The sequence below is a fragment of the Acinetobacter towneri genome (genome assembly GCF_001758345.1).
In the GTDB taxonomy this organism is placed as follows: Bacteria; Pseudomonadota; Gammaproteobacteria; order Pseudomonadales; family Moraxellaceae; genus Acinetobacter; species Acinetobacter towneri_A.
In genome coordinates, this window is sequence record NZ_MKQS01000007.1 from 57,089 (window position 1) to 172,431 (window position 115,343).

Genomic DNA, 115,343 nt, shown 5'->3' on the forward strand with positions numbered 1-115,343 from the left:
TTGAGAATAAAGCAGTTTTTTACTCAGGTCTGTTATGATTTTATAAACAGAATTTTGATCAATGCAAAAAGTTTAAGATGAGGTCTTGAATAAGTCATCATCACCGACAGTGTTTAAAGTAACAACTGTGAAGCAATAAATAAGTACACCACCACGCCCGTTGCATCACAAATCGAGGTTACCAAAGGCGCAGAGGCACTGGCAGGGTCTAGTTTCAGGCGATGCAAAATAAAAGGCAAACTCATGCCAATTAAACAGCCCATCAGCACAATGCCCAGCATACTCAGTGCCAATACCACAGACACCATCATATCGCCACGGTAATAGCCTAAAATTGAAACCGCAAAAGCCATCGTTCCACCCAAACATAGCGCCACCAAACTTTCACGTCCGAGTAAATGCAGCCAATCTTTAAATTGCACATCACCTGTAGCCAGTGCCCGTACCATTAAGGTCGCAGACTGAGAACCCGCATTACCACCACTACCGACCAAAAGCGGCAAGAAAAAAACCAGTACAATATGTGCTGCAATAATGTCTTCATAATGCGCAATGCCAATTCCAGACAATAAACTGCCAAATACCAAAATCACCAACCAAAACACACGTTTGCGATATAAAAATAAAATTGGCGCAGTTTTTATACTCATGCCAGGTGAAGACGCTACCGCACTGGATTTTAAAAAGTCTTCTGTAGTTTCTGCCTGTACCACGTCCATCGCATCATCATAGGTGACAATCCCCAGTAAATGCTGTGCATCATCTACAATCGGTAAGGCCAAAAAATCATAATGGCTGAGTTTTTGCGCGATACTTTCCTGATCTTCAGTCACCAAACCTGTGACCAAATCGGTGCACATCACATTTTTAATTTTTTGTTCAGGCGGGTTTTGAATAATTTCCCTTAAAGAAATAACCCCCAATAGTTTCATCAGTTCATCGACAATATAAATCAGGTATAAAGTTTCTCGATCTGCGGTCATTCTGCGCAATTCATCTATGGCTTGCTGCATGTTCAGTTCTGGTGAGAGCACCACGAAATCCGAACTCATAATCGCACCCGCAGATTCTTCAGGATACAGCGCCAAAGATTGAATCTGTACGCGTTTTTCTTCCGTAATATGTAAGCTGACAAAGTGCTGTAAATGCGGCGAAAGTAACTTGAATAAATCTGTGCKGTCATCTGAATGCATGGCTGAAATCAGTTTGACCAATTGCTGCGGTGCCATGGCCTCTGCAATTTGATGTTGCGAATGCAGTGGTAAAAACTCCATCACCAAGGCAGCACTGTCAATTTGTTCAATTAAATTCAGCTGTGCTTTCAGACTCAAGTGCTGCATTAAGTCGGCTAAATCGGCAGGGTTGATACCATCTATCAAGCTGCGCACTGTACTTGGCTGATGTAATTGCAAGGCTTGTTCTAACTGTTCAGCGTGCAGATTGGTCATTGCTCTCACCCACTCCATCATTCCAAAACGTAAAATGAAGAATGGGCAAAGTTTCTCAGCCCAAACCAGTGCTTAAAAATCCGAAAACTGGTTGATTAATGCAAGATTTTTAGCGTTTTATATCATAGCCTATTATTCTGCTAAGTGTTTAATAAAAAACCTTTAATTCATAGATGAAGAGCGATTGACTTGAAATACAGAACGAATCAGCACGTACATAAATGGAATAAAAACAAGCACTAAAATTGTGCCAAAAACGACACCGCCCAAAACACTCACCCCAATTTCCTGACGACTTGCTGCACCTGCACCATACGCAAATACCAACGGTAAAATACCAGCACCAAATGCCAATGAGGTCATTAAAATTGGTCTGAGCCGCAAACTTGCACCTGCTAAAGCAGCTTGAATCACCTGTTTGCCTTGTTGCTGCGCAGCCGAAGCAAATTCCACAATTAAGATGGCATTTTTACATGACAAACCAATGGTGGTAAGCAAGGCAATTTGGAAATAAATATCGTTCGGGAAACCTGCCAAATAGCTGAAAATAATATTTCCACCAATCCCTAAAGGAATGGCACTCATCACGGCTGTTGGAATACTCCAACTTTCATACAAGGCAGCAAGGCATAAGAAAATAAACCCGATGGAAACCAAATACAGTAACAAAGCCTGATTGCTGGACTGATTTTCTTCAAAAGACAACCCACTCCATGCCAAGTCAATGCCCTGCTGCTGTGCCACCATCTGTTMTAAATCACGCATCGCCTGCCCTGAGCTATATCCTTCGGCAGTATCGGCTTCCATTTGCACGGCGCTATACCCCATAAAACGATTGACGACTTCTGGCCCACCGCTCCAACTGAGTTGAGCAAACTGGCTAAAAGGTACCATTTGATTTTGCTGACTGCGTACCGACCATTGATTCAAATCTTCAGGTTTACCACGAAATTCGGCATCACCCTGCATAATCACACGTTTAATTCGACCACGGTCAATAAAGTCGTTGATATAACTACCGCCCCAAGCTGCCGCTAAGGTACTGTTAATCGCCGTTTGATTTAAACCTGCTGCCATCGCCTGTTTCTGATCAATCGTGACGTTTAACTCCGCTTTTTCAGGATTGGCACGTTGATCTAAATTTTTAAAGCTTTGATATTGAGCGGCTTGCTGCTGTAAATTTTGAAATTGCTGAATTAAAAAATCGCGTCCTGTACCATTCACATCGCGCATCCAGAACTCTAAGCCATCGGTTTGCCCCAAACCACGAACTGCTGCGGGCATGCCAATGGTAATTTGTGCATTGGGATGCTGTCGAAAATGCTGCATGGCACGTTCACGAATAGCTTGTGCGGTATGCTGTTGCCCTTGACGCTCATCCCAATGTTTTAGCGCAATAAAACCCTGCCCTAAATTCTGCCCTGTTCCCGAAAAATTACGTCCATAACGAATCATCACCAAATCAACATTGTGGGCTTMATGCTGCATAAAGTATTCACGTATGCTTTCGCCCACTTCACGACTTTTAGACAACGGCGCACCTTCCTGTAATTTAAATTGCACCGACAACATGCCCTGATCTTCATTCGGGATAAAACTGGTAGGTAAGGCACGGTAAAACAAGGCAAACACCGTCAGTAAACCTGCAAAAATAACCAGACACATCGCTTTATGCTGAATCGTCCAGCCTGATAATTTGAGATAGTGTTGTTTTAAGCGTTCCAGTTTTTGATTAAACCAGATGGCCCATTGGGCTGGTTGTGGATTGGGTTTTAAAATCAAGGCACACAAGGCAGGCGTTAAAATTAAGGCCACGCCTAAAGACAGTGCCATCGCAGTGACTAAGGTGATAGAAAACTGGCGATAAATTACTCCAGTCGAACCACCAAAAAATGCCATAGGAATAAATACTGCGGTCAAAACTAAGGTAATGCCGACCAAAGCACCGCTAATTTCCTGCATTGATGCGATGGATGCCTGTTTAGCCGAGAGCTGCTGTTCGTGCATTAAACGCTCGACGTTTTCCACCACGACAATCGCATCATCCACCAATAAACCAATGGCTAAGACCAAAGCGAATAATGTCAGCGTGTTAATACTCATGTCAAACAGTTGTAACACGGCCATGGTGCCTAAAATCACTACAGGCACGGTTACGGTAGGAATGAGCGTCGCGCGCCAGTTTTGTAAAAACAAGAACATCACGATGACAACTAAAATCACCGCTTCAATTAAAGTTTTCACCACTTCATTAATTGATTCCTGCACGAAAGGCGTGTTATCTCGTGGATAGACAATTTGGTAACCTTCGGGCAATTGTTGTTTTAAATGCTCAATTTGTTTTTGAATTAAGGCTGAAGTTTGTAACGCATTGGCACCAGACGATAAAGAAATCCCCATCCCTGCCGATGGAAAACCATTAATGGTATTAAAGCTTTGATAATTTTCTGCACCGAGTTCTATACGTGCCACATCTTTTAAATAAACAAAGCCACCTGCCTGATCTGCTTTTAAAATAATATTTTCAAATTCTTCTACCGTTTTTAAGCGTGAACCTGAGGTGACTTTGGCATTGAGATATTGTTCTTGTGCTGTGGGTAATTCACCAATTGCCCCTGCCGCGACTTGGGTATTTTGTGCCAATACTGCGGCACGTACATCACTTGGCATGAGTGCATATTGTTTTAACTTTAATGGATTCAGCCAAATCCGCATCGCATATTGTGCACCAAAAACATCGACCTCACCCACACCTTCAATGCGTGCCAGCTCTTGCTCTAAATGACCCATCATATAGTCAGACAAGGCAATATTGCTGCTTTTGCCTGTGGCATCGTACAGCCMAATGACCATGTGGGTATCACCCAATGATTTAAAGACATTTACCCCCTGACGTTGCACGTCTTCAGGTAAGCGGTTAATTGCGCCATTAATCGCATTTTGTACCTGGACTTGTGCGGTATCGGGGTTGGTACCATTTTCAAAGCTAATGCTGATGCGACTTCGTCCTGAAGAATCACTGCTAGAACTGAAATACAGCAGATGATCCAAGCCTTTGATTTGTTGTTCTAAAATTTGAGTCACACTTTCTTCTACGGTTTCAGCCGAAGCACCTGTATAGGTTGCGCTGACAGTGATACGAGGTGGTGCAATGTCTGGATAGCGTTCTACTGGTAAATTTAATACTGAAAAAATCCCGAGTGCCATCACCATAATAGCGAGCACACCTGCAAAAATTGGACGTTCAATAAAAAATTTAGACAGCATAAAACTGGATCACTTATAGATAACAATAATGAGATTTATATGAAATGAATCAATTGGATGAAGATCATCAAAAAAACTTGAAACCGTGTTTCAAATTAACACAGCTAAATAGAACTTCGATGACTGCACATCAAAAAATCTAGTTTTGTCACAAAAATGTTGATTGGTCTTCATTTTTTCTCACAGATTTTTGTGTACACCCTCCCAATTTTGGGATAGCACCTAAACTCATCTAATTTCTATACTGCAGACATGATAATTTGAATAACAAGGAATTCGTGATGAAAAAAACTTTATTATGCTTAACTTTAGCAGGCTTACTGAGTGCATGTGGCGGTTCAGACAATGATTCTGATAGCAATCCGAATCCACCGCCGAGTTCAACAACACAAATTGGTGTACTAACCGATGGACCTGTGAGTGGCGCAACGTATACAATTAATGGCGTTTCTAAACGTACAAATGCTCAAGGGGAGTTTGAATATCAAGAAGGTGATGAAATCACTTTCCATATCGGAAATATTGAAATTGGCACAGTAACTGGTGCTGATCGTATTACCCCTGTGGAGTTAGCCGATGATGTAACAACAAGAACAAATTTACTTATTTTTTTACAATCTTTAGATTCTGAGGGTGATCATGACGATGGTATTCAAATCCCTGACTCAGTGAGTGAACTCGATGCAGACTCAATTGACTTCTCTAAACCAACAACAGAATTTATTACAAGCTTTCAACCTGTTCTACAAAAAATAGAAATTTTTAAAGATAAAGTCGTAGTTAGCGCAACAGAAGCACAAGCTAACTTTAACAAAACACTCCTCAAAGATATCGTTGGGGTTTGGTACGCAAAAAATGCTGAATCAGAAATCGTACTTCAAGTAACCTCAGACGGGAAATACCTGATTGGCGAACCTATTGTTAGCTCACCATCTGATAGTGCGAATGGTATGGAGTACGGTGAGTTATCGGTGAATGCTGTTGCTGGAGATTTATGGGCGCAATCTTCAATTGATACAAATGAAGATTGGGGCTTAACTGATTCTGGAAAAACACGTGATATGAAAATATCATTTGATGGTACACAGTTAAAAATTTCTGAAGCTCAAAACCCTAATGAAAGTGCAACATTTACTAAAGTCCCTCAAAACAATTCGAGCATTGCAGGTGCTTGGAACTCAAGTTCAGGCAAGCAACTATTTGTTTTCAATCCGGATAATAATACCTATATCATGGTTGATGCTGTTGGGGACGATCAAGTGGAAGTTGGAGAAACGCCTTGTGGTGGACCAGGTATCGAATATGGTAAATATCGTGTTCAAGATGGAAAGTTATTCGTAGATAATATCCTGATCGATACAAATGGCTGTGCAGGCTTATCTGACAATAGTGCAAGCTCAAGCTCAGGTCTACCAGTCACGGTTAATACGACATCACTTACACTCCACGAACCAAATGAAGGTACATTTATACTCACAAGACCCAATATAGAAGGTACTACCACAAGTAGCGCAAGCCAATTCTATAAAGATATTGCTGGAACTTGGGAAATTGGACGCACCAATACAACTGCTGTTGTATTACATATTTTACCAGACGGACGTTACGCGCTAGGTGAAGCAGATGAAGCTGATGTAACGGGGCAACCTGGTATTGAAATAGGACGACTAAATTGGAATGCTTTAACTTCAGCGCTGAGTCCAGAGATCTCACTCGATACAAATGGTGACTACGGGCTTTCACATCCTGACAATGATGGTCATCACCGCTTAAGTTATAACGGTACAGAGCTAGTGCTGACTGATGTAGGAAGTAATAGCATCTATATTTTAACTAAAGTAAAACAATCATCAAGTCTAGTCGGCACTTGGCAATTTAATCAAACTCACTTGTTTGCTTTCTTTGACACAGGATTCTATTTCTTGTTAGACACCGAAGGTGATTGCGATAACCCAGGAATTGAATATGGTAAATATTCAATAACATCCAATGCACTTGCCGTAACAGAAGTGTTATATGACACCAACGGTTGCGGTGGATTACATGACACTTCGGATAGCGCTAAAGTTAATGCAACTTATAGCATCTCCGGAACAAGTCTAACCTTGCATCCACAAGGCGAAGACACTATTACCCTACAACGTAGTAACTAAACATATTTTAAAGCTGCCTAAGCAAAATTTAGGCAGCTTTAACCAATATGCTCAAAATGAATGGTACAGCCCATTAATAAATGCATGAGTTCAATTTGCGAGTTGCATTGGGTTTTTTCATAAATATTTTTAAAATAAGTGCGCACCGAACTGAGCGTAACTCCACAATGTTCCGCAATTTCTTCTAACTTACGACCATTCAACAACAACTCACACAGCTCAAACTCACGTTTAGACAATTGATAAGCTTGCTGCAAATAGGCTTTTGACAAGGCATAGTGCTGATGCTTATCGGTCAGAAATACCGCAATTTGATGTTGTCCTGCATTTTGATGCTGCATATTTTTTAATTTAGAACAAGGTACGATAGTCAGCATTAATTGTTGTCCTTTCGCATCTGACAAAGACAATACTCCACCTACATCTGCGCTTAATGCCGACTGTCCCAACAAGGCTGAATGTAATAATTGATCTAAACGACTTTGATCATAAGCATGGGTTTTTAAACGATTATACAAGTCCAAATCTAAACATGAATCGTGTTCCAGCATGCTTTGAGCTAAAGGGTTTGAATAAGTCAAACTCAGCTTATGATCAAGCAAAATCACACCTGTTTTTAAATGATCGAGCACGCTATACAAACTTAAATTTTCTTGTTTAACCAAACTAAACTGACGATGGATTTGTAAAGCACGGCGCAAATGCACACCCAAATGCTTTAAAAAATCCAACTCTTTTTGTTGATACGGCGCTACATCTGGCGCACGGTGTAGTCCCAAAACCGCCCAACGATGTGAACCCTGATCGAGCAAAACAGCCGAGATATAACTAATTCCCGTCGGATTCAAACACCGTTCATAAAAGATATATTCATCACTTTCAGGGTTTTCCCCATAATGCGATAAATCCGAGCTCGCTACTTGCCCCACACCTAAATTTTCCCACAATACTCGGTGTAACTGCATGTCAATCACGCGAATTCGCTCATCACGATAGGCATGCAAAGCTTCATCTGGAATATTGTGACTAAATAAAAATTCATAACTTGGACTAAATTGATCTAAGGCAGTAAAAATGGCGGTTTTACTGTCTGTATATTGAACAATTTTTTCAATCACTTGCGGCCATAAATTCACATCTACAGCGGCATCATAAATACTGCCTATAATTTCGTGTTCTCGGTTATCCATTTTTATCCCCTTTATGCCTACTCCAGCCTGCATTACATTTATTTAATCATTTGTTTTTATTATTGTTATAAACAAGAATAATGAGTTTTATTCACAAAAAAAAGTAGTTTAGATACATATCACACATTTAATGTGTAAATAAAAAATAGCTAGGTGATTTTGTCTTTTCATGTGTGCAATCTCTACATTACAAAAACTGCGCCATAAAAAAACCCCGTATCTTACGATACGAGGTTTTTGAAGTTTGGGTACGCTGAGGTTTACATCATACCGCCCATGCCACCCATGCCGCCCATATCAGGCATAGCTGGTTTTTCTTCTGGAATTTCAGTAATCATACATTCTGTTGTTAACATCAAGCCAGCAACAGACGCTGCATGCTCAAGTGCAGAACGAGTTACTTTTGCAGGGTCAAGAATACCCATTTCCAGCATGTCGCCATATTCACCAGTCGCAGCATTATAACCATAGTTACCTTCACCGTTCTTCACAGCATTGATTACTACAGATGGCTCATCACCAGCATTGGCTACGATTTGACGAAGCGGAGCTTCGATTGCACGACGAAGAATGTTGATACCTACGTTTTGGTCATCGTTAGCACCAGTCAGACCATCAAGTGCAGATGCAGCACGTACCAGTGCAACACCACCACCCGCAACAACACCTTCTTCAACCGCAGCACGAGTTGCGTGAAGCGCATCATCCACACGGTCTTTCTTCTCTTTCATTTCAACTTCAGTTGCAGCACCAATTTTGATGACTGCTACACCGCCTGCTAATTTAGCAACACGCTCTTGAAGTTTTTCTTTGTCATATTCAGAAGTAGATTCTTCGATTTGCGCACGGATTTGCTGAACACGCTCAGAAATCTGATTTGCATCACCAGCACCATCCACAATCACGGTGTTTTCTTTAGAGACTGTAACTTTGTGCGCGCTACCCAAATGCTCTAGTGATGTTTGCTCCAAAGACATACCAATTTCTTCAGAAATAACCGTACCGCCTGTCAAGATTGCAATATCTTGAAGCATTGCTTTACGACGATCACCAAAACCAGGCGCTTTCACCGCACATACTTTAATAATGCCGCGCATGTTATTCACAACAAGCGTTGCCAACGCTTCGCCTTCAACATCTTCAGCGATGATCAGAAGAGGCTTACCTGTTTTTGCAACCGCTTCTAGTACAGTAATCAGTTCACGAATGTTGCTGATTTTTTTATCAACAAGAAGAATGAACGGATTTTCAAGTTCTGCAGTCAAAGTATCTTGTTTGTTCGCGAAGTATGGCGAGATATAACCGCGGTCAAACTGCATACCTTCTACAACGTCAAGCGCGTCTTCAAAGCCTGAACCTTCTTCAACAGTGATTACGCCTTCTTTACCAACGCGTTCCATTGCTTGTGCGATGAGTTTACCTACTGTTTCATCAGAGTTTGCAGAGATCGAACCCACTTGCTCAATCGCTTTAGTATCAGATGCTGGTTTAGCCGTTGCTTTAATGTCTGCAACGACCGCCTTAACAGCAAGGTCAATCCCGCGTTTCAAATCCATTGGGTTCATGCCCGCAGTTACAGATTTGATGCCTTCATTTAAAATCGCTTGTGCAAGTACTGTTGCAGTGGTGGTACCGTCACCTGCGATATCATTGGTTTTGCTAGACACTTCACGTACAAGCTGAGCACCCATGTTCTCGAACTTGTCTTTTAACGTGATTTCTTTCGCAACAGATACACCATCTTTAGTGATGTGCGGCGCACCGAAAGAACGGTCAATCACTACGTTACGACCTTTAGGGCCTAAAGTTACTTTAACTGCGTCTGCAAGTACGTTTACACCTGCGATCATTTTTGTACGAGCTGAATCACCAAATTTTACATCTTTAGCTGACATGTTTAACTCCAAATATTTTTAAATAATGTTCAAATTTGCTTTGAATATGAGTTCTGAACTTAGCCTTCAAGTACCGCTAAAATATCAGACTCTTTCATAATTAGAAGTTCTTCACCGTCTACTTTAACGGTGGTGCCTGCATAAGTACCAAACAAGACTTTGTCGCCCACTTTTACGTCTAAAGCGCGTACGCCATTGTCTGTAATTTGACCATTCCCTACTGCAATCACTTCACCTTGGGCTGGTTTTTCTGCAGCAGAACCTGGAAGCAAGATACCGCCAGCTGTTTTTGTTTCTTCTTCAACACGACGAATAACTACGCGGTCATGTAATGGACGAATGTTGCTCATAAATAACTCCATTAGACTAGGTCAATGTATAGATTCCTGATGACGACTTAATTATTCCTTTGGTCATCATCAAAATAAATTTTAGATGACACTGTTGTGGGGATGGAAATAAACGCTTCAAGGGGGAAAGATAAAAATATTTCAGTTTTTGTTGTTTTTTTAAACAAGCTAGCTAGATCGGTGTTTTATTCTGCACTTTCTTGCCACAATACAAATTGCTTTTGTGCGGCATCAAAAATGTAATGCTGCACATCACCATTGTGACACAATACATTCAAGCTATTCGGCACACCCTGATGCAAACGATACGAAATTGCAGTACCCGCATGAATATCCAGCACAGGATGCGTTGCCCCTAATGCATAAATTTGATTTAAATCATACACAGCTGGTTGATGCAAATGCCCATGCAGCAAGGCATATAAACCATTTTTGCTCCACTGCTCTAAGGCAATTCGCCCTAACACGGGACAATCTTTAATGCCGTGGCGATCATTTGGTGGTGTATAAAATGGTTGATGCGCCACCAAAATTTTAAACTTATTACTTGGCGCGGTTTGTAGCAAAGCATCTACCGCCTGAATTTGATTCAAAGAAATATGTCCACGGGTGTGAAAACGTCGCCTAATACTGTTTATTCCAATCACATAAAAGTGGTCGGTTTCCATAATTGTTTCCATACACCCAAAAAATAGTTGATACCGTGTAAATGGGCTAAAAAAACGATTCCAAAGATGATAGAGCGGTATATCGTGATTACCTGGCACAACCAAATACGGTAAATTCAAACTGTCTAAAAAATGCTTACAGGCATAAAACTGTGTATAGCGTGCACGTTGGGTTAAATCGCCACTCACTACTACGGCTTCAGGACGCATACTTTCACACAGCTGTTGAACTGCCTGCATACAAGCTACATTTTCAGTGCCAAAGTGCAAATCAGACAGATGCAGCAGCATGCGGCACCTTAATGTTTAATGCATTTTTCAATACAGAAATTCGTAGTGGCGGGCGCATTTCAACAATTTCTCCATCTAGCGCCACGGTCAGTTGTGGAGATTCACTATGAATGACCACCTGCTCTGCTGCAAAACTGTATATATCATCGGCTTGCTCAGCCTTCCCCTGAATGAATTGCCACAGAATTTTAAATAAAGTCAATTTATCAGACTTTGCCACTGCGACACCTGCAACTTTGCCCGCTGCAGCCGCTTTGGCAATCCGTAAATTCATTTCAGACAGTTGTAATTGATTATTCCCAAAGAAAATGAGCGGGGTTTTCAGTGGATATCGCTTCGTATCGATCTCTAGTTCTAGTTTTAGTTCTTTACGGTCGCGCAGTAGTACATCTAAAGTCGAGGTGTAGGCATGTAAAGGCAAACGCCCTAAATATTGGTTATAACGCTCACGCTTTTTAATAAATAAAGGATACAAACCCAAACTTGCATTGTTTAAATAAATATGTTGATTGATTTGTGCCACATGAACAGCGCGCGTCGTGCCTGTGGCAATAACCTTTGCAGCTTCAATTAAATCTAGCGGGATATTCAATACACGCGCCACGAAATTAAACGTCCCTAAAGGTAAAATTCCCATCGGAATGTGAGTGCCAATCAGTTTAGTCGCCACCGCGTTTAAAGTACCATCACCACCTGCCGCAACCACAACACCGCTTAAGTGCGCTGCTTGATGCCGTGCTAATACCTGTTGCATGAGCTGATCAAAGTTGCCGATTTCACCCATTTCAAACAATTGAATTTCGAAACCATGCTGTGACAAAACATGCAACAATTCTTCATAGACACCTTCGTGGTGTGTGGAATGAAATCCAGATTGTTGATTATAAATAAGAGATAATGGCTGCAAAGTTGTCGACATTTTCTTCAACCATTTTAAGGCATTTGCTCTAAATTCCACTAATTTATGCAGGATGAAAAGCAGCTTTATGTAAAAAGCGAATGATGACCATTCATTAAATCAATAATCACTCCATACTGAAATACACACATAAACCACTGTTTTAATTTAAAATAACTTAGCTAAATAACGCCCATAATTTTTTTAAATAATAATATGTAATGCATAAAAAAATGTAAGCCTATGTTTCATATATGTTATTCATAATTTATACGGATGATTTCACATTGAGCTAATTCAAGCCTATGTCTTATTTTTTTTAAGTTTTTGTGCTTTAATACAGCCACTTTTTTTCATATTTCATCTGAACCATGTACCCCCATTGTTCAGATTGTACTTTGTACACAACTTGTACACATTTAAGATAGGCCTCACCATGACCCAAGTGAACGCACCAGAATTCGTTCGTCACCCAAAGCTTATTGCATGGGTTGAAGAAATTGCAAAGTTAACAAAACCAGCAAAAATTGAATGGTGTGACGGTAGCGCAGAAGAATATCAACGTCTAATCGACTTGATGATCGCTAACGGCACCATGCAAGCATTAAACCAAGAAAAACACCCTGGTTCGTACCTTGCAAATTCTGATCCTTCTGACGTTGCTCGTGTTGAAGACCGCACTTACATCTGCTCTGAAAAGAAAGAAGATGCTGGTGCGACAAACAACTGGGAAGCGCCAGCTGAAATGCGCGCTAAATTAAACGGTTTATTCGACGGCTCAATGGCTGGCCGTACCATGTATGTGGTTCCCTTCTCCATGGGCCCATTAGGTAGCCATATTGCGCACATCGGTATTGAATTAACTGACTCTCCTTATGTTGCTGTCAGCATGTCTAAAATGGCTCGTATGGGTAAAGCTGTTTATGACGTATTGGGCACAGATGGCGAATTTATTCCTTGCGTACACACTGTGGGCGCACCATTGGCTGAAGGCGAGAAAGACGTAGCCTGGCCATGTAACAAAGAAAAATACATCGTACACTATCCAGAAACTCGTGAAATTTGGTCGTATGGTTCTGGTTACGGCGGTAACGCATTATTGGGTAAAAAATGCTTAGCGCTTCGTATTGCTTCTGCAATGGGCCGTGAACAAGGCTGGTTAGCAGAACACATGCTTATTTTAGGCGTGACCAACCCACAAGGCGAAAAACACTACATCGCAGCAGCATTCCCGTCTGCATGTGGTAAAACCAACTTTGCAATGTTAATTCCACCTGCAGGTTATGAAGGCTGGAAAATTGAAACTGTAGGTGACGATATTGCTTGGATCAAACCAGGTGAAGACGGTCGCTTATATGCAATCAACCCTGAAGCTGGTTTCTTCGGTGTAGCACCTGGTACCAACACCAAGACCAACCCGAACTGTATGGCAACCATGCACAAAGACGTGATTTATACAAACGTTGCTGTGACTGACAACGGCGAAGTATGGTGGGAAGGTCTATCTAAAGAAGCGCCTGCAAACTTAACCAACTGGAAAGGCCAACCACACACTGGCGCAGAAAAAGCAGCTCATCCAAATGCGCGCTTCACTGTTGCAGCAGGTCAATGCCCTTCTATCGATGCTGACTGGGAAAATCCAGCAGGTGTTCCAATTTCAGCGTTCATCTTCGGTGGTCGTCGTGCAGATACTGTGCCTCTAATTTCAGAAGCATTTGACTGGGTCGATGGCGTATATAAAGCAGCAACTATGGGTTCTGAAACCACTGCTGCTGCGGTTGGTCAACAAGGTGTCGTTCGTCGTGACCCATTTGCAATGCTGCCATTTGCGGGCTACAACATGGCAGACTACTTCTCTCACTGGTTAGAAATGGGTGAGAAAGTTGGTGAAAAAGCAAAAGCTGCAGGTAACAAATTACCAGGCATCTACAACGTAAACTGGTTCCGTCGTGACGCAGAAGGCAACTTCGTATGGCCTGGTTTTGGTCAGAACATGCGCGTACTTGAGTGGATCATCGATCGTTGCGAAGGTCGTGCAGAAGCTGTTGAAACTCCAATTGGTTTCGTTCCAACGTATGAGCAATTGAACTGGTCTGGTTTAGATTTCTCTAAAGAGCAATTTGAAACTGTAACAGCGCAAGATAAAGAACAATGGATCAAAGAGTTAGAAAGCCACACTGAGTTATTTAACAAGCTTGGTGAGCGCTTACCTGCTGCATTGAAAGCACGTCAAGCTGCCTTACTTGAAGCGGTTAAATCTGCATAATTCAACGCAGATTGCTAAGAAAAGGTCACTTCGGTGACCTTTTTATTGCCCTGATATTTTAGTGACTAAAAACTCGAAATCCGAGCTTTAATCACACTCTCACACGAAGCGTCAATACTGAATAATGTGAAGATTCATGGTAAAAAAACGACCTCACGAGCACACGCTCATCAGCCCCAAATATAGACAGCCTGCCACACCACCAACAAAGCCCTGCTTTGTCCTCTGAGCTATGGCATACTTAAAACAACAATCAAATGACATCAAAACCAGGGACATGATCATGAATAAATCCATGAAGAATACAATGATTATTTTGGCTATGACGGGACTTGGGTTAGGTTTATCCGCTTGTCAAACTTTGCCAGAGCAAAATGAGAATAGTTTTGTCGGCTATAAAGTTGAAAGTAAAACCGATCACACCGCAGTATTGGCTTATACGCTTGCAGGACGTCAAAACCAACAGCGCGACGAAAGTAAATTACAGCGTGCTTGCCAAAAAGAACTTGGTACGCATAAAACTTATCAATTGCGTATTTTAAATATTAATGAAGTGGTGAATCCTGCAGCGAACCAGCAAGACCCTTATGGTCGCCAACTTGGACAAAGCCGCACCTCTATTGGCTTATCGAACACACCTGAACTACATAGCAGTGAAAACTATGCTACACGTCAGGCCCTAGATGCACGCCCGAGCACATTGCGTATTGTGCGTTATAGCTGTTCTTAATTTTATATAACGACAATATCTAAAATATAAGACGTGATGATTTATCGCGTCTTATAAAAACTCACATTACGAAACTCTTTGGCTTCATCTAAATCAGGCCATGTGGTCGCACTGCGTTCATCTATTTTTATATATTGTGGATGGCTAAAATTTTTCACACGACTGTCTGCCACCCACACTTCGGGTGCAAACTTTAAAAATTCATCTAAAAAGAAACGATTGCATTGGTCATACAACACATCTGCTGCAAACAATACATCCACTTGCTCGGATTGATACAGGTCATCTAAATACTCAAGCGCGACATCATTTAATTCTGCGTTGGCACGACAAGCCGCCAGACTCACTGGGTCAATATCACAGCAAATCACTCGTTTTGCACCTGCCATTTTAGCCGCAATAGCCACCACACCAGAACCTGAGCCAAAGTCCAAAACCACCTTATCTTTGACATGCTGCGGCTCTGCCAGCAACCATTGCGCCATAGCGAGTCCAGAAGCCCAACAGAAAATCCAGTACGGCGTATCATTCCAAATACGACGAATGACTTCATCATCTAGCTTGTCGGTCGGAAATATAGGCGGAATAAGCCACAGGGAAATAGGCGTTTCAGGCAATTGCTGTGCCAGTAATTCACAATTTGGAATCACATCATGCAAAGCATCTAGGAGATGTTCAGGGGCTTGAGGAAATTGAAAGGTACAGCTCATTGGATTTTTATTCGTTTTAATTTAAAAAAGTACCCTCTGCTTTTTTAAAGAAGAGAGATAGTGGGAGGATTTTACTCCCTCATACCAAGCTTCTCTTAAAGCGAGAAGGAGCATCCATTAATTTCGCAATGAATTCTCCCTCTTTTGCGCTTCATTTTAAAAGCAGTGCTTTAAATTTTGCTCAGGAGAGGGAGAATAAGCTTAACCTAACGCTTTCTCAGCCGCTTCAACCGTTTGACGAATCAACGTTGTAATCGTCATGGGACCAACCCCACCTGGTACAGGCGTATATGCAGAAGCAATCTCTTCAATGCCTTGCAATTGAATATCACCAACACCACCGCCATCACGTGGATGGAAGCCTGCGTCAATAACTACAGCACCTTGTTTAATCCAATCTTTTTGAATTAATTCTGCTTTACCTACCGCTCCTACAATAATGTCTGCTTGTTTCACAAAACTTGCAAGATCTTGGGTACGTGAATGGCAAATGGTTACTGTTGCATTTGCTTCAAGAAGCATCGCAGCCATTGGTTTACCTAAAATTGCAGAACGCCCCACAACAACAGCATGTTTGCCTGCAATTTCAATGTTGTTTTCTTTTAAAATGGTCATAATGCCTGCTGGCGTTGCAGAACCATAAGCAGCCTCACCCATCGCCATGCGCCCATAACCAAGGCAAGTCACACCGTCTACATCTTTTTCAAGCGAAATTGCATCAAAGCAAGCACGCTCATCAATTTGCGCAGGAACTGGATGTTGCAACAAAATACCGTGCACATCCGGATTCGCATTCAATTTTTCAATTTCTGCCAAAAGTTGTTCTGTGGTGGTTTCTGTAGGTAATTCCACCTTTAAAGAATCCATGCCCACACGGCGGCAAGCATTGCCTTTCATGCGCACATAAGTTGCAGATGCACCGTCATCACCGACCAAAATAGTCGCTAGAATTGGGGTACGACCTGATTTTGCTTTTAACGCTTCTACACGTGTTAACAGATCAGCTTCAATTTGTTTTGCCAATGCACGACCGTCTAAAATTAATGCCACGGCACATCTCCAAATGTTGATATGAATCAATTTTGCAAATAATACATGATTATTTAGACTATTTTATTCTATATGCCGAATTAATGTGCATCTGCTCATTTAATAGTATTGTTTTTTTTTCAGAGCTTGCTAATATACGCATCAACAAGACGTGGCGGGGTGGCAGAGTGGTCATGCAGCGGACTGCAACTCCGTGGACGCCGGTTCGATTCCGACCTCCGCCTCCAATCTTGTAAAACTATGCCCGAGTGGTGAAATCGGTAGACACAGGGGATTTAAAATCCCCCGCCCACAAAGCGTGCCAGTTCGAGTCTGGCCTCGGGCACCATTTTAAACACATTAAAATGGTGCAAGTAAAGAACCCAGCATTTAGCTGGTTTTTTTATGCCTGCGATTTAGCCCTCTCCTATCCATATTCATTTCTCTGTATGACCTGCCTATGAAGCCCCAACAAGCACTGCTTTATGTGCAGCAATTACAGCAACAATACCCTGCTGCCTTTAAACGAAATATTTTGTTTTACGGTTTTATTCAGAGCAAAGGCATGCTGGATGAATGGAAAGAGTTTATTCCATGGCTCTTGGCCTGTATGATTTTTATTCCTATTTCTATCAGTTTAGCTTTGGGGATTCAAAACACCACAGCACAGTATGATGCTTTTCAAGCCAATGCCTTGTCTATTTTAGCGATTATGCTCGGCTTTATGCTGCTATTACCTTATGTGTTGTATCAGATCAAACACAGCTCTGCATCGTGGTATCAGTTTCAGCAACACGCCCCACTCAAAATTGCAGTCCTGATTATTTTACAAGCGCTAAATTTTGCCTATTTTCAAAGTACGATTCTGCAAGGAGTCCTTTTCTTTTTTTGCATAAGTTTTAGCTTTGTTCGCTTGTATAAAGAAAATATGTTTCGTGACCACGCCAGTCTGGAACAAAAATATTGTTTAACCCAGATTCGTCGTGCTGCTTACTGGTCGTATCGTCAGGCTGCTAAAATTCAATTCCGCTTATATTTCACTAATAAAAATAGCCCCCGCTTTACACAACTCACTCAGCAATATCAGCACGCACTTGAGTTACATCAACAGATTATGCAGGCTGAGCAAGCCTTATGTAAAAGCATTAAACACATAGATTTAGACAGTTATATTCAAGAGAAACTCGAATAAAAATTTCACGCCTTACATTAAAAAAAACCGAGCAACTTAAGCTCGGTTTTCTGTAAGCATCACACCAATTTTTAGGCGGTTTTAGCAACTTCAATGATTGGTTTTAAGTGTACATCGTAGGTCATTTGATGACTACGTGTTGAATCTATTTTGTATTCACGTGCCTTCACCGTATCCACAAACTTCCAATCGGCAACCACTTGATCATGATTAAAAGTCACTGTTAAATAACCGCGCTGATTGAGGTTGCAATAATCCAGCTCATCAATCAGTTCTTGAAAGGCATATTCCAACGCTGCCATTTCGTCTGCAGGCACATTTAAGTAATACTCAATTCCTGGCGATGATACCGAACTGGTCGCGAACTCCACCCCAACCTCATGATTGGTTTCATGGGTATGCAAGCTTGCAGCCCAAGCATTATGAGTATCACCTGCTAACACCACTGCTTTTTTCCCAAGCTGTTGCAATGTCCCATACACAACTTCACGATCGTAAGCATAACCATCCCAAGCATCGAGATTATAAGGTGCAACCGCCCTCAAACGCGCTTTATCCATTGCTGTCAAAGTTGGATCATTCGCTTTTAAGCGCATTTTTAGCGTGAGCAACTCAGTAATTTTTTGCTTCATTTGTGCAAGGGTTTCAGGTCGCTGATCACCATTGGTAATTTGCCCTAAAAGCAATAACAATTCTTGTGGAATCAGCATTTTTGCCATCAAGACTTGTTGACCCAAAACATTCCAAGGGGCTGTAGACTGGATCAACTGCCCTTGCAACCACTGACGTTGCGCCACACCCATCAATGTACGTTGTGGATTTAATAAATCTGTCTGGAATTTAACCGCATCAATACCTGTTGCAGTCATATAGTCGTTATAATTTAATTGCTTATGACGCGCTAAAATACGGGTATCTAGCATCATCAAATTGACTAGACCACCAAAGTCAAATTGGCGATAAATATTCAAATGATCATTTTCAGCGACTGGACGAATTGGCATCCATTCAAAATAAGCCTGTAATGCCGCAAGCTTACGTTCTATAAAACTGCCTTCATCTTCTTGATGATTATCTGCGCCCGCTTCCCAAGTATCATTACTGAGCTCATGGTCATCCCAAATCACAATAAATGGATGGCGTTGATGTGCGGCTTGCAAATCGGCATCGGTGCGATATAAAGCATAGCGTTTACGATAGTCATCTAACTTGATAATTTCTTTATCATTGTCTGCTGCAAAGGTACGTCCTAACTGTTGTGCATCATCAGTTGCGTATCCTCCTTGTCCATATTCATAAATGTAATCCCCCAAGTGAATAATCACATCCAGATTGCTTTCCTGTGCCATTTCTTTATAGACATGGAAATATCCTGCAGGGTAGTTCGAGCAAGAGCAAACTGCAAATTTCACCTGATCGCTGCGTTGTGGCAAGGTTTTGGTCTGTCCTACAACTGAAACTGTATTGCCAAAGCGGAAACGGTAATAATATTTAGTCCCTACCTGCAAACGATCTGCGTCCACTTTCACTGTAAAATCTTGCGCTGCATTGGTTTGTACTTTGCCAGTATTCACCAATTGCTTAAACGCCTCATCACTCGCAATTTCCCACACCACCTCAAGACGCGCTGCATTGTCATTAGGTGTTAAGCGTGTCCATAAAATCACACGATCATGCAGCGGATCACCACTGGCGACACCATGCAAAAACTGCACTTTTAATGCATTTCCTGCTGTAGATTCATTATCATCTCCACATGCAGTTAATGCGACTGGCAATGACAATACCCCAAAACCAGCCAAACTTTTTTGAATCAACTCGCGGCGAGTTAAGCGAATGTTCATGAATATTCCTTTTATTTTTCTTGAGCGCTCAACATAGAAATTTATGATTTCGCTTTGATCTCAAATTCATGAAATATTGATGACAAACAACAGAAATATGCTTCAAACCGAACTTTTTTCAAGCTAATAATTTGAATTGATTGAAAAGAACGCAATTGTAAATAAATTTACTTGCCAAGTTTTATTTCGTCCTCTATTATTGCGCACATGCCCGAGTGGTGAAATCGGTAGACACAGGGGATTTAAAATCCCCCGCCCTCAAAGCGTGCCAGTTCGAGTCTGGCCTCGGGCACCATTTTAAATGGATTTAAATCATTGAAATGGTGCAAATAAAGAACTCCAGCATTACGCTGGTTTTTTTATGCCTAAAAAATATAATATTGAAAACAATAACATTTATGTATTGATGATTTGAAATGTTTCTACAACGCTTTATCTTCTCTTTCAAGTGGATGACCTGTTTATGCTGCTTGCTCAGTTTTGCAAGCCATGTACAAAGTTCCAGCCTTGAGTCCGCAACCGAGTCCGTAAGCCCAATTGAAACTGATGCAGAATTTTATGATATTTTTGCGGGAACAGTGCAATATAAAAACCAAGAGTTACAACTACGTCGTTGCAGCTTAGGCAACGATTTATATTTATTAGATTTCCAAAATCCTGAAGAAGCAAACCAACTCAAAACTTTGCTGCAACAAAATACAAAGTTTTGGGTGAATTTAATTGCACAGCCAAGTGAACATAATGGTCAATACACGCTAAATGTTCGGGAAATTGCAGAACTACATACACAACAAAGTTGCCATTTGAATGATGTTTTGAATGATTTGTTAAATCATCTATAAGTGAAAGCTGAAAGAGAGTGTCTATCACCACTCTCGTGTTGCAATCAACTCTTCCATTTCAATCTCAAAATAGCCTTGCTCTTGCAGCACCATCATCATCGCCTCAGCAATATAATCTGCTGCGGTATCATCCAAATCTGAATCTAGATCTTCAAATTGTGGTTTCATTTTATTGATGGCTTGCACGGTCTGGTCAGCAAAATGATAAATATCGGTTTCAGATAAATTGGATTTAGACACGTGTTTTGCAAACTGTTGAATCAGTTGTTTTAACTCGGCAACTAAAATATCAGGATAAAACTCATCATCAAACATCGGGAGAAGTAAATCTGCAAACATACAGGCACTCAAAAATACAGAGATTCAAGCGTGCCTATATAGCATAAGCAGGGCTTTAATTCTAGCTTCGCCTCAAATCTACAAACAGCGCTTAATTTGCTAATTGCATTGCTTGCCAGACTTTAATAGCATCAGACATGGCTTTAACATCATGCACACGCACCATACAGGCACCTTGCTGAATACTGAGTAAATGTGCCGCTACAGAACCGACTGCACGCTGTGTTGGCTCTACCCCACCCAAAGCTTCACCAATAAAGCTTTTACGGGACAATGCTGACAAAATTGGATACCCAATACCATTGAATTGATGCAATTCATTTAACAATTTAAAATTCTGCTGTGCATTTTTAGGAAGACCAAAACCTGGATCAATCATGATATTTTCAGGCTTCACCCCTACCGCCAAAGCATCGGTGACACGTTGCTGCAATTCTGCAATCACATCTGCAGTGACATCATCATATTGATTTAAATTGTTCATGGTGGTTGGTTCACCGCGCATGTGCATAATAATCACGGGGATATTTAAATCTGCGGCTGTTTGCAACGCATTTGGACGGGTCAACGCACGTACATCATTCCAGATATGCGCCCCTGCAGCTACGGCAGCACGAATTACTTCAGGCTGAGATGTATCAATAGAAAGCACTACATCATAAGCAGATAAGGCTTCTACCACAGGCACGACACGACGAATTTCTTCTTCCACACTCACAGGACTGGCTCCCGGACGTGTAGACTCACCGCCAATATCAATCACGGTTGCACCTTCGGCCATCATTTCCAAAGCGCGTGCTACAGCCGCATCTTTTTCGTTATGTCGCCCACCATCACTAAATGAGTCTGGCGTCACATTTAGAATTCCCATCACATGCGGTTGAGATAAATCTAAACTTAAACGTCCACATTGCAATACGCGCTTGGGTAATGGTATTAGCTGCATGCTGGTCTTCCTTTCAATTTGAAAAGCGTATTTTAACAAGGCTAATTTTGAAGATGTTGAATTCTTTTCAGGGAGCTACAATATTGCCAGTAGTCTTGATGCCACTGCGCATAAACCACACCAATAAAAAAAGAGCCTTTAAATAAAGACTCTTTTTTAACATCATGTGAGTTGATTAGCTCGCTGGTAATGGCGGCGGTGTGCTAGGACCATCAGTTGGTGTTACATCAATCACAGGATTGTCTGCAATATATACCTTCGGTGGCTTTGGCTCACGACCTTCCATAATGTCACGGATTTGGTCACGATCAATGGTTTCCCATTCCAACAATGCTTTTACCATTGCGTGGGCAATGTCTTGGTTATTTTCCAAAATATCGCGGGCAACTTTATATTGCTCATCAATAATACGACGAACTTCAGCATCCACCTGTTGTTGGGTTGCTTCAGAAATCGTACGGCTGCCTAAACTGCCCATGAATGATTGCTGTGTATCATCTTCGTAAACCATCACGCCTAACTTGTCAGACATACCATATTTGGTCACCATTGCACGCGCCAATTTAGTCGCACGCTCAAAGTCATTCGATGCACCTGTCGACATTTGATTAATGAAGACTTCTTCCGCAATACGACCACCAAATAAAATGGACAAGTCATTCAGCATTTTGTCTTTATAATGGCTAGTTTGGTCATGTTCAGGCAATTGCCATGTCACTCCCAATGCCCAACCACGTGGCATAATCGTCACTTTATGCACAGGGTCTGTACCTGGCAGCATTTCAGCAACAATCGCATGGCCTGCTTCATGATAAGCCGTTGCACGACGTTCTTCTTCACGCAGTACCATCGACTTACGTTCAGGACCCATATACAACTTGTCTTTGGCATCTTCAAAGTCGTGCATATCCACCGTGTTTTTATTACGACGGGCAGCAAACAATGCAGCTTCATTCACAAGGTTCGCCAATTGCGCACCTGAAAAACCAGGTGTACCACGTGCCARGACTTTGACATCTACCCCTGTAACAGAAGGCAATTTTTTCAAATGAACATTTAGAATTTGCTCACGCCCTTTAATGTCAGGCAAGCCAACCATGACTTGACGGTCAAAACGACCTGGACGAAGTAAAGCTTTATCCAGTACATCGGCACGGTTTGTCGCAGCGATAACAATAATACCTTCATTGCCTTCAAAACCGTCCATTTCAACAAGCATTTGGTTGAGTGTTTGCTCACGCTCATCGTGACCACCACCTGTACCTGAACCACGGTGACGACCAACTGCATCAATCTCATCAATAAAGATGATACATGGTGCATGACGTTTAGCTTGCTCGAACATATCACGAACACGAGACGCACCCACACCTACAAACATTTCAACAAAGTCAGAACCTGAAATGCTAAAGAACGGAACTTTAGCTTCGCCTGCAATGGCTTTAGCAAGTAAGGTTTTACCTGTACCTGGTGGGCCAACCATCAACACGCCTTTAGGAATTGTTGCACCTAGACGTTTGAATTTTGCAGGGTCTTTTAAGAAATCTACAATTTCAACTACTTCTTGTTTTGCTTCATCACAACCCGCAACATCTGCAAATGTGACTTTAATTTGGTCTTCAGACAACATTTTAGCTTTAGATTTACCAAAGCTCATCGGGCCGTTTTTACCACCTGCACCGCCACCCATGTTGCGCATAAAGAACATGAATAACAAAATGATTAAAAGTACAGGGAAACTTGCGATCAATAGTTGCATTAACAAACCTTGACGTTGAGGTGCAGTACCTTCAACAACAACGTTGTTTTTAATCAGATTCGGCATCAGTTCAGGATCTTGAACTGCTGGACGAATACTTTCAAAGGACGAGCCATTGACTTTTTCGCCACTAATTCTTTCGCCATCAATTGTGACTTGCTTAATTTGACCAGCATTCACCGCTGCAACAAACTCTGAATAGTTCATTGCAGTTGGCTTTTCACTGTTATTGATGTTGCTGAAAATTAGAATCAGCACACCAAGTATAATCAGCCACAATACGGCATTCTTGAAGAGATCGCTCAAAGCTTTATTCCCATATCAATCTAATTTGATCATGCCCGTTACTGGGTGACCTTTCATTCAAAAAAGCTGAAGATCAGCTAGACAATTTATTAAAAACGTACAAAATGCACAATTTTTAACGGCTTGGCAAGTAAACTTTATTTAGACGCTTTTTTACGTCCTTGTCCAATAAGGAATACTTCTTTGGAACGTGCGCGTGAAGCAGCGGGTTTTGCTGTCTTTAACACATCAAAACTGTCCACGACCTGTTTACGAAATTCGTCAAACCCCGAACCTTGGAACACTTTGACCACAAACTGACCACTCGGTCCCAATACGCGATTGGCAAAATCAAGAGCCAACTCACATAAGTAAATTTGACGCGGTTGATCTACAGCTTTATTACCTGATGTATTGGGGGCCATATCAGAAATTACAACGTCTACCGTGCGTCCGTTTAAAATATTTAACAATTTTTCGAACACTTCTTCTTCGCGGAAGTCACCTTGTAAAAAGGTCACATCTGGTAGTGCGTCCATTTCTAAAATATCGGAAGCGATCACCAAACCTTTATCGCCTACAAGTTTCCCTGCAATTTGCGACCAACTGCCTGGTGCTGCACCTAAGTCCACCACAGTCATACCCGGTTTGATCAGTTTATATTTTTCTTGAATTTCAAGTAGTTTGTATGCAGCACGTGCACGATACCCTTCTTTTTGCGCTCTTTTCACAAAGGGATCATCTAGGTGCTCTCTCATCCACGCACGACTACTTTTGGATAACTTTTGGTTGGTAATGCGTGTTGCCATAACTCTCTTAGTAACGAATAGCCATCTAAATTGCGATTGTACGTGAAAATTAGCAAGCTTGCAGTAGACATCTGTATCTAAATGCCAATAACTAACAAGTTTTTTCTATTAAATCCATCGCTTATTTCTGTACTGTGGCATAAAAAACCTCTCTCATCACTAATGGATAAACCTAAGCAAATGTTCAATTTTGATATTTTTGTACTGCTGCAAGATCGCGGATTATTTGCATAGAATTTACAGCGTTTCAAATTGGCTTTTGTTATACTAAGCCGTTTTTAAAATTAGGTTATCTTTATGGCGGCTCTCTCTATTCAGGAACGCAAGCGTTTACGTCAAATTGGTCATGCACTTAACCCTGTAGTGATGGTTGGCGGTCAAGGTTTGACTGAAAATGTAATTGAAGAAACCAACCGTGCTTTAAATGATCACGAATTAATTAAAGTCAAAATTGGCGGTGAAGACCGTGAGGTACGTGCAGCTGTGATTACTGAAATTGCAGCAGCAACAGGTTCTGAAGTGGTACAAAGCATTGGTAAAATTGTCTTACTCTACAAAAAAGCAGCCAAACAAAATGCTAAATTATCTAATTTAGTTCGCCACGCTCACTTGTCTAACTAATCTCCCTCAATGGCAAGTTACGAACTCAGTGCTTTTAATCGTCAATTTCAGGCCATTTCTTTGGTCGGTGCAATTGAACAACAAAGCCCATTTACGTTAAATGTAGGCTTTTGGCTGCGCGATCCAAATCAGTGGGTCGAATGGCCTGCTTTGGTAGCGTCACATCCACGTCAGGATTTTTTGTGGGAACACACCTGCTTTGAAATTTTCATTGGGGTTCAGGGCGAAGATTTTTATCGTGAAATCAATTTATCCCCTTCTCAAGCTTGGCAAGCCTATGCCTTTGAAGAATATCGTTATCCTGAGCAAATGCCACCTGTAGCCGCTTATGATATTGAGTTGAATCAGCTAAAACGTACGCATTACGGTTTAAATGTCAGTCTGGATTTAACCGAATTTATGCTGAAACATAAACTGAAATGGACAGATTTGTTTATTGGGCTGACGGCTGTGCTCAAAACCAGTCAGGGCGAGCAATTTTATGCCATGCAACACAGCAGTCCTGCCGCCGATTTTCACAATAAGCGGGATTGGCTACATCAGTTCTAACTCTGATTAATGATAGTTTAGATTGAAACAACTAGTTTTTGGTCTGAGCGAAAAGTTTAAATAAAAAAAAGTGAGGCGTATGACCTCACTTTTTTTATGGCTGAATCTGCAACAGTTTAAACGGGATTATGCTTGATCAGCTTCATCATTCGTTTCAGTTTTTGATGGATTTACTTTTTTCCACGCTTCCAATGTGTGCTCTTTAGAACGCTTAAAAGTTTCAGCCAATTGGTCTTTGTGTTTCACTGAAATGCTGCTGACATCTTCTTTCAACTCTTTACCAAGTTTAGAAAGATCTTCAATGATTGCGCTAAATTCAGTTTTTAAAAAATCTTTTAATTCACCCAAATCTTTAGGTGAACTGCCAAATTGTGCTTTTAAAGCTTCAATTTTTTGCAACACATCTTGCTTTAACTGACCCAATTGCTCTTGCACGCTGGCATTGAGTTGTTTGGCTTCGGCTTGAACTTTTTCTTGCGTTTCCGCAACTACATCAAGCACCTGCTCTTTGGCATCATGCGTTACTTTCTCAAGCTTTTCAGCACTCTCATGCACCGTATCTTTAATGGCTTTGTTATCAGCTACTGATTTTTGTTGTTCAGTCATTTTGCTTCACCTAAGGTCGTTGTTGTTTATAAATTAAGCATAAGGCAATTTAGACTAAAATGGGTTTTGAATTGTCTAACAATCGTATATTGCTTACATTTAGACTACAAGCCACAACATAAACCTAGCAAAAAAAGCAAGTCTTTTATCTTACATATTCGTCAGATTCACAATGGACTTTTGGCGAGTTCATGCGTATAATGCAATGTTAAGTTCAAGCGAGCAGACATAGGAGGGTAGGTTTAAATATTGACCTTCCTTTTTTTTCGTCTACTCGCTTTTTTACAGCCCTATTTTTGTGGTTTTAGTTCAGGAGCTTTGGTTTGAGCMCCCCCGCCATTTTAGCCCTCGCCGACGGTACAATCTTTAAAGGTACGTCTATCGGTGCGACGGGAAGTACGACTGGTGAAGTCGTTTTTAACACTGCCATGACTGGCTATCAAGAAATTTTGACCGACCCGAGTTATGCACAACAACTTGTGACTTTAACTTACCCACATATTGGGAACACTGGTTGCAATGATGAAGATGTTGAGTCAGGTCGAATTCATAAAGTATGGGCAAACGGTTTAATTATCCGTGATTTGCCTTTATTACACAGTAACTTCCGTTCTGCTCAATCTTTAGGCGAATACTTACAACAACACAATGTTGTTGCAATTGCCGATATTGACACCCGAAAATTGACCCGTATTTTACGCTCCAAAGGTGCGCAAAATGGTTGTATTCTTGCTGGTGAAAATATCACTGAAGAAGAAGCAATTGCGAAAGCACGTGCATTTGGCGGGTTAAACGGCTTAGATCTTGCAAAAGTATGCTGCGACCCTGAAGGTTTTGAATGGACTGAAGGTTCATGGGAACTTGGCAAAGGCTTTACTCAACCTGAACTTAAATATCATGTGGTTGCATACGATTACGGTGTCAAAACCAACATCCTGCGTATGCTGGCAGACCGCGGTTGTCAATTAACCGTTGTTCCTGCACATACCCCTGCTGAACAAGTCCTTKCGTTAAACCCAGATGGCATTTTCTTATCAAATGGCCCTGGCGACCCTGCTGCATGTGACTACGCAATTGAAGCTGTAAAAACAATTGTAGAAACCACGAATACTCCTGTATTTGGTATCTGTTTAGGTCACCAAATTCTTGCACTTGCATCAGGTGCAAAAACAATGAAAATGCCGAACGGACACCACGGCGCAAACCATCCTGTACAGAACTTAGAAACTGGTACAGTGATGATTACTTCTCAGAACCACGGCTTCGCGGTAGATGAAAGTACCTTACCAAACAATGTACGTTCAACGCATCGTTCATTGTTCGATGGCACAAACCAAGGTATTCATCGTACAGACAAGCCTGCATTTAGCTTCCAAGGTCACCCAGAAGCAAGTCCAGGTCCACATGACTGCGCACCATTGTTCGATCATTTCATCGAACTTATTGAAGCCGCTAAGAAGTAATTAAGGAGCGAAATAATGCCTAAACGTACGGATATTAAAAGCATCTTAATTATTGGTGCTGGTCCTATTGTTATTGGTCAGGCCTGTGAGTTTGACTATTCTGGTGCTCAAGCATGTAAAGCGCTGCGCGAAGAAGGTTACCGCGTTATTTTGGTAAACTCGAACCCTGCGACCATCATGACTGACCCTGCAATGGCAGATGCAACTTATATCGAGCCAATCACTTGGCAGACTGTTGCAGCAATCATTGAAAAAGAACGTCCAGATGCAGTACTTCCGACCATGGGCGGTCAAACTGCGTTGAACTGTGCGCTTGCATTAGATGCCAACGGTATTTTAGCCAAATACAATGTTGAATTAATTGGCGCAACCAAAGACGCGATTGAAAAAGCCGAAGACCGTAAATTATTTGATGAAGCAATGCGCAAAATTGGTCTTGAGTGTCCAAAAGCTGCGATTGCTGAGTCTATGGAAGAAGCCCTTGAGATTCAATCTCGCTTTGGCTTCCCTGTGATTATTCGTCCATCATTCACTATGGGTGGTTCTGGTGGCGGTATCGCATACAACAAAGAAGAATTCCTTGAAATCTGTGAACGCGGTTTCGATCTTTCTCCAACTAAACAGTTATTGATTGATGAATCACTCATTGGTTGGAAAGAATACGAGATGGAAGTTGTACGTGACAAAAACGACAACTGTATCATCGTATGTTCAATTGAAAACTTTGACCCAATGGGCGTGCACACAGGTGACTCAATTACCGTTGCTCCTGCGCAAACCTTGACTGACAAAGAATACCAATTGATGCGTAATGCATCTTTAGCAGTTCTGCGTGAAATTGGTGTAGAAACAGGTGGTTCTAACGTTCAGTTCGGTATTTGCCCGAATACTGGCCGTATGGTTGTGATTGAGATGAACCCGCGTGTATCACGTTCATCTGCACTTGCATCTAAAGCTACTGGTTTCCCAATTGCAAAAGTTGCAGCAAAACTGGCTGTAGGCTACACCCTTGATGAATTGAAAAATGACATCACAGGCGGCACAACACCTGCATCATTTGAACCATCAATTGACTACGTTGTCACTAAAGTTCCACGTTTCAACTTTGAAAAGTTCCCGCAAGCAGACGCGACTTTAACCACACAGATGAAATCTGTAGGTGAAGTCATGGCGATTGGTCGTAACTTCCAAGAGTCTGTAAACAAAGCCCTTCGTGGTTTAGAAACTGGTGCGTGTGGTTTTGACGAAAAAATTGAAGTGGGTGCTGAAGGCGCACGCGACAAAATTTTAGTTGAATTAAAAGTTCCAGGCCCTGAGCGTATTTGGTATGTGGCAGATGCATTCCGTCACGGCTTTAGCTTGGACGAAGTTTTTGAAGCGACCAAAATTGATCGTTGGTTCTTGATTCAAATTCAAGACATCGTTAACACTGAAAATGAAATCAAAACTTTAGGTTTTGGTGATCTAAACGCTGACAACATCCGTTCGTTCAAACGTAAAGGTTTATCTGATTTGCGTATTGCGAATTTGATGGGAATTTCGCAAAAGCAATTCCGTAAACACCGTTGGAACTTGGGCGTAACCCCAGTTTACAAACGTGTGGATACCTGTGCTGCAGAGTTTGAATCTGACACAGCATATATGTATTCAACTTACGATGAAGAGTGTGAATCAAATCCTTCAGCGAAAGACAAGATCATGGTGATTGGCGGTGGTCCAAACCGTATTGGTCAAGGTATCGAATTCGATTACTGCTGTGTACACGCTGCGCTTGCAATGCGTGAAGATGGTTTTGAGACCATTATGGTGAACTGTAACCCTGAAACCGTATCTACCGATTACGACACTTCAGACCGTTTGTACTTTGAACCAATTACTTTGGAAGATGTACTTGAAATCGTACGTACAGAAAAGCCAAAAGGCATTATTGTGCAGTACGGTGGTCAAACTCCACTGAAATTGGCGCGCGCTTTAGAAGAAGCAGGTGCACCAATTATTGGTACATCACCAGATGCAATTGACCGTGCAGAAGACCGTGAACGTTTCCAACAAATGATTCAACGTCTGCAATTGCGTCAGCCGAACAACAGCATTGTAAAATCTGCTGAAGAAGGTATCGCAGAAGCAGCTAAAGTAGGTTATCCGTTAGTTGTTCGTCCATCTTATGTATTGGGTGGCCGTGCAATGGAAATCGTGTATAACGAAGAAGAACTTAAACGCTACTTGCGTGATGCAGTTCAAGCCTCTAACGATGCGCCTGTATTGTTAGACCGCTTCTTGGATGATGCGATTGAAGTTGACGTAGACTGTGTATCTGACGGTAAAGATGTGGTGATTGGCGGTATTATGCAGCACATCGAACAAGCAGGTATTCACTCTGGTGACTCTGCATGTTCAATTCCACCTTATTCATTGTCAGATGAAGTACAGGACGAAATGCGTCGTCAAACTGTTTCAATGGCAAAAGAATTGGGCGTTATTGGCTTGATGAACGTACAGTTTGCCGTTAAAGGCAATGACGTTTATATCTTAGAAGTGAACCCACGTGCATCACGTACTGTTCCGTTCGTTTCTAAATGTATTGGCGAATCATTGGCTAAAGTTGCAGCACGTTGCATGGCGGGTCAATCTTTAGAAGCTCAAGGCTTTACTAAAGAAATTATTCCGCAACACTTCTCTGTGAAAGAAGCTGTGTTCCCATTCAACAAGTTCCCTGGTGTAGACCCAGTGCTCGGGCCTGAGATGAAATCTACAGGTGAAGTCATGGGCGTGGGCAAAACTTTTGGTGAAGCATTCTATAAAGCTGTGTTAGGCTCGAATGATCGCTTACCAGGAATCCCAACTGAAGGCGAAGTGAAACATGCATTCTTGTCTGTACGTGAGTCAGATAAACCGCATGTAGCGCGTATTGCAAAACAATTGGCTGATTTTGGCTTCAAACTTGTTGCAACGGGTGGTACACATAAAGTCATCACCGATGCAGGTATTGAGTGTGAACGTGTGAATAAAGTGACTGAAGGTCGCCCACACATTGTAGACCGCTTGAAAAATGGTGAGATTCACCTCATCATCAATACTTCTGAAGGCAAACAAGCGCAGCAGGATTCATTCTCAATCCGTCGTTCTGCATTGCAAGGTAAGGTGTATTACACCACGACCTTGAATGGTGCAGGTGCTGTATGCCAAGCCTTAGCGATTAAATTACCAATGGATGTATATCGCCTGCAAGATCTTACTGTAGGTTAATATATTTCAATAGAGTCCCGTCACCTTTCGGGTGGCGGGCTTTTTTTCATTTATAGACTTCAATTTTTTTAAAGAGGGACAACATGCAACGTTATCCTATGACGCCTGAAGGTAAACAGGCTTTAGAGCAGGAATTACAACAACTTAAATCGGTTGAACGTCCACGTATTATTGCAGCGATTGCTGAAGCGCGTGAACATGGCGACTTAAAAGAAAATGCCGAATATCATGCTGCGCGTGAGCAGCAAGGTTTCTGTGAAGGCCGCATTCAGGACATCGAAGGTAAACTGGGTGCTTGCCAGGTGATTGATGTTAAAGAACTGGAGCAAAACGGTCGTGTAGTTTTTGGCGTCACTGTGACTATTGAAAATCTGGACACTGAAGAACGCAAAACTTACAAAATCGTGGGTGATGACGAAGCTGATTTTAAAATCAATAAAATTTCAGTGAACTCACCAATTGCACGCGGTTTGTTGGGTAAAAATGAAGGGGATGAAGCCAAGATTGTTACTCCACAAGGCGAAGTAGAATACGAAATTGTGAGTGTAGAATATCTTTAAGAATCAAAGATAACTGCACGCAATGCCCCTCTTTGAGGGGTTTTTTATTGCCTATTAATCATACAGCCGAGCTTATAGATTATACTGCGATAAAAATAGAGGAAAAATAAGATGGAAAATCGCATCATTCATGCATTTGTTTATGCGCTTTCTGGGGCTGTGTTAGGACTCATATTAATTCCAGTCTGGGGACTCTTCATCAATACACAAACCGGTCCCGTCAGTATCGTATTGGCATCATCACTCTTTTTTGGCATTTGGGGATTCTTACTTCCAAACAGTGTTAAAAATGTTTTTATGTATTTGTGGAATTGGTTTAGATAATCAGAACATCCCTACACCGCAAAACTTGCGCACTTTTTAGCAGTGCTGAGCAATATTCGTTATAATTCCCTCACCTTCCCACACGAAAAAACCATGTCAGAAGCGCTGATTAATTCCCCTGTAAAACACTGGTGCGAATTTGAGTTTATCTCCAAAACTGTAAAAAATCCGAATATCCATATTAAAGGCAATTATTCGTATTATTCAGCTTATTGGGATCAGGGCTTCGAGCGTTGTGTCGTGCGCTATTTGCACGACAAACCCGCCACAGCAGAAAAACCTATTGATCAGCTCTTTATTGGCAATTTTGTCTGCTTTGGTGCGGAATGCGTGATTATGATGGGGGGCAATCAATTGCATCGCAGTGATTGGATTTCTGCTTTTCCATTTGACACCMGTAGTTTTGTAGCTGGAGGTGATACCAAAATTGGGGATGGATGCTGGATTGCTAGTCGTGCCATGATTATGCAAGGCGTTGAACTAGGTGAAGGTGCAATTGTGGCGACAGGTGCAGTGGTCACACAAGATGTACCGCCTTATGCCATCGTGGCAGGTGTGCCCGCCAAAGTAATCAAATACCGTTTTAGTGAAACAGAGATTGCTCAACTTTTGGCACTAAAACTGTATGATTTAGATGAAAAATATCTACTACAAATACGAGAACAATTGCAGAGTGATGATGTTCATCAACTGATCAATTTTTTGAAAAATACGCAAACAAAAAATCACTAAAACTTTAGTTGAATTGAAAGCACAGATTCACAATTCCATGCTAAATTAAGGTGAAATAATGATTTATAGCACTCAATTATCTTTATGAAATTACTGGGTTTTATTCTATATAAATTCAGCGTAAGATAAGACAGCACTCAGAGCGAATATTTTATTAAAGTATTGAAATTACAATAAGGAGAAACACTCATGGCTTACCAAAACATCCTCGTACCAGTGGACGGTTCTGAAACTTCTTTTGCTGCTGTTGCAAAGGCTGCTGAACTTGCAAAAGCATTTGGTAGTAAAATCACTGTGGTACAAGTACTTACACTTGACCCGTATATTGCTGCAGAATACATCACTGCAAACCAAACCAATGACTTGATTGAACGCGCGCGTGCTTCTATCGTGAAAACTTTAGAAGAAGCAAAGCAAAAATTCACTGAACAAGGTGTTGAAGCTGAAACTAAACTACTTGAAGGTCAAGTGATTGCACGCGAAATTACCAACGCTGCGAAAGAGTTAAATGCTGACCTTATTGTGATTGGTTCACATGGTCGTACTGGCTTGAAAAAATTATTCTTAGGTAGTGTTGCGCAAAGCATCCTAAGCGAAGGCACTACACCTGTACTTGTGGTACGTCAATAAGATTGCGTGTTCCTCATTTCTACGGAAGCGAGGAACTTCCCCCTCTCATTTATTAGTTTTTTTGTTTATTCCGAAACTTTTATTGCTTCTTTTCACTCAGCAAACTTGCTTCAGTATCATCACATCTCAATATTAAACACTCAATTTAACAGTAAAGTTTAATTCTGCCATTGGTATTGTTTTAAATTCACCTTCCCTGCAATGACCAGAACCCCTTCCTTTTGCAATTTTACCGTTTGTATATTTTCTCCTTGGGCGTTGAACTTGCTTAGGCTAATTTTTCCTTGCGCATTAATCACCCGATGCCACGGCACTGTATGTTCTGCCGATAAATGCTTAAGGACATAACCGACTAAACGTGCATGTTTGGGCAGGCCCGCTAGACGTGCCACTTGCCCATAGGTCGCAACCTGACCTGCTGGAATCAAACACACCACGTTCAAAATCATGTGAGCTAATTCATCACTCGGTTTATGGCTTAAAGTTTTTTGCATCCATCCACTCGCGTTGATTTAGCCGATAAAAAGGAGCGACTGACTACACTCCTTTTGTTTGTAAAACTTGAATTTGAGTCTTTAAATTGCGGCATTGAATGTATCACAATCATTAATCAAGCCTGATTTTAAGCCAGTCTGGAACCATTGTACGCGCTGAGCACTGGTGCCATGGGTAAAGCTATCAGGTACGACTTGCCCACGTGCACGTTTTTGCAAATAATCATCGCCAATTTTATGTGCTGCATCCATCGCTTCTTCAATATCGCCTTGTTCAAGGAATTGAGTACGCTGGTGGTTATGATGCGCCCACACCCCCGATAAACAGTCCGCTTGCAGTTCCTGACGCACCGAAAGCTGATTGCCCTGCACTTCACTAACTTGCTGACGTGCTTTATGCACTTGCTCTGAAATTCCTAAAATGGTCTGAATATGATGCCCAACTTCATGTGCCACCACGTAGGCTTGGGCAAAATCACCTGCCTGATCATCTCGGCTTAATTCAGTCTGATTTTGCTCACCACCAATACCCATTTGCTGACGCATGGCTTGGAAGAATGAAGTATCAATATATACTTTTTGATCGGCTGGACAATAAAACGGCCCCATTGCCGATTGTGCCGTACCACAGCCAGAATTAACCACACCTGTAAATAACACCAGTTTAGGCGGCACATATTGGCTATCTAGCTGCTGCTGAAACACTTGTGACCATGTATCTTCCGTATCGGCCAAAACAGTACCAACAAACTCAATTGCCTCTTGTTGTTCAGGAGTTGGATTATCTAAACCTTTGGTTTCAGCACTTTGTGCATGAGAGGTGACTTGTTTGGTCGCTTGATAAGCCGATTGAGGATCGACCCCAAAGAACTTCCATGCAACAAAGGCCACTACTAAGCCCAAAATACTGATACCGCCCGCTTTTGCTCCACCGCCACCACGGCGGTCTTCTACATTTGTGCTAACTCGACGACCTTTCCAACGCATTATTCTTATCCTTTCTCAATTTTTTGAATGATAGTTCATTCTAAATATAGTCTAAGTCTTGAAGCAGGTCTTATTGACTCGGTTTAGACTTTGGCCATACTTTTTGAATCAGTGTAACCATAATCACAACCAACACACCCGCTAAAATACCCACTGCAAAATTCATTAAGGTTGGCGTTACAGCCCCTACAATACTGCCCATCGTTGGGATGTGTTGTACATACTCTACCGTATCTTCTGTGAAATGGTGCACAAAAGGAATAGCATGATTGATAATTCCTCCACCAACCAAGAACATCGCTGCAGTACCCACCACAGATAAAGTCTTCATTAATATTGGAGCAAATGCCAGTAAACCACTCCCAATACGTTGTTTAAAATTAGATGCTTGTTCAGTCAGATGTAAACCAATGTCATCAATTTTGACAATTAACGCAACGAACCCATAGACACCCACCGTCATGGCAATCGCAATTAAACTTAATACTGTCACTTTGGTTAGAAAGCCTGCCGCAGCCACAGTCCCCAAAGAAATCACCACAATTTCCGCCGATAAAATAAAGTCAGTACGCACTGCACCTTTAATTTTTTCGTTTTCATACATCGCAAGGTCTTGTTCAGTTTGAATTAATTCTAATTGTGCTTCTTTAGCCGATTGAGCTTTTTTGTGCTGTAAGGTGTGCATGATTTTTTCCACACCTTCATAACTTAAAAATAGACCACCAATCACCAATAAAGGATTGATTAACCACGGTGCAATTACACTAATGAATAATGCCAACGGTACTAAAATCAATTTATTAACAAAAGAGCCCTTAGCTACCCGCCATACCACAGGCAACTCACGATCGGCACGCACACCACTCACCTGCTGCGCATTCAATGCCAGATCATCACCCAATACCCCTGCTGTTTTTTTAGCAGCCATTTTGCTCATGACCGCCACATCATCTAAAACAGTTGCAATGTCATCTAATAAAAGTAATAAGCTGCTCGCCATTGCGTTGTTATCCTTATATGATTTTCAAGTTATTTTAAAACTGAATTTATATAGGGTCTGTATTTACTTCATTAATTTTTACAGCAAAATTTTTTACAGCAAATTCTATTCAACTCACTTAAGGAAGTGACATTGAAAAATGTTATGCCTTACAATGTAGCAATTCATCGGTACATAGATGTCGTAGATACGACTTGGAATAAAAAATGAGTAATCAAGATAATCGTCCTGTGATTTTGACAGGCGATCGTCCAACTGGACAATTACATTTAGGTCACTTTGTGGGTTCTTTACGTTCACGTGTAGGTTTACAAGACTCACATCATCAACATCTGTTACTTGCCGATGCTCAAGCCTTAACTGACAATGCCGACAACTTTGAAAAAGTACGTCGCAATATTATTGAGGTAGCAACCGATTATTTAGCGGTGGGGATTGATCCAACAAAAACCACCATTTGCGTGCAATCTTGCCTGCCAGCGCTAAACGAACTTACCATGTTGTATTTAAACTTCGTGACTGTGGCACGTTTGGAGCGAAATCCAACCATTAAATCTGAAATTCAGATGCGTGGTTTTGAGCGTGATATTCCAGCAGGTTTCTTATGCTACCCTGTGGCGCAAGCAGCTGACATTACTGCATTTAAAGCAACGGTTGTCCCTGTGGGCGAAGACCAAATTCCAATGATAGAGCAGACCAATGAAATTGTGCGTCGTGTGAATCGTCAAATTGGTCATGATTTGTTGCCTGAATGTCAGGCGCTGTTGTCAAATGTTGGGCGTTTACCTGGTTTTGATGGTAAAGCCAAAATGTCAAAATCACTGGGCAATACCATTGTATTAGATGCCACAGACAAAGACATTAAAAAAGCCGTCAATGCGATGTACACCGATCCGAATCACCTGCGCATTGAAGATCCAGGTCAAGTTGAAGGCAACGTGGTATTTACTTATTTAGATGCTTTTGATAGCAACAAAGAAGAACTTGAAGAACTGAAAGCGCATTATCGTCGTGGTGGTTTGGGCGATGGTACGGTGAAAAAGCGTTTGGAAGGCATTCTAAAAGAATTGATTGGGCCTATCCGTGAACGTCGTATCGAGTTGGCAAAAGACCCAGATTACATTATGGACATTTTGAAATCGGGTACAGATAAATGTCGTGATATTACTCAGCAAACTTTAGACGAAGTGAAAGCTGGATTAGGCGTTTTCCGTTTCTAAACCATTTTTTCTAAACACCTGTTTTATCACGTATTGCTTAAAACCAAAGCCTCTAATTTACTAAAATTAGAGGCTTTTTTATTTCTGCAAAACCTTCAAAATCTCGTGATTTTACTCACACAAAACACTTATTAGTTACGTTACTTAACATCACGTAACTCGAATACTGAGGAAGAGTATTCAGGTTTTGCTTATGATAATCACATGCTTTAGGAGCAATCCTAATTTCATAACATTTCTCCTTTACCGAAACTGTGTATGCAGATTCGTAGTTCCTACGCAATGATCACCCCAATCATTGCGTATTTTTTTGTCTGAATTATCGCCTTGATACCTGCATATACCTAAACTTTTAGCAAATTGTATACATCACAACTGACTCTTTATTAGAGGTAATACAGGACTCAACAGCATCATTGCAAAATTCTACTTGAAGCCAACGGTATTCCAATTAAAGTAACTCTATTCTGTTGTACAGCTTTAAATGTGATGCCCTTATTTATGTCTGGACTCATCCGAACTATTCAGCGTATCAGTCAAATTGGACTCTTGATGACGATTTCCACTTACGCACAAATACACGCCTTGGTGGTGATACCAGACCACCCTATTCAGCATGTTTTGCATGAGCCACTAAAACTGCCTAACGCAAATTCACCCAAACCTAATCTACACAAGCATCACATTGCAAAAATGCGCATCATGCACATTGATTTAGATTATATGTTTGACACCGACAAAGCCCAACAAAAGCGAAATATACAAGCCTTAATTCAACGTATTAATGCCATTCAGCCCAATACCATTTTTTTGCAGGCTTTTGCCGACCCAGATGCCAATGGTTCAGCCGATCAGGTTTATTTTGAGAACCGCCATGTACCAGTGCGGGACAATTTGTTTCAACAGGTGCATCAACTCATTCGTGATAAAACTCAGGTTCAACAAGTCTATGCTTGGCTACCAGTGCTGGCTTGGGAATTACCCAAAGCTCAAGATTTAAACTATGTAGAACATCGTCAAGGCGGTCAAAAAGGCTATATTCGCCTTTCTCCTTTTGAAGAGAAAAACTTGGCAATTATTGTCGATATTTTCCGTGATTTTATTCAGCACAACCCTGTAGATGGTGTGCTGTACCATGATGATATTACCTTGTCAGATTATGAAGACTCTTCGGCTTCGGCACGTAAGTACTATCAAGAATGGGGCTTTTCAAAACGAATTTTCAACAATATTCGACACCCTTTGCAGGGACGTTTAGCCAAACACAAAACTGCGTACTTGGATCAATTGGCTGCGGGCATCACCCAAGTTTTAAAGCAATACCAACCGAATTTATTGGTTGCTCGGAACATGTATGCACCTGTGGTGCTTCAACCACAAAGCGAATAGTGGTTTTCACAATCCATGCCAAGTACCTACCGTTATTATGATTACAACGCAATTATGGCCATGCCCTATATGGAACAAGCTAAAGATCACAAAAAATTCTATTTAGATTTAATTCGACATGCAAAAAAATACGACCCAAATTTGGATCGTACTATTTTTGAGGCTCTAGACTAGCAGAATAGATATGTTAGTCTAGAGCCTTATAAAATATTACTTATTACATAATTTTTACTTAATTAATTGATTAAAAAAACTTTATATTTCAATTATTGCACGCTTTCACACATAAAAAATCCCCTTTTACGGGGATTAAATCGATCATTATGTTCTGCTTAATAGGCAATCTAATGATTGAATGATCTGTTAATTAGATTGCCGAAATTTAGCTTAAGCCAAACCTTTTTCCTTAAGTACTTGCAGCATGGTAGAACCTAATTCTGCAGGACTACGTGTATATGCCATTCCCGCTCGCTCAAAGGCAGCAAACTTTTCTTCTGCTGTGCCTTTACCGCCTGAAATAATTGCACCCGCATGCCCCATACGCTTGCCTTTTGGTGCAGTCACACCTGCAATATAACCCACTACAGGTTTGCTGACATTGGACTGAATATATTCAGCAGCCTCTTCTTCTGCCGTTCCGCCAATCTCACCAATCATAATAATGGCATCAGTATCTGGGTCATCTTGGAATAATTTTAAAGCATCAATCTGATTCATTCCTGGAATTGGATCCCCTCCAATACCAATACAAGTCGATTGTCCAAGTCCAAGTTTTGTAGTTTGAGCTACCGCTTCATACGTCAGCGTACCTGAACGTGAAATAATTCCAATACGGCCTGGTTGATGAATATGTCCTGGCATAATGCCAATTTTACATTCGCCTGGTGTAATCACGCCTGGACAATTCGGCCCAACTAAACGTGTTCCATTGCTATTGGTTTCCAAATAGCGCTTAGCCTTGAGCATGTCGATGGTTGGCACGCCTTCTGTAATCACGACAATTAAACCTACGCCTGAATCTACAGCTTCCACAATCGAATCTAGAACAAATGGTGCTGGTACATAAATCACGGATGCATCTGCAGCTGTTTCACGTACCGCTTCTTTCATAGTGTTAAACACGGGTAATTCTAAATGTGTTTGACCACCTTTACCTGGCGTTACCCCACCCACCACTTTCGTGCCATAGTCGAGTGCTTGTGCTGAGTGAAAAGTCCCGTTCTTACCCGTAAAACCCTGAACCAATACTTTGGTGTTTTTATCAATTAATACGCTCATGCCTGATTCTCCTTAAGCTTTCACTGCAGCAACAATTTTTTCTGCAGCATCGGACAAGCCATTTGCAGAAATAAGTTTTAATCCTGATTCATCTAGTAATTTAGCACCTAGCTCTGAGTTGTTTCCTTCTAAACGAACCACCACAGGTACCGTCACATTTACTTCCTGAACCGCTGCAATAATTGCTTCCGCAATCATGTCACAACGTACAATTCCACCAAAAATATTAATCAGTACACCTTTAACCGAGTGATCTGCCAAAATAATTTTAAAAGCTTCAATCACACGTTCTTTGGTTGCACCACCACCTACATCTAAGAAGTTCGCAGGCTGACCACCATAGAGTTTAATAATATCCATGGTCGCCATTGCCAAACCTGCACCATTGACCATACAACCGATATTACCTTCTAGAGCAACATAGTTCAGGTCAAATTCTGATGCACGCAATTCACGCTCATTTTCTTGTGTTTTGTCGCGCAGTGCCAAGACTTCAGGCAAACGATACAGCGCATTAGAATCAATACCTACTTTAGCATCGACACATAAAATGTCGCCATTTTCACGTACAGACAATGGGTTAATTTCAAACAAGGCAAAATCATTGTCGATAAATGCCTGATAAGCCGCTGTCATAATCTTCACAAACTGCGTGATTTGACTGTCTTTGAGTTTTAATGCAAAGGCCACTTCACGTGCTTGAAATGGCAATAATCCCACCAAAGGATCAACTTCTACTTTAATAATTTTTTCTGGGGTTTCTTCTGCCACTTTCTCAATTTCAACACCACCTTCGGTAGAGGCCATAAAAGTGACGCGACGGCTAGAACGATCTACCACTGCACCTAAGTACAGTTCACGCTCTACAGGATAAACATCTTCAGCCACTAAAATACTGTTTACAGGCTGACCATAGGCATCGGTTTGATAGGTGACCAAACGTGTTCCTAGAATTTGGTTGGCATAGTCTGCTGCTTCTTGTGCAGATTTTACGACCTTCACGCCGCCCGCTTTACCGCGACCACCTGCATGCACCTGAGCTTTCATCACCGCAAATTTACCGCCCAGTTGCTCGAAAGCTTGCACGGCTTCTACGGCTGTAGTTGCCAAAATGCCTTCTTGTACTGGCATACCATATTTTTTTAAAAGCGCTTTTGCTTGATACTCATGTAGATTCATTGACTAACCTTTTACTACTTCTTTTATTCAGTTATCACCACCAATATCAAACCAGAGTTTTAATATTGCTTTCCTAGTGTGGTTTTTTCCTATGCTCTTTACTTTTAGATGATTATTCCCATAAATACAACCATCAAATGCAAAAAGAGCGGCCTAAGCCGCTCTTTTTAGTATTATTTACGTTTACGCTGAATCGCGTGAATCGCACGCCCATCTACCGCTAAAGCGGCTTCATGCACCACTTCAGAGAAGGTTGGGTGACCAAATGTCATTAATTGTAAATCTTCAACTGAAGATACAAATTCAAGTGCAATCATACCTTGGTGAACGATGTCAGACGCAGCAGGTCCAATCACGTGCATACCAAGTAGACGGTCAGTTTTTGCATCTGCAACAAACTTCACGAAACCAGCACCTTCGCCTGCAGCTAAAGCGCGACCATTGACCGCGAAACCGAATTGACCAGTTTTCACTTCGTGGCCTTTTTCTTTCGCTTGCTCTTCAGTTAAACCAACCCACGCCGCTTCAGGGTGTGTGTAGATGACTGAAATGATTGTGTCGTAGTTAACTTGTGCAGCATGACCGTGAATACGTTCAACTGCCATTACGCCTTCTTCCATTGCTTTGTGTGCAAGCATTGGACCACGTACCAAGTCACCAATTGCATATACACCTTCAACAGAAGTTGCACACCAATCGTTTACTTCAACCAAGCCACGTTCAGTCAGTTTAATACCGCAGTCATCTGACAATAAACCTTCAGCATAAGCACGACGACCTACACAAACGATCAATTTATCGAAAGTTTGTTCTTTGTCTTCGCCGCCTTGGGTATATTTAACAGTCACTTCACGACCATTAACTTCAGTACCTGAAACTTTCGCACCGATACGGATATCCATACCTTGCTTGGTCAATAGTTTTTGGTAGTCTTTTGCCAAAGCTTTGTCAGCCATTGGTAAGAATGCATCCATTGCTTCAAATACAACAACTTCTGCACCTAGACGACGCCATACTGAACCAAGTTCAAGACCAATTACGCCTGCACCAATCACACCTAAACGCTTAGGCACTTCTGGGAATTCTAATGCACCAGTAGAATCAACAATAATGTCTTGATCTACAGGAGCAACAGGAATATTTACAGGAACCGAACCAGTCGCAAGGATCACATACTTAGGTTCTAAAACTTGAGTTTCGCCTTCATGAGAAACGAACTCAACTTTTTTACCAGCAAGTAGTTTACCCGTACCTTTTAACCACTCAACACCGTTACCTTTTAATAACTGATCAATACCGCCAGTTAATTGGTCAACGATTTTGTCTTTACGTGCCAAAAGCTTTGCAAGGTCAAATTGTACTTCACCTGTGGTGATACCATGATCAGCCAAGTGAAGAACCGTATCTTCATAACGATGTGAAGAATCTAGTAATGCTTTAGATGGGATACAACCCACGTTTAAGCATGTACCACCTAAAGATGGTTTACCTTTGTGAATACGTTTTTCGATACACGCAACTTTAAAGCCAAGTTGAGCCGCACGAATTGCCGCTTCATAACCACCTGGGCCACCGCCAATAACAACAAGATCAAATTGTTGAGACATTTTTATCTCCAAAAATGGGCTTAGAGGATCGCTTCAAGCCCACTGATTTATTCTTTAGAATTAAAGGTCAAGGATGAGTTTAGCTGGCTCTTCTAACAATTCTTTAATTGTTACAAGGAAACCTACAGCTTCTTTACCATCAATTAAACGGTGGTCATAAGAAAGCGCTAAGTACATCATTGGCAAGATTTCAACTTGACCATTTACCGCCATAGGACGCTCTTGGATTTTGTGCATTCCCAAAATAGCAGTTTGTGGCGTGTTTAGAATTGGTGTAGATAACAATGAACCGAAAGTACCACCGTTAGTAATAGTGAATGTACCGCCAGTCATGTCTTCAATACCAAGCTTACCGTCACGTGCTTTATAAGCATAGTCACGAATACCGTTTTCTACTTCAGCGTAGTTCATGCGGTCTGTATCACGTAATACAGGAACCACTAAACCACGGTCAGAAGAAACCGCAACACCGATGTCGTAGTAACCGTGATATACGATGTCATCGCCATCAATAGAAGCATTTACTGCTGGGTAGCGTTTTAATGCTTCAGTTGCTGCTTTTACGAAGAAAGACATAAAGCCTAAACGTGCACCATGGCGTTTTTCAAATGCGTCTTTGTATTGTGCACGCATTTCCATGATTGGCTTCATGTTCACTTCGTTGAATGTGGTTAACATTGCAGTTTCTTGAGTCGCTGCAAGTAAACGCTCTGCCACGCGTTTACGTAAACGTGTCATAGGAACACGTTTCTCGATACGCTCACCTACCGCAACGCTTAATGGCGCAGCTGCAGCAGCAGGTTTAGCTTGATGATTTGCAACATCTTCTTTAGTGATACGACCACCGCGACCTGTACCAGACACGTCTGCAGCATTGATACCTGTTTCAGTCAATGCTTTACGTACTGCTGGTGCTTGGTCAGCAACAGGTTGTGCACGCTCAACAACTGGCGCAGCGCCCGCTTCAGTTTTCGCTGCAGCTTGCTCTACTTGATCTTCAGACTGAACAGCTTGAGTTTGAGCCGCGCCAGATCCAGCACCCGCTTCAAATTGAGCAATTACTTCGTCTGAAAGAACAGTGTCGCCTTCATTTTTGATGATTGCAACGATTGTGCCATCCGCAGGAGCGACTACTTCCAAAACAACTTTATCGGTTTCAATATCACAGATCACTTCATCACGTGAAACTGCTTCACCAGGTTGTTTGTGCCAAGTTGCAATCGTACCGTCTGCAACTGACTCTGGAAATACCGGTGCTTTAATTTCGGTTGCCATTATTTCGAATCTCCTGTTATTCAGCTACGATCGCAAGCGCGTCATTGATGAGCTGAGCTTGTTGTTTTGCATGCAAATATGGTGAACCACACGCTGGTGCTGCAGATGCTTCACGGCCCGCATAACTAATGCGAATCTGTTTACCAGTTTTCATTACGTCATCATATAATCGTGGCGCGATGAATAACCAAGCACCTTGGTTCTTCGGTTCTTCTTGAGTCCAAACCAGTTCTTTTACGTTTGGATAAGAAGCAAGAACTTCAGCAAGACGTTGTTCTGGATATGGGTACAACTGTTCAATACGAACAATTGCAGTATTGTTCAATTCTAATTCACGACGTTTTTCAAGCAAGTCGTAATACACTTTACCGCCACACAATACTAGACGAGTCACATCTGCTTTGTTGATGTTGTCAATTTCATCAATCACAGTCTGGAATGTACCAGTTGCAAGCTCATCAAGGTTAGACACGGCTAACTTGTGACGAAGTAAAGACTTCGGCGACATGATGATCATTGGCTTACGGATTGGACGAATTGCTTGACGACGTAAAGCGTGGAAAATCTGTGCAGGTGTGGTTGGTGTCATCACTTGCATGTTCTCTTCCGCACAAAGCTGCAAGAAACGCTCTAAACGTGCAGATGAGTGCTCAGGACCTTGACCTTCAAAGCCGTGTGGAAGAAGCATTGTTAAACCACACACACGCTCCCACTTGGTTTCGCCAGATGAAATGAACTGGTCGATTACCACTTGAGCACAGTTTGCGAAGTCACCGAATTGCGCTTCCCAAATAATCAGGCTCTTTGGAAGAGTCGTCGCATAACCATATTCAAATGCCAATACTGCCATTTCAGACAATAATGAGTCATAGATTGCAACACGCGGTTGGTTCTCTTTGATGTGGCAAAGTGGAATATAAGTTTTACCATCGACTTGGTTATGCAGTTTTGCATGACGATGTGAGAAAGTACCACGACCAACGTCTTCACCAGTCAAACGAACAAGGTAACCATCATCCAACAAAGTTGCGTAAGCTAAAGTTTCAGCTGCACCCCAGTTCAGTGGCATTTCACCTGTTTGCATTTTCAAGCGATCATCAATCACTTTAGCAACTTGGCGCTGCATCACGAAACCTTCTGGAAGTTTACGCATGGTTTGACCAAGTTCTTTCAAACGCTCGATTGGGAAAGTTGTATCCCAATCGTCTGTATAGTCGTGACCTAAGTATGGCGACCAATCTACAAACATTTTGGTATTTGGCTCAAGTACCAATGCGTTCGCAACGTGATTACCCGCTTCTAAATCTGCACGGTAATCTTCAATCATTTGATCTGCTGCTGCGCGATCCAACACACCTTCTTGTACCAATTGGTCAGCATACAAAGTACGTGTAGTGGCCTTTTTGTTAATCACTTGATACATCATTGGCTGAGTTGCTGCAGGCTCATCCGCTTCGTTGTGACCACGACGACGGTAGCAGAACAAATCAATCACAACGTCTTTACGGAATGTATGACGGAAATCGTGTGCCAATTGAGATACAAAAATCACTGCTTCAGGATCATCGCCATTCACGTGGAAAATTGGCGCCTGAATCATTTTTGCAATGTCAGTACAGTATTCAGTAGAACGTGCGTCACGTGGGTCAGATGTTGTGAAACCAACTTGGTTGTTAATCACAATGTGAACTGTACCACCTACGGTATAACCGCGAGTTTGTGACATTTGGAAGGTTTCTTGGTTAACACCTTGACCTGCAAATGCTGCATCACCGTGAACGATTAATGGCAATACATCATCACCACCAATGTCTTTACGACGTACTTGACGCGCACGTACAGAACCTTCAACCACAGGTCCAACAATTTCTAAGTGCGATGGGTTAAATGCAAGCGCCAAGTGCACTTCACCACCTGGAGTCATCACGTTCGATGAGAAACCTTGGTGATATTTTACGTCACCTGAACCTTTTTTGTGCAAGCTCTTACCTTCGAACTCACCAAACAAGTCTGCTGGGTTTTTACCCATAATGTTCACAAGCAGGTTTAAACGACCACGGTGTGGCATACCAATCACGACTTCTTTACATCCAACAGTACCTGCACGTTGAATGATTTCATTGACCATCGGGATAAATGATTCACCACCCTCTACACCAAAGCGTTTCGCACCAACGTATTTATTACCTAGAAATTTTTCTAGGCCTTCAGCGGCAGTTAAACGTTCAAGAACGTGTTTCTTTTGATCTGCAGTAAATGTGAACTTACCACGCGCACGTTCTAAGCGTTGTTGAATCCAGCGTTTTTCTTTGGTATCAACAATGTGCATGTATTCTGCACCGATTGAACCGCAGTAGATGGCGTCCATGGCTTCAACCATTTCGCCCAATGTGGCTTGAGATTTGCCAATTTCTAAATTACCTGTATGGAAAACAGTATCTAAATCGGACTTAGTTAAGCCATGCGCAGCAAGATCAAGATCAGGCACGTCTTCACGTTTTGCCAAACCTAGTGGATCTAATTTTGCTTTTTGGTGACCACGGTTACGATAAGCAGCAATCAGTTGCAACACGCCAATTTGACGTTGTTCATGTTCAGAACTCACTGAACCCTGAACAATCGCTTGAACGCGATTAGAATTACGACCTAATAAAAGGAATTGCTCACGTACATTACTGTGTGGTTGATCACCCTTCGGGAATTTATCGAAATATTCGCGCCAATCAGCACCGACTGATTCCGGTGACGTTAAATAATGCTCGTAAAGTTCTTCAATATACGCTGCACTATCAGCGGAAAGTTCAGTGTCAAGACGCAGTGCGTCAGCAACTTCTTGCATTTGTGGACCCATTTCCTATTGCAAAAACATTTTCCAGGATGCTTTTTAAGCAAACCCATGATTGATAATGTCAAATTGGTAACATGACATTAGCCCCCAATCGACATAAGTCATGAGGCGTTATCACTACATTAGGAAAACCCAATGTCATTTATGAATCATAACGCCCTCACTGGCATCATCACTCACTTATATACTCGACCTAAGCCGAGCAATTTTTTGCAAAATCGTTTTAGAAAAAATAAGTGCTCAGTCTTAGCTTTTCTAATACGACTTTTCTGCAATAGTCCTGATTTAATAACACATCATTTGCACTTAAAATGTTGATAAAATGTATAAAAATTCAACATTTTTCAAATGTAGTTATTTATTAATCGTAACATGATCTCGGAAATACAATTGATTTTTTTGACACATACCTCCTATAAATTGGCGAAATACATTGATTCTATTTTCATCTAACATATGGTGCTTTATTTAAAAAACAGATGCAATTTAGACCAAAGTCCAACACCGCTATTTCAGATAAAATAAAAGAGAGCACATCTCTCAATCTGCCCTCTCACTTACACGTTATATGATAACATCTATAAATAAATATTGCAGCTAAACTTAGCATTTACCCATGCATTACAAAAAAATAGCAGCACTGGATTACAATTCTGTGCAACTTTAGTCGGCTAAAAGCCATTTTTGTCTATTAACCCACCAATTATTCTTAAAAATATCGAATTTTCATTTCGAATCACACTTTTTACTCTTTTTTATTTACGCACTCATCAAAAACAAGCAACTTATCACACGACTTTTACAGTAATTTTGCAAAAAAAAGCACACCCTTAGGTGTGCTTTTCTCAACTGATCACGCAGTCTATTATCCAGCCATATCTAGAAGCATGTTACGGATGTGACCGATTGCTTTAGTTGGATTCAAGCCTTTAGGACATACAGATACACAGTTCATGATGCCTTTACAACGGAACAAAGAGAATGGGTCGTCAAGACGAGCCAAACGCTCTTGAGTTGCGGTATCACGCGAATCGATAATAAAACGATATGCATTTAACAAAGCTGAAGGACCCAAGAACTTGTCAGGATTCCACCAGAATGATGGGCATGAAGTTGAACAACATGCACAAAGAATACATTCATACAAACCATCAAGATGTTCACGATCTTCTTGAGATTGTAAACGCTCTTTTGGAGGCGCAGGTTGGTTGTTGATCAAGAACGGATGAATCTTGTTGTACTGATCGTAGAACTGATTCATGTCTACAACCAAGTCTTTAATTACAGGAAGACCTGGAAGCGGACGAATTGTGATCACTTCTGGTAAATCGTTTAGGTTCCAAAGACATGCTAAACCGTTTTTACCATTGATGTTTACACCATCAGAACCACAAATACCTTCACGACATGAACGACGGAATGTCAAAGATTCGTCTTGTACTTTCAATTCAAGAAGTGCATCAAGCAACATACGGTGCTTATCAGTCAATTCAAGCTTAAAAGTTTGCATGTACGGTGCTTTATCCTTATCAGGATCGTAGCGGTAGATATTAAATGTACGAGTACCTCTACTCATCTTACTTCTCCCAATTAGAATGTACGCGGTTTAGGTGGAATAGCAGCTACAGTAAGCGGCTTGTAACGTACTGGTTTGTACTCAAGACGGTTATCTGTAGAGAACCATAAAGTATGCTTCATCCACTCATCATCACGACGACCATAAGAATAAGTTGGGTGATCTGGTGGTAACTCAAAGTCTACAACCGTATGCGCACCACGACATTCTTTACGTGCAGCAGCTGAGATCAGTGTCGCTTTAGCAACTTCATACAAGTTTTCAACTTCTAATGCTTCTACACGTGCAGTGTTGAATACTTTAGATTTGTCTTTCAAATGAATGTTGCGAACACGTGGCTCAAGCGCAAGAATTTGTTTCACACCTTCATCAAGCAATGCTGAAGTACGGAATACACCTGCGTGGTCTTGAACGATGTTACGAATTGCATCAGCAACTTCTTGAGCGTTTTCACCTGAAGTCGATTCGTCAAGTTTACGAATACGGTTCACAGTATTTTCAAGTACAGTTGTTGGAAGTGGTTCGTACTCACCATCATGTTGCTTAGTCACATACTCAATGATGTGTTGACCAGCAGCCTTACCAAATACAACCAAGTCAAGCAATGAGTTTGTACCTAAACGGTTTGCACCGTGTACAGATACACATGAACACTCACCAATTGCATAGAAACCTTTTACTGGTTTAGCAAAGTCACGGTCACCCGCGTTGGTTGTATATGTATCAGTTTCTGCATTGTAGTTCGCAACCAGCTCTTGAGTTTCACGGCTTTCTGGAACAACCACTTGACCATGAATATTGGTTGGAATACCACCCATTTGGTAATGGATTGTAGGCACAACAGGAATTGGCTCTTTAGTACAGTCAACGTTCGCGAATTTCTTACCTATCTCAAATACAGATGGAAGACGCTTCATGATTGTGTCTGCACCTAAGTGCGTCATATCAAGCAAGATGTAGTCTTTGTTTGGACCACAACCACGACCTTCTTTAATTTCTTGGTCCATAGAACGTGATACGAAGTCACGTGGCGCCAAGTCTTTCAAAGTTGGTGCATAACGCTCCATGAACGGCTCGCCAGAATCGTTACGAAGGATACCACCCTCACCACGACAGCCTTCCGTTAACAATACGCCCGCGCCCGCAACACCTGTTGGGTGGAACTGCCAGAATTCCATATCTTGTAATGGAATACCTGCACGCGCAGCCATACCAAGACCGTCACCAGTGTTGATATATGCGTTTGTAGATGCACGGTACACACGACCTGCACCACCTGTAGCAAACAATGTCGCTTTCGCTTGGAATACTGCGATTTTACCTGTTTCTTGGTCAATTGCAGTCACACCTAGTACATCGCCAGCTTCGTTACGGATCAAATCAAGAGCGATCCATTCTACGAAGAATTGAGTGCCCATTTTCACGTTGCTTTGATAAAGCGTGTGAAGAAGTGCGTGACCTGTACGGTCAGCTGCAGCACATGCACGTGGAACTGCTTTTTCACCGTAGTTTGCAGAGTGACCACCGAATGGACGTTGGTAAATTGTACCGTCTGCGTTACGGTCAAATGGCATACCCAAGTGTTCTAATTCATAAACCACTTGCGGCGCTTCACGCGTCATGAATTCAATCGCGTCTTGGTCGCCCAACCAGTCAGAACCTTTTACCGTGTCGTAAAAGTGGTAGTGCCAGTTATCTTCTTGCATGTTACCAAGAGATGCACCAATACCACCCTGCGCTGCAACAGTGTGTGAACGTGTAGGGAATACTTTGGTCAATACCGCAACTTTCAAACCTGCTTGAGCAAGTTGGTAAGATGCACGCATACCTGAACCACCACCACCAACGATGACTGCGTCAAAGAATTGGTGTGGAATATTTGTATAATCTTCTTTAGGGTTAATCGCGCCCATGATATTTTCCTATCAATTCGCCCAGAAAATCTGGATTGCCCAGATTGCGTATGCAAAAACAGCAATAATCACTGCTGAAGTCAGCACTAGGCGTAAACCTGAAGCTGAAGGACCCATTTGGCGAGTAGTCACATAGTCAGTGAATACTTGCCACATACCGATCCAAGCATGTGCAACAAGAGATAAGACTGCCAATAAAGACATAATCTTCATTGGTAATGTCATCATAAAGCCGTACCACTGTTCAAAGTTGAATCCACCGTTAAGAAGAATCCAACCAAATACCACAACGGTATAAACAGCAAGAACAACAGCACTAATACGTTGGATAAACCAATCGCGAGAACCTGACCCCGTTAAACCTGTAGCACTTTTCATTAGATTACAATCCATACAAATGCTGCAACGATACCGATAGCAGACAAGATCAATGAAATAGTAGCTGCAATGCGACCACTTTGCAGTTCTTCTGCAAAACCAAGGTCAGCAAGTAAATGCTTAACACCAGCAATGAAGTGATAGATTAAGCCGGCTACAAATACCCATACGATAAAGCGCACAAAGAAACCGTTAAAAATTTCTTGAACTTGAGCAAAACCTTCAGGTGAAGACAAAGACTTGTCTAACAACCATAAAAGTACCGGTACGAGTAAAAATACGATGACACCAGAAAGACGGTGTAGAATTGATGCAATAGCCACGGGTGATTTTAAGTTTACTTCTAAAACTTGACCCATGGACAAATTGACAGGTCTGTTGCTTTTCACAGCGGGCATCCTGTAAGTAAAAACTCCATCCGGAGTTTGTTGGAATAAATTCGAAGGAAAGCTGGCATAGTCAGGCAAATACATGCCCAACCTTAAAACGACACTGAATTATAAAACGTCAACTGTCAAAATACAAACAACTCAACTCGGCTTTTTGGCTAAAAAAATCTTTAAATAAGAATCATTAACAATTATATAGGAGAGCTACCTGCAACTTATAACAATATAAAAACATAAACCCATGTTTTTTAAGTCAATTATTAAAGTACAAATTATATGTAGAGCATTAAGCACTTTTAAAATATTTAGACTAAAGTTAAATTTACTCTTTGTTTTTATAATATGCTTTGAGGTTTTACTATCCTATAAATACTTAGATAATATTAAGTAGCAGTATATATGTATACAGTCCTATTCTTGCTGCCATTTACAACGACAACAAATACGTTCATCTAGCCCCAGACATCCATCTATTATTCATTTTATCTTTACTCAAAACACCTTAGCTAAATAAATTTTTAAATAATAATCACCATGTGAATGAATAACTTATCCAGTATTTTTTATATCTTTTTAGACAAAAAACGCGCTTTACTCACAAAGATTTCATCATTTCCTACTCAAAATATAATGTGTTATGACTATTTTATGGAGTTCAATCAGTCATTTTTTGATCAATCAATATCGAATTTAAATACCAGACTCACTGCCTATTCCAACCAATCTGACAATCCTACCGTGTATATAACAACATGTAAGTTATGAGAATTAGATAATTTTAAGTAATGAACTGAATCCTGCCAAAGAAATAGCATATCAAAACCCGCATTTAAAATTGCTTACAATAAATCCTTATTGTTGATTTTTTTATGCACATCTGACAAATTTTGACTTATGATACGGCGGCTGTGCTGTGATTTTATTGATTTTTTACTGGAATTTTTTCGACTGTCTCTAAAACAGTCGTCTGCTTAATCCATAAGTATAATTGACAAAATTTCAGTACTCTCTAATCTTAGAGCTAATTTTTAATCCGTCTGACTTGCGCATTAAAAGATTGATACTTCGAGTCAGATCAACATTCACCAGGACAGGAGATCTATTGAATGTCTGAAGCAACTGGCAAAAAAGCCGTATTACAGCTTGATGGAAAAGAAATTGAATTACCAATTTACAGCGGCACATTAGGCCCAGATGTAATTGACGTTAAGGATGTGTTGGCGGCAGGTCACTTTACTTTTGATCCTGGTTTTATGGCAACAGCGTCTTGCGAGTCTAAAATTACGTTCATTGATGGTAACAAAGGTATTCTTTTACACCGTGGTTACCCAATTGACCAATTAGCGACTAAAGCTGACTACTTAGAAACTTGCTACTTATTATTAAATGGCGAGCTTCCAACCGCAGAACAAAAAGCTGATTTTGACGCTAAAGTTCGCAACCACACTATGGTTCATGACCAAGTAAAACGTTTCTATAACGGTTTCCGTCGTGATGCTCACCCTATGGCAATCATGGTAGGTGTCGTTGGTGCGTTATCTGCGTTCTATCACAACAACTTAGATATCGAAGATGTTAACCATCGTGAAATCACAGCGATTCGTTTAATCGCGAAGATTCCTACTTTAGCGGCTTGGAGCTACAAATACACTGTTGGTCAACCTTTCGTTTACCCACGTAACGATTTGACTTACGCTGAAAACTTCCTGTACATGATGTTTGCAACTCCAGCAGACCGTGACTACAAAGTAGATCCAATCCTTGCGAAAGCAATGGACCGTATCTTTACACTTCACGCTGACCACGAACAAAATGCTTCTACGTCTACAGTACGTTTAGCTGGCTCTACTGGCGCTAACCCATATGCATGTATCGCTGCTGGTATCTCTGCACTTTGGGGTCCTGCTCACGGCGGTGCGAACGAAGCTGTTCTTAAGATGCTGGATGAAATCGGCACTGTAGAAAACGTTGCTGGCTTCATGGAAAAAGTGAAAACTAAAGAAGTTAAACTCATGGGCTTCGGTCACCGTGTATATAAAAACTTCGATCCACGTGCGAAAGTAATGAAAGAAACTTGCGACGAAGTTCTTGGTGCKCTTGGCATCAACGATCCACAGCTTGCTCTTGCTATGGAACTTGAACGTATCGCGCTTTCTGATGAATACTTCATCAAACGTAACCTTTACCCTAACGTAGACTTCTACTCAGGTATCATCCTTAAAGCGATTGGTATCCCAACAGAAATGTTTACTGTGATCTTCGCGCTTGCACGTACAGTTGGTTGGATCAGCCACTGGTTAGAAATGCACAGCGGTCCTTACAAGATCGGTCGTCCTCGTCAGCTTTACACTGGCGAAGTTCAACGCGACATCAACCGTTAATTCGGTCTGCGTTGTAGCGTGTAAAACGACACGACAAAAAACCACCTTCGGGTGGTTTTTTATTACTTTTGTTTAGCTGATAAACTCGTTACTGCTTAACTTATTCCAAACAACCAGCAAGCCACAAAATAAAATTTAGATCATTGCAAAATTACGCTATATTTTATGATGTCAGCCACTTACAACTCATTTCTATGCTACAACTTCATTTATTCATTCTCAGCTTATTTATGCGACTGCTGAAACTCGATCAGTTTAGATGTCGTAGCTTAACTGCAATGGAAAGACAGTTGTGCCAATCTGTATTTGGCAATCTGATTGACTACAGCCAAGTCAAAGTCATGAACCATCCTTATTTGCCTTGGCAGCCACAGCATATTTTTATGGCGCCATGTGGCTACATTCATGTGCGGAATCGGCATTATCTAGCCGACTACAGCCAAGCACAGCGTGGCTATCAGGCGATCTTTATTCATGAGATGACGCATATTTTACAGCATCAACAAAATATTAACGTCTTACTGCGTGGCGCAGTATTACAAACGGCGTATTTTTTGAGTTTTAAGCGCTACAATCCCTATCAATATCGTTTAATTGCAGCAAAACCCTTTTCTGCGTACAACATTGAGCAACAAGGTGAAATTGCCAAAGATATTTTTCTTAAAAAAATAGACAATATCATTTTAAACAGCCCGCACCACTTAATTTAGCCTGCTCATCTTGATACACACTTTTTTCACGACAAATACCAGCAACAAGCAGCATAAAAATATAATGCTTTTCAAACAAATAGCATAAAAATGCTGACACATTTCCATGATATTCTCATAGACAAGACAATAAAGTGTATTCGATGCTAGCATCTATTCTAAATTAAGATAAAATAGCAAAAGTCTCCATTTTTGCACTGCAAAATAAGATCTTTATCTGTTAGATAATAAATGGTTTTTATTTGTGCCTTTCGGCAGTCGTTTAATCCACAATACACTGCGCTGAAATTTTTATAACAATAATCATCAGCCACTTACGTGTATTTTACACCTATAGGAATAGGACTTAATTTAAATGAAATCTTTTAAAATTGCCCTTGCACAGTTCTCTCCACACATTGGCAATCTCGAAGCAAACGCGCAAAAAATGCTTGAACAAGCAAATGAAGCGAAAAAACAACATGCAGATTTGATTATTTTTCCTGAACTTTCAACTTTGGGCTACCCTGCAGAAGATTTATTACTTCGCCCAAGCTTGAATCAACGCACGCAACAAGCATTTGAACAATTACGCGAAATTAAAGATATTGTTTTAGTTTTCGGCTTTGTTAATGAAACTGAAGATGGTCAGCGCTTTAACTCAGCAGCCGTCATGAAAGATGGCAACATCTTAGGCATTTACAATAAACAAAATTTACCAAATTACGCAGTTTTCGATGAAAAACGCTATTTTGACGAAGGTCATCAACATTTGGTATTTGAATATCTTGGTCATAAGTTTGGCGTTTTGATTTGTGAAGATTTATGGTCTTTGCCAACGGTACAACAATTAGCACAGTTGAATGTTGAAACTGCACTGGTCTTAAACGCTTCGCCGTATGAAGTGGGTAAACCGCAGCATCGTGTACAGACCATGACCGAGTTAGCGAAGCAATTACATCTCAATGTGGTTTATGTCAACCAAGTTGGCGGTCAAGATGATTTAATCTTCGATGGTACGAGCTTTGTGATTAACCAAGCAGGCAATGTTGCGCTACAAGCCCCAACCTACCAAGAAGGTTTGTTCTACGCTGAATATGACGCTGCGCTGAAGCACTTTAGAAGCGCCGAAATTAGCCCCGCTTTAGACACCCTTGCTGAAATCTATCAAGGTTTGGTACTCGCAACCCGAGACTATGTGCAACGCTCTGGCTTTCCAGGTGTGATTCTAGGCTTGTCAGGCGGAATTGATTCAGCGCTCACCCTTGCTATAGCGGTTGATGCAATTGGTGCAGACAAAGTACAAGCAGTGATGATGCCGTACACCTATACCGCGCAAATTAGCGTTGAAGATGCTGCAGAGCAAGCCAAAACCTTAGGCGTGACTTTTGGTATTGCCGAAATTCACCCTATCGTCAATAGCTTTATGCAAACGCTTTATCCTTTCTTTGGCAACAGCCCAAGCGACACTACAGAAGAAAATCTACAAGCCCGTGCCCGTGGTACGATTTTAATGGGACTATCGAATAAGTTTGGCAACCTCGTGCTTTCTACAGGTAACAAATCTGAGCTAGCAGTTGGTTACTGCACGCTTTATGGCGATATGGTCGGTGGTTTTGCTGTATTGAAAGATGTGTACAAAACCATAGTGTTTGAATTGGCAAAATACCGTAACAGCATTGCCGATATCCCTGTAATTCCTGAACGTGTCATTACTCGTCCACCTTCAGCCGAATTGCGTCCTGACCAAAAAGACCAGGATTCTTTACCACCATACGAAGTGCTCGATGCAATTTTGTATGCGTATATTGAAGAAGATCAAAGCCAAGAAGACATCATTAGCAAAGGCTTTGAACGTGAAATGGTTGAGAAAGTCATTCAATTGGTTGATCGGAATGAATACAAACGTCGTCAAGGTGCATTAGGTCCACGTATAAGCTCGCGTGCTTTTGGTCGTGAACGTCGCTATCCGCTAGTCAATGGTTGGAAAGCAGGAATTTAAAGCTTAAAGCATAGCTTAACTAGATTCATAAAAAACCAAGCTGTGGCTTGGTTTTTTATAACTGCTATAAAACCAATGCTGCACCAAAAGCAACTTAAAAATTTGGCAAAAAAAAGACCAAGCTGTGAGCTTGGTCTATTAAAATGGTGGCTATGACGGGACTTGAACCTGTGACCCCCGCATTATGAGTGCGGTGCTCTAACCAACTGAGCTACATAGCCGTAAACTGTGTGCGCATTATCTAAACTTAGCTCTGCATCGTCAAGCATTTTAATTTACAAACGCTCACAGTTTAAGCAAAAACAGGTAGATTTGTTTAATTTTAATCAAATTAGTATTTTCTTACGGAAATCGTTAAATATTTTCAGCAAAATTTATATTAAGTCACCAAAAAAAAGACCACGTTAGTGAACGTGGTCTGAAAATGGTGGCTATGACGGGACTTGAACCTGTGACCCCCGCATTATGAGTGCGGTGCTCTAACCAACTGAGCTACATAGCCAAAAACTGTGCGCGCATTATCTGCTGTAATCTAAGCAACGTCAAGCCTTATCACATTTCAATTGCTTAAAATTTGGCGAAGTGAACCGATAAGCCGGGTTCTGTCGAGAACGATCATTCCTCTAGGCGTACAATCACTTATACGCTCAAGCGACCTACCCGAATCCAGTACGGGCCGTACCTCAGGATTCCTATTTGGTCTTGCTTCTGGTGGGGTTTACCATGCCATGAACTGTTACCAGCCATGCGGTGCGCTCTTACCGCACCCTTTCACCCTTACCTTCAATTTCTTCCGAAAAAGAAACGACACGAAGGCGGTCTACTCTCTGCTGCACTTTCCGTCGGCTCACGCCGCCCAGGCGTTACCTGGCACCCTGCCCTTTGAAGCCCGGACTTTCCTCCCCTGCTTCAGTCACGGAGACATCCACAGCAGCGATCGTCTGGTTCACTTCGAGGGCGCATTTTAACAAATAAATGCACTAATTGCTCGTGCTTTTTTGATCAATCAGTTTTTGATATTTTGCTAGCAATTGCTCCTGTGTTTCGACATGGTTAGGATCATGCGGAATACAGTCCACCGGGCAGAATAACTGGCACTGCGGTTTATCATGATGCCCGACACATTCGGTACACAGCGCCGGATTGATTTCATAAATCAGCTCACCCATGAAAATGGCCTCATTCGGGCACACAGGTTCACAGACATCGCAGTTAATGCATTCATCGGTAATATATAAAGACACGCTACCAACCTTGTTGATGTTTGCGTTCAAAGGCTTCGACGACGATTTGCGGTACAAACTTGGTCACATCTCCTTTTAAACGCGCAATTTCACGCACCAGCGTGGATGAAATAAACGAATATTGCTCTGACGGGGTTAAAAATACAGCTTCAAAATTGCTATCTAGCTGACGGTTCATATTTGCCAACTGAAATTCATACTCAAAATCTGAAACAGCGCGCAAACCACGCAAAACTGCAGTCGCATTTTGCTCACGAAAAAAATTAACCAACAAACCATCAAAGCCGACAAATTCAACATTAGGCAAATGCTTTAAAGATGCCTGTGCCAATTCTACACGCTCTTCCAGAGTAAAAATTGGATTTTTATGATGTCCTATAGCAATTGCGACCACAACCTCTTCAAACATTTTTGCGGCACGTGTCACCAAGTCAATATGACCATTAGTAATTGGGTCAAAGGTGCCCGGATAAATTACGCGAGATTTAGACATCCATTATGCTCTAGTTGGTTTTGTCAAAGTTAGTTTAACAAATTCAAAAAAATTTAGTGAGCAAAGTCTACCAAATTATGAAATATCAGAGCAGTTTCGCCAGCAGTTGTGATGATTTTGATTTGTCAGCAAGCCTTGGTTTGAGGCACAATAGTCATAAGTTTGGAAGTAATTGATTATGGCGAAGCTAACTGTAGTTAAAAAAAATACGGGCGGAACAATTGCACAGAATAAACGTGCACGCCACGATTATTTTATTGAAGAAAAATTTGAAGCAGGACTTTCTTTGCAAGGTTGGGAAGTCAAATCTTTGCGCGCTGGACGTATGACTATTACTGAAAGTTATATCCTGTTTCGTGATAATGAAGCTTTTTTATTTGGCGCACAAATTCAACCTCTTTTGTCGGCTTCAACACATGTAGTGCCTGAAGCAACCCGCACCCGCAAACTATTACTGTCACGACGTGAAATTGAAAAGTTGATGGGTGCAGTCAATCAAAAAGGTTATTCTTGTGTACCTTTAGCTTGTTATTGGAAAGGTCCTTTAGCGAAGCTTGAAATTGCTTTGGTGAAAGGTAAACAATTGCACGATAAACGCGCTTCTGAAAAAGACCGTGATTGGCAGCGTGATAAAGCACGTTTGATGCACAAATAATTCTGCACATTCCGCCCATAAAAAATGCTCGATGTTGATTTCGAGCATTTTTTTATTTTTATGGAAGTTAAAAGTAGAACAATTCTTAGGCTTTAAGTTTTAATTCCACCAAGTATTTACCAAATTTGACTGCAGTTTCCAAATCACCTTCGGGTGGCGTAACTTCAACACTGGCATTGTCAGACTGCGTCATTAAACCTAAAAAGCTCGACATGCGGTTAATATCATGTGGACTACGCCCTGTAGGCATAAACGGTAAACCTGACCACAACATGCCATGCTGCATCGCAAATAAGTTAATTTGTTGCAGCACTGCCAGTTTATCGCCGCTTAAACCACCGCCATTGGTAAAACCTGCCGCCAGTTTGCCCTGCCAAGTTCTAGCCAACCAACGCTTAGACGATTGCTCCATAAACTGTTTTAAAGCCGAAGTAATGCTACCCATATAAGTTGGACAGCCCATAATGATAATATCGGCTTGGTCTAGACTGTCCCATTCAATTTCACCCACATCCATCAAAGTCACCTGAGCATCCATTTGCGCAGCACCTTGTGCAATATGCTGTGCCACCTTTGCAGTATGACCATAAGGACTGTGATAAACCACCGCCACACGAATAGCAGCGCAAGAAGATGTTGAATGAGTCACTGACATGAGAATGTTTAAAACCAAATAATTAAGTCAAGTTTAACACTAAGCCTGCATAAACACGAATGTTGCCATACGTCCTGTACGTGCTTGACGGCGGTAAGAATAGTAATCATCGGCTTGTTGATAGGAGCACTGATCACCACCCAAAACCGTTGTAACGCCATGCTGCTGCAAAATAAAACGCGCAATTGCATACAAGTCGGCAAGATATTTAGCATGCTGCTGCCCAGCAATAAAGGCCGAGTCTAATTCAGGATATTTATCGCAAAACGCCTGTTTCACCTCTACGCCAACTTCAAAGCACGGCTGACTAATCGCTGCACCCAACCACGCCCATGCTGGGACGCTTTGCATTTCGGCAATGGTGTTTTCGATAATACCGTTGGCAAGGCCACGCCAGCCCGCATGCAGATTCGCAACTTCAGTGCCTTCAGCATTACCCAAAACCACTGGTAAACAGTCTGCAGTCATCATCATTAAAGCATGCGCTTTACGCTGAGTGACCAAACCATCACCTTCTAAGGCTTCACAAGTGATTTGCTCATTAATGGTCTGACACAACACACTATGTGTTTGCGTCATCCACGTCATCTTATCGACCCCATATTCCGCAAACTCTGCCAGCAAACTCATACGATGCTGCTGCACACGCCACGCATCGTCCTGCACATGCAGTGCCAGATTAAAACCAGATACATCGGCACAGTCTGTTGCTAAAGCCTGTGCATGTTGTATACGGGTTTGCCCGACATACACACCTTTAGGTAATCCTTGAACGAATTGCATACATCTATCCTTAATCGTTTTCTGGCGTTGCTGTATCTGAGTTAATCTTGTTGATGCTATCCTTACAACAATTAATAGGCAGCATTTTCACTGCGTAACACGTCTACCAATTGTTTAAAGTCTTCCGGCCACGGCGCTTCAAACATCATTTCTTCTTGAGTTCGTGGATGCACCAAACCAAGTTTGACGGCATGTAAGGCCTGACGTTTAAATTTACGCAACGTATCGTTTAATAATGCAGATGCACCTGCGGGCACACGTACACGTGGCGTATAAACAGAATCACCGACCAAACCATAACCAATATAACTTAGATGCACACGAATTTGATGTGTTCGCCCAGTTTCCAAACGCGCCTGAACACGAGTGAAGTGCTGAAAGCGTTCTTTAACATTGTAATGTGTGACGGCATCTTTGCCGCCTGGCAAGACCGCCATTTTCACCCGATCTACAGGATGGCGTTTAATCGGCTCATCAACTGTACCGCCCGCAATCATGTTGCCGTACACCACCAAGTCATATAAACGATAGACTGACTTTTTTGACAGTTGCTTGGTCAAGGCAAACTGTGCTTCCAGATTTTTGGCAACCACCAATAAACCCGACGTATCTTTATCAATACGATGCACCAAACCTGCACGAGTCAACTCAGCCGATTTTGGATAATGATGTAGCAAGGCATTCACTAAAGTCCCTGAGCTATTGCCTGCCCCCGGATGCACCACCATACCCACAGGTTTATTAATCACAATGATGTCATCATCTTCATAAATAATATCCAATGGAATATCTTCAGGCAGGCTACGGGTTTGCGCTTCAAGCTCGACTTCTAGGGTGAGAAGCTCATCACCTTCACACTTATATTTGGGTTTGACCGTGTTACCATTTACCAACAAATGACCGTCTTTGAGCCACTGTTTTAGCTTTTCACGTGAAAATTCACTCCAAATGATGGCTGCAACTTGGTCGATGCGTAGTCCTAAATGGCTGTCATCCAATTGAAATTGCAACGATAAACGTGTTGCAGTTGAGCCTGAAGTATGGTTATCTGCATCCTCAGCATCTTCAAGTAAATTGAACTCAGTTTCAGGTAAATTGGAATGGGTAGATTGTGCTTGACTCATTTGCTCATTCAGACAAAAGTGGTTTAATAGCGCAATTGTAGCTCATTGCCCGTATTAACAGAGGAATTTTTATGTCGCTACCACGTTATAAAATAACAATGCTTGCTTTTTCACTCGGCGTTGCGTCTGCAATTGTGGGCTGTAGCAGCAATCCAAAAAAAGAAGTGGTCGATACTGGTCCGCAATCTAGCGAACAGGTTTATATTGAAAAAGCAGAAAAAGCACTGGATCGTGGTCAATACACCGATGCCGTTAAGCATCTCGAAGCTTTAGAAACCTATTACCCAACGGGTGATTATGCGCAGCAGGCGCAGCTTGAATTGTTGTATGCAAAATTCCAGCAAAAGGATTATGAAGGTGCAATTGCTGTTGCAGATCGTTTTATCCGCATGAACCCGCAGCACCCTAAAGCCGATTATGCCTACTATGTACGTGGCGTGGCGAATATGGAACAAAACTATGATGGCTTGTTGCGTTATACCTCGCTCAAGCAATCGCACCGTGATGTTAGCTATTTAAAATTGGCCTATCAAAACTTTGTCGATTTTATCCGTCGCTATCCATCAAGCACTTATGCGGTAGATGCGGCACAGCGTATGCAGTTTATTGGTCAGGAACTGGCTGAAGCCGAAATGAATGCAGCACGTTATAACATTAAACGTAAAGCATGGGTGGCTGCAGTTGAGCGCTCATTGTGGGTGATTGAACACTATCCGCAAACACCGCAAATTCCTGAAGCATTGGCAACGGTGGCTTACGGTTATGGTAAATTGGGCGATCAAGCCACGGCTCAGCAATATATTGATGTGTTGAAGCTGAATTATCCAAACTTGGTCAAAGCGGATGGTAGCGTGAATTTACGTGCTGCGCGCCATGATGCCAGCTGGCTTAATCGTGCAACTTTGGGTATTTTCGGACGTGAAGCGCAAAGCAGCACCGAAGCACAGCAGTCAGATGCTAAAGCGCAAGCAGAGCCGTCACGCAGCCTCACCAACCGTTTGAGTTTTGGTTTGCTCGATCGTCCAAAATCTGAAAACGACAGTGCTGAATAAAACCTTTACGACTGTTTTTCAGTTTTGAAAAATGCAAAGGGCAAGTTATGATACTTGCCCTTTGGTCTTTTATGGGCTTGTTTCCTGCCCTAGAAAAAGATAAAAAGAGAATACTCAATGAGTCAATCAGCACAGTCTGATGTATTCGACCTGTTCGGCGAACCTTTCACTACCAAGAGATAACAGAAAAAACCGTATGGCCATTCCACAGCACACGATTGATCAAATTTTAGATCGCACCGATATTGTCGATCTGATTGGTCAGCGCGTGAAATTAAAAAAAACTGGTCGTACCTATTCGGGCTGCTGCCCGTTCCATCAGGAAAAAAGCCCGTCTTTTCACGTCTATCGTGACAAGCAGTATTATCATTGCTTTGGTTGTCAAGCAAATGGTAACGCCATCCGTTTTTTAATGGATATTGATAACCGTAATTTTATAGATGTCATGAAAGACTTGGCCAGTCAAACAGGCATCGAACTCCCGAAAGATCAGCACGACAATAAAAAACTTTCTTATAAACGCGAAGCCAAAAAGCCAACACCGATAGCTCAACCCAAGCCAACAGCAAAAGAACAAAACGAAATTTCTGCGACTCAAGCTGCAACAAACGAGCAGGCTTTGGTTGCTACAGGCATCGACTTTGATCCTTTTGCCGAATTTCAAAGTGCTGAATACGCAAATTCGGAATTTCAGAACTCGGAATTTCAAAACAGTGCCGACCCGTTTGCAAGCTTTGAGCAATGGGACAGCACGCAGGAAACTCCTGCACAGGAAGGCAACTTATACGACTTGCTAGAAAATGTAGCGCAATATTATGAGCAGCAATTGCCGCACAGCCCTGCCGCGCAGCAGTATTTTCAAAAACGTGGTTTAACCGCACAAACCTTGCAGTTTTGGCGTTTGGGTTATGCACCTGAAGATTGGCAGCATTTAGAAAAAGCCTTTCCGCAAGATATTGCAGGTTTAAAACTTCTAGGCTTGATTCGTACCAGTGACAAAGGACGTGACTTCGATTTACTGCGTGATCGGGTGATTTTCCCAATCCGTGACAGCAAAGGTCGTGTGGTCGGCTTTGGTGGCCGTGCACTGAATGATGAAATCAAACCCAAATACATCAACTCGCCCGACTCGGAAGTGTTTCATAAAAACCAATTGCTCTATGGTTTATATGAAGGACGCAAACTGAAAGCCCAAGACTATTTAATGGTTGAAGGCTATATGGATGTGATTGCCTTACAGCAATACGGCGTTTATGGTGCTGTAGCAACACTTGGTACAGCAAGCAATACCGATCATTTAAATATTCTGTTMCGTCAAAATAACCGCATTACCATCGCTTTTGATGGAGATGCCGCAGGTCAAAAAGCCGCACGTCGCACATTGGAAATTGCGCTGCCTTTGTTAAATGATGGGCGTGAACTGAAATTCTTTGTTTTACCGAATGAGCACGACCCAGACTCACTTATTCGTCGTGAGGGCATCGAAAATTTCCGACGTTTATTAGATCAGGCGCCTTTACTGTCAGATTTTGTTTTTGCACATCTCACCCAAGGCCATAATATCAGTACCCCTGAAGGCAAAAGTCAGGTCATGGGCGAACTCCGGCAATTGACCGAACTTTTGCCCAAAACGGGTTCTTATCGTTATTTGCTGCAACAGTTTTTTCGTGAAAAGTTAGGCTTTAACCGTAAATGGCAGGCACAGACCAATAACGATGCATCTTTGAGTTTTAGCACCAAAGTTGATGCTGAAGAATATGTGATTGCGATTCTAATCAATCATCCGTATTTGTATATTCACTTTGAACCGTTACGTGCACTGATTCCAAGTGATCACCTGCTGCATCAAATCTTAAATATTTTAAATACTATTTTTGATGATCTACCCGATGATCCTGAACAAGCCAAATATTATATTTTGGGTGCATGTTCGGCGTATCACTATGAATTACAGCGTATTTTACAACAAGCCAATGTCAGTGATTACACAACCTCTCCCGAGCATGTTGATAAATTGGCTCAAGATTTTTCAACTAAATTGCAATACGACTGTTTACAGCAAAAAATTCGCTCTAAAAAATTCAGCAGCATTGAAGAAATGAAGCGTTTGAAACATCAAATTTATGAAATTGATAAAAAAAGATCGCTAACTTTGCTAGAGGAATAAACAATCTGGTCTTATAGAGTGAGTTTTATATCGACCAAACTCAATCATTTTTTGTGAATCACGATGATCCAGCTTATTTACGACGACTTTTGATTGTCGCTGCCAAATTTTCCTGCATAAACTCAAAACATTCAGGCTCATCGCCTTTGGCTGCTTCACGTAATAAAATAGAAGTTGGATGGAGTAATTTTTGAGTTAAACGATAAGAAAATTCTTGCATAACCCGTGCAGCATCTTCACCTTTGGCAATACGCGCCATCGCCAAGTTTAATTCTTCCTGACGTAAGCTTTCGCCATGTTCACGGTAAGCATGAATGGTTGCACCCGCTTGCTGAACTTTTTGATGGGTTACCAACTCAGTCACAAGCTGATTAACCATGACTTCTGCTTCCACAGCAGCTTGACGACGCTGTGCCAAGTTTTCATCGATCACGCTTTGCAAGTCATCGACCCCGTACAAATACACGCCATCCAAGTTTTCTATTTTAGGATCTATATCACGTGGTACGGCCAAATCGACTAACAACATTTGCTGATATCGGCGCTTTTTTAAAGCTGCTTTCACCTCATGATAAGCAATCACCTGATGCAAGCTTCCCGAACAGCTTGAAATCACATCGGCACGATGTAAATTAGCCGCAAGCTGATCAAACTCAATAATTTCAACTTCTACCTGATGCGCAATTTCCTGCGCCAATGTTTCGGCACGGGCACGGGTACGGTTACAAATTAATATTTTAGCGACGCCCATTTCTGCTAAATGCTTTGCCACAAGGCTATTCATTTCGCCTGCAGCCACCACCATCACCGTCAGTTTTGCAGGGTGACTAAAAACTTGTAACGCCAGTTGCGCAACCGCATAACCCATCGACACAGCATGGCTACCTACGGCAGTTTCTGAACGTACCCGTTTGGCAGCATAAAAAGCATATTCAAAAATTCGGTTGAGTTGTTGCGAAACCGTATGCGCGTCTTTAGCTAAAGACAGGGCAGTTTTGACCTGACCTAAAATTTGCGGCTCACCCAACATGAGAGAATCTAGCCCACTGGCTACACGCATTAAATGCGACACCGCCTGTGCATTCTCATAACGATAAACATGACGACTCAATTGCTGTGCATCGATACCATTCACTTGTGCAAGCCAATCCAACACCTGTTCTGGATGTTCAGACATGGCGTAGACTTCGGTACGGTTGCAGGTAGACACCACCACCAAATCATTCAGTTCGGGATGTTGGCTTTGCTCAGCAAGTAAGGCACTTAATTTTTCTGGGTTAAATGCAATTTGCTCACGCAACTCTACAGAGGCGGTTTGATGGTTGACACCCAATGCAAAGAAAGACATATCAGATCATCATTTCGCTAAATTTATGCTATTGTGCAATAACGGTGTCATAAAAAGCATTACTTGGATAAAGAAAAAATTGCGTCAAACAAATAGCCGACCATACGGCGCTACAATTAAGCAATATTCTACCACATTCTTACTGGTCGGTAGCATGGCTTCAGTTGCTCATCTTAGAGCATCTGAAGAAATTTATCATGCAAATTCAAATTATAATGCGGTAAAACAAACCATGGTCGCAGAGTTTGCCTTGGCTTATGGTGATATTCCAACGGCATTACACAACTATACTGTCTTGGCAATTAAGAATAACTCGACCTCTATTAAGCAACGCGCCCTAAATGTTGCGATTGAACAAAACGACCTAAGCGCCGCACTAGACATTGCAACACATTGGGTAGTACAAGAACCATCCGATGTGCCTGCGCTGTTTTATTTGGCGCACATTGCGCTAAAAGCACATGAGTACGACTTAGCCGCAGAAACCTTAGACAAAATTCTAAATATTGATGCAACGGCTGACTTAGAACAAATTTTGGCAGGCATTTCTCCTGAATCTGTGGAAGACCGTGAGTTTTTGATTCAAGCTCTGCGCACCAGCAAAGCCAAATTCAATCCATCGATTTTGGTATTAATTGCAGGTTTAAAAGCGCAAAATGGACAATATCAAGCTGCCCTCGATACCATTAACCAAGCGTTGCGTAAACGCCCGAAAGTCACTGGCTATATTTTAATGAAAGCCAATTTATTGAGCGCGCTCGGCAATGAAGAAGAAACAGCAGCTTGGTATGCCAAATCTAGCCGTAAACACAAAAATAATTTTGAAGTCCGTTTAGCCGAAGCCAAATATCTGGTCAAAAAAAATGAAGCAACTTTGGCGCTAACAAAGCTGGAAGCCATTTTAAAAAAATGGCCTACGGAAGATGAAGCCTTATTTATTGCAGGTTTGACCAGTATTGACTTACAACAATACGAAAAAGCTGAAAAGTATTTGGTAGAGCTGCGCTATTCGGCACAATATCAAAACGAAGCCTATTTCTATTTGGCGGTCAATGCCGAACGTAAACAGCATTTTGAAACAGCCAAAGCCTATTATCGTTTGGTCGATGGTAGCCTCTATACCGTTTCACGTCGCAACATGATCAGTATTTTTGCCCAGCAAGATAAACTAAACGATGCACTGCGCTTTTTAACGCAGGAACGGGTCAATTATCCACAGCATGCCAGTTTTTTATATCAGGCACAGGCCGATATTTTAAAACGTATGGACAATAAAAAAGCGGCTCTGCGTTTGCTGGATGAAGCCATCAAAAACCTACCCGATGATCCTGATCTGATCTATTCAGAAGTCTTACTACTCGATGCACATCAGGAAAAAGACAAACTGGATCAACTGCTCACCAAGTTACTGGAAATTGAGCCGAACAGCCCAACCTATTTAAATGCGTACGCCTATACCCTTGCGCTTCAAAATCGCCGTTTAGACGAAGCGCGTCGCTATGTTGAGCAAGCACTTGAGTTTGCTCCTGAACAGGCCTCTATTTTAGATACCTTAGGTTATGTCAGCTATTTACAAAATGACTATACCGCTTCGGCTCAAGCGTTGGAAAAAGCCTACGCACTGAGTCATAGTGCCGCGATTGGCTCACGTTATGCAAAATCGTTGTATATGCAAGGTAATATTCAAAAATTCAGCCAAGTGTTACAACAATTACAACAAAATCATCCGAATGATCCGCAATTGCAACAATTAAATTCGCTATTGTTACCGCAGCCAGTTAAAAAGAGTTAAATGATTCATGCGTTTATTTTCAAAATTAGGATTAACCCTTTTTGCCACCAGTAGCCTTGTGCTGACAGGTTGTCAGCCTTTCGTACAAAAACCAGCCAATGTTTCACAGCAAGTTGAAGCTGAAAATCAATTTAACTTGCAAGGCAAAATTGGCGTGCGCACTCCACAGCAATCTGGCAGTGCCTTTTTTACTTGGGTACAGCAGCAACAGCAGTTTGACATTGAACTGAGCGGCATTTTAGGCGTTGGGAAAACACAAATTAACGGAAAACCTGGACAAGTCACCCTCAATAGTGCCAAAACAGGGTTAATTTATGCAGAAAGTCCTGAAGAACTGTTAGAACAAGCCACGGGCTGGCAAGCGCCTATCACCCACTTGGTCGATTGGGTACAAGCCCGACCTGCAACGGTCAATGCCCAAATTCAAAAAGATCCCCAACAGCGCCCAACTCAATTTATTGAAGATGGTTGGACAGTCGATTTGAGCTATAACGACAGTGCCAGTTTGCCAAACCGCCTGATTTTGAAACAGGGACTTGAATCAGGGCAAGAAAACCGTATTACAATGCTCATCCAAAATCGTTAATCACTTGCCAAGTTTAGTCATGATTCGTGTACCCTCACCTGCCAAATTAAATCTGTTTTTGCACATTACTGGGCGTCGTGACAACGGCTACCATGAATTGCAGACTATTTTTCAACTGATTGATTTATATGACTGGCTAGAATTTGAAATCAATGATACTCAAAGCATTCACATTCAGGGTTTAAACAGCGTCGATTTAGAACAAAATCTGATTTACAAAGCCACGCAAATTTTAATGCCTTACGCGAAACAAACCACAGGTTTAAATATAGCAATTGAGAAGCACATCCCTATGGGTGCAGGGCTTGGCGGCGGTTCATCCAATGCCGCAACCACTTTAATTGTGGTCAATCAACTTTGGCAATGTGGCCTCGATACTCAAAAACTGGCAGAACTGGGTTTACAGCTCGGAGCAGATGTACCGATCTTTGTGTATGGTCGCAATGCATGGGCAGAAGGCATTGGTGAACAGTTAACATTCATAGACTTAGCCCCAAAACAATATATTGTGTTAAAACCTGACTGTTTTATCAGCACTCAACTACTTTTTTCACAAAAAACATTGACAAGAAACACGAAGCCCACTAAATTCTGCGGCTATCAGATAAAGCCATCTGACTTTGGAAATAATTTTGAGCCTGTGGCGCGAAATTTATACTCCGAAGTAGATGAAGCAATGCGTTATTTAGACCAGTTTGGTCAAGCAAAGCTTACAGGTACAGGTGCTTGTGTCTTTACTGAAGTGACTACAGAAATGAATGTAGACCACATTTTGGCGAACTCACCATGTACTGCGTACTTAGTGTATAGCTTAAATGAATCTCCATTACGACATTTCACAGTACAATAGGGGTATCGCCAAGTGGTAAGGCACCGGTTTTTGATATCGGCATCCGTTGGTTCGAATCCAGCTACCCCTGCCATCTCATTCACCTGTAGATTACTGTATTAGGGGTATCGCCAAGTGGTAAGGCACCGGTTTTTGATATCGGCATCCGTTGGTTCGAATCCAGCTACCCCTGCCATCTTACAGTGATCAAATCTAGGGGTATCGCCAAGTGGTAAGGCACCGGTTTTTGATATCGGCATCCGTTGGTTCGAATCCAGCTACCCCTGCCATTTTCTCGCATTAGACAGAACACCCTTTATTCGCGTTATCCTGTTAACTCACCTTGACAGAGTGCCGTAAAAATATTAAAGTTCTGCCGCATTAGGGGTATCGCCAAGTGGTAAGGCACCGGTTTTTGATATCGGCATCCGTTGGTTCGAATCCAGCTACCCCTGCCATCTATTCCTACATACACCAACCGCCAAGGGTGCTTCATGCCCAATCTTGTCGTTTTTAGTGGAACCGCGCATCCACAATTCGCTCAAAAAGTCGTAAGCCACTTGCACATTCCTTTAGGTGCTGCATCAGTTTCTACCTTCTCTGATGGTGAGATTGCTGTAGAGATTACCGAGAATGTCCGTGGTAAAGACGTATTTATCGTACAACCTACTTGTGCGCCAACCAATGACAACCTCATGGAAATCTTGGTGATGGCTGACGCGTTGCGTCGTGCAAGTGCAGGTCGTATTACCGCCGTGATTCCTTACTTCGGTTATGCCCGCCAAGACCGTCGTCCTCGTTCTACGCGTGTTCCAATTACCGCTAAAGTGGTTGCAGATATGCTCACCACTGTAGGTATTGACCGTGTGGTGATGATTGACTTGCACGCAGACCAAATTCAAGGTTTCTTCGACATCCCTGTAGACAACATTTATGGTACGCCTGCGCTATTGGCTGACCTGCGTCAACAGTCACACGACAACCTCATGGTAGTTTCACCAGACGTTGGTGGTGTGGTTCGTGCACGCGCTGTTGCAAAACAAATGGGTGATATCGATCTTGCAATTATCGATAAACGTCGTCAAAAAGCGAATGAATCACAAGTGATGCATTTGATTGGTGATGTAAAAGATCGTGACTGTGTCATTGTAGATGACATGGTAGATACTGCAGGTACATTATGCAAAGCTGCCGATGCGCTCAAAACTTTTGGTGCTCGCCGCGTAGTTGCTTATGCGACCCACCCTGTACTTTCAGGCAAAGCGATTGAAAACCTGAAAAATTCTGTGATTGATGAACTGGTTGTTACCGACACCATTCCTCTTTCAGAAGAAGCACAAGCACTTGGTAAAATTCGCCAAGTATCTGTAGCAAGCATGGTTGCAGAAACAATTCGTCGCATTAACAACGAAGAATCTATTAGCGCAATGTTCGATTCTTATCTATAATAATGCGCTGAATTTTCAAAGCCCTGCCACTTTGGCAGGGTTTTCTATCACTAGATTGGTCGCAGATCTAGTTTATTTAAACTCAAAATAAGGATGTCTATCATGGCAAACTTCGTATTAAACGCTCAAGCGCGAGAAGCAGCTAACCAAGGGAAAGGTGCGAGCCGCCGCCTTCGTCACGCTGCATTAGTTCCAGCTATCATTTATGGTGGCGACGCTGAACCAGTATCAATCACTTTAGAACTTCGTGAGCTTGTAAAAGTTTTAGAAAGCAATGCTTTCTTTGAAGAAGTTGTAGAAATCAAAGTCGGTGACAAAGTTGAAAACGTGAAAATTCAAGCGTTACAACGTCACCCTGCTAAAAACACACCTATGCACGCTGACTTCAAACGCGCATAAGTGTTTATGGTGTAATTAGTGGCTAATATTTCACTGATTGTTGGTTTGGGCAACCCTGGTAAAGAGTATGCCCAAACCCGCCATAATGCAGGCTTCTGGTTTGTAGAACGCCTTGCAGATCAATATGGCATCGCATTAAAAGTCGATCCTAAATTTCATGGGATCAGCGGACGTGGTAATATCGAAGGTCAAGACGTTCGTCTGTTATTACCCACAACCTTTATGAACCGTTCTGGTCAAAGTGTTGCTCCCTTCGCCAAATTCTATCAAATTGCACCTGAAGCAATGCTGATTGCTCATGATGAACTAGATATGAACCCAGGGATCATTCGCCTAAAAACGGGTGGTGGTCATGGTGGACATAATGGTTTACGTGACATCGTGCCGCACACAGGTCCAAACTTCCATCGTTTGCGGATTGGTATTGGGCATCCGGGTTCAAAAGAACGCGTGTCTGGTCATGTACTGAGCAAAGCACCAAGTAGCGAGCAAACTTTAATGGATGATGCACTTGCACATGCATTAGGTCGTATCAAGTTACTGGTCAATGGCGAAGTACAACAAGCCATGAATCAAATCAATGCCTATAAACCGAACTGATGAATCCACAATTGTTGAACAATCACACTTGCCATGTCGCAATTTTCAGAGCAAAATGCGCTTTCTGCTCGGAACTGACATCCATCAAGCAGTGTTTGAATTCAACCATAAGATAAAATCTTAGGTCCACTAAGGAGACGCTCACCATGCTATCTCGTTTATTAAAATGCAAAATCCACCGTGCTTTTGTAACGCATGCAGAACTTCACTACGAAGGTTCATGTGCAATTGACGGAACACTCATGGATTTAGCTGGCATTCGTGAATATGAAGAAATCCACGTATGGAACGTGACCAATGGTAAGCGCTTCACAACTTATGCAATTCGTGGTGAAGACAACTCAGGTATCATTTCAGTCAATGGTGGTGCTGCACACCAAGCCGATGTAGGCGATATTGTTATTATCGCAACCTTTGGTGACTTCACTGAAGCAGAAGCCAATGCACACGAACCACGTTTGGTCTATGCAAACCCAGACAATACCGTGAGCCACACTGCAAACTGTATTCCTGTACAAGTGGCTTAAGCCATTCATGTACAAAATAAAAGACTCGCAAATTTTGCGAGTTTTTTTATGACTCAATAAAAGTCTGTCTACTCTTTGCAGACCTCATAGCAAGACTTACAAATTAGTCATCCTGCAAGCTATGCAATAAGCTATGACTGATGCCATCGGCACGTAAGAATGCAAAATCATAACTTGCGGTTGCAAGCGCCAACACACGACGTTCAAACTCCTGCCACAAAGGTCGCACTTCTTTGTAGTGAATCCCCAAGCCGCTTTCATCGGTAAAATGTCGATTTTTTTCACAAATTTTCAATGCATGGTACAGCTTACGCCCTTTTGAAGCATCATCACGTAAACGCACACGCTTAGAGCGGATAAACTCTTCGACATGACACAGGTCGGCAAAAGGCAACATAGGCACTAAAATCTGATCAAGCTGTGCATCTAAGCGACGCCAAACGGCAGTATGTTGTTCAGGCGTATAACTGTTMCATTGAATCACTTCATGGTTAAAGCGACGGCAACCTCGACAGACAGCATCACCAAACACCGTAGAACAACGACCTGCACACGGGGTTAAAGTGGCAATTTGACGATCCTTACTCAACTCAACACTCCAATATTTAACAACACCTGTTGGCGCACCAATATGAACACAACATTCTTCTTTGAAACGAGTGGCATCATACTCCGATCTGCTCCATTTTTAAAATGTTGTGTCGTGCTTTACAAACCATGTACCGCGCTCGGTTTTCTCGCATATTCACACAAAGCAGGTTAGAATATGCGCCTTAAATTTTTGTCTTTCATCTATTGGAGTACTCCATGAACGCTACTGTAGAACAGCTTGCACCTGTAGAACAGCCAGCGACCACGACTTGGGTTGTTGCCGCACTTTATCAATTCAAAGAAGTTTCAGATCCTGCCGATCTTCAACAACGCTTATTAGATTTGGTAAATTCAATCAACCTTTGCGGTACTCTTATTGTGGCAGGTGAAGGCATTAATGGAACTGTGGCGGGKGATCGTGCCGCCATTGATCAAGTTCATCAATTTCTGTGGGATGAAGGTTTTACATCAATGGAATACAAAGAGTCACATAGCTCTGAAAAGCCATTCCGTAAAATGAAAATCAAGCTCAAAAAAGAAATTGTGACTTTGGGTGTAGAAGTAAAACCACGTGATTTAGTCGGTCACTACCTAGACCCGAAAGAATGGAATGAACTGATTGCCCGTGACGATGTTATTCTGATTGATACCCGTAATGACTATGAATACAAAGCAGGAACGTTTAAGGGCGCAATTGACCCAAAAACTGAAACGTTCCGTGAATTTCCAGAATATGTGAAAAAAAACCTAGAACAGCATAAAGACAAAAAAATTGCGATGTTCTGCACAGGCGGGATTCGTTGTGAAAAATCGACCTCTTTATTGTTACAAGAAGGTTTTACCGAGGTCTATCACTTAAAAGGTGGCGTACTCAAATACTTAGAAGAAACACCAGCCGATGAAAGCTTATGGGAAGGCGAATGTTTCGTATTTGATGGTCGTACAGCGGTAACACATGGCATGCAAGAAGGTCAAAACACCAAATGTCATGCTTGCGGTTGGCCATTACTGCCTAAAGAAGTTGAATTACCAAGCTATGAACACGGCGTATCTTGCGTGTACTGTATTGATAAAACCAGCGAGAAACAAAAAGAAGGTTTCCGTATGCGCCAATCACAAATTGCCGCAGCTAAACGTAAACGTCTGTAATCAATACAGGCTCATACACATCAATAAGGCTAATTAAAGCCATGTTAATGTTGTATCGACCATCGATCATGAAAAGTCCTCATCCTGTATGGGGATTTTTTTATGTCCATCTATACGCTTCACGCAAGATTACATAGAACATAAAATTACAACGCATGTTTACCAAGCATTGCGCAATATCCCCTGATTAGGTGATAGCATTCAATCAAAATAAGCCACAAAATTTGTGGCTCTATTCGTGCGGATGTTCAGCACAAACTCAACATATTCCGTGACCCAAAATTCAAGGATCGTTATGTATTCCTAAATTTATATGCCGCAATCAGGAGTGACGCTATGCCTAAAACAACAATTTCAAATTCAATGCACACACTACGTTTTACGCCTGTAAAAGCGGTGACTGCTGCGCATAGTGCAACAATGCAAGATTGTTTGGAACATAAATCACATACTTTTATTGTAGCTTTAGGTGCAATTTTAGGCGGTATTATTGCGGCATTTGTAGGCTACCATCTGCAAGCGCATTTCTTGAATTACGCCCTGCTCTGTGCCATCCCTATCCTCGTGGCGTATAGCTTAAGACGTGTATATATCTATACCCTGACCCATGCAGAGCTTGATTAAGTCCAGATTGCGCAAGACTTTACTGTTTGACCAATACTGCTTAGGATAGAAGCACTTTTCTAAAGCACGACTTGCATGAACTTAACTGAATGGATTATTTCCATTATGGAACAACTGGGCTACCTAGGTATTGCCCTGTTGATGTTTCTGGATAATGTCTTTCCACCTGTTCCCTCTGAAATTATTATGCCCTCTGCAGGCTACTCTGCATCGCAAGGGCAATTATTGCTATTGGGTGTCATTATTGCGGGCTGTATCGGCTCATTGGTCGCGGCGGCAGTGTTGTATTGGGTGGGTTATCGCTGTAAACACGAAAGTATTTACCACTGGGTGAATCGCTACGGTAAATATCTATGGATTAAAGAACAAGATGTCCGAAACTCCCTACATTGGTTTGAACAATATGGACATCGGATTGTATTTTTTGGGCGCATGATTCCCGCCATTCGTTCTCTGATTAGTATTCCTGCAGGCATGAGTCACATGCCATTTTGGAAATTTATGTTTTATAGTGGTTTAGGCACAATCATCTGGACCACTTTTTTAGCCTGCCTGGGTTATTATTTTGGTGAAAACCAACAATTGATGCAGCAAATTTTCAGTCAGGTCAGTCATGTCATTATCGGCTTGGTGCTCTTAGTCATCGCCATGCTTTTATACCGTAGGCATAAACGTAAAATGCGTGACTAATGCGCTCGTTGCTGCGTAATTGAATCAATTTTTTGGGGAAAATCAGACATGAAACCATATTTATTATTTTTTGCTGCGGTTTACAGTATTGCGCTGGTCTTACTCATTAGCGTATTGATTTTTGGTCTGAACTTAGGTGGCTTAACCTTACTCCCTGCATTAATTGCCGCAGCATTCATTAGCGCAGGACATTTTGTCAAAAAAGAACAACGCTTACCGAGCAGTGATGAAAAAATTCAACTGGTCTGGGGCTCAAGTGCAGTCGCGATTATTATTGGCAGCTTCTTTGTGTTTTTCTTAGTGCTCATGAACCCGAATGCTGAGGCCATTTTACAAGCTGCAGATAAAGCAGGACTGGCTTTGTCTGCGGTGGTGATGCTGTGTTTGATTGCAATTCATGGCGCAATTTTTCATGTTGCTTATGGTTGGTATGCGAATCGTTATTATCACAAAACGTTTTTATAAGCTTACCTAAAGCGCGTATTTTACATTGAACCATAACAGTAAACACCTAAAATTAACATCAGGCTGATATATGACACATAAATTTACGTCGGACATGCGCTGTAACTGAAACACATTCTGAATAGAGTACAAATCTACATTGTAGCAGCGTAAATTAAACCTATTCATAGCGGTTTATGAATATAAAAACGCAATAACGCATACAAAGAGAAAAAGGTGATTCGGATGTCAGATTTTGAACGCAATGATAAGATTGACCGTGATGTGGTTAAAAACTTACCCAAAGAAGAGCGTGATCGTTTAAATGCCGACCCAATTACAGGAGAACCTGGTGCACACCCTGTTGGTACAGGTCTTGGCGCAGTTGGGGGTGCGGCAACAGGTGCAACCGTTGGCGCATTAGGTGGTCCAGTAGGTGCTGTGGTGGGTGGTGCTGTAGGTGCCGTTGTTGGTGGCTTGGCTGGTAAAGGCGCTGCAGAAGCAGTAAACCCTACAGAAGAAGAAACGTACTGGCGTGCCAATAGTCTCAATACAGACTATTATGCTCAAACACGTAGTCATTACCCCGATTTAGAATATGAACGTGACTATCAAAATGCCTACCGTGTTGGTTATGAAAACCGCCCACACTATGATGCACATACCCGCTTTGAAGATGTGGAACACGATTTAAAAGGGAAATGGGAACATATTAAAGGGAGTTCTCGCTTAACGTGGGAACAAGCCAAATTTGCGGTAAAAGATGCTTGGGATCGCGCTACACGCTAGTGGGCAAAGTTCCGCTACATATATAGCACAAATCTATTCATCTTAGAGCCACAAAAAAGCACTGCATTTAGCAGTGCTTTTTGCGGATAAACCCTTCATATATGCAAAAAACTGAATCTCTCAAATAAATTTTGCAGCTTAATCAGGCGTGTGATACATTAAATACAACTCATTCAGATTCTCAGGAATTTCTTCTGCTATTTCGTCCATTAACTGACCGTTTCGACGGAAAGCTTCCATCTGTGGATCTTCTTCATCAATGCCACTGAACACCATCATTGGCAAAGTTAAATCAACCAATTGTTCTTCAAATTCAGGTCTAAACCACGCTTCTTCGTTTAAGAACATCGCATCGACAAAGCCAACGCTCCAATCACCTAAACTTGAATCAACTTCTGCTTCTTCAATTTCAAATGGAAACTCAATGCCTTCTTCATTGGCTAAACTTTGGCGAATGCTTTCTAACCAAGCCTCAATTTGCGCAATAATTTCGGCAGGGACTTTCTTTTGATTGCCTTCAAACAATTCATTTAACCATGGGTCAAATTGAGGTCCAACTGCAATGGCGCACAAGAAACCATGCGTTGCAGCGAAGTCTAGACCATGCTCGTTTTGGTCGCCATCTAGATATTCACTTAACAGGTCTAAATCTAAAGCAGTCATTTCAAATCCATCGGTGTCAATTTAGGGGTGTAGCATAACATTTTCAATGCCCGATACAGTACCTGATTTTAGTCATCTTCGTCGTCATCATCGTCAAAATCGTAATCAAAATCTTTGAGCTCACGCTCCAAACGACGTTGTGCGAGTAAATCATCAATCAAACGGCGCTTTTCTAAAGATTCTTTCGCGCTTATTTTGTTTGATGCCTCATCGAAATTAACATCATCATCACCGTAGTTATCATCTAGTTCAAAATCTGTAGAAGACACTAAAACTACCTCAGAATGAAAAAATGTGAAGGGTCAAGCCGCTATTTATCTGCCTTTTTCACCATTGTCAAGTTTTATTTATTTTTTTCAAATAACTGCAACATAAACCGCTTGCAGCCTTGGGGGAAATTTGTGTATTTATGGACAAGTTAGTATCATTATTTGAGATTCGCCCCAATCATAAAAATATTTTGTGGGCAAAAAGGAAATTGACTTGAAAAACAGTATTAAAGCCCCATATTCCTATCAAATTCTTCATTCAAACATCATTTTAAAATCATGCTTGATTGATCAATTCCCCCCTTATTTAAAGCGAATTGTGCTATCATGCACGGTTTTTCACTGCCACAGATTCAACGAAGAGTAAGCAAAGATGAGCGATATGAATTCCCCTACTTCGCAAGTAGCGGCTCTGATTAGCCGAGGCAAAGAGCAAGGTTACCTAACTTACGCTGAGGTTAACGATCATCTCCCGGACTCAATCACAGAAAGCGAGCAGATTGAAGACATTATTCAAATGCTTCAAGACGTCGGTATTCCTGTGCATGAACGTGCGCCTGAATCTGATGATGCAATGTTTGAGGGTAATGCGGAAGCTGCCGACGAAGTTGCTGAAGAAGAAGCTGCCGCCGTACTTGCCTCTGTAGAAAATGAGCCTGGTCGCACCACAGACCCTGTGCGCATGTATATGCGTGAAATGGGTACGGTTGAGCTGTTAACGCGTGAAGGTGAAATTAGCATCGCGAAACGTATTGAAGAAGGGATTCGCGATGTACTTCACTCGATTGCCTACTGGCCAAACGCTGTGCAAGTGGTACTGCAAGAATATAAAGATTATGAAGCAGGTGAACGTCGCCTTGCTGATATTTTATCAGGTTATTTAGACCCTGAAACCGATGAAGAAATTCCAGAAGTTTTAGAGGACGAAGCCGATTTAGACAAAGAAGAAGATACCAGCAACAAACCGACCAAAGACGTTAAACTTGATGATGACGATGAGGAAGAAGAGGCTGAAGCCGAAGAAGAATCAGAAGCAGATTCAGGTCCAGACCCAGAAATTGCAAGAATGCGTTTGGGTGAATTGGAACAGGCTTATCTTGCAAAAATTGCAGCTATTGAAAAACATGGTCGTGAAAGTGCCGAAGCACAAGAAGCTTTAGAAGCTTTAGCGACGGTATTCATGATGTTTAAATTTACGCCACGTTTATTCGATATTATTTCGGAAATGATTCGTGGTACACATGAACAAATTCGTACTGCTGAACGTGAAGTGATGCGTTATGCGGTACGTCGTGGTCGTATGGATCGTACTGTATTCCGTACCTCATTCCCAGGTCAGGAATCTAACTTTGCTTGGTTAGATGAGCACATTGCCAAAGCACCTGCCGACCAAAAAGGTTATTTGGAAAAAGTACGTCCAGATATTTTGGCATTCCAACAAAAAATTGCCGACATTGAAAAAGAGTTAGGCTTAGATGTGAAAGGCATCAAAGACATTTCTAAACGTATGGCAGTAGGTGAAGCTAAAGCCCGTCGTGCGAAGAAAGAAATGGTTGAAGCCAACTTACGCTTGGTGATTTCGATTGCGAAAAAATACACCAACCGTGGTTTACAATTCCTAGACTTGATTCAAGAAGGTAACATCGGCTTGATGAAAGCGGTAGACAAGTTTGAATACCGTCGTGGTTATAAGTTCTCGACTTATGCAACATGGTGGATTCGTCAGGCGATTACCCGTTCTATTGCCGACCAAGCGCGTACCATTCGTATTCCAGTACACATGATCGAAACTATTAACAAGATCAACCGTGTATCGCGTCAATTGCTTCAAGAAATGGGTCGTGAACCGACTCCAGAAGAATTAGGCGAACGTTTGGAAATGGACGAAGTTAAAGTTCGTAAAGTGCTGAAAATTGCCAAAGAGCCGATTTCTATGGAAACGCCAATTGGTGATGATGAAGATTCTCATTTGGGTGACTTCATTGAGGACAGCAACATCACCTCACCTGTTGATGCGGCAACCTCTGAAGGCTTAAAAGAAGCGACCCGTGAAGTGCTTGAAAATTTGACTGAACGTGAAGCCAAAGTTCTGAAAATGCGTTTTGGTATTGATATGCCAACCGATCATACTTTGGAAGAAGTGGGTAAGCAGTTTGATGTGACCCGTGAACGTATCCGTCAGATTGAAGCCAAAGCCTTACGTAAACTTCGTCATCCTTCTCGTTCTGAACACTTACGTTCATTCTTAGAAAATGACTAAAATTGCTGCATAAATGAGCTATTGAAATTTTAAAATTCAGCCTCATTTATTCAACAAGACCAAAAAACGCCTGCCCTAAGCAGGCGTTTGATATAGAGATAGAGACACACGCTTATGACGTTATTCAACCGTACCCCATCTCGTGAACTGCAAGAGCATCTTTGGGTGTTTCCAATGGATTACCCAATTAAACTCATTGGTGACGCGGGTGATGAACTGCGTATTGCTGTGGTTGAAATTTTAGTGAAACACTTCCCTGAGTTTGATGCACAAAGCATCAGCATTACCCCATCACGCACAGGCAAGTATCATTCAATTACAGCACAATTGCGTTTTGAAGAATTGGAACAAGTGCATGCCATTTATGCAGATTTGGCAGCCTGCCCTTTGATTAAAACTGCATTGTAATTTTGTAGATTGATTTTCAAATAACACGCTTTCGGGCGTGTTTTTTTGTTTCTGTGCTGCTAAAATCTTATTCCATCCACAAATCCCCTACAGCCACGACATTTTCGTATAATAAAATCAATTTCTTGCTTTTATGGATAGGACTGCATCTCTGTGGATACTGCACAACGGCCAAACCTGATTATTCGTCAATATCATGACCTGACTGACTATGAAGCACGTTTTCAGGAAATGAAATACTGGACTGAACAACGTGATGCTGACAGCCCTGACCAACTCTGGATTTTGCAACATCCTAATGTACTCACCCAAGGGCAAGCAGGTAAAGCCGAACATATCTTAATGGCAACGGATATTCCTGTAGTACAGACGGATCGCGGTGGTCAAGTTACATGGCATGGCCCAGGTCAATTGGTTGCCTATTTCATGTTTGACCTGAACCGTTTAGGCTGGAATGTCCGTACGTTGGTGTCTTATGCCGAAAATTTGATGATTGAACTGCTAAAAAAATACGGCGTTGATGCCTATGCCAAAGCCGATGCACCAGGAGTATATGTCAATGAACGAAAAATTGGCTCGCTCGGTTTTAAAATTCGCAAAGGTCGTAGTTATCACGGTTTAGCTCTTAATATTGATTGTGATTTAACAGGTTTTCAAAGTATAAACCCTTGCGGCTATGCAGGTTTGGAAATGGTACGTGTGATGGATTTAGTCAATGACTATCCACATTTTGAAAACTTCTGCGCAGATATCATTGCAACTTTACAAAACAGCGGTTACTTTAATGACGTACAAGTCATTCACGTATAAATGGCTTTCTTTTCAATAAGAAATAAAATAGAGTATTTACTCTAAATAATGATTTATAACACAGGGATTCAGCGCGTGATTTCAACTAAATCTGTGAAACCCGCTTTGCAACTGGCCTATGTCAAACTCATGATGGATGTGATTGGCAGAGGTTTAGTCATGGCAAGTCAGGTCGATGAAGAAATTAAACAAGAAGTTGCCAAATTTCCCAGCAACTTTGTGTTGTCTATGAAAGTTTTTCCGAATGGTCCAGCCTTTGTTGCCAAAGTCACTGCGGATCATCAATTAGAACTGTTACAGAATACGGCACAAAAACCCGATTTAACCATTACCTTCAAACACTTAAATCATGCATTTTTAGTGTTTTCATTTCAGGAAAGTACCGCACAGGCTTTTGCGCATGACCGCATGATTGCCGATGGTGATGTATCTTATGCAATTCGCTTGGTACGTTGCCTGAATAAAATGGAAGCGCTCATCTTGCCTAAATTACTGGCAGAACTGGCGGTAAAACAATATCCGACTGAACTCAGCTTAAAAGAAAAACTATCAGGTGCAGCCAATATCTATTTAAAAGTTGCCCAATCTTATTTCAAACGGAGTGCATAACATGGCGAAGCCTTATTACGAATTTTTTTGCCCAGTCAAAGTCATTGCAGGTCATGCTGCGTTAGAACATATTCCGTTTGAATTGGCGACACTCGGTTCACAACGCCCAATGATCATTACTGACAAAGGCGTGCGTTCCAACAATTTGCTTGCCCCGATTGAAGCAGCTTTTGAATCTACCGATGCCGTGATTGGCTATGTTTTTGATGATGTCCCGCAAGATTCAAGTGTGGCAACAGTTCGTCGTGCTGCGCAGTTGTACCGTGAAAACAACTGTGATGCCATTATTGCGGTGGGTGGCGGTTCAGTCATTGACACCTCTAAAGCTACCAATATTTTAGTCAGCGAAGGCGGTGATGACTTGTTGCAATATTCAGGTGCACATAACTTACCGCGCCCACTGAAACCATTTTTTGTGATTCCTACTACATCAGGCACGGGTTCAGAAGTCACGATGGTTGCGGTGGTATCCGACACCGAAAAGAACGTCAAAATGCCGTTTGCATCGTATTACTTAATGCCACATGCAGCCATTTTAGACCCGCGTATGACGCAAACTTTGCCACCACATTTAACAGCAATGACGGCTATGGATGCCATGACGCACGCCATTGAAGCTTATAGTTGCATGGCAGCCAACCCAATTTCTGATGCTTATGCTACGGCAGCAATTAAAAAAATCAGCAATAACCTGTTCAATGTATTAGACAACCCAAGCGATGAACAAGGCCGTTTGGAACTGGCACAAGCATCAACCATGGCGGGGATTGCGTTTTCAAATTCTATGGTGGGTTTGGTCCATTCCTTAGGTCATGCCTTGGGTGCTGTGGCGCATTTACCACATGGACTCTGCATGAATTTATTTTTGCCATACGTGTTGGAATACAACAAAGACGTCAATGCTGATAAAATTGCCGAACTGCTATTACCATTGGCTGGCGCAGATGTTTACGCACAAACCCCTGCACATTTACGTGCCGATAAAACCATTTCGACACTCTTAGCCATTCGTGACCGCTTATACGCACTGACCAAATTACCACGAACTTTACAAGAAACGGGTAAAGTCAGCGAAGCGCAATTAGATGAAGTGGCTGAAAAAGCCCTGAACGATGGTTCGATTATTTATAACCCGAAAGAGGCCAATTTAGAAGAACTCAAAGCTATCTTAAAAAAGGCTTGGTAATTCCTACAAAATAGGCCAATATAACCGAAAATCTAGCCTGATGTTTTTCTAAACATCGGGCTTTTCATTGGTAGACTGCTGCGTCTGATATTTTTTCATCAATGTGGCATATTTTCTGCTAAAAAAGAAAACAAAGATACTGACAAAGCGCATCATTATGGAGTAGATTGGCGCGTTTTTACTTTTTATGTAGGGGGGATTGTTCGTCTCAAACAATCCTGAACAAACATGACTGATCCTTGATCAACGATTAAGAGGATAACGCCGTTGACAAATATCTCTGGGACTCAATCGGCAGCTAAACTGCAAAAAACGCTAGGGCTCTGGCACATCATTATTATTGGTTTAGCCTATATTCAACCGATGACGTTATTCGACACTTTCGGTTTAGTATCGGAAGAAAGTCATTTTCACGTACCCACATCTTATATTTTTGCACTAGTTGCCATTTTGCTCACGTCTTTGAGTTATGGTCACATGATTCGTCGTTACCCATCTTCAGGGTCGGCCTATACCTATGCACAAAAATCCATTCACCCCAACGTCGGCTTTATGGTGGGTTGGTCATCCTGGCTGGATTACCTGCTCTCGCCAATGGTCAATATTATTTTGGCGGTGATTTATTTAGAAGCGTTATTCCCTGAAGTGAATCACTGGATTTGGGTGGTGGTACTCACCGCATTCATGACAGGTGTTAACTTGCGTGGTGCGCGCTTTGTGGCGAACTTCAACAGCTTGATTGTGTTAATCCAGTTGGTGGTGATTGGTGTCTTTACTTGGATGATGTTCACCAAATTACAAGCTGGTTTTAATGCCGATGGCCCTATTACCGCAGAACAACGCTATCAGTTATGGAGCTTAGAGCCTTTCTGGAATGAACTTACCTCGGTAGGTGCATTAATTACGGGTGCAACCCTACTCTGCTTCTCATTTACAGGCTTTGACTCACTCAGCTCACTTGCAGAAGAAACCAAAGATACAGAGAAAACCTTACCAAAAGCGATTTTCTTAACTGCACTAATTGCAGGCGTAATCTTCATTGTTAGCACCTATTTCATGCAAATTTATTTCCCGAATGAACCGGGTAGCTACTTTAAAAATATCGCAGAAACTCAGCCAGAAATTTTACTGTTGGTGGGTGGCTCGCTGTTCCAATCTTATGTACTGACCTTTGCAATTGTAACGGTCATGGCATCTGGTATTTCAGCGCATGCAGGTGTATCACGCTTAATGTATGTGATGGGTCGTGATGGCGTGATCAACAAAAAACTCTTTGGTCATATCAGCCCACGTAACTACACGCCTTCATACAACATTCTAATTGTGGGTGCTGTAGCCTTAACTGCTGGTTTTATGGATCTAGATTTTGTGATTTCATTGATCAGTTTTGGCGCTCTCACCGCATTTAGTTTTGTGAATTTATCGGTGATTTCACGTTATGCGCTGCGTGATGGTCGCACCAAAGGCTTTAAGGACATTCTCAATTTTGTGATCGTACCGTTATGTGGCTTTATTGCAGTGTTTGCTTTATGGCTCGAAGTCGATGAAACTTCATTGAAGTATGGCTTATGGTGGGCGATGTTTGGGGTTTTATACCTCGGTTATAAAACCAAAGGCTTTAAACACCCTGCTCCGCAGCACAATGAGTTTGATGATCGCTAAAACAAATAGCTTCTCAATCTTCAGATCAGGCGCTTTATGCGCCTTTTCTTATGTCTAAAATGTCCCGTCCTGAAATAAGTTTACACCTTAAGAGACTTATTTTATGGAACATGCACGAGAACAACGAGTTAAGCGCACACAACGTGATTATAGCTTCGCCTTTAAAATGATGGTGGTACATGAAGTAGAAAAAGGGCAAATTACTTATAAACAAGCTCAGGCAAAATATGGTATTCAAGGAAGATCAACTGTGCTGGTATGGTTACGCAAGCACGGACAACAGGATTGGACTTCGAATATGCCTACTTCTTCTAAACGCCAATTGACACCCCAACAACGAATCCGCCAATTAGAAAAGCAGTTAGCCGCAGAAAAGCTTAAAACTGAATTTATTCAGGATGTGATTTATCACATTGATAAAGAATGTGGGACTGATCTTGGAAAAAAGTATACCGAGCACGTTTCAAAGATTGGCAAAGCCAAAGAAGACTAAGCGTTTCACATTATTGTCAGTGATTGGGAATCACCCGACAAGCTTATTATCAAGCAGAAAAACGTGCTCAAATGACTGCACAAGCAACTGAACAAATACTTGAGTTGGTTATGGAATATCGCTGTCTCATGCCAAGTATCGGAACACGTAAGCTGTATTGGCTTATTAAAGGCAAATTGTTGCAACGTGGTTTAAAGTGTGGACGGGATCAGTTATTTAAAATATTGAAAGAAAATAACTTATTGATTCGCCCTAAGCGTCGCTATACAAAAACTACGGATAGCAAGCATTGGATGAAGAAGCATCCAAATTTATTAAAGGATTATTCAGCAGTGCAAGCCAATGAAGTCTTTGTTAGTGATATTACCTATGTTGAGAGTGCTGAAGGTGTGCATTATTTATCCTTGGTGACAGATGCTTATACCCGACAGATTAAAGGTTATAAGTTATCGAATGATATGCGTGCGGAGAATGTTGTGCAGGCTCTACATATGGCGATGCAGCAAGCGACAGATCGAGCGACTAGGATGATTCATCATTCAGATAGAGGTGCTCAATATTGCTCTGAGCTATATCAATCGGCATTGCGCCATTATGGGATATGTCCTTCCATGACAGATGGAGGCCTTGCGAAACAGTGTTTCTCATACCAGAATGCATTAGCAGAGCGGATTAATGGAATATTAAAGCAGGAGTTTTTAACTACACGATGTCAAACTATGAAGGAGTTAGATCACTTAATTGCGGAATCTATCATGATTTATAATTGCTATAGACCACATTTAAGTTTAAATATGAACACCCCGAATCAGACGTATGAGCAAACTAAAACCGAGCTAATTGCTTAACTCGGTTTGAAGTGGAATACTGTCAATCTATTTCAGGACAAGACAAAATGGGTTATAAGTTTTTATCAGTAAAATAACCAAAAATAAAAAAGCTGAGTACAATTTTATCTCAGCTTTTTGTTCATCAACGCAGATCATTGATACTCAAGATCGCACTAAATTTGAAATAAATTAATGGTCAAATTAGAGCAATACTTTAAAACCTTGCTGACGCCATGCTTCATACACAATCACAGCCGTTGCATTAGACAAATTTAAACTGCGTGAGTTTTCTGCCATTGGTAAACGAATCCAGTGCTGCTGCGGAAACAACATGCGTACAGCTTCAGGCAAACCGCGAGTTTCAGGCCCCATCAACAAGGCAACAGGTCGGTTTAAATCTGAAGTATGTGGTGTTTCTGTACCTTTGGTGGTCAATGGATAAATCGCATCCAAGCCCACACCTTTACGATCTAAATCAGCCAAACATTGCTCAAGATTGTCCCAAATTTGCATACGTGCCCATTCGTGATAATCCAAACCTGCACGTTTCAGCTTTTTATCATCCAATTCAAAACCTAATGGCTTAATCAAATGTAATTGCGCACCTGTATTGGCACATAAACGAATGATATTGCCTGTGTTAGCTGGAATTTCAGGCTCATATAAAACAACGTGGATCACAAATTTTCTCTACTTTTCACAATCTCTCCTAAGCTCCCTTAAAAATGTAGCAACTCTCCTCTTTTAAAAGAGGGATGGCGAGAGATTCATTACCATTTTAACTGTTCACGTAAATTGACCACCTCACCAATAATGGTCAAGGTAGGCGCCTGAATTTGGTGCTGTTCGACTTTGCTGACAATATTCGCCAACGTCCCCACTACCACTTTTTGTTCAGGTGTCGTGCCTTTAGAAATTAAAGCGACAGGCATATCCGCCCGTTGTCCATGCGCAATCAGTTTTGCACAAATGCTTTCCAAGCCAACCAAGCCCATGTACAGCACCAAGGTTTGATTTTCATACACCAATTCTGACCACGGCAATTCAGGCGAACCTTCTTTTAAATGCCCGGTCAAGAAACGTACACTTTGTGCATAATCTCGGTGGGTCAGTGGAATACCCGCATAAGCCGCACAGCCCGACGCTGCAGTAATGCCTGGTACGACCTGAAATGACACACCTGCTTCATACAACTCTTGAATTTCTTCACCGCCACGCCCAAAAATAAAAGGATCACCACCTTTTAAACGGCAAACTCGCTTACCTGCTTGTGCATATTTAACCAATAACGCATTAATACCTTCTTGCGGCACAGCATGGTTAGAGCGCGCCTTTCCAACATAAACTTTTTCAGCATCACGGCGGCACAATTCCAAAATGGGTGCAGACACCAAACGGTCATAAATCACCACATCGGCTTGCTGCATTAAACGCAAGGCTTTTAAGGTCAGTAACTCAGGATCACCTGGCCCTGCACCAACCAAATACACCTCGCCTTTTGGCGTTTGCCATTCCGCTAAAGCCTGTTGGATACTTTGGTTTGCAGCGTCAAGATTGTCATTGAACACCTGTTCTTTAAGAGGACTGGCATATAGCTCCTCCCAAAAAATACGGCGCTCTTCTGGATTTACAATTTTCTGTTTTACCGCTGCACGCCACTGACCTGAAAACTCAGCCAGTTTGCCCATACCATGCGGAATACTGCTTTCCAGTTGAGTACGAATTTGACGTGATAACACGGGAGATGTGCCATTACTTGCAACTGAAATCACTAAAGGCGAACGGTCAATGATCGCAGGCACCATAAAACGACAATGTGGCGGATCATCAACACTATTGACCAGCACATTTTCGGCTTCGCAAGCTGCAAAAACTTGCTGATTGACCAGGTTGTTATCTGTTGCAGCAATCACCAAACGATAGTGACGCAGCGCAGTAGATGAACTAAAAACATCTTGCACATACTGCCCCTGACTCTGCTGCACCAGTTGCAGTAAATTGTCATCAATTTCAGGAGCAAGTACATCAATTTTTGCGCCCGCTTTAGCCAGTAACAGTGCTTTACGATAAGCAATATGTCCACCACCCACAATCAGGCAACGTTGCTGCTGCAACTTTAAAGAGATTGGGAAAATTTCCACGATACGCCTCTATATTTTTTAGATCTGATTGAGCTAAAGCAAAAACCATGCACAAATTCGATGCATTTTAGTCTATATGACTAATACCGCCCATATATGGACGTAACACTTCAGGAATTTCGATTGAACCATCAGCACGTTGATAGTTTTCCATCACTGCAAGTAAAGTACGACCTACAGCTAAACCTGAACCATTCAACGTATGCACCAATTCGATCTTCTTCTGATCTACGCGGTAGCGTGCTTTCATACGTCGTGCTTGGAAATCTCCCATGTTTGAGCAACTTGAGATTTCACGATAGGTATTTTGGCTTGGCACCCATACTTCTAAGTCATAAGTTTTGGTTGCACCAAAACCCATATCACCACCACAGAGCAAAATTTTACGATATGGTAAGCCTAATGCCTGCAAAATGCCCTCTGCATGTGCAGTTAGTTCTTCAAGCGCCTGCATTGAGTGCTCTGGTTTTGAAATTTGCACCATTTCGACCTTATCGAACTGATGTTGACGAATCAAACCACGAGTATCGCGACCATAAGAACCTGCTTCGCTGCGGAAACAAGGTGTATGCGCGGCATATTTTAATGGCAAGCGTTCAGGGTCAATGATTTCATCTCGAACAAAGTTGGTGACAGGAACTTCGGCAGTTGGAATCAAATAATATTCTTTTTCACCTTGTAATTTGAACAAATCTTCTTCAAATTTAGGCAGTTGACCTGTACCACGCAATGAATCTGCATTAACCAAATACGGTACATACGCTTCGGTATAACCATTCTGAACAGTATGCGTATCTAACATGAACTGTGTAATCGCACGTTGTAAACGCGCCAATGGTCCTTTCAGAACACTAAAACGAGAACCTGTTAATTTGGTTGCAGTTTCAAATTCCAAACCACCCATCATTTCGCCAAGATCGGTATGATCTTTAATTTCAAAATCAAACTGGCGTGGTGTACCCCATTTCAATACTTCTACATTATCAGCTTCATCTTTACCTTCTGGCACGGACTCATCGGGCAAGTTTGGAATAGACAGCAATTTAGCTTCTAACTCATCTTGCAATTCTGCCAAAGCCACTTCAGCAGTTTTAATTTCATCTCCAATGGCAGCCATACGTGCCATAATTTCAGAAGCATCGCCACCTGCTTTTTTAATCTGACCGACTTGTTTGGCACCCGAATTACGTTCTGCCTGTAAGGCTTCGGTTTTAGATTGCAATTCTTTACGACGTGCTTCAAGTGCTGCCCACTCTGCCACATCTAACTGCACACCACGTTTTGCCAAGGCTAAATTTACAGCCTCAATATTATTTCTGAGTAATTTCGGGTCAATCATAGCCAATCTTGGAATAAGAAAAAAACTGGCTATAGTGTAAGCGCTTCGGGTTAAAAAATACAGTAACCCGATTCACAGCTGCACCTTATTACAGCAATCTCTGCGTATTTTTGTGCAATTTTATTGGCTCGGATACTGCGGCAAACTTGGCAAATATTCAGGCTTAATTAATTTCTCCGTCGCATAATAAGGCAGAATCAATTCAGGCATACCTTCTGCATAAGATGCCAATTCATACAAGGGATAGACAAAGACCAAACCATTGGCACCATAATAAAAATTATCGCTCAGTTTAAACTTTTCACGGGAAATATCATGTTCGTCTAGCCAGTTATAATTATGGTTAAACAATTCTTCAGTCATTTTAGCTTCCGTATTGGGCTGCATAATATCTTGCAGCGCCAAACGCTTTTTCTGTTTTAAATCAAAAGTCACAAATTCTTGGTGATGAATACCATGTGCTGCACCCGCAGGGTAACTGTAGCTTTGCAAACTAAACGTCGCCAAATTGGCATGTTGCCCGATATAACGCACATAGCTTGAACTCTGACTCAGCCGCATAGGATCAGTTTCTTCTACTTTTGGCGTTTCAGTTGATGCTGCAGCCTTGGAAAATACAATTGGGTCTGCCTTTTGCAGGCGCTGCATAAAATATTCATCAATCCACGCTGCATTGGTTTTTACCGTCTGAATATCGTAAGCAGTACAACCTTCTTCATCACAAATTTGCTGCTGTGGCAATTTAAGTGCCACCACTTTAGCTTGAATCACAGGAATATCGGCTGTGACAGATGCAGACGCAGCTTGCTCTGTTTCGGCTTTAGAAGTTGCCTCACTCTTTGGCTGACATGCAGTCAACAACAATACTGAACTTAAAGTGACAGCACCCAAAAACACCTGTGATTTTAAATATTGCATTAAATCCCCCTCAGCCACGATTCACAAAGTCTAATGATTAGAAATTCAGGCCTACATAAATTTTGCGATAAAATTGGTTCAATTAAATTAGTCAAGACTATAGATAACACTTGCTGTTCAATCCTAGAGCAATTGTGTAACGGAATAATCGGGGATAAAATTGCTTAAAATTTCTGATCAGATTTTTGCGTGATTATTTTTATTTTTTTATTATAAATCAAAATATTATCAGCAATCCATTAAGGCATAATGATCATCTTTGATGACTCAATCTATATCCTGCATACTACATAATGTGAATTATCCCAAGATTTATCCACAGAAATTGTGGATTTCTTAGAGAAGCTGCTCAAATAAATTTCCGCTATGCTGAAGCTAAAAGCCTTCTCCCTGTGGGAGAAGGCTAGAAAGGGATAGCAAATTATGCTTTAAAAGAACGTATAAAAACATTCAATTATTGATCAATAATGTCCGTGCCTTTTGGCGGCGTGAAGTTAAAGGTCGATGCAGGAATATTGGCATTGACTTTCACATTGTTAAAACGCACATGCGTGGTTTGACCCAATGAATCCTGCAGAATCATTAAAGTTGGCGCGTTACGTGCACCAAAACTAATGGTTAAACTCTGAAATACACCATCATCACTTTTTGGGTATAAAGTGTAATAGGTTTTTGACTTATTCGGCTGGGTCACACGATACGACTGCATGATTTGATTGGTATTGCCCGAAAGCAACAATGCAGGTGTATTTGCCACTTGATCATCTAGGCTTTGACGTACCGCTTGCTGTAAGTCTGGATCATAAATCCATACGGTTTTACCTGTGGTCACAATTGTCTGTTTGGCTGGACTGGTGGTTTCCCAAAAGAATTTACCCGGACGTTCAACTTTCATAACCCCTTTAAAATTCTGGTTCATGTGTTGTGCCGATAAACCACGGTTTGGCAAAGCCTTACCATTGTTGCTAACTTTTGTAGTTTGCTCAAAGTTGGCAGTAAAACTTTTAATGCCATTCAATTGTTTAACAAGGTTTGCTGTCGCTTGTTGCTCCGATGCTGCCACTGGCGCAGCAAACACTGTAGTACTCATGATTGGCGCTAAAGTGGTTGCACCCAATGCCACAGCACACATCGTTTTACGAAGCATATTCATAGATTCACCTTTTTATATTTGCTCAATCGCAATGTTTTGGATGTCCCATCTTAAACCAATTTCTGGCGCTAATATGATAGAAAATAAGAAGTTTTGTATGCTTATTAATATAAAATGTAGAAATTTATCCATCATGATGAAGAACTAAAATTTATCTTTTGACCCTAACTCTCCATCGTATAGACATAAAAAAACCCACAATCACTTGTGGGTTTTTTCACTATTTCAGCTTACGCTTCAACAGATACGTAGCGACGGCCAAATTGACCTTTCACTTCGAATTTTACTACGCCGTCAGCAGTAGCAAATAAAGTATGGTCACGGCCCATACCTACGTTTGCACCAGCGTGGAATTCTGTACCACGTTGACGAACGATGATGTTACCAGCAGTTACAGTTTGACCACCGTAAACTTTAACACCTAACATCTTAGGATTTGAATCACGACCGTTCTTAGTCGATCCACCGGCTTTTTTAGTTGCCATGTCTATTTACTCCTAGTGATTAGCCTGCAATACCAGTAATTTTCAACTCGGTAAACCATTGACGGTGACCTTGTTGCTTACGGTAGTGTTTACGACGACGCATTTTAACAATACGAATTTTGTCGTGACGACCATGACCAACCACTTCTGCAGTTACTTTAGCGCCAGCAACAACTGGAGCACCGATTTGAACGTTGTCACCGTTTACAACCATTAATACGTCATCAAACGTAATAGTTGCGCCAGTTTCAGCTTTCAATAATTCAACTTTAAGGGTTTCACCCTCAACAACACGGTGCTGTTTACCACCGCTTTGGATTACTGCGTACATAATGTACTCCAAACATGCCCGTGTCGTCGTGCCGATAAAGGGATATATCGATCTTAAAACGAACGCCACTGGGGTTATTCAAGGGCAAGGATTTTAAGCCATATTGGCACAAACAACAAGCCATTTGCGGCAATTATTGCACAACAAGGTTGATTATTTAATACACAGCCACGTAAATGACTTTTGCAGCCTTATCCATCTTTAAAGGATAAATTAATATAGACAGATTGTGTTGGCGTAAACTGACGTGCTTGTTAAAATCATACCAAGTTGAGCAAACAACTGAATTTACCCATAAAGTTATTGACTTCCTTTTCCAGTAGAATTAACAATTACAGCATTTGACAGTTGACTAACTATTGCATTCATTGCGGTATTTTCGCAGACTTAAGCAGTTTCCTTAGCTGTAAGATAAGTTACAACTGATTCAAGTATGTTGTCATTCAATATTATTGAGGTTTCTCTTCACATGACCATCGACTTTAAGCAAGACATTCTCGCCCCTGTTGCTTCTGATTTTGCTGCGATGGATTCATTTATTAATGAAGGGATTACCTCTAAAGTCGCGTTGGTGATGGCGGTCAGCAAGCATGTGGTCGAAGCTGGCGGTAAGCGGATGCGTCCAATTATGTGCCTACTTGCGGCCAAAGCTTGTGGCGCAGAAGATTTAGAACGTCAACGCAAACTCGCTGCGATTATTGAAATGCTGCATACAGCAACTTTGGTACATGATGATGTGGTGGATGAGTCTGGCTTACGTCGTGGTCGTCCTACTGCCAACGCCACTTGGAATAACCAAACAGCAGTTTTAGTCGGTGACTTCTTAATTTCCCGCGCTTTTGACTTATTGGTCGATTTAAACGATTTGGTGTTGCTGAAAGATTTTTCTACGGGCACTTGTCAAATTGCCGAAGGTGAAGTTTTACAATTACAGGCACAGCATCAACCTGATACCACAGAACAAATTTATTTAGACATTATTCACGGAAAAACTTCACGTTTATTTGAACTTGCCACCGAAGGTGCAGCAATTTTAACAGGCACGCCACAGTACCGTGAGCCGTTGCGTTTATTTGCAGGTCACTTTGGCAATGCCTTCCAAATTATTGATGATATTTTAGATTACACGTCAGATGCTGAAACATTAGGTAAAAATATTGGCGATGATTTAATGGAAGGCAAACCCACTTTGCCTTTAATCTCTGCATTAAGAAATACCACTGGCGAACAACATCAAATTATTCGTCGCAGTATTGCGACAGGTGGTACTTCAGACCTCGATMAGGTCATTGCGATTGTACAGTCCTCTGGCGCTCTCGACTATTGCCGCCAACGTGCCACAGAAGAAACTGAAGCTGCAATTACCGCTTTAGAAGCATTGCCAGATTCAGAGTCTCGTCAGGCCTTAAAGAATTTAGCCTTATTGGCTTTACATCGCATTCAATAGTTTAATCAGCTTATGCATATAAAACTCAACGATTTATTTAGAAAAATGCAAGAACAGCTGGATACACCGAAAGCTGTTTTGGATGAAAATCTGCTGATTGAACTGGTCAATCGTATCCGTCCAAGTGACACTCAAGATTTAGAAGAAACCCATCAAAAGTTTCAGGCTTTTTTACAAGCCCTTCTGCTGACGCCTGATGCCAGCTCAACCTTGCAACATTTTGTTTTACGTCTAATCAATCAATACAAACAGACCAGTTTATATGCCGACACAGGTATTTTATCGCTCGATGGCTTTTGGAATCAGTTGTTTCAGCGTTTAGGCGCGCATTTTTTACCGCTGATTCATGATGAAAGCCAACTGCAAGATTTAGTCCGTCGGGTTTTTCCACTGCGTAGTGACAAATACTGGCTCGACAATATTGAAGATGCCGAATGGCAGCAATTATTTACTTTACTGAATTGCGGAAATGGTGGACAAACGCAAAAACGACTGATTCGCAGTGAAATTATTAAAGCCCTGACAGTGTTGTCGTATCGGGTCAGTGGGATTGGTTTATATCCTGAATTTATTAATGCTTACCCTGAACTGAGTGAGTATGATTCACCTTTTTTGGCACAAAACCGTGAAATTAACGAGTTTATTCAACTTTATAAAATTGCCGATCAGCAACACGATCAAATCAGTGCCATTCAACCACCCGATGCCTCTCAAGCTTTAGTGATGATTGACCAATGTCATGATGTCAGCAGTAAAATTCGTCGTGCCACTAAACGAACTGGCGTTAGTATCAGCCTGACCTATTTATTGTCTTTACTGGAACAATGTTTAGAGCGGATTGAACTGTTGCTAAATTTAATCGTGGCGCAAGACAAAGTTGCTTATGTTTCCGCAGGACAGTTACTTGTAGATGTCACTGCGGCATTGTATAGCGAACGCAGTGTACGCTCATTGCTTGCAGAAAATAGCGAGTTAATTGCCTTACAAGTCACTGAAAATGCTAGTAAAACAGGTGAACACTATGTAAGTACAGATAAAGACGGCTTTTGGAGCATGTATAAAGCTGCAGCAGGTGCAGGTGTTTTAATCGCCATGATGGCGACTTTAAAAACCCTCGCCTCGCGTTTAGTCCTTGCCCCGATGATGCAGGCTATCATCAACAGCATGATTTATTCATTTGGTTTTATGCTAATTCATGTCTTGCACTTTACCGTTGCCACTAAACAACCCGCGATGACTGCAGCAGCACTAGCCTCGACGGTTCAACACCGCAAAGGTTCTAGGATGGCGCAAATCGCCGAACTTGCAGCCTTAATTATTAATATTATCCGTACGCAATTCGTCGCCATTTTGGGCAATATTTCGATTGCGATTCCAGTTGCAGCCTTAATTGCGTTTAGTTGGGATGCAATGTTGCATGAACCGTTGATGTCACACGCCAAAGCATCCCATTTGCTGCACGACTTGAATCCGTTTACGTCACTTGCCATTCCGCATGCCGCCATTGCTGGGGTATTTTTATTTCTGTCTGGTTTGATTGCAGGTTATTTCGATAACATGGCCGTGTACCGAAAAGTCGGGCCACGCCTAAAAGCCCATCTGCATTTAAAAAAACTACTAGGACAAGAACGTCTCAATATATTTGCCACTTATATAGAACGAAACTTAGGGGCTTTGGCAGGTAATTTCCTGTTCGGGATTATGCTCGGGAGTACCGCAACACTGGGATATATTTTGGGTTTACCTATTGATATTCGCCACATTGCCTTCGCTTCGGCCAACTTTATTCAGGGTTTAATGAACATTAATGGCTCACCTGAAATTGGCCTGATTATTGTATCATTTTTAGGCGTGCTGCTGATTGGTTTAACCAACTTATTTGTCAGTTTTACTTTAACCATTATTGTGGCTTTGCGTGCACGTCGGGTACGCTTTGAACAGTGGAAACCTCTGGCAAAACTGGTACTCACTCACTTTTTAACCCGTCCGAGTGACTTTTTTTGGCCCCCGAAACAACCCCTTACTGTAGATGATGATTCATCTTCAAATACTGATCGGAATGATAAAATTTAGTGCACATTTACGCTGCACACCAAGTAACAAAAAAAGAAATTCTTCTCATTTACATTGGCTTGAAATAAAGTGTACTGATTAGTACACTTTGTTCCATTCATCAATCGTGCGCAAATCGGTTAAACTTACAGGGATTTTCAGCATGCCTAAAATACTGCTCTATCTCGGTAGTTTACTATTTATAATCAGTGTTTTAGTGCTAAATATTCCAAGTTGGCAACAGGTTGATTTTGCCATTGTGGAGTTTGTAAGTACTCAACGCACCGCACATTTGAATCAATTGGCAATCACACTTTCTGTATTAGGGGGCTTGCCATTTGTATTATTTTTAACATGCCTATGCTTTTTCTATTTGGCATGGTATAAAAAATACGCAAAAATTGTTTTTATCAGTGTAGGACTGGTCGTAAGTATTGCGCTGTCGTGGCTGCTCAAATACCTATTCGCGCGACCCCGCCCGCCTGAAGCATTGCATTTGGTGGAAACTTTTGGCGATTCATTTCCTAGTGGCCATAGTTTTTATGCTGCAACTTTAGGTTGTTTGGTGATTTACCTGAGTTTGCAACATCCAGCACATAAAAATTTATCTGTGTGTGCATGGTTATGGATGTTGCTGATGGGCATTTCCCGTGTGTATTTGGGAGTGCACTATCCTTCAGATGTCCTCTCCGGTTGGAGCATAAGTTTTATTTGGATCACATTATGGTATCTGTTTTGCGCTCATTATCTGCAAGACAAACCAATACATAAGTTTAGATAAAAATCTAATAGAGGTGAAAGAATGATGTCTGCAAAGCTTTGGGCACCCGCCCTGACTGCTTGCGCATTAGCCACAAGTTTAGCGCTTGTGGGTTGTAGCAAAGATCCAAAAGATGCACAGCAAACAGGTGCAGCTCAGCAAATGCCACCGACTGAGGTTGGTGTACTAGTGGCACAGCCACAAAGTGTGGAACAGTCTGTAGAACTGTCAGGACGTACCACAGCCTTTGAAATTTCAGAAGTTCGCCCACAAACGAGTGGTGTGGTTCTGAAACGCTTATTTACTGAAGGCAGCTACGTACGCGAAGGTCAGGCACTTTATGAAATTGACTCGCGCACCAACCGTGCCAGTTTAGACAGTAGCCGTGCAGCACTCACCCGTCAACAAGCACAACTGAATGTGTTGCGGGTTAAAGAAGGTCGTTACCGCCAACTGGTGGGTAGCAATGCCATTTCTAAACAAGAATATGATGACATTGTGGCACAGGTCAAACTTGCCGAAGCCGATGTTGCTGCGACTCAAGCAGAAGTACGAAATGCCGAAATTAACTTAGGTTATTCGACTGTACGCGCACCAATTTCAGGGCAAACTAACCGCTCTACGGTAACTGCAGGTGCACTGGTTACGGCGAGTCAAGCGGAACCCTTAGTGACTATTCAGCGCTTAGATCCAATTTATGTAGACATCAATCAGTCTAGTGCAGAATTACTTCGCTTACGTCAGCAACTGAGTCAGGGCAGTTTAAACAGCAGCAACAACACCAAAGTGAAGTTAAAACTTGAAGATGGTAGCTACTACCCTGTTGAAGGTCGTTTGGCTTTTTCTGATGCCAGTGTGAACCCAGAAACAGGCACGGTGACATTACGCGCCGTGTTCCCTAATTCAAATCACTTATTGTTGCCTGGTATGTTTGCCACTGCGCAAATTGTGCAAGGTGTAATTCCTAACGCGATCTTAATTCCACAAGCTGCGATTAGCCGTACACCTACTGGTCAGGCAATGGCGATGATTGTGAATGCTAAAGGTATCGTTGAACCGCGCCCTGTAACCACAGTTGGTACGCAAGGCAGCAACTGGATTGTGACTGAAGGTCTGCAAACCGGCGATAAAGTGATTGTAGACGGTGTTGCTAAAGTAAAAGCTGATCAGCAAGTGGTTGCTAAGCCGTATCAACCTCAAGGCGCTGCTCCACAAGCCGCACCTGCTGCACCAGCAAAATCGGGTGATGCAAAACCAGCCTCAGAAGCCCAAGCCACTGAACCAAAAACTACTTCAAATACATAAGGAGTAGACGTTAATGGCTCACTTTTTTATTCATCGCCCCATTTTTGCATGGGTGATTTCATTGGTGATCATGTTGGCGGGGATTATTACCCTCACCAATATGCCAATTGCCCAATATCCGACCATTGCACCGCCAACGGTCACCATTGCTGCAACCTATCCGGGTGCATCTGCTGAAACTGTGGAAAACACGGTAACACAAATCATTGAACAGCAAATGAACGGCTTGGATGGACTGCGCTATATTTCATCCAACAGTGCGGGTAATGGTTCTGCATCGATTACATTAAACTTTGAACAAGGCATCGACCCAGATATTGCACAGGTTCAAGTACAGAATAAATTACAATCTGCTACGGCGCTGTTGCCTGATGATGTGCAACGTCAGGGCGTAAAAGTCACCAAATCAGGCGCAAGCTTCTTACAGGTTCTCGCTTTTTACTCACCTGATGAAAGCCTTTCTGCCGATGACATTAAAGACTATGTTAACTCTAACATTTCTGAACCGCTGAGCCGTGTTGCAGGTGTGGGTGAAGTGCAAGTCTTTGGTGGCTCATACGCTATGCGTATTTGGATGGATCCTGCCAAAATGGCAAGTTTGCAAGTCACACCAAGTGATATTGCTCAAGCCATTCGCACCCAAAACGCACAGGTTGCGGTAGGTCAATTGGGCGGCGCACCTTCAATTCAAGGTCAAGCTTTGAATGCGACGGTTACTGCGCAAAGCTTGCTGCAAACACCTGAACAATTTAGCAATATTTTCCTAAAAAATACCGCTTCGGGCGCTCAAGTGCGCTTGGGTGATGTGGCACGAATTGAACTTGGTGCAGACAACTATCAGTTTATTTCTAAATACAACGGTAAGCCTGCAGGCGGTGTCGCAATTAAATTGTCTACAGGTGCTAACGCCCTCGATACTGCTGCAGCTGTCGAAGAACGCCTCAAACAATTACGTCCAAACTACCCTACAGGTTTAAAGGATGAATTGGCCTTTGATACCACGCCATTTATTGAACTTTCGATTAAGAGTGTTGTTAAAACATTAATTGAAGCGATCATTTTGGTCTTTATTGTGATGTTCCTGTTCTTACAGAATTGGCGTGCCACAATTATTCCAACCATGGCCGTGCCTGTGGTGGTATTGGGTACTTTTGCCGTCATCAATATGTTTGGCTTCACGATTAACACTCTGACCATGTTTGCCATGGTACTGGCGATTGGTTTATTGGTCGATGACGCAATTGTTGTGGTGGAAAACGTAGAACGTGTGATGGTCGAAGAACATCTTGACCCTGTGGCAGCAACTGAAAAGTCGATGAAACAGATTTCAGGCGCACTGATCGGGATTACATCGGTATTGTCTGCGGTATTTATACCTATGGCATTCTTTGGTGGAACAACGGGCGTTATTTATCGTCAATTCTCTATTACTCTTGTGACTGCAATGGTGTTGTCATTGGTGGTGGCGTTGACCTTTACCCCTGCCCTGTGTGCCACTATTCTCAAACAGCACGATCCAAACAAACCTGAAAGCAACGGTATTTTTGCGCGTTTCTTCCGCTGGTTTAACCGCAGCTTTGATAAGCTCTCGGTTAAGTATCAAGGCGGTGTTAACCGCATGACGCATCATAAAATCTTCTCGGGGGTTTTATATGCAGTGGTACTGGGCATTATTGTGTTATTGTTCCAAAAACTACCATCATCATTCTTACCTGATGAAGATCAGGGTGTGGTGATGACATTGGTACAACTCCCGCCAAATGCAACTTTGGAACGTACTGAAGCCACCATGACCAGCATGAGCAACTTTTTCAGAGAAAATGAAAAAGAGCATGTGGAGTCGGTATTTAGTGTTTCGGGCTTCTCTTTTACAGGGATTGGTCAAAACGCAGGTATGGCATTCATTAAGCTAAAAGACTGGAGTGAGCGTACGAGTCCTGAATCACAAGTCGGTGCAATCATCCAGCGTGGTATGGCACTGAACATGATTGTGAAAGATGCCACTTACATCATGCCATTACAGCTTCCTGCGATGCCAGAATTAGGGGTCAGCTCAGGCTTTAACTTGCAACTGAAAGATGCTGCGGGCAATGGCCACGAAAAACTCACCATGGCACGCAATATAGTATTGGGTGAAGCAGCGAAAGACCCACGCCTAATGGGGGTGCGTCCAAATGGTCAGGAAGATACACCACAGTACCGTATTATTGTTGACCAAGCGCAAGCAGGTGCGGCAGGTGTCAGCATTGCTGAAATCAACAGCACCATGAGCATGGCTTGGGGTGGTTCGTACATCAATGATTTTATTGACCGTGGTCGTGTCAAAAAAGTCTATGTTCAAGCTGAATCAGACTCACGCATGATGCCTGAAGACCTGAACAAGTGGTATGTTCGCAACAATAGTGGTGATATGGTGCCATTCTCTGCCTTTGCAACAGGTGAATGGACTTATGGTTCACCGCGTTTGGAACGCTATAATGGCGTATCTGCCAAGAACATTCAGGGTTCACCTGCGCCAGGTGTCAGCTCTGGTGAAGCCATGCAAGCAATGGAAGAAATTGTCGCAAAACTACCGTCTATGGGCTTAAATGGCTTTGATTATGAATGGACAGGTTTATCGCTTGAAGAACGTGAATCGGGCGATCAGGCACCATTCCTCTATGCACTGTCATTACTGATTGTATTCTTATGTTTGGCAGCCTTGTATGAAAGCTGGTCTATTCCATTTTCGGTGCTGTTGGTGGTACCGTTGGGTATTGTCGGAGCATTATTGCTCACCTTCAGTGGTATGATTTTGTTCAAAAACCCGAACCTATCCAACAACATTTACTTCCAAGTGGCAATTATTGCCGTGATTGGTTTATCTGCTAAAAACGCGATTTTGATTGTAGAATTTGCTAAAGAGCTACAAGAAAAAGGTGAAGACCTGTTTGAAGCGACTTTGCATGCTGCAAAAATGCGTTTACGTCCAATCATTATGACCACGTTGGCCTTTGGTTTTGGTGTATTGCCGCTTGCACTTTCATCAGGTGCGGGTGCAGGTAGCCAACACTCGGTCGGTTATGGTGTTTTAGGTGGTGTGATTAGCTCAACCTTGTTAGGGATCTTCTTTATTCCTGTATTCTATGTCTGGATTAGAAGTATCTTTAAATACAAACCAAAACAACAAAATAATCAGGAGCATGTATCGTGATGCAAAACTTATGGTCGCATACAGGMCGTGGTATTGCGGTTTCTGCCCTCGCGCTTGCTTTGACAGCTTGTCAAAGTATGCGTGGGCCAGAGCCCGTCGCTCAGGCAAGTATTCCAAGCAGCTATACTGCTGCTGCATCGGGTACTTCAGTGGCTGAACAAGGTTATAAAGATTTCTTTGCCGATCAACGCTTATTACAAGTTTTGGATATGGCATTGAACAATAACCGTGATTTACGCACAGCGACGCTGAATATCCAACGTGCCCAACAAGCCTATCAAATTACCGAAAACAACCAGTTACCCACAATTGGTGCTAGCGGTGGCGTACTACGTCAAGATCAAGGTACTGCTTTAGGAACTCACACACGCTATAACGTTGGTTTAGGTGTCACTGCCTACGAACTAGATTTTTGGGGTCGTGTACGCAGCCTAAAAGACAATGCCTTAGATAATTTCTTGGCAACTCAAAGCTCGCGTGATGCCACACAAATTGCTTTGATTGGTCAGGTCGCACAAGCATGGCTCAACTACTCGTTTGCCAATGCCAATTTGAAACTGGCAGATCAAACTTTAAAAGCTCAGCTTGAATCTTACAATCTGAACAAAAAGCGTTTTGATGTGGGTATCGACAGCGAAGTACCTGTGCGCCAAGCACAAATTTCGGTAGAAACAGCACGTAATGACGTTGCCAACTATAAAACCCAAGTCGCGCAAGCACAAAACTTGCTGAACTTGTTGGTGGGCGAACAAGTTCCAAGTGCGTTATTGCCAACGCAGCGTGTGACGCACATTACCAAAACTACCGCAATTGGCGCTGGCTTACCAAGTGACTTGCTGAATAACCGTCCTGATATTCGTACTGCAGAGTATCGACTGTCGGCTGCGGGTGCCAATATTGGTGCAGCAAAAGCACGTTTATTCCCAAGCATTAGCCTCACGGGCAATGCAGGCTATGCATCAACTGACTTGAGTGATTTGTTTAAATCGGGCAGTTTTGTTTGGGCAGTAGGCCCGAGCATCGACTTGCCAATTTTTGATTGGGGCACACGCCAAGCCAACATCAAAATTTCAGAAACGGATCAACAAATTGCTTTGGCAGATTATGAAAAGTCAATTCAGTCTGCATTCCGTGAAGTGAATGATGCCTTGGCAGTTCGTCAAAATATTGGGGACCGTTTAGCTGCTCAAAAACGCTTGGTTGAAGCAACCAAGACGACTTATAAGCTTTCTAATGCACGTTTCCGTGCAGGGATTGACAGCTACCTAACCGTATTGGACGCTCAGCGTACCGCTTATGCCGCAGAGCAAGGTTTGTTGCTACTTGAGCAAGCCAATCTGAACAATCAGGTCGAGTTGTACAAATCTTTAGGTGGTGGTGTAAAAGCCAATACTTCAGATGCAACTTTACAACCTGCATCATCGGCTGAGCGTAAAGCGCAGTAATTCTGTACAGCAAAACTTAATTTGATGGTGAAACTACACCATCTACAAAGACCTAAATCAGCTCACTTCGGTGGGCTTTTTTATTGCTTTTTTGAGGTACATTTCATATCTTCAGTAGATTCGTTTATCTTCACTCAAAACATTATGTTACTCAGTAATCTTGAATCTGTTCCGGGGCATCGTATTTCCCGCCAAATTGATGTGGTGTATGGCAGCACTGTGCGCAGTAAACACGTTGGGCGTGACTTATTGGCTGGACTTAAAAATATTGTGGGTGGTGAATTAACGGCTTATACCGAATTACTAGAAGAATCACGTCAAGAAGCAATGGATCGTATGATTGCAAAAGCACGTGGTTTAGGTGCCAATGCCATTGTTGGGATTCGCTTTTCTACCTCAAACATTGCCCAAGGTGCTTCGGAATTATTTGTTTACGGTACAGCAGTGGTGGTCGAGGCAGATATTCCTAAACTTCCAGACCCATTTCCAGCATCACATTAAAGCAAAGATTATTGGACAGGAAAGAGGTGGTCCCACTTGTTTGAACAACTAAAAGCGTATTTATAAGTGATATTCCGCTCTAGTTAAGCCACCTTGTTTTGTTGGGGTAGCTGATCATAGTAAAACTCATTTGGTGTCATTTTGTCTAGACTCGAATGAGGTCGTTTCAAATTATAAAACTCAAAATATGCACTTAATTGCTTTTTCGCATCTGTGACACTGCTATAAGCTTTGAGATACACCTCTTCATATTTAACGCTCCGCCATAATCGTTCAACCATCACATTATCTACCCATCGACCTTTACCATCCATACTGANGTGATATTCCGCTCTAGTTAAGCCACCTTGTTTTGTTGGGGTAGCTGATCATAGTAAAACTCATTTGGTGTCATTTTGTCTAGACTCGAATGAGGTCGTTTCAAATTATAAAACTCAAAATATGCACTTAATTGCTTTTTCGCATCTGTGACACTGCTATAAGCTTTGAGATACACCTCTTCATATTTAACGCTCCGCCATAATCGTTCAACCATCACATTATCTACCCATCGACCTTTACCATCCATACTGATTTGAATGCCATTTGATTTCAATACATCAATAAATGCATCACTGGTGAACTGACTGCCTTGGTCTGTATTCAATATTTCAGGTGATCCATATTTTTCAATCGCTTCATTTAAAGCCGAAATACAAAAATCCACCTCCATACTAATCGATACCCTATGCGCAAGTACCTTGCGGCTATGCCAATCAATCACAGCACATAAATAAACAAAGCCTTTTGCCATAGGGATATACGTTATATCCGTAGACCACACTTGATTACTGCGCTGAATAGCCAATCCTTTGAGCAGATATGGATATTTACGGTGAGCTTGATTAGCCTGGCTTAAATTTGGTTTGCAATATAACGCCTGAATACCCATTTTCTTCATTAAAGTACGTGTATGACGTCGTCCTATATGATGCCCTTGACGATTCAACAAATCACGCATCATACGACTGCCTGCAAAAGGATATTGCATATGTAATTCATCAATACATCGCATCAGCTTCAGATCTGATGAGCTAACAGGTTTTGGGCGATAATAATAACAACCACGAGAGACTTTCAGTAACTTAGCTTGTTTAGATACTGAAATCTGAAGTGAGTGATCGATTAACTTTTGTGGTTGAAGCGGCCCAGTTTCTTCAACACACCTTCTAAAAAATCAATTTCTAATGCCTGCTCACCGATTTTTGCATGTAACTTTTTAAGATCAATGGGAGGTTCTGATGGAGCTTTTGATTGATCGAAAGCTTGTGAGGAAGCTGAGATCAATTGATTTTTCCAGTCAATAATTTGGTTTTGATGAACATCAAACTCAGAACTCAATTCAGCAAGTGTTTTTTCTGCTTTGATCGCAGCAAGTGCTACCTTAGCCTTAAAGTCGTTTGAATGATTTCTTCTTGGTCTACGTGCCATAAAATACTCCATATATTGATGTTTATAACATCATTTGAGGAGCAGAATATCACTTATAGGAGTTGTTCAAATTTACGGATCCATCTCTCAAATCGTGATTATTAATCACTTTAAAGATAGGGTGATCTAATAGTGGTTTAGTCGCAATCGTAAGCTTACGGTGATTTATTAATACTTATGGATCGAATCATCGTATTTTAGGCATTTATATGGTTGAAGACTGTATTAGGGGCATAAGCTTCCAGAATGAAAAGTTTAAATAGGATTTTCTCTAACATTTACCCATAAATTAGAAATTCACAGGGTATAGAGATGAACCATTTAGCAATTAATACGGTACATAATGATTTAGTTCTTCATGCAATTCAGAACAAAACTTTGAATGCCTCTAATTTGAATTTCCAAACCTTACGTGATTTTGCGGGAATTGATAGTGATAAGCGCAATGGGCTGGATCGAGGTCGCTTAACGATTCATCGTCAAGATTTATTGAATCAATATCTATATTCGTATGGCTTAATGGTTCAACGTCAATGGGACTATGTAGTCCCGAACATTATCGATATGTTAAGTGATAACAATGATGAAATGATTCATCTTTATGACTATGGTTGTGGTCAAGGATTGGCAACTTTACTCTTATTGGAGAATACATTAGATTTTCAAGAACAAGTAGAGAAACTAATACTGATTGAACCGTCTCAAATTGCATTAGCTCGTGCAGAGGGTTTAATGGCGTGTAAATTGCCAAATATTTCCATTCGATCATTTGATAAAAAGTTGGATGATGTTAAAAAAGATGATTTAGATATTGATGTAGAAAAAATGAATGTGCATATTTTTTCTAATATCTTAGATATTGAGGGCTTTGATCAGTTTGAATTGTTTAATCAAATTTTAGAGAAAGGTGGTAAGCATTATATTATTGCTGTGAGTAATGATCGTAACTGTTATGGGGGCACTGCACGACTAGAGTCATTATATAACGCCCTGTTAAGTATCAAACCACAAGAGGGTGAAAATTTATCTATTACTCATGAACAATTTAAGCAATTCACTGATGCCAAAAATATGAATCACGTTTACTTTTGTCTGAAAATTGAGATTCACTAAAATGAATGATTTATTTGATGTAGTAATTGAAAACCAGATGAAGACGCTTTCATTTGCGTTACCTGAAGTTGATGGATATTCAAGTCAATGGGATGAACCTCATCAAGGATTTATCATTCAAATACCAAATGGGACATTGTTCTATGCTCCTCAGTTTTTTCCACAAAAAATTAGTGATCGTTCAGTAGAGTATTTTCTAGAAAATGATACGTATGATTTAAAGCAAGTAGATTGGAGTGCAATTCAAGCTGAAGATTTAAAAAAAGTCCAATTCAAAAATATTTTGTGGAAACAGGATTATATCCATTTATATGGTAAAAAAATTCCATTACCTAGATTGACCAGTTGGTATGGAGATGAGGGTAAGGCCTATAAATATTCAGGTATTTTGTCACAGCCAAATCCATGGAACAAAGGTTTACTGTATATCAAAGAACAAATTGAAAAGGTCGCAGGTACACAATTTAATAGTGTTTTAATGAATTGGTATAGAAATGGTGAAGATTATTTAAATTGGCATACAGATGATGAGCCAGAATTAGGTAAAAATCCAACGATTGCATCTGTCAATTTTGGGGAAACTCGAGATTTTCAAGTACGTCATAAAGATGATCACCAGCTTAAATTTACGGTACCATTACAACACGGTAGCTTGTTGATTATGTCTGGTGAAATGCAGCATTTTTGGGAACATGCTGTACCTAAACGGAAAAAAGTTTTGAGTTCTAGATTCAATCTTACTTTTAGGCTGATCTATGATTAATCAATTCGGTTTCTCAGTTTGAGAAACTGTTATATATTGAAATTAGACTAAAAGATATCTACAAATATGTGATTTTTCTTTGATAAAAATCATATAATTCAGAAATAAATGATAAATAAATTTGTGCGAAGCTAATTTTAAATAAGTGAGAGGGGGAAATTAAAATGGTAATGCAACAATTTGCTGTAGCAACAGCACGACCTTTACCAGTCATTATTTTGGCTGATGTAAGTGGGAGTATGACACAGGATAATAATATTTGCGCACTCAACGCTGCCTTAAAGGATTTTCTCAGCACATTATCTAAAGAAAGTCGTTTAAATGCTGAAATTCAGGTTTCTATCATTACTTTTGGTGGTTCAAAAGCTGAGGTGAATGTGCCTTTAACACCTGCATGGCAAATTAATCAAACAGATGATTTGGTTGCTTCAGGTGGAACACCAATGGGCGGTGCTTTTGAATTGGCCCTAGAGATGATTGAAAATAAAGAAATTATTCCTAGTCGTGCTTACAAGCCAACGATTGTTCTGATTTCTGATGGTATTCCCACAGACAATTGGGAATCTTCTTTTAATAAGTTGAAAAATTCTGACAGAGCACAAAAGGCATCGCGTATGGCAATGGCCATAGGTGCAGGTGCTGATAAAAACATGTTAAAGGCATTTGTGAATGATTTAGAAGCGACTGAAGTATTTGAAGCACATAATGCAAAAGAGATACACCGTTTCTTTAGAGTTGTCAGTATGAGTGTGAGTAGTCGCTCTCAGAGCAATACACCTAATCAACTTCCTACAGTAGACTTTTCGAAATTACCAGATGATGAATTGGATCTGAGTGATTTTTAATTGTGTATTTATCCCTATGTTCCGTTTCAGTGATTGGTCCACGCAATCTGCGTGAAAAAAAATTGAATCAAGATGCTGTCATGCACCGGTTTTGGAAGAATAACTGGTGCATTGCAGTGTGTGATGGTATGGGCTCTAAGCCTCTATCTCATATTGGTTCATCCTTAGCCTGTCAGTCAGTCTATGAAGTTTTGAAGCATTGTGATTTTTCTTTAGCTGAGAAAGAAGTGGCGAAGAAAATATACATGTACTGGCTAAAATTGCTGAAAGACAAAAATATTTTACCGACTGATGCAGCCACAACTTGTTTATTTGCTTGGGGAAATCGTCAGGGAAATGTGCGCCTGTTTCAGTTGGGAGACGGTGCTATTTATTATCAATCAGAAAGTTTTGGTCATGTAGGTGTGAAGTCTGATGATTTATTTAGTAATCAGACCAATGCCTTAGGGTATTCCAAAAAATGGGATGATTGGTCTTATAAAGAAATTGATTTAACCGACCCAAACCACGGCATCATATTAATGACTGATGGTATTAGTGAAGATTTATTGAATGAACGACGCTTTACGTCCGCATTGATTCAAAAAGCGACATTGCACAGTGTAAGGCGATTAAAAAAATATATACAGCATGAGCTCATTCACTGGCCAACACCTCAACACAGTGATGATAAAAGTATTGGAATAGTTTTTTGGAAAAAATGATGGATGCAAAACAAATAATAGTCAAAGATCTTCAAGGAGCGACCTATACGCTCACAGAAAAAATTGGTGAAGGAGGGCAAGGTACGGTTTTAAAAACTGATCATGCGAACTTGGTTGTAAAAATCACAAATAAGCTTTCCGAAGGTCAATTAAAAGAAGTACGTAAGCAATTTCAAAATGTGATGCGTTTACCACTACGTGATTTAAAAATTGCATTACCTTTGAGTTTATTGCAATTAAAAAATCGTACGGGCTATGTGATGGAACTCATGGATGGCCTAGAGCCTCTTTCCTCACAAATAGAGCGTATGTACACTCCAGAAGGGCAACTTGATATTATCAAATATAGAGACACAGGTAGTTTTTCGCGTCGTTTACTCATTTTAAAAGAATTAGCCGGAACTTTAGCGAAGCTACATGGTAAAGGTTTGGCTTTTGGTGATTTATCTCCGCATAATATCTTTGTATCTACTTCAATTGAGCATCATCAAGTTTGGTTAATCGATGCTGATAATATTCATTATGCGGAACAATCCAATCAACATCATTTCTATACCAAAGGTTATGCTGCCCCTGAGCTGATTCGCAATGAAACAGGCACCAATATACAAACAGATGCCTGGTCTTTTGCGGTTATTGCACTTCAATTATTAACACATACGCATCCGTTTAATCATGGAATTGCTGTTGAGGACGAAGATCCTGATATTGCCGAAGAACAAGCCGCTCGAGGGGAGTTCCCTTGGGTATTTGATGTTGAAGATGACTCAAATGAAATAGCGGTGAAGGGTTTTCCTGTTTTTGAAATGTTAAATAAACGCTTATTTAATCTATTTCAACGTTGTTTTGGATCGAGTCGTTTAGCAGAAAAATTACATGATCGCCCGACCATGGCTGAATGGCATGATGAATTAAACAGAACATTCTCCTTGGTTTTACTTTGTCAGGAAAAAAACTGTCGAAGTAGTTTTATTGTCAATCAGCGATTAAATTGTCCATTTTGTAATACTCTCCAAGGTAAAACCGAATATCTACGCTTAAGATATTGGGGATATGACCAAGATCCATTGATGGCTGAACAGCCTTGGTTTGCAAGTTCTGAGCAAGTGTTTTTAAGTTTAGGGCAAGAAAAGGCTGTTTATCACGCATCGCATAGCTCTTTTGATAATGAACAGAGTCAGCCTTGGTTCAGGATTGCCTTAACGGATGATGGATTAAAGATTACACCTGAAGAAGGTGACCATGCCATCCTCCAAAATGTAGATGGCTCAAAATCATATACTTTACATAAACCTCAAATTTTAAAAAACCACCAAAAAGGTGATAAAGACCTGTTGATTACACATGCTTCTTTGCAAATGAATAGTGAAAAAACGCATTCATTCTTTTGGCGTTTCTCTTGGTAGTACTATGAAATTACATGAGTTTAAACTTGCTCAGCTACAAGTAGTGCAAGCTGAGTGTTTGGAAAAATTAGATATTTCTGAAAATCATCAAGTTCACTTATATTTAGAAGATGAGCAATGCTATTTAGAATTTGAGAACCAGATTTATCCGATACAATTGAACTCAACCAGTTCGATTACCGCATCATCAGCAAAAGAATTAATCAAACAAAATGCTTTGTGGTTTTTTACCCATAAACAAAATACAACGATCGTTTTATCGGGCTTTGTACCAGAAGCCCGTACTGTTTTAGATCTAGATATTGCAGTGGATGAAGCAATTGCACAACTCCTCGTGGATGATGGGAAAATCGCACAGAATGATATTCAACTTGCAATTGATTGGTTAACAGAAGAGTGTCTAGTTGAACTTGATCACTCCAAATCTGTGGCATTCTCAATTTTTTATACCAATCAGAGCGAACATCACATTTTATTGGTAGGCCAAAATCATCAATTAGAAATTAGAGCAATTCAGGGATATTGGCAAGTTGAAAAAATTAGTAAAAAACGTCCTAGAGGGAATTATCGCTTAGTTGCACTACAGGGTGAAATACAGTTCAAAGATCATTCAAGTGCAAAAAGAATAGATAATTTTGCCCATGAAATTGCTTTAAAAGAACATACCGCTCAACATGGTGACTACATTGATGTTTGGAAACAGTATAGTGATGCTCAATGGGAAGATGCAGTTCGTCGTGCAAATCAACTGAATTATTTGAAGTATTGTGGCTATGAACCGGCCCATAAAACTGGTTATTGGTATGTTTATGTTGAAGATCGAGAAAAATTATTAGATTTTGAAAAAAAATGGGATCGTTTAGATCGAAAAAAGGATGAGCAGGTACAATTAAGTTTGACGATTGCCGACTGGTTGGATAATCAGTTGGATGTTAAAGAAACGGGTCTAGATGTTGAAAAAAAATCTTGGCGGGCTGAAATTATTCAGATTGAGCCACAGAACAATCGTATTTTGCTGAAATTTGCAGAAAAGAGAGATCGACGTCCACCATTAAACCAGAATACAAAGCAAGGTTTTTTGTTTTTATCTATATTTGCGATTAATATTCAACGTAAGCGACAGCAGGAAGCACTTAATCTAATTACGAGTCGCCGAAATCCAATGCCAAGCTTACATGGTCTTTTACAGGGCATTGAAGTTGCAACACCTGAACGCACGTTGCGAAAAGAAAAATGGAAGAGCACTAAAACCAAAGCGCTGTTTAAAGGCGGTCGCCCAACGACTAAGCAACAAGAAGCGATAGAACTCGGTTTAAATAGTTCAGATTTAACCATTATTATTGGTCCACCTGGAACGGGTAAAACGCAAGTAATTACTGCATTACAGCAACGTATTGCTGAGTTATCTCATGAGAAGATTCAACGTAGCATCTTACTCACGAGCTATCAGCACGATGCAGTGGATAACGTTGTAGACCGCAGTAATGTCATGGGCATTGCGGGTTTACGAGTAGGTGGGAAAATTAGAAATGAAGATGATGAGCTTCATGGTGTTGATACCATTGAAAAATGGGCAATTCCCGTCCAGAAAGATCTGAAAGCATTAATTGAAAGCAATGATTTTCTAAATTTATATCGACAGTTAGAGGATCATGTTCTCAAATTAAGATTTGGGCATGCAGAGCAGAAACAAAAAAGCATTGTAGAAATTCAATGTATTTTTGATCAATTGTCTGAAAAATATAATATTTATTTAGCTCATGATTTAAAACAATGGTGGGAGGACTTCACAGAACCTAAACAGTCTTTGCCTGTTGCTCGTAAACTCATGGAACTCTATCCACTTCTATATTCATTGCGCACAAAAAAATCAAGTTTTGTTGATGATGGTGTACAACGATGCCGTTTAGTACTGGCTTCATTACAGCTTTTAAAACAGCAAGACAATACACAAATGATTTTATTGGACGATGAGCAAAAAGTTCTAGAGCACTTTATTCATTTGAATATCAATGTCAATCAAGATATAGATTTTTCAACATTAATTGAATTAAAAAACAAACTGCTTGATCGATGTTTACCTGATTTTAGACCGGCAAATATACAGCGCTTGTTAGATGAAGAGACTTGTCAAAAATTAGATGAGCTACTTAAGGATATTCATGATAAAGCGAAAAAGTCAAAAACCTTAGCCCATTTAATCAGTTTGGATAAGTACCGTTATCATTTAATGACTTCTACCGGTGATATTCGAGAAGCTATTTCACATTATACAGCGGTACTTGCAGCAACGTGTCAGCAATCAGCGGGTAATGCGATGCAAGATCTAAAATCTTTCGATAATAAGATTGTTTTTGAAAATGTCATTGTCGATGAAGCTGCACGAGCAACACCGCTAGATCTGATGATTCCAATGGCAATGGCAAAACGTCGATTAATATTAGTGGGCGATCATCGTCAATTACCTCATATGTTGGATGACAAAATTGAAAAAGAATTGTCACAGCAAGAGGATTGGAAAACAGTACAGCGTGAAATGTTAGAGCAGAGTTTGTTCCAACGACTCGTTGAAAATATGCAACGTTTAGAAGAGGAAAAGCAGCAACCTCAGCGTGTGGTGATGTTAGATACCCAATTCCGTATGCATCCTATACTGGGTGATTTTATTAGTAAAAACTTTTATGAAAATCATAAATTACCGCCAATTAAATCAGATCGACCAGAAACAGATTTTATTCATGCGATCAGTGGCTATGAAGACTTAGTCTGTGGATTTAAGTCAATTTCCAACGAAAAGCAGCAACGCTTTGGCACCAGTTGGCATCGACCAAGTGAAGCACAATGGATTGCGCAAGAAGCAAAAAGAATTTTGGATGAAAAGCCTGAGTTAAGTGTCGGTGTAATTAGCTTTTATAGTGGTCAGATTCAATCTATTTTCAAAGCCATGGAACATCCTCAAATTGGATTAACCACAGGAAATAAAATCACTGAAAATTACCGAATGATTTCCACTGGTCCCAATATTGGGGACGAACGACTCCGCATAGGCACTGTAGATGCTTTCCAAGGTAAAGAATTTGATGTGGTTTTTGTTTCATTGGTACGTACTTTGCCGAATGAATTTAATGTCGAAACATTAACTGAGCTTGAGAAGGACGAAGTATTGACACGTGCTTATGGTTTTTTACGCGTGGATAACCGCTTAAACGTTGCACTCAGTCGACAACGTTCTTTATTGATTGTGACTGGAGATAAAGCATTGCTCGAACATCCTGCAACTCAAGAAGCTGTACCTGCTTTACCTGCATTTTTAAAACTATGTGGAGGTCAGCATGGCAAAATTTTCTAACCAATTTTTATCATATTATGATGCTTTGCCTAAAGATGATGCGAAACAAAATATGGTTTTTTTGCCAATCTGGATTTGGCGAATTTGGGCACCAGTGGCGGCGAAAACAACCAATATTAATGTGTTTCAAAAGACCCTTTTAGATCTCTTATATATTGGGCGGCAGGATCGTCAAGAGCTGGCAAATTGGATTGGTGTCGATATAGAACTGGTTCATCTTATTATTGATACAGAATTAGAACCGCATGGTCTGATTCAGATTGATGATAAAACTAAGAAGATTACGCTCACCGCAAAAGGAATACAGGCTTTAGAGGACGAAATTGATCGTAATGATGACCTAAAGACTTACTATTTGGTACAGGATGCCATCACAGGGAAGTTGTGGGATCGACTTATTCCCAATGATCTGGCGTTGATAGATGTAGAGGAGCATCATTCAAATATTAAGATTCAAGGAAGTCGCGATTCAGGGAAATTGATCAGTGTCTTTGTTGTAGAGCCACATAAATTTTATGAACCTCAGGCTCCATCACATTATAAAATCACGCAAACCATCAAAAAACACAATATGGCGATGCGCGGAACTTTAGTGCGTGATCAGGATGAAAAGGCTCAATATGTCGATAGTCAAAATTTAAAAAACTACCAATTTTATTCTCAAAAACCAGAAGCTTGCTTTATTTTATCGCACTTAGAAGAAAGTCTGGATTCATCGCATATCTGTCAGTTACAAGATCCTTGTCATGTTTCAAAATATGATGATTGGATACAAAACTTACATTTTGATTTAGCCATGCAGCATCAGGGCTTTGCTAAGAAAATCAAAACATATTTAAAACAGGATATCAGTAGCGATGAAACGATCGATGAATTCGAGGCTCGTTTATTAGAAGAAATTGCGTTTGAACTGTCTGTAGATTTCCCATTTTCTGATCGTATTGAAAACCTTTCACAACATTTAAACAGGTTACTCACGCGAAAGAAAAACTTGGAAGAAAAGGGGAATTATTACGATATTGATGATTTATTGAATCAATGTCAAAAGGCATTAGAGTCATGCTTTAAACATATGTTATGTCAATGGAAACATAAGCATGCAAATACGACCCCGAAGCAGTTGAATCGTGAGCAAATGAAAACGATTTTAATGTTGCAAGTGGGTGAGTATTTTTCTGCAGATCTCGTGGAAAAAATGAAAACTGTGAATTCATCACATGTTTTTAGTGCAAATGGATATTCTGCGGGCAGATTTCCTCATGTCGGCGTGTCTTTAAAACCGCTTATTATTTCAAACTTATTGTGTGTGTCGGAATATCAACAGCATCCTCTCATTCGTAGAAAACAACATCAGCAAGATCTAAAACAGCTCATAGAAATATGCGAACGACGTAACCAAGGCAGCCATGATTCTGGCGAAGAAATCGATATATCAACAGCATTAAACCTCTCTAAATTTACTTTGGAGTGGATTTCATTTTATACAGCAATTGAGGCGTAATATTTAAATGGCTAAAGCATCCAAAAAAACAAATCGTTTTCAAAATATGGGGATTCCTTCTACTCCAGTTGATGTGAAAGAAAAAGTGTCTATTTCACCGTTATTTCAGCAAGTGACAGGCGTTGTTGTTGATAAAGAAAAAGAAGAATTATTAGCCCGTGATGAGCAATTGCGTCAAGAAGTGAAAGATGCGCTACAAAAATTAGAATTGGCTTTAGAAGACACACGCCTGAAACAAGTAGATTATGAAGAAAAAGTAAAATTGCTTGCGGATGAAGATGAGCGATTAATGACGCAAGAGAGTCGTCTCCAAAAACAAGAACAAGAACTTAGACGTTTGGAGTCGGATCTCGAAGTTAAAAAATCTGAACTTCTAGAACAAAATAAAAAAATTGCATCTGAAAAATCAGCCTTAAGATCTGAACAATTTAAGTTACAAGAGCAGTTAGCGACATTAGCAGACCTTAAGGCAAATGCTGAGCTCGGCTTTGCATTAGAAAAGCAAAAGGCATTAGAAGAAAAAAGAGTGGAATTAGATCGTCTACAAACTGAAGCTCTGGAAAAACTATCAGATACGGCACAACGCTTAGCGGAGCAAGAAAAAAAGATCCTTGAACGCGAGGAAAGCTTACTTCTCAAAGAAGCCGAAGCTATTTCAGGTTTTATGAGTGAAAAGAAAGACATACTTAATCAACAATATGCTGAAATCCAAGAACTACAGAATGCGTGGATCGAAGAAAAACAGCAACAGGAACAGGAGCTAGCTCAGGCTAAGCATGAAGTTGTTGTAAAGAAAGTAGAAATAGAACAAGCAGAACATCAGCTTAAAAATGACAAAGATCAGTTTGAAGCAACGATCGAAGCGATGCGTAATAGTATTCGAAATGAATTTAGTGTACAGATCACTAAACTCAAATCATCGAATGAAAGTTTGGAATACAGTCATAATCAGGCTTTAGATGAAATTGATGCTTTAACAGCAAAATTACAACAATATGCCGATTTAGAAAGACAACTTGAAGGTCAGGGCATCATTGAAGTTCAAGAAGAGTTAACGAATTTACGTGAAAGAAATCGTGAATTAAGAATTAAATTGAGTGAGCGTTCAGAAGAAGGTTTAGAAGAAGAAAATGAGCGTTTAGAAGAGAAATGCGATGATCTAGAGTCACAAGTGTTTGAGTTACGTCAAAGAAATAATGATTTAGAAAATGAACTGAATAATTCACGCTTAAGTGTCATGGCTAAGCAGCATCTACAACAAGAAAAGCGCATTTTAGAAGAGCACAAACGTGTTTTAGATACCAGTATTGGTCAATTACGAACACAAATTGATGACTTGGTCGAGAAGCAACAAGGTGAGTTGCCATTCAAGAGTCTGAGTGAAATGGATCAGATCTATAGAAGTGAAGCAAGAGGACTGCAAGCTGTCCCAGAGCTTCAACGATTTGTATCCATCATGCAGTCAAATATTGCAAAACAGAAGTTCTATTACAGTCTAAAAGATATCCGTTTATTCATTGCTGGTTTAGCGATGAGTAAGCTGCATTTACTTCAAGGTATCTCTGGAACGGGTAAAACCAGCTTAGCGCGTGCATTTGCTAAAGCAATCAACAATGCGACAGGTGAAGGGCAAGAAAAACAGTACTGTGAAATTGTTCGTGTACAAGCTGGATGGCGTGATCGTGAAGATTTATTG

Annotated in this window: 97 protein-coding genes, 9 tRNA genes, 1 other RNA gene and 3 pseudogenes (1 of these 110 cut by a window edge); 62 read left to right on the top strand and 48 right to left on the bottom strand. The window is 41.3% G+C overall.

The features are described 5' to 3' along the window. Positions 1-113: 113 nt before the first annotated feature. Both mgtE and BJN41_RS05350 read right to left on the bottom strand, forming a co-directional pair. Positions 114-1,448, bottom strand: a complete 1,335-nt coding sequence (gene mgtE / locus BJN41_RS05345; protein WP_070153911.1) for a magnesium transporter — start codon at positions 1,446-1,448, stop codon at positions 114-116. Positions 1,449-1,610: 162 nt separating this feature from the next. After that, positions 1,611-4,715 (bottom strand): multidrug efflux RND transporter permease subunit, encoded by a 3,105-nt coding sequence (locus tag BJN41_RS05350; protein WP_070153912.1) that lies wholly within the window; start codon positions 4,713-4,715, stop codon positions 1,611-1,613. A gap of 281 nt (positions 4,716-4,996) precedes the next feature. On the opposite strand from BJN41_RS05350, the gene BJN41_RS15830 reads away from it, so the two are divergent. Next, complete coding sequence (locus BJN41_RS15830) at positions 4,997-6,868, top strand: hypothetical protein (protein ID WP_070153913.1); 1,872 nt, start codon at positions 4,997-4,999, stop codon at positions 6,866-6,868. 38 nt (positions 6,869-6,906) lie between these two features. Here the strand turns inward: BJN41_RS15830 and BJN41_RS05360 are convergent, their stop codons facing one another. The 5 genes from BJN41_RS05360 to BJN41_RS05380 all read right to left on the bottom strand — a co-directional run bounded on the left by BJN41_RS05360 (position 6,907) and on the right by BJN41_RS05380 (position 12,181). Further along, positions 6,907-8,058 carry a LuxR C-terminal-related transcriptional regulator gene (locus tag BJN41_RS05360; RefSeq protein WP_070153915.1) on the bottom strand — a complete coding sequence of 384 codons (1,152 nt, stop codon included), beginning with the start codon at positions 8,056-8,058 and terminating at the stop codon, positions 6,907-6,909. 260 nt (positions 8,059-8,318) lie between these two features. Beyond that, positions 8,319-9,953 carry a chaperonin GroEL gene (gene groL / locus BJN41_RS05365; protein WP_070153917.1) on the bottom strand — a complete coding sequence of 545 codons (1,635 nt, stop codon included), beginning with the start codon at positions 9,951-9,953 and terminating at the stop codon, positions 8,319-8,321. A 59-nt stretch (positions 9,954-10,012) separates the two neighbouring features. Then, positions 10,013-10,303 carry a co-chaperone GroES gene (gene groES, locus BJN41_RS05370; RefSeq protein WP_004972131.1) on the bottom strand — a complete coding sequence of 97 codons (291 nt, stop codon included), beginning with the start codon at positions 10,301-10,303 and terminating at the stop codon, positions 10,013-10,015. A 185-nt stretch (positions 10,304-10,488) separates the two neighbouring features. After that, complete coding sequence (locus BJN41_RS05375) at positions 10,489-11,262, bottom strand: metallophosphoesterase family protein (protein WP_070153919.1); 774 nt, start codon at positions 11,260-11,262, stop codon at positions 10,489-10,491. Next, positions 11,243-12,181 carry a diacylglycerol/lipid kinase family protein gene (locus BJN41_RS05380; RefSeq protein ID WP_070153921.1) on the bottom strand — a complete coding sequence of 313 codons (939 nt, stop codon included), beginning with the start codon at positions 12,179-12,181 and terminating at the stop codon, positions 11,243-11,245. Before BJN41_RS05380 ends, BJN41_RS05375 begins: the two co-directional genes overlap by 20 nt. A gap of 415 nt (positions 12,182-12,596) precedes the next feature. Between BJN41_RS05380 and BJN41_RS05385 the strand changes: the two genes are divergently transcribed. After that, positions 12,597-14,426, top strand: coding sequence for a phosphoenolpyruvate carboxykinase (GTP) (locus BJN41_RS05385; RefSeq protein WP_070153923.1), 1,830 nt, complete (start codon positions 12,597-12,599; stop codon positions 14,424-14,426). Between the two features lie 295 nt (positions 14,427-14,721). Next, positions 14,722-15,156, top strand: a complete 435-nt coding sequence (locus BJN41_RS05390) for a hypothetical protein (RefSeq protein ID WP_070153924.1) — start codon at positions 14,722-14,724, stop codon at positions 15,154-15,156. A gap of 41 nt (positions 15,157-15,197) precedes the next feature. Here BJN41_RS05390 and BJN41_RS05395 read toward each other — a convergent pair whose 3' ends face one another. Both BJN41_RS05395 and folD read right to left on the bottom strand, forming a co-directional pair. Further along, positions 15,198-15,866, bottom strand: coding sequence for a class I SAM-dependent methyltransferase (locus tag BJN41_RS05395; protein ID WP_019836753.1), 669 nt, complete (start codon positions 15,864-15,866; stop codon positions 15,198-15,200). Between the two features lie 201 nt (positions 15,867-16,067). Continuing rightward, positions 16,068-16,916 (bottom strand): bifunctional methylenetetrahydrofolate dehydrogenase/methenyltetrahydrofolate cyclohydrolase FolD, encoded by an 849-nt coding sequence (gene folD / locus BJN41_RS05400; RefSeq protein ID WP_019836754.1) that lies wholly within the window; start codon positions 16,914-16,916, stop codon positions 16,068-16,070. Positions 16,917-17,069: 153 nt separating this feature from the next. On the opposite strand from folD, the gene BJN41_RS05405 reads away from it, so the two are divergent. The 3 genes from BJN41_RS05405 (at position 17,070) to BJN41_RS05415 (ending at position 18,087) form a co-directional block, all read left to right on the top strand. Then, positions 17,070-17,143, top strand: a tRNA-Cys gene (locus tag BJN41_RS05405). A gap of 15 nt (positions 17,144-17,158) precedes the next feature. After that, positions 17,159-17,244, top strand: a tRNA-Leu gene (locus BJN41_RS05410). A gap of 111 nt (positions 17,245-17,355) precedes the next feature. Continuing rightward, positions 17,356-18,087, top strand: coding sequence for a hypothetical protein (locus BJN41_RS05415; RefSeq protein WP_019836755.1), 732 nt, complete (start codon positions 17,356-17,358; stop codon positions 18,085-18,087). A gap of 71 nt (positions 18,088-18,158) precedes the next feature. Here BJN41_RS05415 and BJN41_RS05420 read toward each other — a convergent pair whose 3' ends face one another. Continuing rightward, positions 18,159-19,931 (bottom strand): alkaline phosphatase D family protein, encoded by a 1,773-nt coding sequence (locus BJN41_RS05420; protein ID WP_070153926.1) that lies wholly within the window; start codon positions 19,929-19,931, stop codon positions 18,159-18,161. 209 nt (positions 19,932-20,140) lie between these two features. On the opposite strand from BJN41_RS05420, the gene BJN41_RS05425 reads away from it, so the two are divergent. Together BJN41_RS05425 and BJN41_RS05430 are read left to right on the top strand one after the other, a co-directional pair. Then, positions 20,141-20,226, top strand: a tRNA-Leu gene (locus tag BJN41_RS05425). Positions 20,227-20,347: 121 nt separating this feature from the next. Beyond that, positions 20,348-20,773, top strand: coding sequence for a hypothetical protein (locus tag BJN41_RS05430; protein WP_019836757.1), 426 nt, complete (start codon positions 20,348-20,350; stop codon positions 20,771-20,773). A 24-nt stretch (positions 20,774-20,797) separates the two neighbouring features. On the opposite strand, the gene BJN41_RS05435 is transcribed toward BJN41_RS05430, so the two are convergent. The 4 genes from BJN41_RS05435 to rlmE form a co-directional block, all read right to left on the bottom strand. Next, on the bottom strand, positions 20,798-21,112 hold the full coding sequence (locus tag BJN41_RS05435; protein ID WP_019836758.1) for a DUF5713 family protein: 315 nt from the start codon (positions 21,110-21,112) through the stop codon (positions 20,798-20,800). 91 nt (positions 21,113-21,203) lie between these two features. Beyond that, a complete protein-coding gene (gene folP / locus BJN41_RS05440; protein ID WP_070153927.1) occupies positions 21,204-22,058 on the bottom strand; it encodes a dihydropteroate synthase in 855 nt (284 codons plus the stop codon). Between the two features lie 175 nt (positions 22,059-22,233). Beyond that, positions 22,234-24,123: an ATP-dependent zinc metalloprotease FtsH gene (gene ftsH / locus BJN41_RS05445; protein WP_019836760.1), complete on the bottom strand. Its 1,890-nt coding sequence runs from the start codon at positions 24,121-24,123 to the stop codon at positions 22,234-22,236. A gap of 137 nt (positions 24,124-24,260) precedes the next feature. Further along, positions 24,261-24,911, bottom strand: a complete 651-nt coding sequence (rlmE, locus tag BJN41_RS05450) for a 23S rRNA (uridine(2552)-2'-O)-methyltransferase RlmE (protein ID WP_019836761.1) — start codon at positions 24,909-24,911, stop codon at positions 24,261-24,263. Positions 24,912-25,208: 297 nt separating this feature from the next. On the opposite strand from rlmE, the gene yhbY reads away from it, so the two are divergent. Both yhbY and BJN41_RS05460 read left to right on the top strand, forming a co-directional pair. Further along, positions 25,209-25,532, top strand: a complete 324-nt coding sequence (gene yhbY / locus BJN41_RS05455; RefSeq protein ID WP_070153928.1) for a ribosome assembly RNA-binding protein YhbY — start codon at positions 25,209-25,211, stop codon at positions 25,530-25,532. 9 nt (positions 25,533-25,541) lie between these two features. After that, positions 25,542-26,081: a DOMON-like domain-containing protein gene (locus BJN41_RS05460; protein ID WP_070153929.1), complete on the top strand. Its 540-nt coding sequence runs from the start codon at positions 25,542-25,544 to the stop codon at positions 26,079-26,081. A gap of 126 nt (positions 26,082-26,207) precedes the next feature. Here the strand turns inward: BJN41_RS05460 and BJN41_RS05465 are convergent, their stop codons facing one another. Then, positions 26,208-26,687: a hypothetical protein gene (locus tag BJN41_RS05465; RefSeq protein WP_070153930.1), complete on the bottom strand. Its 480-nt coding sequence runs from the start codon at positions 26,685-26,687 to the stop codon at positions 26,208-26,210. A 323-nt stretch (positions 26,688-27,010) separates the two neighbouring features. Here BJN41_RS05465 and carA point away from each other — a divergent pair, with 323 nt between their 5' ends. The 6 genes from carA (at position 27,011) to BJN41_RS05495 (ending at position 33,642) form a co-directional block, all read left to right on the top strand. Further along, positions 27,011-28,150 carry a glutamine-hydrolyzing carbamoyl-phosphate synthase small subunit gene (gene carA / locus BJN41_RS05470; RefSeq protein ID WP_070153931.1) on the top strand — a complete coding sequence of 380 codons (1,140 nt, stop codon included), beginning with the start codon at positions 27,011-27,013 and terminating at the stop codon, positions 28,148-28,150. A gap of 15 nt (positions 28,151-28,165) precedes the next feature. Beyond that, positions 28,166-31,396: a carbamoyl-phosphate synthase large subunit gene (gene carB / locus BJN41_RS05475; RefSeq protein ID WP_070153932.1), complete on the top strand. Its 3,231-nt coding sequence runs from the start codon at positions 28,166-28,168 to the stop codon at positions 31,394-31,396. Between the two features lie 83 nt (positions 31,397-31,479). Further along, entirely contained in the window at positions 31,480-31,956 is a 477-nt protein-coding gene (gene greA / locus BJN41_RS05480; protein ID WP_070153933.1) for a transcription elongation factor GreA, read from the top strand. Between the two features lie 111 nt (positions 31,957-32,067). After that, positions 32,068-32,280 carry a hypothetical protein gene (locus BJN41_RS05485; protein ID WP_070153934.1) on the top strand — a complete coding sequence of 71 codons (213 nt, stop codon included), beginning with the start codon at positions 32,068-32,070 and terminating at the stop codon, positions 32,278-32,280. Positions 32,281-32,373: 93 nt separating this feature from the next. Next, a complete protein-coding gene (locus tag BJN41_RS05490; protein ID WP_070153935.1) occupies positions 32,374-33,012 on the top strand; it encodes a CatB-related O-acetyltransferase in 639 nt (212 codons plus the stop codon). 189 nt (positions 33,013-33,201) lie between these two features. Beyond that, a complete protein-coding gene (locus BJN41_RS05495; protein WP_019836772.1) occupies positions 33,202-33,642 on the top strand; it encodes a universal stress protein in 441 nt (146 codons plus the stop codon). 158 nt (positions 33,643-33,800) lie between these two features. Here the strand turns inward: BJN41_RS05495 and BJN41_RS05500 are convergent, their stop codons facing one another. The 3 genes from BJN41_RS05500 to BJN41_RS05510 form a co-directional block, all read right to left on the bottom strand. After that, positions 33,801-34,136 (bottom strand): MGMT family protein, encoded by a 336-nt coding sequence (locus BJN41_RS05500; protein WP_019836773.1) that lies wholly within the window; start codon positions 34,134-34,136, stop codon positions 33,801-33,803. An 81-nt stretch (positions 34,137-34,217) separates the two neighbouring features. Then, positions 34,218-35,123, bottom strand: a complete 906-nt coding sequence (locus BJN41_RS05505) for a neutral zinc metallopeptidase (protein WP_070153936.1) — start codon at positions 35,121-35,123, stop codon at positions 34,218-34,220. Between the two features lie 70 nt (positions 35,124-35,193). Then, positions 35,194-36,123, bottom strand: a complete 930-nt coding sequence (locus BJN41_RS05510) for a DUF808 domain-containing protein (RefSeq protein ID WP_070153937.1) — start codon at positions 36,121-36,123, stop codon at positions 35,194-35,196. A 206-nt stretch (positions 36,124-36,329) separates the two neighbouring features. On the opposite strand from BJN41_RS05510, the gene trpS reads away from it, so the two are divergent. Then, a complete protein-coding gene (gene trpS, locus BJN41_RS05515) occupies positions 36,330-37,343 on the top strand; it encodes a tryptophan--tRNA ligase (protein WP_070153938.1) in 1,014 nt (337 codons plus the stop codon). 702 nt (positions 37,344-38,045) lie between these two features. Then, positions 38,046-38,906: pseudogene (locus tag BJN41_RS05520) on the top strand (poly-beta-1,6-N-acetyl-D-glucosamine N-deacetylase PgaB). A 213-nt stretch (positions 38,907-39,119) separates the two neighbouring features. On the opposite strand, the gene sucD reads toward BJN41_RS05520, so the two are convergent. The 9 genes from sucD to sdhC all read right to left on the bottom strand — a co-directional run bounded on the left by sucD (position 39,120) and on the right by sdhC (position 51,184). After that, complete coding sequence (sucD, locus tag BJN41_RS05525) at positions 39,120-40,010, bottom strand: succinate--CoA ligase subunit alpha (RefSeq protein ID WP_019836778.1); 891 nt, start codon at positions 40,008-40,010, stop codon at positions 39,120-39,122. Between the two features lie 12 nt (positions 40,011-40,022). Further along, positions 40,023-41,189: an ADP-forming succinate--CoA ligase subunit beta gene (sucC, locus tag BJN41_RS05530; protein ID WP_070153939.1), complete on the bottom strand. Its 1,167-nt coding sequence runs from the start codon at positions 41,187-41,189 to the stop codon at positions 40,023-40,025. 173 nt (positions 41,190-41,362) lie between these two features. Then, a complete protein-coding gene (lpdA, locus tag BJN41_RS05535; RefSeq protein WP_070153940.1) occupies positions 41,363-42,796 on the bottom strand; it encodes a dihydrolipoyl dehydrogenase in 1,434 nt (477 codons plus the stop codon). 60 nt (positions 42,797-42,856) lie between these two features. Beyond that, complete coding sequence (gene odhB / locus BJN41_RS05540) at positions 42,857-44,071, bottom strand: 2-oxoglutarate dehydrogenase complex dihydrolipoyllysine-residue succinyltransferase (RefSeq protein WP_019836782.1); 1,215 nt, start codon at positions 44,069-44,071, stop codon at positions 42,857-42,859. A 16-nt stretch (positions 44,072-44,087) separates the two neighbouring features. Next, positions 44,088-46,910, bottom strand: coding sequence for a 2-oxoglutarate dehydrogenase E1 component (locus BJN41_RS05545; protein WP_070153974.1), 2,823 nt, complete (start codon positions 46,908-46,910; stop codon positions 44,088-44,090). Positions 46,911-47,784: 874 nt separating this feature from the next. Then, positions 47,785-48,495: a succinate dehydrogenase iron-sulfur subunit gene (locus BJN41_RS05550; RefSeq protein ID WP_026438061.1), complete on the bottom strand. Its 711-nt coding sequence runs from the start codon at positions 48,493-48,495 to the stop codon at positions 47,785-47,787. Between the two features lie 14 nt (positions 48,496-48,509). Beyond that, the gene (locus tag BJN41_RS05555) at positions 48,510-50,408 is read right to left on the bottom strand and encodes an FAD-binding protein (RefSeq protein WP_004972199.1); all 1,899 of its coding nucleotides are present in this window, start codon (positions 50,406-50,408) and stop codon (positions 48,510-48,512) included. A 12-nt stretch (positions 50,409-50,420) separates the two neighbouring features. Continuing rightward, positions 50,421-50,786 carry a succinate dehydrogenase, hydrophobic membrane anchor protein gene (sdhD, locus tag BJN41_RS05560; protein WP_004972200.1) on the bottom strand — a complete coding sequence of 122 codons (366 nt, stop codon included), beginning with the start codon at positions 50,784-50,786 and terminating at the stop codon, positions 50,421-50,423. Continuing rightward, positions 50,786-51,184 (bottom strand): succinate dehydrogenase, cytochrome b556 subunit, encoded by a 399-nt coding sequence (gene sdhC / locus BJN41_RS05565; protein ID WP_026438062.1) that lies wholly within the window; start codon positions 51,182-51,184, stop codon positions 50,786-50,788. The genes sdhD and sdhC overlap by 1 nt, the downstream gene beginning before the upstream one ends. 1,097 nt (positions 51,185-52,281) lie before the next feature. Between sdhC and gltA the strand changes: the two genes are divergently transcribed. From gltA to BJN41_RS05580, 3 genes are all read left to right on the top strand, one after another. Next, complete coding sequence (gene gltA, locus BJN41_RS05570) at positions 52,282-53,556, top strand: citrate synthase (protein WP_019836788.1); 1,275 nt, start codon at positions 52,282-52,284, stop codon at positions 53,554-53,556. 194 nt (positions 53,557-53,750) lie between these two features. Then, positions 53,751-54,266 (top strand): hypothetical protein, encoded by a 516-nt coding sequence (locus BJN41_RS05575; protein ID WP_070153941.1) that lies wholly within the window; start codon positions 53,751-53,753, stop codon positions 54,264-54,266. A gap of 355 nt (positions 54,267-54,621) precedes the next feature. Then, on the top strand, positions 54,622-56,247 hold the full coding sequence (locus BJN41_RS05580; RefSeq protein WP_070153942.1) for an NAD+ synthase: 1,626 nt from the start codon (positions 54,622-54,624) through the stop codon (positions 56,245-56,247). A 144-nt stretch (positions 56,248-56,391) separates the two neighbouring features. On the opposite strand, the gene BJN41_RS05585 is transcribed toward BJN41_RS05580, so the two are convergent. The 5 genes from BJN41_RS05585 to coaD all read right to left on the bottom strand — a co-directional run bounded on the left by BJN41_RS05585 (position 56,392) and on the right by coaD (position 57,984). Beyond that, positions 56,392-56,468, bottom strand: a tRNA-Met gene (locus BJN41_RS05585). 204 nt (positions 56,469-56,672) lie between these two features. Next, a tRNA-Met gene (locus BJN41_RS05590) sits at positions 56,673-56,749 on the bottom strand. Positions 56,750-56,822: 73 nt separating this feature from the next. Then, an RNA gene (rnpB, locus tag BJN41_RS05595) (RNase P RNA component class A) lies at positions 56,823-57,200 on the bottom strand. Between the two features lie 27 nt (positions 57,201-57,227). Next, on the bottom strand, positions 57,228-57,491 hold the full coding sequence (locus BJN41_RS05600; protein ID WP_026438063.1) for a YfhL family 4Fe-4S dicluster ferredoxin: 264 nt from the start codon (positions 57,489-57,491) through the stop codon (positions 57,228-57,230). Position 57,492: 1 nt separating this feature from the next. Next, complete coding sequence (gene coaD / locus BJN41_RS05605) at positions 57,493-57,984, bottom strand: pantetheine-phosphate adenylyltransferase (RefSeq protein ID WP_019836792.1); 492 nt, start codon at positions 57,982-57,984, stop codon at positions 57,493-57,495. Positions 57,985-58,162: 178 nt separating this feature from the next. Between coaD and smpB the strand changes: the two genes are divergently transcribed. Next, entirely contained in the window at positions 58,163-58,639 is a 477-nt protein-coding gene (smpB, locus tag BJN41_RS05610; RefSeq protein WP_004972209.1) for an SsrA-binding protein SmpB, read from the top strand. An 85-nt stretch (positions 58,640-58,724) separates the two neighbouring features. Here the strand turns inward: smpB and BJN41_RS05615 are convergent, their stop codons facing one another. From BJN41_RS05615 to rluD, 3 genes are all read right to left on the bottom strand, one after another. Next, the gene (locus BJN41_RS05615) at positions 58,725-59,294 is read right to left on the bottom strand and encodes a flavodoxin family protein (RefSeq protein WP_070153943.1); all 570 of its coding nucleotides are present in this window, start codon (positions 59,292-59,294) and stop codon (positions 58,725-58,727) included. Positions 59,295-59,333: 39 nt separating this feature from the next. Then, positions 59,334-60,077, bottom strand: coding sequence for a peptidoglycan editing factor PgeF (gene pgeF, locus BJN41_RS05620; protein WP_070153944.1), 744 nt, complete (start codon positions 60,075-60,077; stop codon positions 59,334-59,336). Positions 60,078-60,148: 71 nt separating this feature from the next. Next, complete coding sequence (gene rluD / locus BJN41_RS05625) at positions 60,149-61,201, bottom strand: 23S rRNA pseudouridine(1911/1915/1917) synthase RluD (protein WP_070153945.1); 1,053 nt, start codon at positions 61,199-61,201, stop codon at positions 60,149-60,151. Between the two features lie 71 nt (positions 61,202-61,272). Here rluD and BJN41_RS05630 point away from each other — a divergent pair, with 71 nt between their 5' ends. Together BJN41_RS05630 and BJN41_RS05635 are read left to right on the top strand one after the other, a co-directional pair. Then, on the top strand, positions 61,273-62,253 hold the full coding sequence (locus BJN41_RS05630; protein ID WP_019836796.1) for an outer membrane protein assembly factor BamD: 981 nt from the start codon (positions 61,273-61,275) through the stop codon (positions 62,251-62,253). 196 nt (positions 62,254-62,449) lie between these two features. Then, positions 62,450-64,420, top strand: a complete 1,971-nt coding sequence (locus BJN41_RS05635; protein ID WP_070153946.1) for a DNA primase — start codon at positions 62,450-62,452, stop codon at positions 64,418-64,420. Positions 64,421-64,493: 73 nt separating this feature from the next. Here BJN41_RS05635 and hemA read toward each other — a convergent pair whose 3' ends face one another. Further along, complete coding sequence (gene hemA, locus BJN41_RS05640; protein WP_019836799.1) at positions 64,494-65,768, bottom strand: glutamyl-tRNA reductase; 1,275 nt, start codon at positions 65,766-65,768, stop codon at positions 64,494-64,496. A gap of 79 nt (positions 65,769-65,847) precedes the next feature. Between hemA and BJN41_RS05645 the strand changes: the two genes are divergently transcribed. From BJN41_RS05645 to panD, 11 genes are all read left to right on the top strand, one after another. Then, positions 65,848-67,560 carry a tetratricopeptide repeat protein gene (locus BJN41_RS05645; protein ID WP_201787567.1) on the top strand — a complete coding sequence of 571 codons (1,713 nt, stop codon included), beginning with the start codon at positions 65,848-65,850 and terminating at the stop codon, positions 67,558-67,560. A gap of 7 nt (positions 67,561-67,567) precedes the next feature. Then, entirely contained in the window at positions 67,568-68,146 is a 579-nt protein-coding gene (gene lolB, locus BJN41_RS05650; protein WP_070153948.1) for a lipoprotein insertase outer membrane protein LolB, read from the top strand. Positions 68,147-68,165: 19 nt separating this feature from the next. Further along, positions 68,166-68,996, top strand: coding sequence for a 4-(cytidine 5'-diphospho)-2-C-methyl-D-erythritol kinase (ispE, locus tag BJN41_RS05655; RefSeq protein WP_026438066.1), 831 nt, complete (start codon positions 68,166-68,168; stop codon positions 68,994-68,996). Next, positions 68,995-69,069, top strand: a tRNA-Gln gene (locus BJN41_RS05660). Before ispE ends, BJN41_RS05660 begins: the two co-directional genes overlap by 2 nt. Positions 69,070-69,096: 27 nt before the next feature. Next, positions 69,097-69,171, top strand: a tRNA-Gln gene (locus BJN41_RS05665). A gap of 19 nt (positions 69,172-69,190) precedes the next feature. Next, positions 69,191-69,265: transfer RNA gene (locus tag BJN41_RS05670), tRNA-Gln, on the top strand. Between the two features lie 93 nt (positions 69,266-69,358). Beyond that, a tRNA-Gln gene (locus BJN41_RS05675) sits at positions 69,359-69,433 on the top strand. A gap of 36 nt (positions 69,434-69,469) precedes the next feature. Next, entirely contained in the window at positions 69,470-70,423 is a 954-nt protein-coding gene (locus tag BJN41_RS05680; RefSeq protein ID WP_004972226.1) for a ribose-phosphate pyrophosphokinase, read from the top strand. Positions 70,424-70,525: 102 nt separating this feature from the next. Continuing rightward, positions 70,526-70,822, top strand: coding sequence for a 50S ribosomal protein L25 (gene rplY, locus BJN41_RS05685; protein ID WP_070153949.1), 297 nt, complete (start codon positions 70,526-70,528; stop codon positions 70,820-70,822). 18 nt (positions 70,823-70,840) lie between these two features. Continuing rightward, positions 70,841-71,422, top strand: a complete 582-nt coding sequence (gene pth / locus BJN41_RS05690; protein ID WP_070153950.1) for an aminoacyl-tRNA hydrolase — start codon at positions 70,841-70,843, stop codon at positions 71,420-71,422. Between the two features lie 146 nt (positions 71,423-71,568). Then, a complete protein-coding gene (gene panD, locus BJN41_RS05695; protein WP_070153951.1) occupies positions 71,569-71,949 on the top strand; it encodes an aspartate 1-decarboxylase in 381 nt (126 codons plus the stop codon). Positions 71,950-72,052: 103 nt separating this feature from the next. On the opposite strand, the gene BJN41_RS05700 is transcribed toward panD, so the two are convergent. Then, complete coding sequence (locus BJN41_RS05700) at positions 72,053-72,538, bottom strand: DUF1289 domain-containing protein (RefSeq protein ID WP_070153952.1); 486 nt, start codon at positions 72,536-72,538, stop codon at positions 72,053-72,055. Positions 72,539-72,756: 218 nt separating this feature from the next. Here BJN41_RS05700 and BJN41_RS05705 point away from each other — a divergent pair, with 218 nt between their 5' ends. From BJN41_RS05705 to BJN41_RS15610, 5 genes are all read left to right on the top strand, one after another. Then, on the top strand, positions 72,757-73,689 hold the full coding sequence (locus tag BJN41_RS05705) for a rhodanese-related sulfurtransferase (RefSeq protein WP_070153953.1): 933 nt from the start codon (positions 72,757-72,759) through the stop codon (positions 73,687-73,689). Between the two features lie 336 nt (positions 73,690-74,025). After that, complete coding sequence (locus BJN41_RS05710) at positions 74,026-74,313, top strand: hypothetical protein (protein ID WP_070153954.1); 288 nt, start codon at positions 74,026-74,028, stop codon at positions 74,311-74,313. 75 nt (positions 74,314-74,388) lie between these two features. Further along, positions 74,389-75,003, top strand: coding sequence for a DedA family protein (locus tag BJN41_RS05715; protein ID WP_019837067.1), 615 nt, complete (start codon positions 74,389-74,391; stop codon positions 75,001-75,003). 48 nt (positions 75,004-75,051) lie between these two features. Next, positions 75,052-75,468 (top strand): ABZJ_00895 family protein, encoded by a 417-nt coding sequence (locus BJN41_RS05720; RefSeq protein ID WP_070153955.1) that lies wholly within the window; start codon positions 75,052-75,054, stop codon positions 75,466-75,468. A 225-nt stretch (positions 75,469-75,693) separates the two neighbouring features. Next, positions 75,694-76,236, top strand: coding sequence for a hypothetical protein (locus tag BJN41_RS15610; RefSeq protein WP_019837065.1), 543 nt, complete (start codon positions 75,694-75,696; stop codon positions 76,234-76,236). Between the two features lie 138 nt (positions 76,237-76,374). Here BJN41_RS15610 and BJN41_RS05730 read toward each other — a convergent pair whose 3' ends face one another. Together BJN41_RS05730 and BJN41_RS05735 are read right to left on the bottom strand one after the other, a co-directional pair. Continuing rightward, positions 76,375-76,899: a YecA family protein gene (locus BJN41_RS05730; protein ID WP_070153956.1), complete on the bottom strand. Its 525-nt coding sequence runs from the start codon at positions 76,897-76,899 to the stop codon at positions 76,375-76,377. 68 nt (positions 76,900-76,967) lie between these two features. Then, positions 76,968-77,168, bottom strand: coding sequence for a PA3496 family putative envelope integrity protein (locus tag BJN41_RS05735; RefSeq protein ID WP_019837063.1), 201 nt, complete (start codon positions 77,166-77,168; stop codon positions 76,968-76,970). A gap of 373 nt (positions 77,169-77,541) precedes the next feature. Here BJN41_RS05735 and rpoD point away from each other — a divergent pair, with 373 nt between their 5' ends. The 7 genes and pseudogenes from rpoD (at position 77,542) to BJN41_RS15130 (ending at position 85,444) form a co-directional block, all read left to right on the top strand. Further along, positions 77,542-79,428: an RNA polymerase sigma factor RpoD gene (gene rpoD / locus BJN41_RS05740; RefSeq protein ID WP_070153957.1), complete on the top strand. Its 1,887-nt coding sequence runs from the start codon at positions 77,542-77,544 to the stop codon at positions 79,426-79,428. A gap of 114 nt (positions 79,429-79,542) precedes the next feature. After that, the gene (locus BJN41_RS05745) at positions 79,543-79,836 is read left to right on the top strand and encodes a YbeD family protein (RefSeq protein WP_019837061.1); all 294 of its coding nucleotides are present in this window, start codon (positions 79,543-79,545) and stop codon (positions 79,834-79,836) included. A 153-nt stretch (positions 79,837-79,989) separates the two neighbouring features. After that, complete coding sequence (gene lipB, locus BJN41_RS05750) at positions 79,990-80,646, top strand: lipoyl(octanoyl) transferase LipB (protein ID WP_070153958.1); 657 nt, start codon at positions 79,990-79,992, stop codon at positions 80,644-80,646. Positions 80,647-80,721: 75 nt separating this feature from the next. Further along, positions 80,722-81,255 (top strand): hypothetical protein, encoded by a 534-nt coding sequence (locus BJN41_RS05755; protein WP_026438100.1) that lies wholly within the window; start codon positions 80,722-80,724, stop codon positions 81,253-81,255. Between the two features lies 1 nt (position 81,256). Continuing rightward, the gene (locus tag BJN41_RS05760; RefSeq protein ID WP_019837059.1) at positions 81,257-82,441 is read left to right on the top strand and encodes an iron-containing alcohol dehydrogenase; all 1,185 of its coding nucleotides are present in this window, start codon (positions 81,257-81,259) and stop codon (positions 82,439-82,441) included. Between the two features lie 267 nt (positions 82,442-82,708). Further along, the gene (locus tag BJN41_RS05765) at positions 82,709-84,103 is read left to right on the top strand and encodes an APC family permease (protein WP_019837058.1); all 1,395 of its coding nucleotides are present in this window, start codon (positions 82,709-82,711) and stop codon (positions 84,101-84,103) included. Between the two features lie 103 nt (positions 84,104-84,206). After that, positions 84,207-85,444, top strand: a pseudogene (locus BJN41_RS15130) (IS3 family transposase). 183 nt (positions 85,445-85,627) lie between these two features. Here the strand turns inward: BJN41_RS15130 and BJN41_RS05780 are convergent. The 7 genes from BJN41_RS05780 to rplU form a co-directional block, all read right to left on the bottom strand. Continuing rightward, complete coding sequence (locus BJN41_RS05780; RefSeq protein WP_019837057.1) at positions 85,628-86,107, bottom strand: tRNA (cytidine(34)-2'-O)-methyltransferase; 480 nt, start codon at positions 86,105-86,107, stop codon at positions 85,628-85,630. Positions 86,108-86,196: 89 nt separating this feature from the next. Continuing rightward, a complete protein-coding gene (cysG, locus tag BJN41_RS05785) occupies positions 86,197-87,567 on the bottom strand; it encodes a siroheme synthase CysG (RefSeq protein ID WP_019837056.1) in 1,371 nt (456 codons plus the stop codon). A 67-nt stretch (positions 87,568-87,634) separates the two neighbouring features. After that, on the bottom strand, positions 87,635-88,906 hold the full coding sequence (gene serS / locus BJN41_RS05790) for a serine--tRNA ligase (RefSeq protein WP_019837055.1): 1,272 nt from the start codon (positions 88,904-88,906) through the stop codon (positions 87,635-87,637). A 120-nt stretch (positions 88,907-89,026) separates the two neighbouring features. Next, entirely contained in the window at positions 89,027-89,824 is a 798-nt protein-coding gene (locus BJN41_RS05795) for an RsiV family protein (protein ID WP_019837054.1), read from the bottom strand. 454 nt (positions 89,825-90,278) lie between these two features. Continuing rightward, entirely contained in the window at positions 90,279-90,977 is a 699-nt protein-coding gene (gene lolA, locus BJN41_RS05800) for an outer membrane lipoprotein chaperone LolA (RefSeq protein ID WP_019837053.1), read from the bottom strand. A gap of 230 nt (positions 90,978-91,207) precedes the next feature. After that, the gene (rpmA, locus tag BJN41_RS05805) at positions 91,208-91,462 is read right to left on the bottom strand and encodes a 50S ribosomal protein L27 (RefSeq protein ID WP_004760935.1); all 255 of its coding nucleotides are present in this window, start codon (positions 91,460-91,462) and stop codon (positions 91,208-91,210) included. A gap of 19 nt (positions 91,463-91,481) precedes the next feature. Continuing rightward, entirely contained in the window at positions 91,482-91,793 is a 312-nt protein-coding gene (gene rplU, locus BJN41_RS05810; protein ID WP_004972275.1) for a 50S ribosomal protein L21, read from the bottom strand. A gap of 469 nt (positions 91,794-92,262) precedes the next feature. Between rplU and sdsA the strand changes: the two genes are divergently transcribed. The 7 genes from sdsA to BJN41_RS05845 all read left to right on the top strand — a co-directional run bounded on the left by sdsA (position 92,263) and on the right by BJN41_RS05845 (position 102,496). Then, the gene (gene sdsA / locus BJN41_RS05815) at positions 92,263-93,240 is read left to right on the top strand and encodes an All-trans-nonaprenyl-diphosphate synthase (RefSeq protein WP_070153959.1); all 978 of its coding nucleotides are present in this window, start codon (positions 92,263-92,265) and stop codon (positions 93,238-93,240) included. A gap of 12 nt (positions 93,241-93,252) precedes the next feature. Beyond that, positions 93,253-95,313, top strand: a complete 2,061-nt coding sequence (locus BJN41_RS05820) for a site-specific recombinase (protein ID WP_070153960.1) — start codon at positions 93,253-93,255, stop codon at positions 95,311-95,313. Positions 95,314-95,455: 142 nt separating this feature from the next. Continuing rightward, positions 95,456-96,073: a phosphatase PAP2 family protein gene (locus BJN41_RS05825; protein WP_019837050.1), complete on the top strand. Its 618-nt coding sequence runs from the start codon at positions 95,456-95,458 to the stop codon at positions 96,071-96,073. A 21-nt stretch (positions 96,074-96,094) separates the two neighbouring features. Continuing rightward, complete coding sequence (locus tag BJN41_RS05830) at positions 96,095-97,357, top strand: efflux RND transporter periplasmic adaptor subunit (protein WP_019837049.1); 1,263 nt, start codon at positions 96,095-96,097, stop codon at positions 97,355-97,357. Positions 97,358-97,370: 13 nt separating this feature from the next. Then, on the top strand, positions 97,371-100,550 hold the full coding sequence (locus BJN41_RS05835) for an efflux RND transporter permease subunit (RefSeq protein WP_070153961.1): 3,180 nt from the start codon (positions 97,371-97,373) through the stop codon (positions 100,548-100,550). Continuing rightward, positions 100,550-101,995, top strand: a complete 1,446-nt coding sequence (adeK, locus tag BJN41_RS05840) for a multidrug efflux RND transporter AdeIJK outer membrane channel subunit AdeK (protein WP_070153962.1) — start codon at positions 100,550-100,552, stop codon at positions 101,993-101,995. Before BJN41_RS05835 ends, adeK begins: the two co-directional genes overlap by 1 nt. Positions 101,996-102,139: 144 nt before the next feature. Then, positions 102,140-102,496: a YbjQ family protein gene (locus tag BJN41_RS05845; RefSeq protein ID WP_019837046.1), complete on the top strand. Its 357-nt coding sequence runs from the start codon at positions 102,140-102,142 to the stop codon at positions 102,494-102,496. Positions 102,497-102,579: 83 nt separating this feature from the next. Here the strand turns inward: BJN41_RS05845 and BJN41_RS05850 are convergent. Both BJN41_RS05850 and BJN41_RS15135 read right to left on the bottom strand, forming a co-directional pair. Then, positions 102,580-102,813: pseudogene (locus tag BJN41_RS05850) on the bottom strand (integrase core domain-containing protein); the annotation flags it as partial. A 20-nt stretch (positions 102,814-102,833) separates the two neighbouring features. Further along, a protein-coding gene (locus tag BJN41_RS15135; protein WP_099046175.1) for an IS3-like element ISAba14 family transposase occupies positions 102,834-103,978 on the bottom strand; the annotation gives its coding sequence in 2 pieces (ribosomal slippage) (positions 102,834-103,714 and positions 103,714-103,978; 1,146 coding nt in all). Between the two features lie 300 nt (positions 103,979-104,278). On the opposite strand from BJN41_RS15135, the gene BJN41_RS05865 reads away from it, so the two are divergent. The 8 genes from BJN41_RS05865 to BJN41_RS05900 form a co-directional block, all read left to right on the top strand. After that, positions 104,279-105,079, top strand: a complete 801-nt coding sequence (locus BJN41_RS05865) for a hypothetical protein (protein ID WP_070153963.1) — start codon at positions 104,279-104,281, stop codon at positions 105,077-105,079. A 1-nt stretch (position 105,080) separates the two neighbouring features. Then, on the top strand, positions 105,081-105,842 hold the full coding sequence (locus BJN41_RS05870; protein ID WP_070153964.1) for an alpha-ketoglutarate-dependent dioxygenase AlkB family protein: 762 nt from the start codon (positions 105,081-105,083) through the stop codon (positions 105,840-105,842). A gap of 164 nt (positions 105,843-106,006) precedes the next feature. Further along, complete coding sequence (locus BJN41_RS05875; RefSeq protein ID WP_070153965.1) at positions 106,007-106,687, top strand: vWA domain-containing protein; 681 nt, start codon at positions 106,007-106,009, stop codon at positions 106,685-106,687. 29 nt (positions 106,688-106,716) lie between these two features. Continuing rightward, a complete protein-coding gene (locus tag BJN41_RS05880) occupies positions 106,717-107,391 on the top strand; it encodes a PP2C family serine/threonine-protein phosphatase (protein WP_070153966.1) in 675 nt (224 codons plus the stop codon). Continuing rightward, positions 107,388-108,797 (top strand): protein kinase domain-containing protein, encoded by a 1,410-nt coding sequence (locus BJN41_RS05885; RefSeq protein ID WP_227515216.1) that lies wholly within the window; start codon positions 107,388-107,390, stop codon positions 108,795-108,797. The genes BJN41_RS05880 and BJN41_RS05885 overlap by 4 nt, the downstream gene beginning before the upstream one ends. 4 nt (positions 108,798-108,801) lie before the next feature. After that, on the top strand, positions 108,802-112,146 hold the full coding sequence (locus tag BJN41_RS05890) for a DEAD/DEAH box helicase (protein WP_070153968.1): 3,345 nt from the start codon (positions 108,802-108,804) through the stop codon (positions 112,144-112,146). Further along, on the top strand, positions 112,130-113,647 hold the full coding sequence (locus BJN41_RS05895; RefSeq protein ID WP_070153969.1) for a hypothetical protein: 1,518 nt from the start codon (positions 112,130-112,132) through the stop codon (positions 113,645-113,647). Before BJN41_RS05890 ends, BJN41_RS05895 begins: the two co-directional genes overlap by 17 nt. Positions 113,648-113,654: 7 nt before the next feature. Further along, positions 113,655-115,343 carry the 5' portion of an AAA family ATPase gene (locus BJN41_RS05900; RefSeq protein ID WP_070153970.1) on the top strand. It continues 804 nt past the right edge of the window, so the window shows 1,689 of its 2,493 coding nt (coding positions 1-1,689); it begins with the start codon at positions 113,655-113,657; its stop codon lies off the right edge, out of view.

Excerpts from the sequence above, each read along its gene's own strand:
- BJN41_RS15830 (WP_070153913.1), top strand. The coding sequence starts at position 4,997 with ATGAAAAAAACTTTATTATGCTTAACTTTAGCAGGCTTACTGAGTGCA.
- BJN41_RS05360 (WP_070153915.1), bottom strand. The coding sequence starts at position 8,058 with ATGGATAACCGAGAACACGAAATTATAGGCAGTATTTATGATGCCGCT.
- groL (WP_070153917.1), bottom strand. The coding sequence starts at position 9,953 with ATGTCAGCTAAAGATGTAAAATTTGGTGATTCAGCTCGTACAAAAATG.
- groES (WP_004972131.1), bottom strand. The coding sequence starts at position 10,303 with ATGAGCAACATTCGTCCATTACATGACCGCGTAGTTATTCGTCGTGTT.
- BJN41_RS05375 (WP_070153919.1), bottom strand. The coding sequence starts at position 11,262 with ATGCTGCTGCATCTGTCTGATTTGCACTTTGGCACTGAAAATGTAGCT.
- BJN41_RS05380 (WP_070153921.1), bottom strand. The coding sequence starts at position 12,181 with ATGTCGACAACTTTGCAGCCATTATCTCTTATTTATAATCAACAATCT.
- BJN41_RS05385 (WP_070153923.1), top strand. The coding sequence starts at position 12,597 with ATGACCCAAGTGAACGCACCAGAATTCGTTCGTCACCCAAAGCTTATT.
- BJN41_RS05390 (WP_070153924.1), top strand. The coding sequence starts at position 14,722 with ATGAAGAATACAATGATTATTTTGGCTATGACGGGACTTGGGTTAGGT.
- BJN41_RS05395 (WP_019836753.1), bottom strand. The coding sequence starts at position 15,866 with ATGAGCTGTACCTTTCAATTTCCTCAAGCCCCTGAACATCTCCTAGAT.
- BJN41_RS05415 (WP_019836755.1), top strand. The coding sequence starts at position 17,356 with ATGAAGCCCCAACAAGCACTGCTTTATGTGCAGCAATTACAGCAACAA.
- BJN41_RS05420 (WP_070153926.1), bottom strand. The coding sequence starts at position 19,931 with ATGAACATTCGCTTAACTCGCCGCGAGTTGATTCAAAAAAGTTTGGCT.
- BJN41_RS05430 (WP_019836757.1), top strand. The coding sequence starts at position 20,348 with ATGTTTCTACAACGCTTTATCTTCTCTTTCAAGTGGATGACCTGTTTA.
- BJN41_RS05435 (WP_019836758.1), bottom strand. The coding sequence starts at position 21,112 with ATGTTTGCAGATTTACTTCTCCCGATGTTTGATGATGAGTTTTATCCT.
- folP (WP_070153927.1), bottom strand. The coding sequence starts at position 22,058 with ATGCAGCTAATACCATTACCCAAGCGCGTATTGCAATGTGGACGTTTA.
- rlmE (WP_019836761.1), bottom strand. The coding sequence starts at position 24,911 with ATGGCAACACGCATTACCAACCAAAAGTTATCCAAAAGTAGTCGTGCG.
- yhbY (WP_070153928.1), top strand. The coding sequence starts at position 25,209 with ATGGCGGCTCTCTCTATTCAGGAACGCAAGCGTTTACGTCAAATTGGT.
- BJN41_RS05460 (WP_070153929.1), top strand. The coding sequence starts at position 25,542 with ATGGCAAGTTACGAACTCAGTGCTTTTAATCGTCAATTTCAGGCCATT.
- BJN41_RS05465 (WP_070153930.1), bottom strand. The coding sequence starts at position 26,687 with ATGACTGAACAACAAAAATCAGTAGCTGATAACAAAGCCATTAAAGAT.
- carB (WP_070153932.1), top strand. The coding sequence starts at position 28,166 with ATGCCTAAACGTACGGATATTAAAAGCATCTTAATTATTGGTGCTGGT.
- greA (WP_070153933.1), top strand. The coding sequence starts at position 31,480 with ATGCAACGTTATCCTATGACGCCTGAAGGTAAACAGGCTTTAGAGCAG.
- BJN41_RS05485 (WP_070153934.1), top strand. The coding sequence starts at position 32,068 with ATGGAAAATCGCATCATTCATGCATTTGTTTATGCGCTTTCTGGGGCT.
- BJN41_RS05495 (WP_019836772.1), top strand. The coding sequence starts at position 33,202 with ATGGCTTACCAAAACATCCTCGTACCAGTGGACGGTTCTGAAACTTCT.
- BJN41_RS05500 (WP_019836773.1), bottom strand. The coding sequence starts at position 34,136 with ATGCAAAAAACTTTAAGCCATAAACCGAGTGATGAATTAGCTCACATG.
- BJN41_RS05505 (WP_070153936.1), bottom strand. The coding sequence starts at position 35,123 with ATGCGTTGGAAAGGTCGTCGAGTTAGCACAAATGTAGAAGACCGCCGT.
- BJN41_RS05510 (WP_070153937.1), bottom strand. The coding sequence starts at position 36,123 with ATGGCGAGCAGCTTATTACTTTTATTAGATGACATTGCAACTGTTTTA.
- trpS (WP_070153938.1), top strand. The coding sequence starts at position 36,330 with ATGAGTAATCAAGATAATCGTCCTGTGATTTTGACAGGCGATCGTCCA.
- sucD (WP_019836778.1), bottom strand. The coding sequence starts at position 40,010 with ATGAGCGTATTAATTGATAAAAACACCAAAGTATTGGTTCAGGGTTTT.
- sucC (WP_070153939.1), bottom strand. The coding sequence starts at position 41,189 with ATGAATCTACATGAGTATCAAGCAAAAGCGCTTTTAAAAAAATATGGT.
- lpdA (WP_070153940.1), bottom strand. The coding sequence starts at position 42,796 with ATGTCTCAACAATTTGATCTTGTTGTTATTGGCGGTGGCCCAGGTGGT.
- odhB (WP_019836782.1), bottom strand. The coding sequence starts at position 44,071 with ATGGCAACCGAAATTAAAGCACCGGTATTTCCAGAGTCAGTTGCAGAC.
- BJN41_RS05545 (WP_070153974.1), bottom strand. The coding sequence starts at position 46,910 with ATGCAAGAAGTTGCTGACGCACTGCGTCTTGACACTGAACTTTCCGCT.
- BJN41_RS05550 (WP_026438061.1), bottom strand. The coding sequence starts at position 48,495 with ATGAGTAGAGGTACTCGTACATTTAATATCTACCGCTACGATCCTGAT.
- BJN41_RS05555 (WP_004972199.1), bottom strand. The coding sequence starts at position 50,408 with ATGGGCGCGATTAACCCTAAAGAAGATTATACAAATATTCCACACCAA.
- sdhD (WP_004972200.1), bottom strand. The coding sequence starts at position 50,786 with ATGAAAAGTGCTACAGGTTTAACGGGGTCAGGTTCTCGCGATTGGTTT.
- sdhC (WP_026438062.1), bottom strand. The coding sequence starts at position 51,184 with ATGCCCGCTGTGAAAAGCAACAGACCTGTCAATTTGTCCATGGGTCAA.
- BJN41_RS05575 (WP_070153941.1), top strand. The coding sequence starts at position 53,751 with ATGCTACAACTTCATTTATTCATTCTCAGCTTATTTATGCGACTGCTG.
- BJN41_RS05580 (WP_070153942.1), top strand. The coding sequence starts at position 54,622 with ATGAAATCTTTTAAAATTGCCCTTGCACAGTTCTCTCCACACATTGGC.
- coaD (WP_019836792.1), bottom strand. The coding sequence starts at position 57,984 with ATGTCTAAATCTCGCGTAATTTATCCGGGCACCTTTGACCCAATTACT.
- smpB (WP_004972209.1), top strand. The coding sequence starts at position 58,163 with ATGGCGAAGCTAACTGTAGTTAAAAAAAATACGGGCGGAACAATTGCA.
- BJN41_RS05615 (WP_070153943.1), bottom strand. The coding sequence starts at position 59,294 with ATGTCAGTGACTCATTCAACATCTTCTTGCGCTGCTATTCGTGTGGCG.
- pgeF (WP_070153944.1), bottom strand. The coding sequence starts at position 60,077 with ATGCAATTCGTTCAAGGATTACCTAAAGGTGTGTATGTCGGGCAAACC.
- rluD (WP_070153945.1), bottom strand. The coding sequence starts at position 61,201 with ATGAGTCAAGCACAATCTACCCATTCCAATTTACCTGAAACTGAGTTC.
- BJN41_RS05630 (WP_019836796.1), top strand. The coding sequence starts at position 61,273 with ATGTCGCTACCACGTTATAAAATAACAATGCTTGCTTTTTCACTCGGC.
- hemA (WP_019836799.1), bottom strand. The coding sequence starts at position 65,768 with ATGTCTTTCTTTGCATTGGGTGTCAACCATCAAACCGCCTCTGTAGAG.
- lolB (WP_070153948.1), top strand. The coding sequence starts at position 67,568 with ATGCGTTTATTTTCAAAATTAGGATTAACCCTTTTTGCCACCAGTAGC.
- ispE (WP_026438066.1), top strand. The coding sequence starts at position 68,166 with ATGATTCGTGTACCCTCACCTGCCAAATTAAATCTGTTTTTGCACATT.
- BJN41_RS05680 (WP_004972226.1), top strand. The coding sequence starts at position 69,470 with ATGCCCAATCTTGTCGTTTTTAGTGGAACCGCGCATCCACAATTCGCT.
- rplY (WP_070153949.1), top strand. The coding sequence starts at position 70,526 with ATGGCAAACTTCGTATTAAACGCTCAAGCGCGAGAAGCAGCTAACCAA.
- panD (WP_070153951.1), top strand. The coding sequence starts at position 71,569 with ATGCTATCTCGTTTATTAAAATGCAAAATCCACCGTGCTTTTGTAACG.
- BJN41_RS05710 (WP_070153954.1), top strand. The coding sequence starts at position 74,026 with ATGCCTAAAACAACAATTTCAAATTCAATGCACACACTACGTTTTACG.
- BJN41_RS05715 (WP_019837067.1), top strand. The coding sequence starts at position 74,389 with ATGAACTTAACTGAATGGATTATTTCCATTATGGAACAACTGGGCTAC.
- BJN41_RS05720 (WP_070153955.1), top strand. The coding sequence starts at position 75,052 with ATGAAACCATATTTATTATTTTTTGCTGCGGTTTACAGTATTGCGCTG.
- BJN41_RS15610 (WP_019837065.1), top strand. The coding sequence starts at position 75,694 with ATGTCAGATTTTGAACGCAATGATAAGATTGACCGTGATGTGGTTAAA.
- BJN41_RS05730 (WP_070153956.1), bottom strand. The coding sequence starts at position 76,899 with ATGACTGCTTTAGATTTAGACCTGTTAAGTGAATATCTAGATGGCGAC.
- rpoD (WP_070153957.1), top strand. The coding sequence starts at position 77,542 with ATGAGCGATATGAATTCCCCTACTTCGCAAGTAGCGGCTCTGATTAGC.
- BJN41_RS05745 (WP_019837061.1), top strand. The coding sequence starts at position 79,543 with ATGACGTTATTCAACCGTACCCCATCTCGTGAACTGCAAGAGCATCTT.
- BJN41_RS05760 (WP_019837059.1), top strand. The coding sequence starts at position 81,257 with ATGGCGAAGCCTTATTACGAATTTTTTTGCCCAGTCAAAGTCATTGCA.
- serS (WP_019837055.1), bottom strand. The coding sequence starts at position 88,906 with ATGATTGACCCGAAATTACTCAGAAATAATATTGAGGCTGTAAATTTA.
- BJN41_RS05795 (WP_019837054.1), bottom strand. The coding sequence starts at position 89,824 with ATGCAATATTTAAAATCACAGGTGTTTTTGGGTGCTGTCACTTTAAGT.
- lolA (WP_019837053.1), bottom strand. The coding sequence starts at position 90,977 with ATGAATATGCTTCGTAAAACGATGTGTGCTGTGGCATTGGGTGCAACC.
- rpmA (WP_004760935.1), bottom strand. The coding sequence starts at position 91,462 with ATGGCAACTAAAAAAGCCGGTGGATCGACTAAGAACGGTCGTGATTCA.
- rplU (WP_004972275.1), bottom strand. The coding sequence starts at position 91,793 with ATGTACGCAGTAATCCAAAGCGGTGGTAAACAGCACCGTGTTGTTGAG.
- BJN41_RS05820 (WP_070153960.1), top strand. The coding sequence starts at position 93,253 with ATGCATATAAAACTCAACGATTTATTTAGAAAAATGCAAGAACAGCTG.
- BJN41_RS05825 (WP_019837050.1), top strand. The coding sequence starts at position 95,456 with ATGCCTAAAATACTGCTCTATCTCGGTAGTTTACTATTTATAATCAGT.
- BJN41_RS05830 (WP_019837049.1), top strand. The coding sequence starts at position 96,095 with ATGATGTCTGCAAAGCTTTGGGCACCCGCCCTGACTGCTTGCGCATTA.
- BJN41_RS05835 (WP_070153961.1), top strand. The coding sequence starts at position 97,371 with ATGGCTCACTTTTTTATTCATCGCCCCATTTTTGCATGGGTGATTTCA.
- BJN41_RS05845 (WP_019837046.1), top strand. The coding sequence starts at position 102,140 with ATGTTACTCAGTAATCTTGAATCTGTTCCGGGGCATCGTATTTCCCGC.
- BJN41_RS05865 (WP_070153963.1), top strand. The coding sequence starts at position 104,279 with ATGAACCATTTAGCAATTAATACGGTACATAATGATTTAGTTCTTCAT.
- BJN41_RS05870 (WP_070153964.1), top strand. The coding sequence starts at position 105,081 with ATGAATGATTTATTTGATGTAGTAATTGAAAACCAGATGAAGACGCTT.
- BJN41_RS05875 (WP_070153965.1), top strand. The coding sequence starts at position 106,007 with ATGGTAATGCAACAATTTGCTGTAGCAACAGCACGACCTTTACCAGTC.
- BJN41_RS05885 (WP_227515216.1), top strand. The coding sequence starts at position 107,388 with ATGATGGATGCAAAACAAATAATAGTCAAAGATCTTCAAGGAGCGACC.
- BJN41_RS05890 (WP_070153968.1), top strand. The coding sequence starts at position 108,802 with ATGAAATTACATGAGTTTAAACTTGCTCAGCTACAAGTAGTGCAAGCT.
- BJN41_RS05895 (WP_070153969.1), top strand. The coding sequence starts at position 112,130 with ATGGCAAAATTTTCTAACCAATTTTTATCATATTATGATGCTTTGCCT.